Origin of the sequence: Bacteroides sp. AM32-11AC (genome assembly GCF_003603515.1) — a bacterium.
Taxonomy (GTDB): Bacteria; Bacteroidota; Bacteroidia; order Bacteroidales; family Bacteroidaceae; genus Bacteroides; species Bacteroides uniformis.
In genome coordinates, this window is record NZ_QTNH01000003.1 from 116,772 (window position 1) to 232,114 (window position 115,343).

Sequence of the window (115,343 nt, forward strand, 5' to 3'; positions counted from 1 at the left end):
CAGCAATACCGGTTCCTTTTCGTCAGAACCCTGATATTCCCAGCAAGCCACGTAGAAGTAGTTTTCATCGTCACGCTTGGCTTCGCCTTCTTCAGTCTGATATTCTTCACGGAAGTGACCGCCGCAGCTTTCGTTACGGTTCAGTGCATCGTAAGCAACCAGCTCGCCCATAGTGATGAAGTCGTACAGACGGATAGCCTTGTCGAGTTCTACATTCATACCTTCCTTGTCGCCCGGGATGAACAGTTCTTTCTCGAACTCCTTGCGGACTTCTTTCAGCTTCTTCAGACCTTCCTTCAAGCCTTCGGCCGTACGTCCCATACCTACATATTCCCACATAATGTGGCCCAGTTCCTTGTGGATAGAGTCTACAGACTTCTTACCCTTGATGTTCATCATCCAGTCAATCTTCTCCTGAACGGCCTTTTCTGCAGCTGCAAATTCGGGCAGGTCGGTAGAGAAACGGGGAACTGTAATCTGGTCGGCCAGATAGTTCTGGATAGTGTAAGGCAATACGAAGTAACCATCGGCCAGACCTTGCATCAGGGCGGAAGCACCGAGGCGGTTTGCACCGTGGTCGGAGAAGTTACATTCACCGATGGCGAACAGTCCCTTGATGGAGGTCATCAGTTCGTAGTCAACCCAGATACCACCCATGGTATAGTGGATAGCCGGATAAATCATCATCGGGTTTTCGTATGGGCTGACATCAGTGATTTCTTCATACATATCGAAGAGGTTGCCGTAACGTTGTGCAACGACATCTTTACCCAGACGGTTGATAGCTTCGGAGAAGTCAAGGAATACGGCAAGACCGGTGTTGTTCACGCCGAAGCCCTTGTCGCAGCGTTCTTTGGCAGCGCGGCTGGCAACGTCACGCGGAACGAGGTTACCGAATGCCGGATAACGGCGTTCCAGGTAGTAGTCGCGGTCTTCCTCGGGAATATCTTTTCCTTGCAGTGTACCTTCCTGCAGTTTCTTGGCATCTTCCAGCTTCTTCGGAACCCAGATACGACCATCGTTACGCAGAGATTCGGACATCAAAGTCAGCTTAGACTGCTTGTCACCGTGAACCGGGATACAAGTGGGGTGAATCTGTACGTAAGCAGGGTTGGCAAACCAGGCACCTTTACGGTAGCAAGCCATTGCTGCAGAGCAGTTACATGCCATTGCATTGGTAGAAAGGAAGTAGGCATTGCCGTAACCACCGGTAGCGATTACCACAGCGTGGGCGGCAAAACGTTCCAATTTACCGGTAACGAGGTTCTTTGCAATGATACCGCGGGCACGTCCGTCAATGAGGACAACGTCTTCCATTTCGTAGCGGGTATACAGTTTCACAGTGCCTACGTTCACCTGGCGGCTCAATGCAGAGTATGCACCCAGCAACAGCTGCTGTCCGGTCTGACCCTTGGCATAGAAAGTACGGGATACCTGAGCACCACCGAAAGAACGGTTGTCCAGTGTACCGCCGTATTCGCGGGCGAAAGGAACACCTTGTGCAACGCATTGGTCGATAATATTGTTGGATACTTCAGCCAGACGGTAAACGTTGGCTTCGCGGGCACGGTAGTCGCCACCCTTTACTGTATCGTAGAACAGACGGTATACAGAGTCACCGTCGTTTTGGTAATTCTTAGCAGCATTGATACCACCTTGTGCAGCGATGGAGTGTGCACGGCGCGGAGAGTCCTGGATGCAGAAGTTGAATACTCTGAAACCCATTTCGCCCAGAGAGGCGGCAGCACTGGCACCGGCAAGTCCGGTTCCTACTACGATGATGTCCAGACGACGTTTGTTGGCAGGGTTTACTAATTTTTGGTGAGCCTTATAATTGGTCCATTTCTCAGCCACCGGTCCTTCCGGTATTTTAGAATCTATCTTAGTCATAATGCAATTTACAATTTAGTCATTTACAATTTGAATTTAGCAAGCGCCGCACAATGATTTTGCAAAGAATACGACAACTACCAGAGCGAAGCAGAGGACAACGATAGTAGAATAGATGTTGGAGATACATTTCCAACGGTTAATCCATACTTTGTTGTTCCAGCCCAAAGACTGCATGGAGCTCCAGAAACCGTGAGTGAGGTGGAACCACAATGCGCCCAGCCAAACAAGGTAAAGCACTACGAATACCGGATTGCTGAAGGTGTTCTGAATGTGATAGACACCGTTGGCTGCATATGCCAGCGTGAGGGTGTCGGCATGCATGCCCATGTTGTGCATCAACTCGGGAAGCTGCATTTTAGCCCAGAAGTTTACCAGGTGCAGGCCCAGACCTACGATTACGATGATACCCAGTACGAGCATGTTTTGAGAAGCCCATTCCACAGTCTTGGGCTTTTCCGTAACGGCATAGCGTTCGCTACCACGTGCCTTACGGTTCTGCATAGTCAGCCAGAAAGCGTAGATGATGTGGATGATGAATAAGGCAGCCAAACCTACCGTAGCCACCAATGCGTACCAGTTTGCTCCCAGGAACTCACAAACCATGTTGTAGCCATTAGCCGAGACTAATGCAACCAGGTTCATCGCCATGTGAAATGTCAGAAACAGGACAAGGGCGATACCGGTAACGCTCATCACCACTTTCCTTCCTACAGATGAATTACTTAACCACATAAATGATTGAATTTAAGTTATTTAATAGTTTGAAAATTTGTTCTATCAGGATACTTCTGTAAATGTTTCGCAAAAATAGGAGAAATCCAGCGATAAAGCAAGCGATTAAAGAAATAATTCCGTAATCCGGCAGAATGCGAAGTTTACGGACAAGTAAAAGGTTTACTCGTCCTCCTGGTCTTTGCCTTGCTCTTTGCAGATAATGGAAATCTTTTCTCCGTTTGCCGAACGTTTTCTTAGGGCGCGGGGCGTGTCTCCGAAAGAGTCTTTGCAGAAGTGGGCAAAGTGGGATAGGGAATCAAAGCCATAGCGGGCGCTGATGACTGAAATGCGTTGTTTGGTGTATTGCAGGTCGTTCAGAATTCCTTCACGTTTCTTGTCCAGAATCCATTCATAGACCGGGACCCCATACATATTTTTAAACAGACGGCGGAATGTGGTGGTAGTATATCCACCGAGGTGGGCAAACTCTTCCACATTCTTCACCTTGTCGTAGTTCTGCATGACGAAATATTGGAAGCTTTCCGTATAAGTGCTGATGGGGTAGAAGAATGTACTGATTTGGTGTAGCGGATAGTAGCATGTCAATATGTATACCAATTCCTGGCATTTCATTTCAATGTATTTGCTGCACGCATAGGGTTGCTCGTTGAGGTAGCAGGCAAGGCTTTTCAGGAGCCCTTCGAGCATGGAAATCGCGGTAAGCGGGGTATAAGTCAAGGGGGCTTCCGAGCGTTTCAGTATCTCCTTGTAGCGCTCTTCGCAAATCAGAGGAAGCTCGGTGAACCAATAGACAATATATTCCACTTCGGTCAAAGCCAGGAGTTCTACTTTGGAGCCGATGGCTTGCAAGATGAGCTGGCGGCTTTGGAGAGTGGTGCCCGGATATTCGTCACTGTTTACAAGTAATTCACCTTTCAGCATAAATATCATGCAGTTCTGTGTGCACTTTTCAGCAGAGAAATGTTGTCCCTTGGGGTAGTGGCGGTAAACCAATACTCCTTCTGATTTTTGGGGACATACCATACAATCAATCTGTCGGTTGCAGCAAGTTTCCAGTCTCATGAAATGATTAGCGAATTATTATAAATGTGGCAACAAAGATAGAATTTTTTTGTGAAAACTCTATCTATTTGTCCTATCTTTGCGTCAAACTAATATAAAGGACTTATGAAAAAGGCTATTTTTTTTGTATATTTTATCTGCCTTGTTGTATCCGGTCTTTCGGCACAGAATTGGGATATTAACACTTTGCATCGGGTTAACAGTTGGGATGGCAAGTTTGTCCGTAACTATAATAAGATAATTTCACGTTCGGAGCCCTATGTTGCTGTCGGTGTTCCGGTGGCGATGGCGGTTGCCGCTTGGATAAAACATGATAAGGGTTTGCTGAAAGATGCGGTCTACGTAGGTACAAGTGTAGCGGGGGCTTTTGTTGTGACTTATGGAATGAAATATCTGGTGGACCGTGAGCGTCCTTATGATAAATATCCCGACAGAGTGCATGCATATAGCCATGAAGGCAGCCCGTCTTTTCCTTCTGGACATACGGCGACGGCTTTTGCCCTTGCCACCTCGCTCAGTGTAAAGTATCCTAAATGGTATGTGATAGCTCCGTCTGCCCTGTGGGCTTGTTCCGTGGGAGTTTCCCGTATGAACGAGGGAGTGCATTATCCGTCAGATGTGTTGGCGGGGGCTGCAATCGGTGCTGGATGTGCTGTGGTCAACATCTACGTCAACAAGTGGCTGAATAAGTGGCTGTTCGGAGAATGATTTTAGGCGCGAATTACGCGGAATACGCGGAGTTAGATAAACTAAATCCGCATAATCCGCGCCTAAGTTTGTTTCAAGTCGGCTATTGGATAATAGTGCTGTAGATGCCTTCGTTCAGCACTTTTAGAGCTTGCTGCACGCTCAGGTTCGTGCTGTTCATCACCTGGAAGTATTCGTTCATGTCCCATAGGTCACGGGCTATCAAGGCTTTAAGTTGTGTCTTGATGAGCGGTAGGGATTGGTTGTACTGTTTCTCGTCAAACTTGATTTTCTCTTTGTCGGCAAGCGTACGTATTTCGGCAAGGAAGTTATCGTCTATTTCGAACTTCTCGTTGAAGGCTTCGAATTTCTTGTATTTGTTCTGCAACTCCTTCCGGTGCTTCTCGATGTAGCCGGTAGTGGCTTTGATAACCACGCCTTTGGCTACGAGGTTGCGGTGATAGTCTGTGTACTGGGTAGTGTCGATGGGGACGAAGAAGTCGGGCATGATACCTCCACCTCCGTAAACGGTACGTCCCATACGCTTGGTCTGTGCTTTCAGGGAGTCGGCAAAATGGATACTGTCCGCATGAATCATTTCTCCATGATTGAAGCGGTCTATCAGTTCCTGGTTATACTTATCCTGACTGTTCTCGCCGGTTAGGCGGCCGTCGAGGTTGGCGGTGCTGTCGTAAGGCTTCTGGATACAACGGCCCGAAGGAGTATAGTAGCGGGCGATAGTGAGGCGAATCATGGAACCGTCCGGCAGGTCGATAGGACGCTGTACTAATCCCTTGCCGAAGGTGCGGCGTCCTACTACCACGCCTCTGTCCCAGTCCTGGATGGCTCCGGTCACGATTTCACTGGCAGAAGCGGAGTACTCGTCCACCAATATGATGAGACGGCCGTTCTTGAAGTTGCCCGTACCTTTGGCAAAGAAATCACTGCGGCGTGCGGCCCTTCCTTCGGTGTAGACGATGAGTTCTTTTTGCTTCAGAAATTCGTTGGCAAGGTCGATGGCGGCATTCAGATACCCTCCTCCATTTCCTTGCAGGTCGAGGATGAGGTCTTTCATTCCTTTCTTTTGCAGGCTTTTCAGGGCTTCTGCAAACTCTTCGGCGGTGGTTGCCCCGAAGCGGTTGATACGGATATAGCCGGTTTTGGGTTGTATCATGTAAGATGCGTCCAGGCTGAGGATGGGAATTTTGTCACGCTTCACGGTGAAGTACAGCTGGTCGTCCACGCCACGGCGCACGATGGTGAGTTTCACTTCCGAGTCTTTCGGTCCGCGCAGGCGGCTCATAATATCTTCCGTGCTCATTTTTACTCCGGCAATGGCGCTGTCATTGACGGCTACGATACGGTCGCCGGCAAGGATACCCACCTTCTCGGAAGGTCCGTTGCTCACGGGTTGTATCACAAGCAGGGTATCTTCTATCATCTGAAACTGTACGCCGATGCCCTCGAAATTGCCTTGCAACGGCTCGTTCATCTTCTTCACTTCTTCGGCGTTGTTGTAGGTGGAGTGCGGGTCGAGTTGTGCCAGCATCTTGATGATGGCTTCTTCCACCAGCTTGTCTTCATCCACCTTGTCCACATAAAGGTTGGTGATGGCAAACTCTGCCATTTGCAGTTTGCGCAGGGCTTCATTGTTCGGCTTTTGCGCTTGTGCCGTCACCGCGCATATACATATTATAATAGTAAATAGTTTTTTCATCATTTCCATTTTAATCCCTAATCCTTTATCCTTAATCCCTAATCTCCATTCCCTCCGGTATGAACATGCTTATGTCCTTGCCGTATTGCAGCAGTTCGCGCACGGTGGTGGAACTGACGCAGGTAAGTTCCGGCTCGGTGAAGAGCAGGATGGTTTCTATGCCGGTCAGTTTGCGGTTGATGTCGGCAATGGTTTCCTCGTATTCGAAATCCTTCACGGTGCGTATGCCGCGTATTATCAGACTGGCATCTACCTGCCGGGCAAAGTCGATAGTCAGGCAGTCATAGGACTGCACAATGATGCGCGGCTCGTTCCGGTAGTAGTCTCGTATCATTTGTTCGCGCTTTTCCAAGGGGAAATACGTATTCTTATTTTCATTGATGCCGATGCCTATGACGATTTCGTCTATAAAAGTCAGTGCACGGCTCACTACCGAAGAGTGTCCGATAGTAAACGGGTCGAATGTTCCCGGAAAGATAGCTCTTCTCATGATGCCAAATCTTCTTCTATAACCAAGTTGTTGATAATAAAGTTTTGTCGTTCCATGGTATTCTTACCCATGTAGAATTCCAGCAGCTCTTTTACGAGGTCTGTCTTGCGCAGGGACACTTGTTCCAGACGCATATCCTTGCCGATAAAATGCTTGAACTCGTCGGGCGAGATTTCTCCCAGACCTTTGAATCGGGTGATTTCGGGGTTGGGACCCAGTTCTTCAATGGCTTTCACACGTTCCTCCTCTGTATAGCAATAACTTGTCTTCTTTTTGTTGCGCACGCGGAAGAGAGGGGTTTGCAGGATATATACATGCCCTTTCTTTATCAGGTCGGGGAAGAACTGCAGGAAGAAGGTGATGATGAGCAGGCGGATGTGCATGCCGTCCACATCGGCATCGGTAGCTACGATGACTTTGTTGTAGCGCAGTGTCTCTATGCCGTCTTCTATATTCAAGGCTGCTTGAAGCAAGTTGAATTCTTCGTTTTCATAAACTACTTTCTTGGTGAGTCCGTAGGAATTTAGCGGTTTACCACGCAGGCTGAATACTGCTTGGGTATTCACGTCGCGGCTCTTGGTGATGGAACCGCTGGCGGAGTCTCCCTCGGTAATGAAGATGCAGGATTCGGTTTCCTGGTCTTTGCCTTTACCGTCACTCAAGTGGTAGCGGCAGTCGCGCAGCTTGCGGTTGTGCAGGTTGGCTTTCTTGGCGCGTTCGCGTGCCAGCTTGGTGACGCCGGCAATGGCTTTGCGCTCTTTCTCGGAGTCTTGTATCTTTTGCAGCATCACTTCGGCCACAAGCGGGTTCTTGTGGAGGTAGTTGTCCACTTCCGTCTTGATGAAGTCTCCTACGTATTTGTTCACCGTGGGGCCGGCGGGCTTGTGTTCCTGCGGCGCGGCAGGCCACATGTTGTTGCTGCCCAGTTTCGTTTTGGTCTGGCTCTCGAACATGGGTTCCTCCACGTCGATGGCAATGGCGGCTACCAGTCCGTTGCGGATGTCGGCATATTCCTGGTTCTTGTTGTAGAACTCCTTGATGGTACGGGCAATGTGTTCCTTCAAGGCAGTCTGGTGTGTGCCGCCTTGGGTGGTGTGTTGCCCGTTGACAAAGGAGTAGTACTCTTCGCCGTATTGGTTGGTGTGTGTGAAGGCAATCTCGATGTCCTCTCCTTTCAGGTGGATGATGTCGTAAAGGCCTTCGCTGGTCATGTTGTCTTTCAGCAAGTCCTCCAGCCCGTGGCGGGAAACGATGCGCTGGCCGTTGTAAATGAAGGTGAGGCCCGTATTCAGGTAGGTGTAGTTGCGCAGCAGGGTTTCTACGAACTGGTTCTGGAAGGAATAGTTCAAGAAGAGTGTGGCGTCCGGTTCGAAGAAGATATAGGTTCCGCTTTCTTCTGTCGAGTCTTCGGTCACATCACTCAACAGCGTTCCTTTTTCAAAGATGGCGATACGTACCTTGCCGTCGCGGTAGCTGCGTACTTCGAAGCGGCTGCTCAGCGCATTGACTGCCTTGATACCTACGCCGTTCAGTCCGACACTTTTCTTGAAAGCCTTCGAGTCATATTTACCCCCGGTATTCAGTTTGCTGACCGCCTCTACCAGTTTGCCTTGCGGAATGCCTCGTCCATAGTCGCGTACGCTGACACGCAGACTGTCTTCTATAGTCACTTCTATACGCTTTCCGGCACCCATCTTGAACTCGTCGATGCTGTTGTCCATCACTTCTTTCAGCAACACATAGATGCCGTCATCGTTCTGTGAGCCGTCGCCCAGACGGCCTATGTACATACCGGAACGGACACGGATATGCTCCATGTCGTCCAGGTGGCGGATGTTGTCGTCGGTATATTCCACGCTGGAAACGGGGCTCTCTGTGATATTGTTGTCTGCTTCTTCCAGCGGCAGGGTCATATTGTTGTTATCTTCCATAAGTACGTTATTCCTTCATATTGCGCATTGCGACAAAGGTAATGAGAAATTCGGGGGTTCGCAAAAAAATAATGTCTTTTATGGACTTCTGACAAGCTTATATTCTGGATTTAGAACTTATTTTATTCCTTTCACAAAGCATCTTCTCCGTTTATGCTGTTCCGTCTTGAAGTACTCCCACTGCGCTTGCACCTTGCCGTTCAGCTCCAGCTCCGGATTACTCTCGGCATACTCGAAACCAAGTTGCTGATAGACGGGGATAAGGTCGGAGAACAACAATGCATTTACCCCCTTGTTCTGATACTCCGGTTTCACGGCAACCAGCAGCAAATCGAGCATCTTGGGATATTTCTTCAAGAAGATGGTCTTGGCCAGGTGATACCAACCCATAGGAAGCAGGCGCCCGTGGGCTTTTTGCAACGCTTCGGCGAGTGACGGCATGGAAATGCCTACGGCAAGCAGCTGGTCATCGGCATCGGTAATCAATGTCACCATGCGTAGGTCGAGGATGGGCAGGTACATCTTGACGTATTGGTCAATCTGCCGTTGGCTCAGTGCAGAATAGCCATAGAGTGGCTGATAGGCTTCGTTCATCAGTTCGAAGATGGCCTGACCGTAGTCTTGGGCAATCTTCTTGGCAGATGTGTATTTCTTTACCTTGAGGTTATACTTGCGCTGGATGAGGTCGGAGATGCGCTTGTGCTTGTCGGGTATGGCGTCGGGAATGTAGATTTTGTACTCCACCCAATCGGCATCCTTCTCAAAGCCCATGCGTTCCAGATGTTGCGGATAGTAGGGATAGTTATAAATGGTGGCCATGGTGCTGAGCTGGTCGAATCCTTCGATGAGCATACCTTCGGCATCGAAATCTGTGAATCCCAGCGGGCCTTGTATATGTGTCATTCCCCGTTCTTTTCCCCATTCTTCCACGGTGCGAATCAGGGCATCGGAGACTTCCGCATCATCGATGAAGTCTATCCAGCCGAAGCGGACTTCCTTTTTGTTCCAGGTTTGGTTTGCCTTGTGGTTGATGATGGCAGCTACACGTCCTACGATTTTACCTTCCCGATAAGCCAGGAAATAGTCGGCTTCACAAAATTCGAATGCAGCGTTTTTCTTCTTGTTGAAGGTGTTGAGCATGTCATCGAAAAGGTCGGGGACGGAATAAGGGTTGTTTTTGTATAGCAGGTAGTTGAAACGGATAAAGCGCTCCAGTTCCCGTCTTGTGGTTACTTTCTTGATTGTAATTGCCATAGTTGTTCAATATTGAGACCACAAAGGTAATGCAAACTGAGAGCAGAACAAAATAAGCTTGCTTATTTTTTATGCCGAGGTACAGCTTGCCTTATTTAAAAATACGTGATAATCTTTAAAATACCGCGTAGGGTGTTTGTAAATTTGCTGTTAGAGGTTGTATATCAGTACCGCTGTGTAGGCAATGTAGCAGAGAATCAGAATGCTTCCTTCCACCCGGGTGATGATGCGTTTCCCGAAAAAGATACCGAACAGCCAAAGCAGGATGCTGGACCCTACGAGTACCCACAAATCGAAATTGGTGATGCCCGTCAGACGCAGTGGAGTGATGGAGGCCGAACAACCCAGTACGAAGAATATATTGAAGAGATTACTTCCGATGACGTTTCCGATGGCTATTTCGGGGCTTTTCTTCAAGGCGGCTACGATGGAGGTGGCGAGTTCGGGTAATGAAGTGCCGCCTGCTACGAGCGTGAGACCGATGATGGATTCGCTGACACCCAATCCGCGGGCTATGCCGCTGGCACCGTCTACAAAGAAATTACCTCCGATGATGAGGCCGGCAAGTCCGCCGAGAATGTATAGGGCGGACTTCCACGCGGGTAACAGCCTGATTTCGTCTTCTTCCTGTAAGTGCTCCTTTTCCGGTTCCTTCATACTTCCATCCCTTTTTGCAATGGCAAAAGTATAACTCAGGAAAATGGTAAAGAAGCATAGCAGCAATAGGCCGTCGGTGATGCTGAGTATGTTCTCCCCACTGCTGTCCAGTAAGACGTCGTTGGCACAAATCAGCAGGGCGAAGGATGAAAGGATGCAAAGGGGGATTTCGCGTTTCAGTGTGTTACGGGTAATGGCTATCGGGGCAAAAAGGGCCGTACAACCCACAATCATCAGGGTATTGAACGTATTGCTTCCCACCACATTGCCAATGGCAATGTCTGCACTGCCTTTGAGAGCAGAGGATATGCTGACGGTGAGTTCCGGTGCGGAAGTGCCGAAGGCAACAATGGTAAGCCCGATGACGATGGACGGTATATGGAAACGTTTGGCAACGGATGCGGCACCGTCTGTCAAGCCATTGGCACCCAGAAGAATGAGGAGCAGTCCTCCGACAAGAAACAATATATCCATAGGTATGTCAATTTTGAGTACAAAGATAGTGCAAACCGGATACAGAACTTTCATGTTTGCATGAAAAAGTTATGTCGATTAGAGTAGGAAGTTAAAAACATTCCGTATGTTTGAAGCATTTATTGGGTATATTTGCAAAGAATCAAATCAAGAAGTTTATATATGAAGGTTATCCGTGCTTTCTGTCTTTGTTGGCTGTTGATGCTGGCGGACGGAGTGTCAGCTCAGTTGGTAGATAAAGTGCTCAGTGTTTTAGGTGAGGATAGTGTGGGGAGTGTCACAGTGGCAAGGACTGACTCCGATTCGATTCAGTTGTCGCTTGTCCGGCAGGAGTTGGAAACAGCCCGGCTGAATGAGGCGAACCTGCGGATGGAAATGGAGCAGATGAAGTTGGCGGGCTATGCGGCCGATTCGGTGAAGCTGGCATTGCAGAAACAACGCATTGATTCGTTGCGGACGGTGACACCGGGTATTCCGGTGGTGGTGGAGAAGGACACTTTGTTCTATCTGTATGCCAAGCGTGGAGGGCATACGCCCCAACAGCGAGCCAAAGATGTAAGCAACGTCATCGAAGCATTGGGCACGCGTTTCAATCTGCGTCCGGACTCTGTTTATTTAGAGAGTACGGATATTGTTACAGACTTGATGTATGGCGAAAAGGTCATCATTTCCTTTACCGATCAGGATGCTTTGTGGGAAAACTGTACCCGCGACCAGCTGGCCGCCAGCAAGAGGCATGTCGTGGTGGACAAACTGAAAGCCATGCAGAAGGAGCATAGCTTGTGGCAGTTGGGTAAGCGTATCTTGTACTTTATCCTGGTGCTTGTGGGACAGTTCTTCTTGTTCAAGTTTACCAACTGGCTGTTCAGAAAACTCAAACTACGCATTCAGAAGCTGAAGGATACCAAGCTGAAACCGATCTCTATTCAGGATTATGAATTGCTGGATACGCAGAAGCAGGTCAACCTGCTGGTGTTTGTTGCCAACCTGGTGCGTTATGTAGTCATGCTGTTGCAGTTGCTGCTGACGGTTCCGTTATTATTCTCCATTTTCCCTCAGACCAAGAGCTTGGCTTATACATTATTCTCCTACATCTGGAATCCTATAAAGGTCATCTTGAATGGAATAGCCGACTATATACCCAATCTGTTCACTATCTTTGTGATATGCTATGCGGTGAAGTATCTGGTCAGACTGGTGCGTTATCTTGCCAATGAGGTGCAGGCTGAACGGCTGAAGATAAACGGCTTCTATCCGGATTGGGCCATTCCTACCTATCATATTGTGCGCTTCTTGCTTTATGCGTTTATGATTGCCATGATTTACCCTTATCTGCCGGGTTCCAAGTCGGGAGTCTTCCAGGGAATCTCCGTGTTTGTCGGCTTGATTGTTTCGCTCGGTTCCAGTACGGTTATCGGCAATATCATTGCAGGACTGGTCATAACCTACATGCGGCCTTTCAAGCTGGGTGACCGCATCAAGCTGAACGATACTACGGGCAACATCATTGAGAAAACACCGCTCGTCACCCGCATCCGTACTCCGAAGAATGAGGTGGTGACCATTCCGAACTCTTTCATCATGTCTTCCCATACGGTCAATTACAGCCAGTCTGCCCGTGAGTATGGATTGATTATCCATTCGGAGGTCAGTATTGGCTACGATGTTCCGTGGCGGAAGACACATCAGCTGTTGATAGAGGCTGCATTGAATACTCCTGGAGTGATAGATGATCCCCGTCCGTTTGTATTGGAGACTTCCCTTCAGGATTATTATCCGGTTTATCAAGTGAATGCCTATATCAGGGATGCCAACAGCCTTAGCCAGATTTACTCTGATTTGCATCAGAATATCCAGGATGCCTTCAACGAAGCAGGCATCGAAATCATGTCTCCTCACTACATAGCTACGCGTGACGGCAGTGAGACGACCATACCCAAGGATGACTTACGGGAGAAAAAGCAGTAAGGGAGCCGGTTATCGTGCCAGTAAAATCTCTGCAAACGGTACGTAGAACATAAACATCCTCCATTCCTTTGTCTGGAAATCATAAGTTTCGATGAAGTCGCCTTCACGATAGCCTGCAAACTGCACGTAGAGTTTCCTTGTCTGCCCGTCCTTGGAGTAGTACATGGCAGCGGAGCGTACGGCGTTGGGGTAGGTGGCGAAAGGCTCTTTCAAGTTTCCGGCAGTAGTATCCCATAAGCAGAATTGCGTATCTCCACCATTGGCACGGGAAACGATATAGCCTCCTTTGCATTGCAGGCTGTTTGGGTTTTCGGGGGATGGTTCCATAATCCGGAAAGGTATCAAGGCTTCGGCTTTGATGGGGTCGTAGCAGTGCATCTTTTCTTTGGCGATGTCTATCACGACGGGCGAGAAGGTGCCGTCGCCGTTGTTGGCCGAGAGCAGCATGTGGGCGTCGGCTATCACGCCCGGATAGCGTGAGAGGGATTCGGGCTTCAGTCCATCCGGTAATGGTATTTCGGGAGTATGTATCGGTGGCATATTCAACCGGGTATATACCGGATAAGAGATGCTACAGTAGGTGAGGAGCTTATCTCCGGCCATTTCCAGGGAAACAGTGTTGTTGAAGTCCGAGCAGATGGTAATTGCGTTACGTTCTACCGGGTTACACCAATAGTGCATGCAGAGGTCGTATCCGTCGATGAAACTACTGCCGTCTTTCTCCCGTATCCCGCAGAGGATGTTGGTGCCGGGGATGTTGGCGGCAAGGTGGAAATCTTCGTCGTCATGGAACTGGATTACTTCCGATATTTCTTGTGTTACCAGGTCGATACGGGTGATGCCGCGGGGAACGGTCGGTGTGTAAATGGCGTGGGAGTTGGTGATACCGTAGAGATATGGTTCTTCGGGGGATTGTCCGTCGGCTACCGAAATCTGGCCGAGAGGCTGAAGCTGTCCTGCCCGTTCCAGGAACATTTCTACCCGTGAGGCGGGCCAGTGTCCGGGGGCAAGGAAAGTAATGCTGTTGGTGGTTTGCTCCGTGGTAACGGCGCGTGTGTAGCGTGAATACCCTTCGGGAAAGAGAGGATTGTCGGCTATCGGCCAGTAGATGTCCAATATGATTTGGTCGCCGCTCTGCAAGCCGTCGGCTTTGACGGTCACGGCATCACCGGGATTGAAGGTCTTTCCGGCATCGGATATGGTGATATTGGTCACAAAAGCGGGTTGTTTCTCTTTGTCGTCATCACTGCAAGCGGCAAGTAGCAGGCTGATTAGTAGCAGGAAGTGTATCTTCTTCATCATAGTTATGTATTGACAAATGCAAATATAGGGCTTTTTCTTGTATTCCTGCGGATAGGCTTTGTTTTTGTCGTATGAGATGGAAAAATCCTCCTACGAAACATGGTCTTTTGCTTCGTGGGAGGAAAGTGGTTGTTCGGCAGGGCTTCGGGGGAATGCGCCTGCTTGCGTGCCGGCTTGGATTATTTGCTGCGCGTCACCGTGTGCAATACATTCCCTTTCTTGTCAATCATGCGCAGTTCCAGTGTCTTTTTGCTGGCCGATACAATGGAGAAACCCGGTTCGGGGCTGCAGAATACGGTCCCTTCGATGGGCTTCACCTTGCGGGCGAGCGAACCGGCAGAATTGGTGATATAGTCGATGTCGCTGCCTGCCACGCGTACGTGCTGGAAGTTGTGGATGTGCCCGCAGATGTACATATCCACCTTGTGCTTGCGCAGGATGGGATCGAGACGTGCCTGCATATCCGCGCGTTCGCTCTCGTCCTTCGGGGTTTCGGCATAGATGGGATGGTGTCCGGCAACGATAACCCAGTCCTCTTTGGCGGTAGTCAGTACGGAATCTATCCAGGAAAGTTGTTGCTGGTAATCCTGCTTGCAGGCATCGGGATAGGTCTCGCTTTCGTTGCGGTATTTGTCAATCATCGGGGCGGTGTCTACCCAGAGGATGCGGATGGTAGCGCCGTTGTCCTCGAACGTCTTGGTATAATAACGGGCGGGCATGGTCCAGCGGCGGCTGATATTACTGTAGTCGAGCACAGCCTGCGTATTGCCGCGGTATTCGTGGTTGCCCAGCAGGGGGAACCAGTCTATCATCAGCTCCGGGTGGCTGTAAATAAGTTCGTAGTTGGTCATCCAAAGCGGGTCGTTCACGCTACGTACGCCTTCAAAGTGGTGTACATCGCCGGTGGCAAGAACGAATTCGGGGCCTACTTCTTCTGCCATTTGTCCCATCAGTTCGGCGATGGGCTTTTGGTCGTAGTAGCCGTTACGGCCGAGGTCGTTGGCTACGTAGAAGTTGAACTTCTTGTCGAAGATGGAGTAATCGGTGATTTGGGCAATGGCTGCGTTGCCGAGTAGGGCAATAAACAGTAAAAGGAATATTTTCTTCATTGTCATTATTAAATTGTTGAGTAGTTAATGTTGATAACTTGTTGAGATAGAATTCGCTGTTTAAAAATTAATCTTCACTCCCGCATTCACTTTCACGCCGTAGTATTCTGCCTGCATGGTACGGTCTTTTGTGCCCTGGTAGTAGCGTAGCGGCTGGTTCAGCAGGTTGTTGGCTTCGGCGTAGAAGGTAGTCTTGAACTTCTTTCCGAAGGTATAGCTGGCGTTTACGTCCATATAGTTCACCTTGTCATAGTAGCGGTCGTAGAAGGTGCTTTCTCCCATTTCGTCGATGAAGTCGGAAGCGAAGTTATAGCTCAGGCGCAGATTCAGACCGCCTTTCTCAAAGTATAGGGAAGCATTTGCGGTATGCTCCGGAGAGCCTGGCATGCTCAAGTCTTTCTCATTCTCGCGGCCTTCGAAGTTGAAGTCTTCCACACGGGAGTGGGTGTAGGTGTACGTTCCGTAGAAACCTACACATTTCAGAGCGGGAGCAATGAAGCTGAAGTCGCGCTGGTAGGATAACTCTACCCCTACCAGGTTGGCGTTGCCCGCATTCTTGGGTTGGGTGAAGCGGGTGTAGGTGTTACCCTGGTATTCGTAGTTGGTGCTCACCTGGTCTACGATGAAGTCGTCTATCTTCTTGTAGAAGATGCCGGCGCTTATCAGACCGATGCTGCGGAAGTAGTAGTCGGCACTCAAGTCGAAGTTGTAGGAGACGGTAGGTTTCAGCTCCGGGTTTCCGATGGTGATTTCGTTGTCGGAACGTTTGATGTTCACACTGGGCACGAGGGCCGAGTATTTGGGGCGTGACAAGGTTTGGGTAAACGAACCGCGCACTTTGAAGTCATCGTTTACATTCCACTTTACGAGCAGCGACGGCAGGAAGTTGATGTAGCTGTTGCGCTGACGGTCGGTCTTGCTGGTGAGGTCTTCGTCGGCATCGTAGGTGCGTCCCGTATAGGCAAGGTTGGTGTTCTCTATGCGAAGTCCGGTCATCAGTTCCACGTCTTTTGTCAGTTTTTGGTCGAAGCGGAGGTAGCCGGAAGTCACGGTTTCGCGGGCGTTGAAGTTTCCGGCAAGTTCTTCCTGCACCTGCTCTTTCTCAAAGAGGGAAGCGTTGTTCAAGTCTAAAGAGCCGGTGTATTCCTTGCTGGCGTAGATACCTGCCTGATATTTGTTGTTGGGCATGAAGTTCTTGTTGGTCTGGTCCACTGTATTTGCCAGGCTGTTCGTCATGAAGGCATCCTCGTCCAGAGGAGAGTATTCGTAGAAGTCCACTTCTTTATCCTTGGTCTTGCGCACTACCTTTGCGCCGAACTTCAGCTTGTTGCCGTTCTTGAAGGGAAGTTTGAAGTTGGCGGAGAACTTCAGGTCCTGCTCCTTGATGTCTTCCTGCTGTTCCGTCAGCTCTTTCAGGCTGAATTCATCGTTCAATGTCATGGTAGAGCCTGTTTTGGGGCTGGCAAAGGGTTGGCGTTCGTCGCTCAGGTCCATGTCGAACTTCTGTTTCTTCAGTTGGAAGTCGATGTAGCGTTCGTTGGGACGTTCTTCGCTGGCTTTGGCATAGCTGGCGTGCCAGTCCATGGAGAGGGCGCCGAAGAGGTGTTCGCCGCCGAGGGCAAAGTCCATGGTGCGCTGGCGTTCCAGGCGGGCGTTACGGTTGTCCGGCGTACCGGCTTTGGTCTGTATGCGTACGGTGGCGTTGCCGTCGGGGTCAAGGTCTTTCAGCGTGGTACGGTAGCGGTTCTCCCAGTCGTTGCGGTTGTTGAAGATGCCTTTGAAGGTGAGTTTGTGGTTGGCATTGATGTCCCAGTCCAGTGCGGCGGAGTAGCTTTGGCGTTCGCGGGTGACGTAGTATTGGCGGATTTGGTAGTCGTTGACGTACGTCTTACCGTTGTCATCCTGCTCCCATACAAATTCGGTGTCGTAGGAACCGGAAGGTGAGTTCTGATAGGAGGCCGATACAATCAAGCCGAGTTTGTCGTTGAAGAAGCGGTCGCCGTAGGTGAAGCCAAGGTTCAGTTGCGCCTTTTCGCTCACCCAGTTGTAGCCGGTTCCGGCGGTGGCGGCAATGGTACGCTTGTAGGGGGAGTTCTTGGTGACGAGGTTGATGCTGCCGCCGATGGCGTCGCCGTCCATATCGGCGGTTACTACCTTGTTCACTTCGATGGTCTGAATCATGTCTGCCGGAATGAGGTCGAGCTGTACGTTGCGCGTATCGCCTTCGGCAGAGGGAACGCGGTTGCCGTTGATGGTGACGGAGCTGAGGTCGGCACTCGTGCCCCGCACTTGCCCGAAGCGTGCCTCGCCTTGGTCGTACTGCACGTTGATGCCGGAGATGCGTTTAAGGGCGTCACCGATGTTGGAGTCGGGGAACTTGCCTACCTGGTCGGCAGAGACTACATTCGTAATCCCCATGTTGTTTTTCTGTGAGTTGATGGCACGGCGCTGTCCCTGGAAGGCGCCGCCTACCACCACTTCCTGCAACTCCACGCCTTCGTTCAGTACGACGTCTTTTTCCAGTGTACGGCCTGCGGGGATGGTGATTTTCAGTTCTACGGGAGAGTAGCCCACGTAGCTCACCTTTACTGTATAGGTTCCCGGGTCAAGGTTAGAGAAAGTGTAGAAGCCGTTGACGTCGCTCGTCACGCCAGTGTGTAGTTTCTCGATGTAGATGGATGCGCCCGGGAGAGTTTGTTTAGTGGCGTCGATGATGCGTCCACGTACAGTTCCTTGTTTCGTGACATTTGCTTTTTCGTCGGCAATGGCCGTATTGACGGTGGCGGTGAATAGGAGTAAGAATAAGAATGCTCTCAAAATCTGTTTCATACTTGTTATTATCTGTTAATAATCTGCCGCAAAAGTAGAGGGTTGCCGTTACGTGGAGATTGCGGAGCGTTGAAGAACAGATAACGATTCAGTTACAATGAGGTTACATAAATTCTTGGAGGTAGTACCCTTTCGGCGGTATCTCCCTTTGCCGTCATCTGGCAGACTGATGCTAAAGATGCACGAGATGTGCATCTCGGACTGTATGAGATGTACATATCGAGCAACATGAGATGTACATCTCGTGCAGGGGAAGGTATAGGGGTTGGTGTCTTATCCCGTAGCCTGGCAGCGGATAAGTACCTTCTTCTCGTCTGCCAGAGTAGTGGCAAAGAGATAAGTGCCTCCCCCTTCGGCCAATTTCAGTCGTTTGCGCAGTTCGGCCACGGTGGCGGGGAAGTTGCGCACGGTGAGGTTCGCCTTTTTCTCGGCAGCCAGCATCTCTTTCACTTCTTTCTTGCCGAAGCCGCAGGAGGAGGTAATCCGGAACTTGCGGCCGGGGAAGTCCGGCAGGAAGTGGTCCGAGGTGTAGAGGTGGCTGTTGGGATGCAGTTTTTCCACCTTATACAATGAGGAGAGGCTGCGGAATGCACCGGCTTTCAGCACGGAGGCATTCGGTTCGTAGAGGTATGATTTCAGTTGAGGGGTGTAGGGGCATGCACGCTCCTTCTCCTGCCGGCGGGTGAAGACGAGGGCTTGGGGAGCCGGTACACCGGTGAAGTTGACGCAATGGATGGGGATGTCGTCTGCCGGCACTCCTTCGCCTTGTCCCAGCAAGAGCAGCAGTTCCTTGCATTCGTTGCCCACGGAGACGATGTGTGCCTGGTGGACATGCTTCAAATCGTTCAGGGCAAGGGTGAGGTCGAGCATGGGGGAGAGTTTTACCAGTACGTGTCTTGCCTTGCGCAGCAGCAGTTCTTCGAGGGCGGCTATATCGGGTTCGCAGTCGCCGATGGCTACGGTCTTTCCACCGTGTCCGTCGCGGCGGGCAGGGTCTATGAATATACAGTCCACGGGCTCCATCTCTTGCAGATGGCAGACGCTGTCTGCGTGGCAGACGGAGATGTGGTTCAGGCCGAGGACAGGGAAGTTGTGTGCGGCTATCTGGCAGAGGGTTTCCTGGCGCTCGACGTAAGTGGCATGCCCGAAGCGGGAGGAGAGATAGGCGCAGTCGATGCCGAAACCTCCGGTGAGGTCGGTAAAGGTGCCGGCTGATGCGGGGGTACTGTCCTGCGCGGGATGTTCTTGTTCTGTATGTAGCAGGTTAGTTATAATCTCCGCTTTATACTGTGCCGTTGCTTGGGAGGAGCATTGTTCCAGAGAAAGGTGGGCGGGGTAGAGTATATGCTCGTTCTCGGCCCATGCGGGTATCTTCTCTTTGGCAATCTGCCAGCCGGAAATCTGTGTGATGGCGGCGGGCATGTCTACCGAAGGGTAGCGGCGTGCCTGCAAGGCAAGGCTGCGCACGTCGTCGCGGCGATGCTCGCGGATGAAGCGGAGGGTGTCTTGGGATAAAGGCATGGCTTGGCTTATTTATTCTGATGCAAAGTTATCTCAAAAAGGACAAAGTGGGGCATAAATTCGCAGCTTTCTGTCTGATTATTTTTCAGACACAGATGACGCTGATAATACAGATTAAGAATATAAAAATCCGCGTCATCTGCGTCATCCGCGTCAAAGCGATAGCAAATTTAAGTTTCCGGACAAGCTGGGGGTGAGAGTTAAGGGATGACCCGGTATCGCTCCTTTGCCGTCTGCCTGCTGACGCGGTTGAAGTGCCACCATTCGCTGGGTAGCGGGTGGAATCCGGCTTCTTTCATTACCTGCCGGAGCAGCAGCCGGTTTTCACGTTCTTGTTCCGTAAGCTTGCCTTGTGCCACGAGCACGGCTTCTTCTGTGATGTGGGCTTCCCTGCCCAGATGGTCTACCGGGGTGCCCATGGGCAGAGGAGTTCCTTTATCGTCGAGTATGCTGATGTCCACCGCCAATCCGTAGTTGTGCAGGCCGCCGCCGCGTGAGGGGTTGGAGACATAGATGTATTTGGAGGTTCCTTTCACTACGTCCCACATCTTCTGCTGTACGGACAAGGGGCGCGCTGCGTCGTAGACGATGAGGCTGTAGCCGGGGTACTGTTCTTTCAGTAGGCGTTGTGCCCGCTTCAGGCTTTTCATGGCATCGGGGTGCAGGTAGGCTTCTTTCAGGTCTTCGTATAATAGGGTTCCGGTGAAGTTGTCGGCACGGGTGTACATCAAGTCGATGGCGATGCTGCTGTCCGCTTCGGCGATGTTGACGAAACCGAGGGAGTCCAGGTAGCGGGCTGTCCGGCTTTTAACCGGAGCCGGAGGGACGGGTGCCGCTATGGTGTCGGCGTACGGGATGGTGGTCTCCGTATCTGGGTCTTGTGCCTGCTTTGGCGCTTGTTTTCTGCTACAACCGCATAGTGAGCAGCCAAGCAGCAGATATAACAAGTAAAAGAAATATCGTTCCATCTTACAAGGCATTCTTGGCGGTAAGGATTGATTTCATCAAGGCTATGTCCGAACTGACTTCTCCCTGCATCAAGTATTTGTTTTTCCGTTGGCAGGTGGCTTCGTAAATCTCCTTTGCTTTTGCTGTGTCCTTGTCCCGGTAGAGTGCCAGGGCGCAGAGCAGCCGCTGTTTGGAAGACGTCACATCCTTATATTGCCGGATGTAGGTATCCAGCTCATCGGTATATAATTCTTCTGCCCGTGCGGTCCTCTTTGTCACCAATGCGGTGAAGAGCAGCTCGCAAGCGTTTTCCTTTATCAAAAGTCCGATGACTTCGTGCCGGTGGCTCATTATTTTCTCAAATGCATTGTAGGCGGCTTCCCATTCTTCACAGTCGAGCAGGCGCGAGGCGCTCATCAAGGCTATGGTGACCTGCAGGGCATCTTTGTAGTTGATGTCTCCCGTTTGGCTGAACCATTCGGCAGGCATGTCCTTAGGACGCATGCCCTCTTGCACCAGTGCGTTGATGCGCAGCTGGGTGACCAGTGCCTGCTTGCTCTTGCTGTCCTTGAGAAGCAGGCGCATGTTGTCGGCATCATTGCCGATGCCGCCCATCTTCATGGGGATGCCGTTCATCCCTGCAAGGAGAATGCCAATCAAAGAGAGCATCAGAAGGAAGAATTTCAGCAGGTAAGGCAGCCCGTCTACGGTCAGCAGGGGGAGGAAGGCAAGGATGGCGGTCAGCAGGTTGGCAAGCACTCCACCCAGATTGTACAAGGTGGTTGGGATATCTTCAAGAGGCCTTTCGGGTGGGGTAAGCAGGCATTGGCCTCCCGTTCCGGCAAGGCTGAAACGCTTGATGCATAATTTCCCGTCTTTCCGTATGAAGGTAAGGTTGAAGATGCGGAAGGAGACGAAGCGGTAGCCGGTTGCCAGTCCGCAGACAAGATGCCCGCCTTCGTGCAGAAGCACTTGCAGGAAGATGGAGAACAGCAGAATCAGTATGGCTAACAAGGAAACTCCTACTGTCTCCAGCATGCCGGTTTCGGCAAACTTGCTGTGTAAACCGTCGAACGAGTCTCCCAAAACCAGGACTCTTACACCTATTATTCCTACAAAGCCGATGCATGCCCCGACCATGAATCCTCCGGCCAATTTAAATACTTTCTTCATCCTGATATCTTGATAAATGTGTTTGCCGGCAAAGGTAAAGGATTTTATCTGAAATGCAACAGCTTGCCCCATGTATCATAAAAAGAAAGAGATTGTGATTGCCACAACCTCTTTCCGTCACCTAAACCCACTACGCAGGCTACAGATAGGGAATTATAGTAATATAGATACCCGTAATGATGGCTTCTTGCTTTTCTGTCCTTATCTTAGGGTATACTTTCCCAAATCTTTGTTATGTTCGTAATATTTCCGAGTATATCCTATAGATTCCATCTTCTCTTTATTGACAGTTTAATAATCTGCATTTTCGAATTCCACAATATGAGGCAGTATTGGAAATCGGTTATCATGATGCTGGTTTATTCTGTGCTTTTATCAGTAACCAACTACTGACTCGCTTTTTCAATATTTTTGCATATGATAGTTGCGTTCTTGGTATACTCTTTGTCAATCCCATTATGCTGGCAATGGTCGTTTTAAATTTCGAACATTCTGCTCCGTGCCAGCATGCAGGCCCCAACTACTCCAGCCTTGTCTTTTAGCTTGGAAACAGTCACCGTGGCGTCTTTGTTGACCAGATTCAATGAGTATTTCCTTATTGCCGTTTTGATTGGCTGCACTATATAGTCTCCTGTTGATGATAGTGTACCCCCGATTATTACTAGTTCCGGATTGAATATGCTTATTAATCCAGCTATTTGCCTTCCCAGTTTTTGGCCTATTTCTTCCACTATCTCAATGCATAGCAAGTCCTCTTTATTGACTGCGGTGATGATTTCATCCAAGGTGGGCGGATTTTCTGCAGTCCGTTTTGATAGTATGGAACTTTCTCCGCTACCGATTCTTTCCAACAGGATGCGGTGTAGTGCCGATCCTGAGGCTTCCGTTTCCAGGCATCCTTTTTTGCCGCAGTGGCACAGTATTTCATTATCGAAAACATTGACATGCCCGAATTCTCCGGAAAATCCAGATTTTCCCGTGTATACCTTCCCGTCTATGATGATGCCGATTCCGAGTCCCCAGCTTATGTTGACAAAGATGATGTCCTTTTCCCCTTTGACGCATCCTTGCATATGCTCTCCATAGGTCATGGCCCTTGTGTCGTTGTCTATGCAGACCGGGTATCCTATCTTTTCATTCAGTACATCCGCCAAAGGACGCTCTGAAAAGTTGAACATGCTGAAACTATATCCTGATTCCGGATTTACTCTTCCGGAGATGTTGATGCAGATGTTCATTATCTTCTTGTCGTTGATTTCCGTTCCCTTTATGAAGTTTCGGATGAGTGCACACAGTTCTTCCAAAGCTTCCTGTGTATTTTCGAACTTGTATGGTATGTTCATCTTGATTTCCACCATATCCCCCTTGAAATTGATCAGTCCGATGTTTATGGCAAATTTCTTAATGTCCACTCCAATGAAGTATCCTGATTCCGGGTTGAGTCCGTATAGGCTTGGATGGCGGCCGCTACTGGTCTCCAGTTTCCCATAGTCGTTTATATAGTTGTCCTCACACATTTCATTGATGAATTTGGTGGTTGTGGGCACACTCAGATCGAGTTCCTTGGCCAAATCGGTAATAGTGGAGCTCCCATTATATATATAATGTGTGATGATCCTTTTTTTTAAGAGTGCATTCTTGCTCCCGGTTTCCATTTCTTTTAATAAGTTCTGTTTCATATGTATGTATTTTTATGTTATTTACTCTATTTTGTTTATTATATTAATAAATACGGATTTATTATTCTGAAATATTATGTATTTGATTTGTTATTATGTAAATTGTTTTGTAATTACGCGTTAATATATATTAATTGTAGGTTATATATTAATTAAATACTTTATTAAGTCTTGCAAATATAATAAATATATCTATATTTGCAGCGTGATAATTGAATAATAACAATTAATATCTAAAACAATGAAAAACATAATTGATTTTTTATCTTAAAAAAGTGTATTCGATAGGTTTAATATATAATGGTTGATCTTAATTTTATTAATAATGAAAACACGCAGGGATTTTTTAAAGAGGACCGCTTTGTTCGGTGCGTCTGCATTCATGGCCCCTTCATTGTTGGGGCGAGAGGGTGATGGGGATTGCTTCTTTTCTCAAGAGTCTGCCTCTTCCATGCTAGTTCCCATGGGCGATGCACTTAAAATTACCGGCACGTTCTTGGATGAGATATCCCATGATATTCCCCATCAGAATTGGGGGGAAAGGGAATGGGATCAGGATTTCCGGTATATGCAGAGTATTGGAATTGACACGGTCATAATGATCCGGTCGGGTTATCGCAAATTCATTACTTATCCTTCGGCGCATTTGCTGGGCAAAGGGTGTTATATGCCTTCCGTCGATTTGTTGGACATGTTCCTTCGGCTGGCGGGGAAATATCACATGAAGTTCTATTTTGGTTTATATGATTCGGGCAAGTACTGGGATACCGGTGACCTTTCGTGGGAGGTTGAGGATAACAAGTATGTGATTGATGAGGTGTGGAGCAGGTACGGTGAGAAGTACAAGAGTTTCGGCGGATGGTATATCAGTTGTGAGATAAGCCGTAAGACGAAGGGTGCCATTGATGCCTTTCATGCGATGGGCAAACAATGCAAGGATGTCTCCGGCGGTTTGCCGACTTTTATTTCTCCGTGGATTGACGGGAAAAAGGCCGTGATGGGTACAGATAAGTTGACAAAGGAGAATGCGGTTTCTGTTCAGGAGCATGAAAGGGAGTGGAATGAAATTTTCGATGGCATTCATGATGTGGTTGACGCCTGTGCTTTTCAGGACGGACATATCGATTACGATGAACTGGATGCTTTCTTTACGGTGAACAAAAAGCTGGCTGATAAGTATGGCATGAAATGTTGGACAAACGCTGAAACCTTTGATCGTGACATGCCCATCGACTTTTTGCCTATTAAGTTTGACAAGTTACGGATGAAGCTGGAGGCTGCCAAGCGAGCCGGTTATGACAAGGCCATCACTTTTGAGTTTTCTCATTTTATGAGTCCCCAATCAGCATATTTGCAGGCAGGACACTTGTATAATAGGTATAAGGAATATTTCAATATTAAGTGATTATGAATTTTATGCTCAGATTGTTTTGCAGTTGTTGTCTGTTCTTGGTTGTCTCAATCATGCAGGCTGCAATTTATCCAGATCCCGTTGAAGGCGTGGTGACCTGTAAAGGCAAAGGGCTTGCTGGTGTTGTGGTGACAGATGGTTTTGACGTGGTGCTGACTGATGCTCAGGGCCGTTATGAGTTGCCGCGCAACCGGGATGCTCGGTTTGTATATCTTTCCACGCCTGCAGGTTATCTGCCGCAAGAGGGTGGTGGGCATATCGCTTTCTTTTTCCCGCTTAAGAAAGGCCGTTTAAAGTATGATTTTGAATTGAAGAGGAATCTGAAAGATGATATGAAGCATGTGTTTATGGTACAGACTGATGTGCAAGTCAGCTGTCAGGAGCATTTAGACAGTTATCGTTCTTATGTAGGTAAGGCACGAGCCTTTATGGAAAAGTATGCCAAGGAGCGTGATGCCTTCGTGTTGGATTGTGGTGACATTGTGGGTAATACTCCTGGTTTATACCCAGATTACATTCAAGTGTCTGGCGGTCTGGGATTGCCTGTTTACCGTATCATAGGAAATCATGATATGGAAATGGGTGTACGTTCTTTTGAACATTCATACAAGACCTATGAGGACTATTTTGGTCCCATTTATTATTCTTTCAATCGTGGAAAGGCACATTATATTATACTAGACAATTGTTTTTATATCAATAGGGATTATCGTTATATAGGTTACATTGATGAACGTACACTGCAATGGATAGAGAAAGATTTGGCTTTGGTGCCGAAAGATCATCTGGTATTTGTAATGATGCATATTCCTTCCAGCACTACCAAGGACATCAAGTTCAATGCCTTGCTACCCGACGAGACAAGCAATGCCAATAGTCTGTATGATTTGCTGAAAGACCATGAGGCACACCTCATTACCGGACATACCCATGTGAACGGTAACGTGGTGTTCAACGACCGGTTAATGGAACACAATACAGCTGCTGTATGTGCAGGTTTTTGGAAATCCATGCTTTGTTCTGACGGTACCCCCCAAGGCTTTGGACTTTATGAGGTAGATGGTAATCAGGTGAAGTGGCACTACAAAGCGGTAGATTATCCGCTGGAATACCAGTTTCAGGCTTATGCTCCGGGTAGTTCGAAAGAGTTTCCCGAAGAAGTGCTGGCCAATGTCTGGAATTGGGATGAGCAGTGGAAGGTAGAGTGGTTCGAGAATGGTACTTGTATGGGTGAGATGACCCGTTGTAAAGGTTTGGATCCGGCTGCTGTAGAAGCTTTTTCCGATCGTGAAAAGATGGGTGCACTCTGGGTGAATGCTTTTCCTACCAATCATTTGTTTAAGGCTGTTCCTAAAGATAAAAAGGCTCGCATAGAAGTACTGGTGACCGATCGCTTCGGTACTGTTTATAAGCAACTTGTAAAAGAATAATTTGAATTTAATCGATAAATTTTATACTATGAAATCTTCGGTCAATATTGGTTATGTAGTTTTCTTGTCTGTTGTGGCTGCTTTGGGAGGATTTCTTTTCGGATATGATACAGCAGTCATTTCCGGTACCATTGCCAAGGTAACCGCTCAGTTTAATTTAGATACCATGTCGCAAGGGTGGTATGTGGGCTGTGCGTTGATAGGTTCCATTGTAGGAGTGCTCTTTGCTGGTATTTTAAGTGACAAGCTTGGTCGTAAACGTACCATGATTCTGTCGGCCATACTCTTTTCCATGTCTGCTATCGGTTGTGCGGTATGTGCAGATTTCAATCAGTTGGTGGTTTACCGTATTGTCGGAGGTGTAGGTATCGGTGTGGTTTCCATTGTATCCCCTCTTTATATATCCGAGGTGTCGGTAGCTCAGTATCGTGGACGCTTGGTATCACTTTATCAATTAGCGGTTACCATTGGCTTTTTAGGAGCTTATCTAATGAATTATCAGTTGCTTATGTATGCTGAGACCCATGCAGGAGCTGCCGATAGCTGGTTTAACTGGATTTTTGTGAATGAAGTATGGAGAGGAATGTTGGGAATGGAGACTTTGCCTGCTTTGCTGTTCTTTGCCATTGTCTTTTTTATTCCGGAAAGTCCGCGTTGGCTGATTGTCCGCAATCGTGAAGAACGTGCGGTCAATATTTTGGAGCACATTTACAGCTCTTCCAAAGAAGCGTTGGTGCAATTGAACGAAACGAAGTCTGTTCTTACTTCCGAAACCCAATCAGAGTGGTCCTTGCTTTTGTCGCCGGGTATTATGAAAGCCGTTATTATTGGTGTATGTATAGCCATCCTCGGACAGTTTATGGGAGTGAATGCAGTCTTGTATTATGGTCCTTCCATCTTTGAAGGGGCTGGCCTTTCCGGTGGCGATTCCTTGTTCTATCAGGTGTTGGTGGGGCTAGTCAATACCCTGACTACTGTACTGGCTCTTGCCATTATTGATAAAGTGGGTCGTAAGAAATTGGTGTATTACGGTGTTTCAGGCATGATTCTTTCATTGGTATTGATAGGCTTTTATTTTATTGCCGGAGAATCATGGGGCATTTCAAGCCTATTCCTGCTAGTTTTCTTTTTGTTCTATGTGTTTTGCTGTGCGGTTTCCATTTGCGCAGTCGTGTTTGTATTGCTTTCCGAAATGTATCCAATCCGGGTGCGTGGACTGGCCATGTCCATTGCCGGTTTTGCATTGTGGATAGGTACATACTTGATTGGGCAGCTTACCCCCTGGATGCTCCAAAATCTTACCCCCGCCGGAACATTCTTCCTGTTTGCTGCCATGTGTATTCCCTACATGCTGATAGTTTGGAAACTGGTGCCGGAGACCACCGGAAAATCATTGGAAGAGATTGAACGTTATTGGATGAAAACAAAAAATTGACCTTAATAATAGATATGATGAAAATTAGAAAAATTTTATTGAGTGGTTGTTTGGTGGCAACTTTATGCTCATGTGGTGGTTCTCAAAACGAGAATTTGAATCTTACTCTATCAAAAGATGCTCTGTTTGATAAAGTAAAAGGTGCTTGGGCCGGTCAGGTTATCGGCTGTACGTATGGAGGTCCTACAGAGTTCCGCTATCTGTCTACTATGATTCCGGATTCGATAGTGATGCCTTGGGGACCGGGTGAAATTAAAAAATGGTACGATGGTGGTGGCGGCCTTTATGACGATGTATATGTCGACCTGACTTTTGTGGAGACTTTTGAAAGATGCGGTTTGGATGCTCCGGCCGATTCTTTTGCCACAGCCTTTTTGGCTAAAGAATACCCTTTGTGTCATGCCAATCAGATGGCCCGTTACAATCTTCTTCATGGCTTGACTCCTCCTGCCAGCGGGCATTGGAAAAATAATCCCCATGCCAATTGTCTGGATTTTCAGATTGAAGCGGATTTTGCAGGTATCATGGCTCCAGGTATGGTAAATAGTGCTACTGAAATTTGCGATCGTGTAGGACACATCATGGCGTATGGCGATGGCTGGTATGGTGGTGTATATGTAGCAGCCATGTACTCTTTGGCTTATGTGAGCGATGATGTTGAGTATGTTGTGACAGAAGCGTTGAAGTCTATCCCTCAAGAGACTACTTTCTATGAGTGTATGACTGATGTTATCAACTGGTATAAGCAATATCCAAAGGATTGGAAGAAATGTTGGGAAGAAATAGAGAAGAAATGGGGAAGTAGCGATATTGATTGTCCCAGTTGTGTAGAAGTTCCTGCTAATATTGGAACTTGTGTAAATGGTGCGTATATCATTTTAGGATTGCTTTATGGACAAGGTGATTTTGAGAAGACGATTGATATTTCTACACGTGCCGGCCAAGATTCTGATTGTAATCCGGCTTCTTCCGGGGGAATTTTGGGAACAATGATTGGGTATAATCGCATTCCCGAGAAATTCAGAAAAGAGTTGACTGTGGTCGCGGATACTCCTTTTAATAATGCGGTGAGCTTTAATAAAGGTTGTGAATTGAGTTTTGAGCACGCTTTACAAATGATAGAAAAAAACGGTGGAAAAGTTGGAGGTGATGAAGTGATTATCCACTTCCAAGAGCCGGAATCAGTGCAACTGGAAATTAGTTTCGAAGGTTTGAAGCTTGATAAGAAAGTGGCAGTGGAGAATTGGATTGCTGATTTCCCAACTTTCGAATTTGAAGGTGTAGGAGCTGTAATTGAAGGTGAATTGAAAGGTGAGAATGTGCCCGAAGATTATGTTGCTGAGTTGGAGGTTTATTTCAATGATAGATTGATTGAAGTATGCAAGCTTCCGTTGAAGTATAATCACCGTAAGCATGAGCTGTTCTTTAATTATGTACAGCCTTATAGTAAATATGCAGTGACTTGTAAATGGGTAAACCCCGTTGAAGGAGCTGATATTTGGGTGAGAAATATAATTTCTTATACAACAGATAAATAATGTGAATGTAAAGGGCTGGTTTAGATGCATGCTGGATAAATAACGTTTCCAGCCCTGCTTTTTAAAAAAGAAAGAAGATGATGGATCTTAAGAAATTGGCGAATCAGTATAAGGACGAACTTATGAATAATGTTCTTCCTTTTTGGTTGGATCATTCCCAAGACACCGAATACGGTGGCTATTTTACTTGTCTGGATCGGGAGGGGAATATTTTCGACACGGATAAATTTATCTGGCTGCAAGGTCGGGAAGTATGGATGTTCTCCATGCTTTACAATAGGGTGGAGAAGCGTCAGGAGTGGCTTGATTGTGCCATTCAGGGTGGTGAGTTCTTGAAGAAATACGGGCACGATGGAAATTACAACTGGTATTTTTCATTGGATCGTGCAGGACATCCGTTGGTAGAGCCTTATAATATCTTTTCATACACTTTTGCAACGATGGCATTCGGGCAACTGAGTTTGGCCACCGAAAACCAAGAGTATGCGGATATAGCTAAAAAGACTTTTGACATTGTTTTGTCGAAAGTCGATAATCCGAAAGGAAAATGGAATAAGCTTCATCTGGGAACAAGAAACCTTAAAGGTTTTGCTTTGCCTATGATTCTATGTAACCTGGCATTAGAAATAGAGCATTTGCTTGACGAGGATTTTTTGGTAGAAACAATGGATACGTGCATTCACGAGGTGATGGAGGTGTTCTTGCGTCCGGAACTTGGAGGAATTATTGTTGAGAGCCTGAATGGCGACAATAGTTTGGTAGACTGTTTTGAAGGACGTCAGGTTACTCCGGGGCATGCCATTGAAGCCATGTGGTTTATCATGGATTTGGGTAAGCGGTTGAAACGCCCGGAATTGATAATGAAGGCTAAGAACACGGCTTTGAAGATGTTGGAATATGGTTGGGATAATGAATTTGGCGGTATCTATTATTTTATGGATCGCAAGGGATTCCCTCCCCAGCAATTGGAGTGGGATCAGAAACTCTGGTGGGTGCATATAGAGACGCTGATTTCATTGCTTAAAGGCTATCGGTTGACCGGAGACGAAAAATGTTTGGAGTGGTTTGAAAAAGTACATGGTTATGTATGGACGCATTTCAAGGATCAAGAATATCCGGAATGGTTTGGCTATTTGAATCGTAGAGGTGAAGTTCTGTTGCCTTTGAAGGGTGGCAAGTGGAAAGGTTGTTTCCATGTTCCCAGAGGGCTCTATCAATGCTGGAAGACCTTGGAAGAGATTGTTCTGGATAAACAATATTAAAAACTAATTCAATTGTTCGATTTTAAATTCTAGTTAAAATGAAAAACAAGTATTTTTGTTGGCTGTTCTTGTTGTTCACTTTGGTAAGTTTAGGTGCAAGTGCCCAAGTGAAGGTAGAGGGTAGTGTGTTCGACGAGATGGATAATCCGTTGATAGGTGTATCTGTTTTTACAGAGAATCGCAAGACTGGTGCAGTGACAGATGTGGATGGTCATTTTACGATTACTGTGCCCAATACTAAAGTGTCATTAACCTTTTCTTATGTAGGATATACTACTCAAAAGATTGCTCTGAAAGATAGAAAGCTTTTGAAAGTGGTTTTGAAAGAGGATTCCGAATTGTTGGATGAAGTGGTGGTAGTAGGCTATGGCACACAGAAAAAAATCAGTGTAACAGGTTCTATTGCTCAAGTGGGTAACAAAGAGTTGAAGAAGGCTCCAAGCGGGACACTTTCTAATATGTTAGCTGGACGTATTCCGGGGTTGATTGCTAAACAAAGCAGTGGACAGCCTGGGCAGGATGGTTCAAATCTTTATATTCGTGGTACAGGTGCTGGTGACGGTAACGCTTTGGTAGTAGTGGATGGTGTGATACAAGATTATTTTCCCTCTTTTTCTCCAGATGAAGTAGAATCAGTTACTATTTTGAAGGATGCCACAGCTGCTGCCGTGTATGGCGTACGTGCTGCTGCCGGTGTAATTTTGGTAACGACAAAACGTGGTACTGTACAAAAACCGACTGTAACGTTGAATTCTTCCGTTACGTTGAGCCAGAATACTAATTTTCCGAAATTTTTGAATGGTCCGGATTATGCCTATTGGTATAATAAAGCTCAGTTGATGGATGGTGTAGCTGAGGAGAATTTACGTTTTTCTCCCGAAGATATTGAACGTATAAATAATCCTGGAGAGGATGAAGAGATCTATGGTAATACAGACTGGTTTGATTTGCTTTTTAAAAATGTAGCTCCTACATATACGAATACGGTTTCTGTTTCTGGTGGTAATGAGCGTATCAAGTTCTTTGCTTCTTTGGGAGCTTATAATCAGGAAGGTATTGTCGAAAACACATCTTATGATAAGTATAATTTCCGTTCAAACTTGGATGCTAAGGTAACTAATAATATTGATTTTTCTTTGAATTTATCTGGGTTTGTAGATGACCAGCGTTCACCGGGTGCTTCTGTTGGTCCGAATGCTTATGCGGGAGTATTCCAACAAGCGATGTTGTCTTATCCTTATTTGAGGCCTTATACCAAAGACGGTATGCCTATAGCAAGTCAAAATACAGCAGGTAATGGTAATAATAACCCTTTAGGTGCCAGAGACTTGTCTGGATATCAATCAAGTAAGACTACTAAGTTTCAAGGTGATATTTCTTTATGTTATAAGTTGCCTATCAAGGGGCTTTCAGCAAAATTGGATGCTGCTTTTTTGAAGAGTCATTCAATGAGGAAAGCTGCAATGACACCGTATAATGTTTATTCTTGGAATCAAACGACACATCAGGGTAATGTTGAAAAAGGGCGTATCTGTTCAATGGCATCTGTCTCACACTGGTACGGTTCCCAGCAGCGTTATACGATAAGACCTACCATTGAATATGCTAATAAATTTGGTAAGCACGATGTCTCAGGTTTGTTCTTGTATGAATATGCCAGAGAAGATTATGAAGGAATATCTGCTGGACGGGAGGATTTTCCGATTACAGATATAATGGATATGAGTTACGGTTTGAAAGTCAGCGAAAATTTAGTCAAGGGCAGTCATAGTAATGACAAACGTGCAGGCTATGTTATGCGTTTTAATTATGCTTATGATGAAAAGTATCTGCTTGAGTTTACAGGACGTGTGGATGCTTCTACTGCACTTCCGGCTCATAACCGTTGGGGCTTTTTCCCTGCCGTTTCTGTCGGTTGGCGAATTTCTCAAGAAGATTTCTTTAAAGAAGCCGTTCCTTTTATGGATAATTTAAAGATTCGTGCTTCTATAGGACGTTTAGGTAGTGATCGTGCTATTGAGAGCACTATGACTTATTTTTCTACAGCAACCTTATCTGCTGACCCCGTAGTCGTATTTGGTACTAATGCTTTGAAAGATATAGGTATGAGTGGGCCTATTTGTCCGGATTTGAAATGGCAATTGACTGATACCTATAATATTGGTGTTGAGTCTAATATGTGGAATGGCCTATTGGGGCTTGAATTGGATGTATTCTACATGAAGACCACTCGTTCTCTGGAAGGTCAGTCTGGGAAATTTCCACCTTCTTTAGGCAGTTACTTCCCGGGATATATTAACTATGGTTCACATGACAATCGTGGTTTTGAATTGGTATTGACGCACCATAATAAAATTCGAGATTTTAATTATCATGTACGAGGCAACTTGTCATGGGCTCGTAACAAAATCTTGAAAGTTACAGAAGATGCTAATGTGCCGATTTATAAACGTGCTACAGGGCAAAGTATGGGACGCTATTTGGGATTCGTTGCAGAAGGATTATTTCAATCGGAAGAAGAAATAGCTCACAGCGCTTTGTTTGAAGGGTCTACAAATACAAAACCAGGTGATATTAAATTGAAAGACATTAACGGTGATGGAAAGATTACTTGGGATCAAGATATGGTACCCATTGGTCGTAGTAGTATTCCGGAAATGGTATTTGGATTAAATTTAGGAGCTGAATGGAAGGGATTTGATTTCAGTATGTTCTGGCAGGGAGCTGCTATGTTCGATGTGAATTTATGCGGTATTTATGATAGTGGAATTCGTGACGATACGTTCTATACCCGTCCGTTTTATGCTGATGGAAATACCCCTTATTATTTGGTGGAAGGCTCTTGGCGTCCTGATAATCCCAATGCAAAATTTCCTCGTTTAGGGATTGAGGCTCGCGATAATGGTGGAAAATTCTCTTCTTGGTGGGTAAAAGATGGTACATATTTACGTTTGAAATCAGTTCAGTTAGGTTATACACTTCCTAAGAAATTGACGGAAAAGGCTGGATTTAGAACTATTCGTGCTTATGTGAGTGGTGGTAATTTGCTGACTATTTGTGGACTGGATTATATGGATCCGGAAATGCCTGGAGTAAATCAAGGATATTATCCTCAGCAGCGTACTTATGAATTTGGTTTAAACATTACTTTCTAAAAATTTAATCAGATGAAATCTATAAAGAAAATATTAACGGTATTCACTTCTACTTGTTTCATATTGGGTAGTTGTGATATTGATCCAACATTAACATCTTCATATCCTTCTGATATTATTTGGTCGAATGAATCTAACTTGATTACTTATATCAATGGTTATTATTCATTGGTGGGTGGTTATTATGGACTTGGAGGTGAAGCTTGTACTGATATGTTGAAGCAGAATAATCCTGTATCTGATTATAATCAATTCGTTTTTGGTTCGATGCCTATAACAACTACTAGTAATATGTTTGATACTTGGGGGGGGAGCCACTCCTCACAATTGTCTTTGACTCGTTTTTTGGAAAATCTAGAAAAGAATCGAACTAATTTTTCAGACTCGATTGCTACACTTGCTGAAGCACAAGTCCGCTTTTTCCGTGGTGTAACTTGTTTTAATTTAGCTAAATGCTATGGTGGGCAATATATAATCTATAGACAACTTCCTGTGTTAGGTGAGAAAAATCATCCGCTTTGTTCTTCTCAAGAAGGTTGGGATTTTATTTATGAGGATTTGAAGTTTGCCGCCGAACATTTGCCTACAAAAGATAAAGTGGAATTGGGATGCTTGAGCAGTGGTGCTGCTTATGGTATGTTGGCTCGTGCTATGTTATATGCTGAACGTTGGAAAGAAGCTTCTGATGCAGCAGCTCAGGTAATGAACCAAGATTATGAGCTATATGAAGATTACGGTAAACTGTTTACCAATTCGCGTTTGGTGCCGGTTGAAAATAAAGAAAGTGTCATAGAATTCGGATATCTGAAGGATAAGTTCACTTATTCTTTTGATTATTTCTATTGTCCGCCAAGTGATGGTGGTTATGCTGAGATTTCTCCTACAGAAGATTTGGTTTCTTCTTATCAAATGGCTGATGGTAGTGAATTTGATTGGGATAATCCTGAGATGGCTGCTAATCCTTATGAAGGGCGTGAGCCGCGTTTTTATGCAACAATCTTGTATAACGGTTGTCAATGGAAAGGGGAAACTTTATATACTTATGAGGGTAGTAAGGATGGTTTTGGCTTGGGAGGAGGTACTACCAGTACAGGCTACTACATGCGTAAGTTGATGAAAGAAGCCATTCAACCCAAAGGCACGAGTTTTACTGGTCAGGGAGATTTGACTTATTATTATATGCGTTATGCTGAAGTGCTGTTAATTTATGCAGAGGCCATGGCGATGCAGGATAAGTTGCCGGAGGCTTTAGATGCTTTAAATCAGGTCAGGAGAAGAGCTGGTTTTACTAAGGATTTAACGGCTGCTACCCAAACAGAATTCATGAAATTACTTCGCCATGAGAGAAAGATTGAACTGGCTTTTGAAGGCCATCGTTTTTGGGATCTTCGCCGTTGGGGGTTGGCATCTACTGTACTGAACGGTACAAGTATGCATGGAGTGAAGCCGATTAAGGTCGGTGATAATGAATTTACATACGAAGTTGTAGATATTGATGGCGGCAAGACCCGTGTTTGGGAAGAACGTTATGCCAGATTCCCTATACCCCTTGGTGAAATAGAACAGAATGAAGCAGTTCAACAGTTTGATGAATGGAAGTAAAAAATCAATTTATTTGCTGAATGTATTAACTTGAAAATAAAAATTAACCATGAAAATATTAAGTAAATTATCAGTAATCGCTTGTTTGTGTTGGGCTACATTGGCATCGTGTGAGTCTCCTGATTATGAAACAGGCCGTACTGCTCAAGTGAACGGACTGATGAGTGTTACCATACAGATTCCGGGAAATCCATCGAAATTTGCAGCCACCAAGACTGGACCTTATGAAGAAAATGAAGAGATTATTGTTAAGGTACCTACGACAGATGAAACCCCGTTGGATCTAACACGTCTTATCTGCATGGTGAATGTAGAACACAATTGTTATGTTACTCCTGCGGTTGGTGGTGAGATGGATTTTACAAATCCTTATCCTATAACGGTAGTGGATGCATTGGGAAATAAGCATCATAACACGATTCGTGTAGTGCCTACTCCTCCGAAGACTAAATATGCTAAATTATGGGAGAAAAATGCCGCTTTACTGAATATGTCATCTAATACTACCGGTTTGGCTTTCTATCAGAACTACTTGGCTATTCAAGAGTACAATGCTCCTATTAAATTGTATGATAGAAATAGCGGTGAGTTTGTGAAGGAAATCCCTGCAGCAAGTACCTTTATGATGAGAGCTCGTACAGATGATGCCGGTCATTTGATTACAAACCGTGAAAATGTTTATGGTGCAGGATTTATGGTCTATTACTATTCAGAGGAGACTCAAGAACATATTAATCTATTGAATTGGACAGCTGATGCAGGATGTCCCGATGATTTGGGTTATAACATGAGTGTGAAGGGGGATGTAACTAAAGGAGTAGCTTATATTTATGGTATGTGTCCTCATAATATGGAAATTTATTATTGGAAATTGGAGGATGGTCAATTGGTAACTCCTGATGCAAAACCGAATGTACTTCGTTATGGCCCTGCTGGTGGCGATTGGACCAGCGCTCCAATGATACAACGTGCAACTCTTGAAGATGATTCTAAGCATTATATTGCTTATAATCGCTATTCTGGCGCTACCGGCGATGACGCTGCTTATAAAGCTAAATTTAGTATGTTTACTCCGGCTTATGAAATTACGTCTTTGAATCAAGACAATCACGAGTATCGCATCTTAGGATTTAATGTGTTCAATATTGAAAACGAGACTTATTTAGCGTTGAACGACCAGCAAGCGGACACTTGGTCTGGTGGCGTTTCTACATTGAGTGTTTATGATATTACCGACCCGTCTAAGATGGAATTGGGACCTGATGATGCAGGTTATGATAAGTTCTGTTTATTCAGGGGTGAATGGTCTCCTTATGCTACAAGTTATAACTCTTGGGGTGATTTGACTACTGCCATTGTGCCTACAGATACTGGATATGATATTTATATTGCAACTTGTGTGATTGGTGGTGATACATCCCAAACAACAATACGCATGTATAAGATGACTTGGTATCGCCAATAAGAAGTAACATGTAGCTGGTGATTGATAGGCGGGAATTCGTCTTAAGAGTGATAATCCCGCCTATTTTTGTTTTTTGGGTTTTTATTAATTAGTTTATCGGACTTAGATTATGACATGTAAGAAAGTACTTTTTTCCCTTATGGCTTTATTGAATATTTTTACAGTATGGGGACAAAAAGAGACATTGAAATTCAATCAGAATAGAACATTTAAAATAGTACAGTTTACGGATGTCCATTATAAATATGATGATCAGGTCAATTCTCAGGTAGCACTGGATCGTATGAATGAGGTCTTGGATATAGAGAAGCCCGAATTTGTAATATTCACGGGAGATGTTGTGGTTTCTAACGAATCTTTTAAAGGGTTGGATATAGTGTTGGACGTTTGTATCAAACGTAATATTCCTTTTGCTGTCGTATTTGGTAATCATGACGACGAATACGATCATACCCGTCCGGAACTCTATGACTATATTGCGAAGAAGAAAGGCAGTCTAATGCCTACCCGTATAAGTGAGGTGGTTCCGGATTATGTGCTGACTGTGAAATCTTCAAAAGATAAGAATAAAGATGCGGCATTACTGTATTGCATTGATTCTCATTCTTATACTCAAATTAAGTCAGTTCCGGGTTATGATTGGATTAAATTTAATCAGATAGCTTGGTATCGTGAGCACAGTAAGAAGTTTGCAGAAAACAACGGAGGTATACCTCTGCCTGCATTGGCTTTTTTCCATATTGCTCTCCCAGAATATAAAGATGCATTACTGGAAGATAAAAACCGTTTGTTTGGTTGTAAGGGAGAAATGGTATGTTGTCCAACTACCAATTCTGGCTTTTTCACTTCAGTTAAGGAGTGTGGTGATGTGATGGGTATCTTCGTTGGACATGATCATGATAATGATTATGCAGTAGCATATAAAGAAGTGTTGTTGGCTTATGGTCGTTATACAGGTGGAAAAACTGTTTATAATGATTTGTCTTCTAATGGAGCTCGTGTCATTGTTTTGCATGAAGGTGAACGTAGGTTTGATACTTATATTCGCGTAGCTAATAATGAGATGGAATCTTTTGTCACTTTTCCCAACAGCTTCTATTAATAGAAATTATACTTTCAAAAAAGGTAATTATGAAATATTTATTATTGTTTCTTTTTTCTCTGTTTTGTACTGTGAATATGTACTCTAATGAGAAAGTGGGTTTAACATTGATACCTCCCGGCAAAATTTCAAATAAGATAAATTTGGATATACGTGGAGGAATTGTGAATAGGGGTAATTCTCTGCAAACTTATCAAGTTTCCCTTTTTTGGGATAAAGAGAAAAAATCTGCTTTATTGTGTGATACAACTTTGAAAATATCATCAAGTAAATCGGATGTTGTGAAGATTATGATTCCCATGAAAGATAAAGTGGGCAAGCATAAGGTGATTTTGAAGGTGTCTGATGGCAAAAGAGTATATCGTAAGACAAAAGAAATAGAAGTAATTCAATCGGACATTCGTTCCATTCAGCAGATTTCAGGTGCTTGGACCGGAATCTATCATTGGAGTGAAGAGGAAGGTAAGCACTGGAATCAAGATATCAAAAAGATGACCGATGACCATTGGAGAGAGATGATTCGTTCCATGCACAAGATTGAGATGGATATGGTGGTAATTCAGGAAGTATTTCGCCATCAAGCTTATATCGGAAGTTCTACTACCGTTGAGGATTATCCGGGGAAGGCTTTCTATCCTTCTAAATTATATCCCGGCCGTATGGACATTGCAGCTGAAGATCCTATCGAAGCCATTCTCTCGGAAGCGGATAAGCAAGGAATGCAAGTATTGATGGGGGTTGGTATGTTCGCTTGGTTCGACTTTACCCCCGAGTCCTTGGAATGGCACAAACGGGTTGCCAAAGAACTGTGGGATATGTATGGGCATCATGAGTCTTTTTATGCTTTCTATGTATCCGAAGAAAGTGGTGGGGGCCTAAATAACTGGGAACCAGATCCACAACGCAGTAAGGAAAGAAAAGTTGAAATAGTACATTTCTTCAAGGAATTTAAGGAGTTTTGTAGTGCTTTAGCTCCTGAGAAACCCATAATGCTTGCCACTAATAGTTTTGATGTCCCTGTTGGGATGGATACTTATCCGGAATTATTGAAATATCTGGATATTCTTTGTCCATTCGGCTTTGCACGTATGCCGGCAACCGATATAAGCGGCAAAGAGGCTGCCGATTTGTTGCAGAAGGTTTGCGATGAGGCGAATGCGCACTTGTGGTTCGATCTTGAGGCTTTTCTATTCAATCCGGACAATTCTTTGTATCCCCGTCCTATAGAGCAGATTATTCATGATTTGAATCTGTTTGACAATTTCGAGAAGATCCTTTGCTATCAGTTCCCCGGTGTTTTCAACGATCCGGAGATGTCTATCCGTGTGGGCGAAGCGCGTACAATCAACTTGTTCAATGGGTATATGAGATATTTGAAAGAACTGAAATATAGGAATAAAACACGTAAATAAAAAGAAAGTGATGAAGCGCTGTTATCTATACCTGTTTATCCTAATAGAGATGTGTTGCCTGTCGGAGCTTTCTGCTAAGAGTTGTGGCAAGGTTTTCAAAGGGAATGATCCGGCCGTGAGATATGTTGGCAGAACGCTGGTTTCCTCGGACGGGTCGGTATCTTTCGATTGGGTGGGCACCTATTGGGAGACTCGTTTTACGGGCGGAAGACTCTCTTTGATAGTCTCTGAAACCGGAACAAGCTACTACAATGTGTTTGTGGATGATGAACTGCACCGGGTTGTAAAGGTGTGCGGGACAGATACTCTAATTAATGTGGTGTCGGGGATAGATAAGCGTCTTCATAGCTTGAGGATGCAAAAACGTTCTGAGGGAGAGTTTGGAAAGACAACCATCCACCGATTTGTGCTCTCTGCTTCGGGACAGTTGCAGGCAAGTCCTACTGTGCGTACCCGTCATATTGAGTTTATCGGCAACTCGCTTACTTGTGGGTATGGGGTGGATGGTAGGCACCGTGATGAGCCTTTTGGGGTGGAAACGGAAAACTGTAATCATGCCTTTGCAGCCATGGTAGCCCGCTATTATGATGCCGATTATACGTTGGTTGCCCATTCGGGCAGAGGAGTAGCCCGTAACTACGGTGATTCGGTGAGGGTGTCGAAAGTAACGATGAAAGACCGAATGCTAAATACTCTTGATGAAGACCTTACTGTTAAATGGAATTTCACGGGCTATCGACCGGATTTGGTGGTTATAAATTTAGGCTCGAACGATTTTTCTACAGAACCGCATCCTTACAAGAGAGAGTTTGTAAAAGCTTATATGCAGATAATAGCACAGTTGCGCGAGCATTATGGGAATATTCCTATTCTCTGCCTTTATCCGGTTGCTATGCAGGCTCCGGTGTTCAGTTATTATGAAACAATAGTGTCTGAATTGAATGATCCGAAACTCTTTCTGCTGAGGCTGGATGAAGGACTTTATAACAGGACAACAGATTTGGGTGCAGCCTGGCATCCCGGATACAGTGGACATAGGAAAATGGCTATGTGGATAATTCCTTATATCTCGACCCTCATGGGGTGGGAATTGGCTGATAAAATTATTGAGTAAAACAGAAAAAAAGAACAAGAGATGAGAAGACGTGATTTTATAAGATATTTAGGCTTGGGAAGTGTGGCTGTGACCATACCCGAAGCTATGCATGCAGTTCCTGCTGCCGCCACCACATTGTGTTCGGACAAGAAGACCAAGCCTATTTCGGGCTCTTGGTTTGAATTTCAACATTCGGCAGCCGAAGGCGGGTATTGGAATGAAGCATTGGCCCATTTTACTGCCGACCAATGGCGCAGGAAGGTGTTTGAAATCCGTGAGGTCGGTATGGAGTATTTGGTTTTGATGGGAGTGGCTCGTGCCGGCAAACCCTTCTATCCTTCTAAAATTGCTCCTCGGATTCCAATGGGGTGTGATGACCCGCTGGAAGCTGTCCTTTCTGCGGCAGATGAATGTGGTATCAAATTTTTTGTCAGCAATGATTTTTGGGGCGATTTAGATGCTTACAACATGATGTTGGACAAGGGAGTACAGACAGTTCGTTTCCAGGCGATGGAAGAGATAGCTGAGAGGTACAGTCATCATGCGTGTTTTTATGGGTGGTATTTCCCGAATGAAGCCATGCTGCAACCTTATTTTGTGGATGCTTGTGTGAACTATGTCAATGAGACTGCGGCATTTGCCCAACGCCTGACGCCCAATTGTGTGAACCTGATAGCCCCTTATTTTATCAAGGAAGCCCGTTTTGATGATCATTTTGTTCGTCAGTTGGAGAAGATGAATATTGATATCATAGCCTATCAGGACGGGGTGGGAGTGAACCATACTTCATTGGAAGACTCGGCCAAGTTCTATGAAATATTGTATAAGGCGCATGAAAAAGCTTGCAGGGCTCGTTTGTGGGCAGATGTCGAATTGTTTTATTTTGAGGATGGAACCGGTGGTAATTTGCTTCCTGCTGATTTTGGCAAACGCATTATCAGGCAGCTGGAAGCTGTGTCCCCTTATGTGGATAAGGTGCTCTGCTATCAATATTTGGGCATTATGAACAAACCTGATACAGATATTGTGGCAGGGCATCCGGATTCTATAAAATTATATGAGCAATATACAGAATGGTATAATCATTATCAAAAGAAGTGTGAATGAAAAAAGTATTTCTCTTGACTTTATTGGTTCTGTTTGGTACCTTTGAAGTAAAAGCTGCTTTTAAAAAGAACGAAAAGAGAATTTTGTCAGAGCAAGTGCTGAAGGATAAGGTGAAAGGTGCTTGGGCCGGGCAAACGTTAGGGTGCAGTTATGGTGGTCCCACCGAATTCAAATTCCTGGGAACTATTATTCAGGATTATATTCCCATTCCTTGGAATGAACACATGGTGAAAAAATGGTACGATAGCTTTCCGGGACTTTATGATGATGTCTATGTAGATTTGACATTTGTCGAAGTCTTTGAAAGATGCGGTTTGGATGCTCCGGTGGATTCGTTTGCCGTTGCCTTTAAGCGAACGGAATATCCCTTGTGGCATGCCAATCAGGTAGCGCGCTATAACCTGCTGCAAGGAATGAAAGCTCCTCAGAGCGGGCATTGGAAGAACAACCCTCATGCCCATTGTATCGATTTTCAGATTGAGGCTGATTTTGCCGGAATTATGTCGCCTGGGATGCCCAATCAAGCGGCTGAAATTTGCGATAAGGTAGGTCACATCATGTCTTATGGCGAAGGTTGGTACGGGGGGGTGTATGTTGCAGCCATGTATTCTTTGGCCTATGTCAGTGATGATATGGAGTATATTGTGGAAGAAGCCCTTAAAATCATACCGGAGGAAAGCGATTTTCACAAGTGCATGTCCGATGTCATTCGTTGGCACAAGAAATATCCCAATGACTGGAAGCGTACTTGGTTTGAACTGCAGAACAAGTGGAGCGAAGAAATCAGTTGTCCCGAAGGCATCCACAATTCTTTTAATATCGGTACGAAAATCAACGGGGCCTACATCCTTTTAGGATTGCTCTATGGAGAGGGTGATTTTACAAAAACCATTGATATCTCTACCCGTGCTGGGCAGGATTCTGACTGCAACCCGGCATCGGCAGCAGGTATATTGGGAACCATGATAGGTTACAGCAACATTCCCGAATACTGGAAAGGGACTTTGTATGAGGTGGAAGACCGGCCTTTTTCTCATACAGACATAAGTCTGAACAAGGCTTACGAAATGACTTATAAACATGCTTGTGATATGCTCCGGAAGCATGGAAATGCGAAAATAGGGAATGCTTTTGAAATCAAGCGGGAGGATATTCGTCCTGTTGCGTTGGAAGTGGCCTTTGAGGACCTGAAAGTTAGTGGCAAACTTACTGTTGAAAAATCGATAGATGAGGTGAATCCATTCACTTTCGTAGGCACAGGTCTGGTGGTGAAGGGGTACGTCGCAGGTGCTCTTCCGACAGACTATACGGCCGAAATGGAGGTGTATATAGATGGGAAATTGCATGAGACCACTGCTTTGCCTCAGGAACTCAATCACCGGAAGTGCGAGTTGTTCTTCTGCTACGACTGTCCGGTGGGTAAGCACGCAGTGACTTTTAAATGGAAAAATCCCGTGTCCGGCGGAAAGATATGGATTACCGAAATTATAACCTATACAACGAAATGACAGCCATGAAAAAAAGAATGATTCTGGCAACCTTGTCTTCTTTGTTGCTATGTATGGCAGCTTGCAGCAATAAGCAGCTCCCCACAAGCGAGGATATCTTGACAGAAGCTCGTGCTGTGAAGACATTGAACGCTTATGATGAGATGAATTGTGTGGTGTATGATATGAAGGTAACTCCTGCCTCGCCTAAAAGTTCGATAGACCGTTTTGTCAGTGATGACTGTGTAGAAGGTGCAGGAAGTTTTGAAATCAGATACTCTTTTTCCGGCAATTCTTCCGAAGCGGAATCGGTGTATATCCAGCAAAGTGGTGGAGACTACCGCAGTGATTTATCTTTTCATCCTCTGGGACTTTCCATTTGGGTGAAGGGTAATAAGAACAACAAGGGTACATTCCGTTTTATGATAATTCAAGATGCAGGCATGTTCACCCAGGGGACACTGCACGACAAAGGGCGCTGGCAATTCTTTGAATATGTGGACAAAGAGGTGTTGACTCAAGAAGAGTGGACTCGGGTGGTGATGCCATACGAAGCCTTTACTTTTGTCAAGGGACATGATATGGGGGATAATAAACTGATGCTGAACCGCTTTGAGGGGTATCGGATAGAAGTAACCAATGATGAGGGTGTAATGTGTACCGGTTCGTTCTGCATTGACAATCTGGAGCAGTTGACTTCTTATGCTCCCGAGTTCAAAGGGGCTCCAAAGTTTTCCAGTGTGTTTATTCAATTGGACGGGGTATATGAAAACACCGATTGGGATAAGGAGTTTAAAGCAAGCCAAGAGGTGGGCATTGATACCTGGATTATACAGTATGCCGAGGGGTTCAATGACCGTGCAGAAGAAAAAACTTCTTTTTATGTTCCAACAAAACTTCCTTGGGTCACGAAACAATATGATATCATGAACCGGATGTTCGAGGCTGCCAAGCAGAATGGAATGAAGCTTATCGTAGGGCTTTATCCCGGTGATTATAGCAAAAAAGACACTGCAAGCCCCGAGCAATACGATTTCCTCGTAGAGCGGAACAAGCAGGTCTTTGATGAACTGTTTGCCCTTTGGGGAAATCATCCCTGCCTGGATGGTTGGTATATAACGGAAGAGTTTCACGATGGCTCCTATCCCGTGGGGTGGCAGCAAGAACCTTCACTCTCCATGCTGGCCAACTATTTGCAGACGGTGGCGGCTTATATAAAGTCGAAATCTCCCAAGGAAGTCTGCATCGCTCCTGCCTTGTGGCGTGGCATGCCGGCCGATCTTTGTGGGGAGTGGTTCGGTAAGATATTTGCCCAAACACCCGATATTGATGTTCTTTATCTTCAGGACATAGGCGGACGTTGTCTGGTGGACTTTGATGTGGATCTGCCCAATTGGTTTGCCGAAATAAAGAAAGCCTGCGATGCCAACGGAGTGATTTTCGGGGTAGACATCGAGTCGTTTAAGGAATGCTGGTGTCCGAAGATTACAATGCGTACCAAGCCTTGGTCAGAGTTGGAAGAACAATTAAGGGTTGCCGGAATGTTTACCGATCATATTACGAATTTCAGTTGGGCTACCTTTAAGCCGGGAACGGACACTTATGAAGGTTATAAGAGGTATATTGAAGGAAAATGACCTATTGCTGATGCAATAAAATAGCTCATTAGCGGAATTGGTAGTGTTTAATCAATAAAAAACAAATATTTTTTATGAATCAGTTCATCAAAGAAATACAAGAACAACCGGAAATGTTGGAACGTACTCTTGGCTATTATCATTCAAGAGAAGGAAAGGAGCGTTTGGATGCTGTCTGTACTCTGTGGACAACCGGTGACTATGACAAAATAGTACTTACCGGTATGGGAAGTTCTTATTTTGTATCGCAAGCTGCCGCGACCATGATGACCGCTTATAATATACCCGCTTTTGCTATCAATGCCGGGGAGCTATTGCATTTTCAGTCTTCAGTTCTGACAGAGCGCACTTTATTGGTTGCCATCTCACAGTCAGGCGAGAGCTATGAGGTGATTGAACTGCTTAAACAACTTGGTGAACGGCATCATTCACGGTTGACAGTGGTTGGGGTCACAAATGAGTCTGGAAGTTCTTTAGCGGCGATGGCTACTCTCAGTCTGCTATGTAAGGCTGGGAGGGAGGAAATGACATCTACGAAGACATTTATCACCACCTATCTGGTAGTGTATCTGCTTGCAGGAGCATTGGATGGTCGCAGGGTGGATAATGCTCTTTTAGATAGTGTCGTTCGGGAAGTCGGTCTTCAGCTTGAGAAAGGGGGGATTTATTTATCCCGTTCGGTCGCTTTTTTAAGTGGGCATCCGTTTGTTCAAGTGATAGGCAGGGGTACGGTTTTTGCAAGCGCTGCCCAAACCGCCCTGATGTTTATGGAGGCTACCAAGACTCCGGCTTCAGCTTTGTTGGGCGGTGAGTTTCGCCACGGCCCACTAGAGATGGTAGGCCCTGGCTTTATCTGTATCATTTATGCGCATTCACGGTCCGGTGTTTATCGGCAGAGCATCAGGCTTATGGCTGATGTTCTGTCTTTTAATGGTAAAGTGATCCTGGTGTCGGATATCTCCTCCGGCATTGAAAGTGTGAATTTGCTGGAAATCAATGTTCATTGCGGAGACCCTGATTTGTTTGCAATTCCGTCCATTGTTCCTGTTCAGCTGATAGTGAATGCTTGGGCGGAAGAAATGGAACTAGTGCCCGGCAGTTTTACACATGGTGCTAAAGTGACTTCAATAGAATAATGATGGGACGAAGAAAGGTAGCCATAGGAGTCGATATCGGAGGCACAAAGATCAGTGCGGGTATTGTTGGCGGAGAGGGATTGGTTTATGCTTCTCCCCGTACTATTGCAACTAATCCGAAAGAACCCGGCGAAGTAATTATTGCCAATTTGTTTTCTCTGTTGAAAAATATTCTGGCTGATGCTGCGGATTACGATATTCAGGGCATTGGTATCGGGTGTACCGGACCTCTCGATATAGGTAAAGGTATACTGCTGGATGTTGAGAATCTTCCCACTTTGAACTATTTTCCGTTGAAAGACACCGTTGAACAAGCATTTCCGTTGCGGGTGATCCTTGATAATGATGCCAATGCGCTGATTTATGCAGAGGCATTATGGGGAGCGGGTCGGAATGCCGGTTCAGTCCTGGGTTTCACTTTAGGAACGGGGATAGGATGTGCTTGGATTAATGGAGGAAAAGTATGGCGTGGGCATTCCGGTTGTGCTGGAGAAGTATGGACTTCACCTTATAAAGAAGGGATATTGGAAGATTATGTATCCGGCAATGCCGTCACCCGTCTTTATAAAGAATATACAAAGGAGGAGTTGCCGGCTTATCGTATAGCCGAACTGGCACGGTCCGGTGATAAAATGGCTTTGCAGGTATGGGATGCTTTTGCCCAGGCATTAGCTCATGCTTTGTCATGGACAGTGAATATTACCGATCCCGAAATTGTCATCATAGGCGGATCTGTTCTGAAATCTTCCGATTTATACTGGGACAAGGCAGAGTGGCTATTTCGTAAATTCATTTGTCGTTCAGCAGCCCGGCATACTACTTTGCTGCCTGCAGCCTTGGGAGACAATGCCGGATTTATTGGTGCGGCTGCATTAATATTAAAATAACAAGAAACTATGAGAAAACTCTTTTTTATACTGTTGATATGTAACATGTTGTTTGTCAATGCCCAATCTCTTGAACTGGAGAACTGGAAGATTATCAATTCTTCCGAGCTAAACGCCGGAGCTGCTGAGGTTTCGCAATTGTCTTATCCCACTGCCGGATGGTATCAGGCCACTGTGCCCACTACCGTGTTGAACGCTTTGGTGAAGGAAAACGTATATCCTGATCCGAGAATCGGCCTGAATAATTACCTGATTCCGGATGTGTCGGATGAATTTAATGCCCGGATGGATCTATCTAAATACAACTACCTGAAAAGTGGCCGTAATCCTTGGCAAGATCCATACTGGTATCGTACGGAAGTCGTTCTTCCCAAATCATATAAAGGCAAGAAGGTATGGCTGACCTTGAACGGCATCAACTACCGGGCAGATGTCTGGGTAAATGGTCGTCAGGTTGCTGATAAAAAAGATATTGTGGGTATGTTTCGTCGCTTTAAACTTGATATAACCGGATATGCCCGTGCCGGAGCCAACAATTGCATTGCGATAAAAATTTATCAGGTGGATCATCCGGGCGTCCCGACTCCCGGCACCCAGTTGAAAGTATTCGGTCCTGTACGCGGACATTCCTACGATATCTTTAAGGATGAGACATTGAAGATATCCGGTGGCTGGGATTGTGCTCCCGTGGTTCGCGACCGGAATATGGGTATCTACCAGAAAGTGATAGTGGAAGCCACGGACGAGGTGTTGATTGAAAATCCTTTTGTTATCACTACTTTACCAAAGTCCACTACCATGCCTATGAAGGTTGACACTGGGCTTGCAAAGGTCAATATTAAACTTGAAGTGAGGAATACTTCTGCAAAGCTTGTCGAGGGAAAGGTGAATGCTTGGATTACATTACTCAACGAAGTCAAATTTCCCACTTATACCAAGCATATGGAGGGATACCTCAAGCCAATCAAGCTGACGAAGAAAGTAGCCCTGCGTGCCGGTGAGAGAAAAGTAGTGGAACTGACCCCTGAGGACTTTCCTTCCTTGCTGATAGAAAACCCGTATTTGTGGTATCCGAATGGGTATGGCGAGCAATACTTGCATCACATGAAACTGTCTTTTAGCATCGGTGGAAAAGTGTCCGATACCAAAGAGTTTGATTTCGGAATCCGTGAGGTGGCAAGTGGACTGAACCGGGTGGGAGATGAATGTGGTCGTGTATATTATGTGAATGGCAAGCGGATATTCTGTAAGGGCGGTTGGATACAGCCGGACATCTTGTTGGAGGAATCTGAAAAACGTATCTATGATGAAGCCCGCTTGATGGCAGAGGCGAACATCAACCTGATTGGCAGTGAAGATATGCCGTCTCCTTCTGAAACCTGGTTTGAAAGTTTTGACAAATATGGCCTGATGTGGTGGCATGTTTTCTATCAATGTTTCCGTATGACTCCCGGAACTGAAACTGCTGACAATCCTCTGGATCATGGTCTGGCGGTGGCAGGAGTGGAAGATATGATGCTCCGCTATCGCAATCACCCTTCTATTATTTCATGGATAGGAGCCAATGAGGTCTTGATGAATGAAAGCTTGTACAAGCTGACCAAGGAGAAAGTGAGGAGTATCGATACTACGCGTGTTTATCTTCCGACTACCAGTTTTCATTGGGATGTAGACGCCTTGACTCCTTATCTGAAAGAAGATCTGCCAACAGGTACGACGGATGACGGTGCGCCCGACTATAATTGGGCGCCTTCTTCCTACTTCTTTGATAAAGTGCGTGAGGTCCATTTGCAGATGTTCCGCAATGAACTGGGGATGCCTTCCATGCCGACGTACAACAGCCTCCGGAAATTTATTCCTACCGCGGAGAGTACGGCTAATGTAAACAGCCCTATTTTCCCATTGGATAGCATTTGGGCTGAACATGGTGCTTGGGATGTAAGTAATTATTGCTATCGCTCTTATGACAATGCCATTCGCACAATGTTCGGTGATCCGAAGACGGCAAAAGAATATGCCGACAATGCCCAGTTTCTGAGTGCCGATGGTTATCGCGCTATGTTTGAAGCGGCTAATCACCGGATGTGGGATATTACTTCCGGTGTGATGATTTGGAAGATTAATTCTTGCTGGCCCGATGTGTGCTGGCAGATATACGACTGGTATCTGGCTCCCAATGCTTCTTATTATTTTGCAAAAAAAGCTATGGAACCGGTGCACGTACAGTTGAATGCGAATGATTTCAGGGTTTCTGTGATTAATGCCTCCCATCAGACACTGCAAGACGTGAAAGTGACGGCTAAAGTTATCAACAATGACATGGAAGTGGCTTGGGAGGACTCCCAGCGGATAACTGTTTCTCCCGATTGCTATCAGGAGATTGTTACGGTGCCCCGGTGTGGAAAATACTCTTATAATTACTTTGTGAAGCTGGAGCTGCATGATAAATACGGTAAACTTCTGTCCGAGAACCTATATTGGTTCTATTCCCAGCATATGGATTTCTTTTGGTTCACTTCTATGGAGAAACCGGAATTGAAGGAGGAGGTTGAAGTTACCAAAGAGGAAGGGGAATATGTCTTTTCTATTTGTTTGAAGAACGAATCGGATCGTTTGTCCCATTTCAATCATCTGACTTTGCTGGACGTCCGGGGTAAGGAGATTAATCCGGTATTCTGGAGTGACAATTTTATTACGCTCTTTCCGGGAGATGAAAAGGTAATAACGGCTCGTGTGGCAGTATCCGATGCCGGAGATACACCTCCTGTGTTCTTCCGGGCACGATGATGAATAGATTGAATTTATTTATAATATAGTGTTATGAAAAAAATTATAGTGATTGGCAGCTCCAATGTGGACATGGTGGTGAGAACTTCTCATCTGCCTGCTCCCGGTGAGACGATTCTGGGAGGGGAATTCTTTATGAACCAGGGTGGAAAAGGAGCAAATCAGGCTGTTGCAATAAAGAGATTGGGCGGCAATCTGATATTTATGGCAAAATTGGGGAATGATGTATTAGGTCGGCAATCTGTCGGTTATTTTAAAAAGGAAGGAATTGATACAAGATATATTGCTCTCGATGAAGATTCTGCTTCCGGAGTAGCTCTGATCAGCGTGGACGATCATGCGGAGAATAGTATTGTAGTGGCATCCGGTGCCAACATGTTGTTGAACGAACAAGATGTGGATAAAATGTTGGAGGAAATGTGTGAGGGAGATATCCTCTTGATGCAATTGGAAATTCCGCTTCAAACAGTGGAGTATGCTGCCAGAAAGGCTTTCGGGAAAGGAGTGAAGGTGGTGCTGAATCCGGCTCCTGCCCGCAGTCTTCCCAAAGAATTGTTCCGGCATCTGTACATGGTCACTCCGAACCGCATCGAGGCGGAGATGCTTACGGGCATAAAGATTGCCAATGATGCCGATGTTGAGAAAGTGGCGGAAGAGATTTGCGCGATGGGGGTAAAGAATGTAATTATCACTTTGGGTTCGAAAGGATGTCTTATAAGGGAAGAGGGCGTTTCTTATCGTATAGATGCTTTCAAAGTGGAGCCTGTTGACACTACAGCTGCCGGAGATACGTTTAATGGGGCTTTGTGCGTAGGATTGTCAGAGGGCATGGACTTGAAACAAGCTGCTGTGATGGCTTCAAAAGCTTCATCCATAGCTGTAACCAGAATGGGAGCCCAGTCTTCTATTCCTTACCGTGAAGAGTTGTAATCATTAAAAACAATATTAAATATCACGATTATGTTTATAGTTGAAAGTTACGGATTGGCGGTAGCGTTGTGCTGGGTCACGATGTTATGCTGGGGATCATGGGGAAATACTCAAAAATTGTCAGCCCAAACATGGCGCTATGAATTGTTCTATTGGGATTATGTGATTGGTATACTTCTTTTTTCTTTGGTTTGGGGCTTGACACTGGGCAGCATTGGAGAAGGGGGACGCGGATTTATGCAGGACTTGCAGCAAGTTGGTATGGAGAATTTTTGGAGCGCTTTTCTGGGTGGCGTCATATTCAATGCCTCGAATATATTGTTGTCGGCTTCCATGTCGTTGGCTGGTATGTCGGTTGCTTTCCCGATAGGGGTGGGGTTGGCGTTGGTATTAGGCGTATTTGTCAATTACTTTAGTGTACCGAAGGGGGATCCTGTCACTCTTTTTGGGGGTGTCTTCTTGATTGTGTTGGCCATTGTTTTTAATGGGATTGCTTCCAGTAAAGTTTCTGAAGTATCAGGTCAGACTGTCCGAAAAAGAGGAGTTCTGATCGCTGTCTGCGCTGGTATTCTGATGGCGTTTTTCTATCGTTTTGTCGCCGCTGCTATGGATTTGGAAAATCTGGAATCGCCTGCTGTTGGTATGATGACTCCGTATTCTGCCTTGTTTGTGTTTGCAATAGGTATCTTTATCAGTAACTTTCTATTCAACTCTTTGTTAATGAGGAAACCTTTTACGGGGGTGCCTGTGGCTTACAGTCAATACTTCAAAGGAAATATGAATACTCATTTGGTTGGTATTTTGGGGGGTGCCATTTGGGCGTTGGGAACAGCGTGCAGTTATATTGCTGCCGGAACAGCCGGTGCTGCCATTTCCTATGGGTTGGGACAAGGGGCTACGATGGTTGCCGCATTATGGGGGGTGTTTATTTGGAAGGAATTCAAAGGGGCTTCTAAATCTACTAATCTATTGATTGCCTTGATGTTTATTCTCTTTATTTTAGGTTTGGCGTTAATTATTACGTCCGGTGGCAATTGATCTTTTATTAATTAAAAAAATGTGTATATTATGAAGAGGATTTTTCTGCCAATCCTATTGGGGGTACTGATGATATCAGCCGTACTGCCGTCGGCAGTAGTTTTTGCTGGCAATGATGTTCCTGGCCGACAGAGAAAACAGAAGGTGAAGGAATCTGTTTTGAGGGTGAAGCCCATTACTGGTACTTGGATAAATCTGGCATATAAGGATGTACGTAATAGATATACCAATCCGCAGAGTTTTGATAATACGGATCCGGAATTATGGAAAGCTAAAGTGCGGGAACTGTCAGCTATGGGCATTGAATATCTGGTATTCATGGAAGTTGCCAATGAGGGTAAGGCTTATTATCCCTCTCAATTAATGCCCTGGTGGTATGATAAAGATAAACAGAGTCCTGTGGAAGCCATTCTTGATGAGGCTGCCCGATATGACATGAAGGTTTTTATGAGTACTGGATGGGCAAAAGACCAGGATGATAATTTGCAGGATCCTGCTATCAAACAACGCCAATTGCAAATTATGGAGGAACTGGCCGTCTTTTATAAAAATCATAAAGCCTTTTATGGCTGGTATTTGCCGGTAGAGGATTGTCTTTGCCCCATTTTTGCAGAACATGCTGTACAATCGGTTAATGCATTGACCAAAAAGGCAAGAGCATTGACTCCGGATAAGAAGACACTGATTTCTCCTTATGGTATCGGACTGTCTGATTTTGATAATCCGGAGTATGAGAAACAATTGGCAAAGCTGAAAGTCGACATCATAGCCTATCAGGACGAAGTGGGCTGTGTACGCGATAAATTCATGTTGCCTCGCTTAAAGAAGACTTGGAAACGGTTGAGAGACATCCACAACCGTCTGAATATTGAGATGTGGGCCAATTGTGAGACTTTCACTTGGGAACAGGGAACCAACGACCGTTCTTCGGCCTTGATTCCTGCCGCTTATCCGCGTCTTTTATCTCAACAAGTGGCTGCTTCTGTGGCAGGGGTTGACAGGATTATCTCATTTATGGTTTGTGGAATCATAGAAAGCCCCACGTCAACTTATCAGTTGGGGCAACCGGTGTGGTCACATAAAGTATACAATGACTATATGGCCTGGAAAAGGCGGATTGGCTGCTGGCAATTGGCCGAAGCTGCCTTTATGGAGAGATTGGCTAACGGGGCTACCATTGACATGGTGTTGGGAAAAGCGGATTTGAAGGCATTGCTTGATGGCAGGGTTGCCGAGGAAGACAGTAAAGATGCCCGTTGGGTGAAATTCGAGAAAGGTTATCATGAGCTTGTGGTAGATTTGCAGAAAAAGACCAGACTACGGAAAGTCATGCTTCGTATGCTGGACTATAATTTAGATGGAATAGGTATGCCGCTGAAAGTTTATCTGTTCACTTCGTTGGATGGAAAAGAATATAGATTAGCTTCTATCAAGGATACTCCCCATTTCCCGAACAATCGGCATGATGCATGGATTGAAAACTTGTTATTTGATCAATTGGATGAAAGCATCCGTTATATGAAGGTGGCTTTCGAAGCTTCGCAACAAGTGTATATGGATGAGTTGTTTGTTAATCCGGTGATAAAATAAAGACCAGTTGAGATGAGAGTGAGTTTGTGTTTATTAACGGTGTGGCTGTTTCTTGCTTGTGTAGGCCGCGGGGAAATTGTACCAATTCCTTCTTGGTCAAAATCGATGGCAAAGGAGAAATATATCCTAACCCCCAAAGCACCTGAGGTTCCACAGATTAATAGTCTATGGTGCAGCCTTGGAAATACAGAAAAAGTCTCTGTTCGTGATTTGTGGCATCAAAAGGATTTAGGGGAGTATAAAGGGGGATTTTGGACACAAGTCCCTTATCATGGAGTTACTTTTGTAAAAAAAATCACTCTTGTAGAGTGAACTGAAACTTTAAAATAAATAGTATGGAATTTGCTTTGGATAGATGGATTACCAAGCATAATGCTTGGATTGATGTTTTTGGACCAAACTACATGAGGTGGATATTTCGTGATGTGAAAATGACTATTTTGTTTTTGGGGCAGTTTCTCTTTGGTAAAGTGTTGCAGGTGTTTAAGGCAGGTGTGTTATTGGGAGCAGTGTCTTGCATACTATTTGTGCCAGGGCTAAAGGCAGAAAATTCTAGGCCATTTGTGATACCGGCATTACAGGAGTGGAAAGGCGGGGATGGCTATTGGCGCTCATCGTGTCGGTTGGTGTTGGACCCCCGCTATGCAGCAGAACTCAATCCGGTGGCAAACACATTTGCCGAAGATTTAGCAGTGATGTTTGGCAGGAAATATAAGGTGGCGGAAGGCGTTTCTGCCTGCTCGGGAGATATTTTTTTGACTTTGGCTGGAAAAGAAACAGAAGAGAATCGGGAGAAGTATTATTTGGATGTGTCTGATCGGATGGTGTTGACGGGTGCAACGACGCAGGCAGTGTTTTGGGGAACTCGGACCATTCTTCAAATGATGGAACAGTATGATGGGGCGGTGCCGCAGGGAGTGGCTGTAGATTGGCCCAATTATCCTAAGCGTGGATTTATGTTGGATGTAGGACGTAAATTTGTCCCCATTGGCTTTTTGAGGGATTATGTGAAGATAATGTCCTATTATAAAATGAATTGTTTCCAGATTCATTTGAATGACAACGGCTTTAAAAAGTTCTATGGCAATGACTGGTCGCAAACACCCGCAGCTTTCCGATTAGAAAGTACCGTGTTTCCGGGATTGGCCACGGAGGGGGCTCATTATTCAAAAAAAGAATTTGTTGAACTTCAGATGTTAGCCGAGCAGTATGGAGTGACTGTCTTGCCGGAAATAGATGTGCCTGCGCATTCATTGGCCTTTACGCGCTATAAGCCGGAAATTGCTAGTAAGGAGTACGGAGAGGATCACCTGGATTTGTTTAATCCGGAGACTTATTTGTTCTTGGACAGCTTGTTTGCAGAGTATTTAGGTGGAGAAAATCCGGTGTTTAGGGGTAAAGAAGTGCATATTGGTACAGATGAATACGATAATTCGGATCCTAATGTTGTTGAAAAGTTTCGCTTTTTTACTGATTATTACATTAAATATGTGGAGGGTTTTGGGAAGAAAGCGGTGGCATGGGGTGCATTGACGCATGCCAGAGGAGATCTTCCTGTGAAGTCTGACGAGGTACTATTGGACATTTGGTACAATGGTTATGCCGATCCCTTTGAAATGGCCGAATTGGGATTTGGATTGGTGAATGTGGCATGTAGCCAATTGTACATAATACCATTGACGGCACTCTATTACCACGATTACCTGAATATAGAGTGGATTTTTAATAACTGGGAACCCTATATGTTTGATGATAGAATATTTAGTCGGAATGATAGGCGTGTGAAAGGGGGAATGTTTGCCGTATGGAATGATTACATTGGAAATGGGATTACTTTCAAGGACATTCATCATCGTGCGTATCCTGCTATGCAGACATTAAGCTTGAAAATGTGGACCGGTGCTGTGGATGATTTGTCTTTCGCACGGTTTGATTCTTGCCGTCGTGCTTTGTCGGAAGCTCCGGGAGTGAATATTGGAGCAAAGGTAAAAACGATGGATGGGAAAGTGCTTCAAGTCTCGAAGTTGAAAAGGAATCAAAAGCTTTTGATAGAAGAAGTAGGGTATGATTATGAAGTGGCTTTTGATTTCACTGCAAAATCCGCAGATAAGGGCAGTGTGCTTTTTAAATCTTCCAATGCCATTTTGTATCAGAGTAGCCCAAAGTCTGGAAAATTGGCATTCTGGTCAGATGGTTATTTAAATGAGTTTGATTATATGTTTCCTATCGGTCAACGGGTACAAATTGTGATTAAAGGTGACCATACCTCTACAAGTTTATACATTGATGGAAAACTACATCAGACTTTGGATAAAAAGATACTTTATAAAATTGGCGAGGAGGTGGTGTACTACCAGTCCACTCTTGTTTTTCCATTAGCTTTTACTGGAAATTTTAGTGGGCAATTGTTAAATTTGAAAGTACTGCAAAAGTAATTCGAGTTCATGTTACAAGGATCCATTTTAGGTTATTCTTTGCCTTTAATTTGTTGTAAGAATTCATTGGTGGACACTAATGCTTTTTCATCTTTGAAGCATGTGGAAGTTGAAAAAGGATAGTGATAATTCCCTGATTTATATTCAATGGTTGTAATATATCCTGACGGAGATTATGGTGAAAATATTTTGCTGGGTCATACCAAAAGGCCTGGTTGGATATAATGATTAGTGCTAAAGTGCAATTATTAAGCCTGCTTTAAATTTCACTTTTAGCCATTAGCTTGTTACAACAGATATGTAATAAGATGTAAAGTGAAACTTAAAGTAGGGCTCATTGATTATTCTACATGTTGCTTTGAAGTACTTATGCAGAAAACAACTTCTATTATATTCATTCTTCTATGCTTCTTGTCAAGTTGTAGCTTCGAATCTAAAACAGAATTTCCAGCCTTTGATAAGGAGATTAGAGTAGATGGTGAGCAATCTGATACAGAATTGCTGATTAATATGGGATGGATTGACTGTGTTGATACATTCTTGGTAATGACGCATGTCGCCCAAAATGATTTTTGCCATGTATATTCCATTCCTTCGGGTATGAAAAAAATCCATACTTGGGGTTCATTGGGAAATGGTCCTGGCGAGTTCCTACAGCCAATAATTACATACGCTCACGAAAACACCTTCGGTTTGAATGATGTCAATATACAAATGTTGGCAGTGATGTCTCTAAAAGGCAACGGAAATGCTATTGAAATTGAAGAGCTGTCCAGAAAAAAAAACTCCTTATAAGCGTGTGCAAGGTGAGCTCAATCCTGCAGATTATAATTTCGTACGACTGGATGAACAGCATTTTGTCTCCCTATTGTGCGGAAAGGACGGTAGTTTCTTTTCCTTACTGGATGCCAATCTGCAGCCTTTACAGAGGTTCGGCGAATCTCCGGTGGGGAACAAAATTTCTGTCTAGTCTTCACGGATGAATTTGAAAGGTTATCTGTCGGCGCATGACGGGCATATGGTGTTTGCGCCTAGCAAACTGCCGTATCTTGCTAAATACCACCTGGAAAATGGAACCATGGTAAAAGACTGGAACTTTTATTTTGATCGGTCTTTTTATGAATGTAAAGACTATAACCTCTTGTTTAGTAAGGCAAGAAGCTTTGGGCAGGTGTTGGATTTGGCAATGGATGACCAATATATCTATATTTTGTACTTAGATCAACTTTTAAGCGAGTATGACTATAATGACCCGCAAAAATCCATGGCGAACAAGGTGCTGGTTTTCAATTACTCGGGAGTACCCATAGCCAAGTTGATATTGGATAAACGAATCTATCAGATGGCTTTGTGTACAAAATTGCATAAGATTATCGGGCTGGGGAATCTGCCAGAACCTGCATTTGTTTCGTTTGATGTCGTTTTTTAGATATATAGTCTAGTATTTCCCTTATACACTAGAAATAGGATAGCGTATAATTATATGTTTTAATTTGTATATAACTGATATCCATTAAATTACTGAAGTGTTGATTTGATATCCTTTTTAGGCATTCTACCTTTGAAGCATGTGGAAGCCGAAAAAGGATAGCGACTAATTATAGCTCAGTAGATTTTTAGTGGGGAATTATTAGCTTACTTGCCAAACACGTACTTCGCAACCTTAGTATTAGCCTTGTTCTCATTTACGAAATCACGTTCAATATAGATGTCCGTTACTTTCATTGCATCGTCAATATGGTTAAGTGCTGCATGGACTATATATTTATCAATGCCAGCTTTATTAAGTGCAATGGTAGCCCAACTATGCCTTGCTGCGTAGTATTCCAAATCGTCAATTTCTAATATTGTACAAATTTCTTTTAAGCCGTAGTTGATAGCCTTATTGAAATCCTTCTCGTCAGCATAGTATTGATAGAAATTGAAGAGACGTTTACCAGTCTTATCCTTGTACTTCTCAACAAGAGGCAGGATTAATCTGGGTATGTCAACCTTCATTTGAGCCTTATCCAATCTACGGTCTTTCGTCTTGGTACGATTATAGACGATTGTATAACCTTCCATTTCAGTGGCATTGTAAAGGTCTGCTGAATTGATTCCCATAAGACAGAATGATAGAATGAAACAATCCTTTGCCAAATTATAATGGCAGGTAGATTTGTAGCCTTTCTTCATATCTTTATAGGGTAGCTTCCATAGCTTCTTTATAATATCTGCGGATATGGCTCTCTTTCTTGTTGCTTCCTGCTTGGGTATTTCAAGTTCCATGAAGGGTGAGTTGGGGATTAGGATTAAATTCTTCTCCTTCTTATTGTATTTCTTCTTGGCTTCATTGAATAACTTCTTAATGCTTATCAAATATAGAGAGAGTGAACGATTGGAAGGTACCCGTTTACCCTGCTGCATTAATCTTTTAGTCCGTATCTCACGTTCTTTATTCAAGAATGCTTTAAAGCTTTCTAAGAAGTCAAGGGTAATCAAATTAATATCCAATTCCTCTTTACCTATGAAACGGACTAAGGCATTAATGGCAGTGGTGTAGTTAGGTGCACCTTTGATAGTGGTTGAGGCTATCCACTCACGACTGAACTTTATAAAGTCAATGGTTTGTTGCTTCTCTTGTTCTCCGTTTAAGAACTCAATTATCTCATCTAACGAATAATGATTTTGGTCTAATTGCAGTTTGAAACACTGTTCTCTGTAATAAAGTACCAGTCTATCTATCGCTCTCTTAATGGAAGTGTCCTCTTTAAATTTGAGGGATTTAGTTAGGTCTTTTGAAGTTATAAATAGATTAGTTGATAGTCTTTTAACCTTACGGTCTAAAGTAAATCTAATCTTAACATTGTACGTTCCGTCAACTTTTAGTTCACTCTTCTTGATTTCAGCTTTGATAGTCAGCATGTTAGTAATGTTTAAATCAGTCAACAATTAGTCAACAAATACCTAATACAATACTAAATATAACCAAGCAACAGACCCTTAATCGGAGGTCTCCATGAACTAAAAAAGGCTCTATCTCGTTAGAGATGAGCCTTTTAGTTTGTGGACCAGCCTGGGCTTGAACCAGGGACCTCCAGATTATGAGTCTGTTGCTCTAACCAACTGAGCTACAAGTCCGATGCATCCTTGCTTGGATAGCGGGGACAAAAGTAGCATTTTCTATTGAAATATGCAAGACTTTTGGATAAAATTCCTTATAACCTTTGTCCTTAGAACTTATAAATTCGTTTTGGATTCTTGGGAAACCAGCCTTTTTTCACTCGTTCTTCCTGCTCGAATATCTCCTTGATGGTCCAGAACGAGGAAAATGCAAAGACGCCCAAAAGGGAGGCTATCATGATGTTCTCCGTATAAAGGGAGGCAATGATGCCGCCGATGCCGAGTAAAAGGAAAATCCACCAGCACTTGGTGCCCCAATAATATTCGGCTTTCACAACTATGGGGTGAAACAAGCCGATGATGAGGAATGTGCAGATACCTATGACAAGGCCCGACAGATGATATTCGTTCAAGAAATCCATTGTTGTTCGTTATTTCTCGGGGCAAATAGGAATCTCCTTCTTGATGCTCTGTTCCAGGGAAATCAAGGTCTCGGTAGCGGTTACGCCAGGAATCTCCTGCATCTTGTTGTTCAGCAAATCCATCAGATGCTCGTTGTCGCGGGCATATACCTTGGTCAGCATGGTGTACGGACCAGTGGTGAAGTGGCATTCTACGATTTCGGGAATCTTGCCCAGCTCAGCAACTACCGTCTTATACATGGAGCCCTTTTCCAGCTTGATTCCTACGTAAGTGCAGGTTCTGTATCCAAGGGACTTGGGATTTACATGATAGCCTGAGCCAACAATAACGCCAAGGTCAATCAGGCGCTGTACACGTTGATGGATGGCAGCACGTGACACGCCACATTCAGCAGCTACGTCCTTGAAAGGGATACGGGCATTTTGGGAAATGATTTCCAGAATCTGCCGGTCAAGATTGTCTATTTTTTCCATAATAGTAAATAAGTAAAGTTCTTGTAGTTATCAAATAGTAAGCAAATATAGGACTTTATTTTAATTTATCTATAAAAAGGGACGGAAAAATGAATAAAAGTGAGGGGTAACGATAAGGCGCGGATTACGCGGATTTCACGGATTTAGTTTACCAAATCCGCGTTATTCCTCGTAATCCGCGCCTAAAAGAAGTATCAAGAGGGTTTTGCCCCTCCCTTCGGATTGTTACATTACTTCTCGATACCCAGCAGTTCCACTTCGAATATCAAAGTAGAGAACGGCTTGATTTGGCTACCGGTTTCTCTTGAACCGTATGCCAGGTCGTAGGGGATATAGAGTTCCCACTTAGAGCCGACGGGCATCATGGTGAGGGCCTCTGTCCAGCCTTTGATTACCTGGTTGGCACGGAAAGTAGCAGGTTCGTTGCGCTTGTAAGAGCTATCGAATTCTGTTCCGTCAATCAGCGTACCTTTGTAGTTTACTTTCACCTTGCTGCTGTCGGCAGGAACGGCACCGTTACCCTTGGTGATGATTTTGTATTGCAGACCGCTCGGGGTAGTTACTACACCTTCTTTAGCCTTGTTCTCAGCCAGGAACTTTTCACCGGCAGCTTTGTTGTCAGCATACTTTTCTGCAGTTGCTTTTTCTTTGATGGCATCCATCTGAGTACGCATGTACTCTTGAGCTTTCATCATATCCATAGCACCACCCTTGCCGATGACACCTGCTACGAAACCTGCCAGCAGATTTTCGCGGCTGATGCTCTGTGTGGAGTCGTTGCCGAAGATTTGTTGGTTGAAGCCTTCCACCCATTGCTTGCTGACCATCTGGCCTACTTGCAGACCAGCCATGTAAGCCACGTCTTTCTTATCGATTTTGGCTGCGCCTTCGTTGAAACCTTTCAGGAATTCTGACATCTGGGTTGAGTCAATGCCTTGTTGTGCAAGATACTGGTCCAAACCTTCTGTACGTGCCATACCGATGGCGTAAGATAATGAGTCGATGTCCGTCTTCAAATCAGCTTTCGGACTTTGAGCAGTACAAGATGCCATGCCGGCAGCTACTGCAAGAGCCATGAGAAATGTTACTTTTTTCATTTTGCTTTTACTTGTTTGTTTATTTAGATAAAATTTTCTGTAATTCGACTTCGAATACGAGCGTGCTGTGGGGAGGAATCATCTCGCCGGCACCCTGCGCTCCGTATGCCAGGTCGCTGGGGATGTAGAGTTTCCACTTGGCACCTTCGGGCATAAGCTGCAGGGCTTCCACCCAACCGGGTATCACTTGGTTTACACCGAACGTGGCAGGCTGGCCGCGTTTGATGGAGCTGTCGAACAGCGTTCCGTCAATCAGTGTGCCTTCGTAGTGGCATTGCACCTGGTCGGTGGCTTTGGCATAGCGGCCCACGTTTCCTTCCGTGATAACTTCGTATTGAAGTCCGCTGGGCAGCGTAACAACTCCCTCGCGTTTTTTGTTCTCTTCCAGGAACTTTTTGCCGGCTTCTATGTTTGCTGCGTTCATCTTCTCCTCCAGTTCGGCGAAGTACTTGTTGACGATGTCACGGGCTTCTGTGTGGCTGATTGCCGTCTGGTTGCCCTCCAAAACGTCTTTGATTGCTTGTGCAAAGTCATCTACTGCAATGCCTTTGGCACCCATGCTTAAAAGATTCTGACCTATTCCAAGGCCGATAGCATAACTGAATTTGTCCATAAGATTCTTTTGTTGACGACCGGATTGGTTTCTTTTCCAGTCTATTGCAAATTTATGAGTGGCAAAAGTACGTCTTTTATTTGAATGATAAGGCTTTTAAGTATTTAATTTTTCTTATTTATATCACAACTTGAACATTCTTCTTATATTTGTCTTACTTTAATAAAGGAAAGGAGCAGAAAATGAAGAACTTGGTCATATTGTCGGGTGCCGGTATGAGCGCCGAGAGCGGCATCAGCACATTCCGTGATGCGGGCGGACTGTGGGACAAATATCCGGTGGAGCAGGTGGCGACTCCCGAGGGGTATGCACGTAATCCGGAACTGGTCATTAATTTCTATAACGAACGTCGCAAGCAGTTGCTCGATGTGGTGCCGAATGCCGGGCATCTGGGCGTTGCCGACCTGGAGAGGGATTTCAATGTAACGGTCGTCACCCAGAACGTAGATAATCTGCACGAGCGTGCCGGCAGTACGCACGTGATACACTTGCATGGGGAACTGACGAAGGTTTGTTCCAGCCGCGACCCTTATAATCCGCATTTCGTCAAGGAACTGGCGCCGGAGGAATATGAAGTAAAGTTGGGCGACAAGGCGGGCGACGGTACGCAGCTCCGCCCGTTCATCGTGTGGTTTGGCGAGTCGGTGCCGGAGATTGAGACTGCCATCCGGTATGTGGAGCAGGCGGACATCTTCGTCATCATCGGCACCAGCCTGAACGTTTATCCCGCTGCGGGACTGCTGAACTACGTGCCCCGTGCCGCCGAAGTGTATCTGATAGACCCCAAGCCGGTGGACACGCACGTCATGCGTCCGATACATGTCATTCAAAAGGGAGCTTCGGAAGGGGTAAAAGAGTTGAAGGCGCTGCTTACAGTTACCCAGCCTCCTTTGCCTTAGGACTTAATCTCCTACGTCTTAGGACTTAGCCCCTCACGGTATAGGACTTAATATGCAGAACATCCGGATGCCTTTCTCCAAAACACCCGGATGTTTTACCCAAAAACATGGGGATGTTTTGCCCCATTACATCCGGATGTTTTAGGTGAAAACATGGGGATGTTTTGGGTACTCACTCCTATACTGTAGGGAGCTGGGTATAGGGGGGATTCCCACAAGGTATAGGTCTTGCGGGAATAAAGTATATTTGCTCTCGAAACTTGTGCTATTTCTTTATCACGGCCCGTAATACGAACCAGGCATGATGGGCTATGGTACTCATCAGTCCGTAATGCCGCGCCATGATGCGGAAGCGTTCGCGCAGGGATGCTTGCCGGTTCTGGGTGGTCATTCCCTCTTCCAGATAGTCGATGAGGGTGAGATGGGTATTGTGCAAGGTCCGTGCCTTCTTCATCACCCGGATGCACCAGTCGAAGTCGGCGGAGAAGCGGTATTGCAGGTCGTAGGGTTCTACAAGGGAAGCTTTGGCAAAGAAGGCCTGATGGCAGACCAGCATGCCCTGCTTGAAGCTTCGCCAGGTAAGCACTTCCGGGGCGGCGAGGCGGCGCATGCGGATGAAGTGGCCTTCCTTGTCCACCAGTTCCGTTTCGCCGTACAGCACGTCGGGTAGTTCGTTGCCGGAGATGGAACGCACCATCTGCTGCAAGGTGTCGTCCTCGTGGAAGCTGTCGCCGGCATTGAGGAAGCAGAGGTAATCGCCAGTGGCAAGGCGGATACCTTTGTTCATGGCGTCGTACAGTCCCTTGTCCGGTTCGCTCACGATGCGGGTGATGCGGTCGCGGTAACGGTCGATAATGGAGAGCGTGCCGTCTTTGGACGCACCGTCCACAAGGATGTATTCTACGTGGTGGTAGGTTTGCGAGATAACGCTTTGAATCGTGTCCTCCAGTACCGCTTCGGCATTGTAGGTCACGGTGATGATGCTGAATTTCGGGGTGGGGTGGTTATGCATTTCTTCCGGTCACTTTGTTGTAAAGGTCAATGTATTTCTTGGCGACGACGTTCTCCGAATAGTGGGAGATGGCTTTCCGGCAGGCTTGTTCCGAGAGGCTGGGGTAGTCGGGTTCGGTCAGCGTCCAGTAGATGCCGTTGGCAAAGTCTTCCGAGGATTTGTATTGTGCCACGTAGCCGTTGTGCAGATGGTCTATCATCTCAGGGATGCCGCCCACGTTGAATCCGACGCAGGGAATGCCGCATGCCATGGCTTCCATGATGGTGTTCGGCAGGTTCTCTTCCAGCGAGGGGGTCACGAAGATGTCCACGGCATTGTAGATGTTCACCAGTTGGTGTTCGTTGCTGACGAAGTTCAGCGGGTAGACTTTGAATGGAAGCAGGTTTTCCAGTTGTTGCGATTGGTTGCCGAAGACGACGACACCCAACTGTTCCCGGAGTTCGGGATGCTTGTCAGCCAGCAGTCGGCACGATTCTATCAGGTAGTCGATGCCTTTCCGTTTGTCCGTAATCTTCACCGAGCCGAACAACATGAGCTTTTTGTCTTGCGGCAGTAGGCAACGGCTGCGGGCTTCCTGTCGGTTGCGGGGCTTGAAGAGGTTGGTGTTGATGGGGTTGGGGATGCACGTCACGGCATGTCCGCAGAAGAGGGCGCTTGTCCGGGCACGTTCTTCCAGCCAGCGGCTGCAGGTGACGAAGTTGATGTGACGGTTGCGATATAGATTCTGCTTTTTCCGGAAGATGCGGTAGGAAAGGTCACGCTTGCCTCCGCCTCCGTGGATGAAGGGGCAGTTGTGGCATTCCTGCCGGTAACGGGTGCACTCGCGGGCATGGTGACAGATGCCGGTGCAGGGCCACATGTCGTGCATGGTCCAGACGACGGGCTTGCCCGAGGCGAGAATCTTCTCGATATTCCTCAGCGAGAGCATCCCTTGGTTTATCCAGTGCAGATGGATGACGTCTGCCTGCTGGAATTCGGGCAGTGAGGTGATGTCTGTCCCCGTGTTGGCTATGTCCACGGCAAAGATGTTCTTTTTGTTGAAGCGGTTGGCGCTCCAGATGACGATGCGCTCCCAGACGAACTTCCACACCATGCGCCAGTTATGGTCCAGTGACACAACGGAGATTTGGTCGGTCTGCTTGTCGCGTACCAGCAGCTTGGCTTTGATGCCGTGGTTCTTGAGTGATTCCATCAGACGGCTGGCGGCGATGGCTGCGCCGCCGATGCGTTCGGAGGTATTGATAAGTAGTACTCTCATGACTGTTGTTCGTTTCTTCTTTTTTGAATGTTTTTTCTTGTTACAGATGCCGGTCTTGTTTCGTCCATTTCCGGATACGCTTTTGCAGCGTTTGCCATATGATGGTGAAGTTGCCGTACCGTAGGTTCAACGCCAGTTCCTCGAACGACCGTGCAATCTTTATCCAGGGATGCCGCCATGCCATGATGCGGTAAACGCTATCCTTGTAGGCTGTGTTCTCGATGACGTGGCGAGGGTGCTTCAGTGGAAACTCCACTTCGTGGCGTTTCATGGTGAAGATGCGGCGGTAACCGCGCGGCATGGTGTGCACGGAGCCGGCAAAGTGGGTGGAGTCGGCAGTGGCTCCCAGATTGTTTATCATGTTGCGGGTGGGCACGATGCTCAGACCCGAATTGAACAACATGGAAGCGTGGAAGATGGTTTCGTAATAGGCTTTCCCGTGTTCGCGGTGGCGTTGGCACATGTAGATGAAGTCTTTGCGGTAGCGCCGTGTGTGGATGAGGTTCTTCAGTTGCCGCATGTTCTCCTTGTCGTCCAGGAAGGTGTAGAATTCATCCCATTGGTCCGTCACCCGCCGCCAGCTCGCCCATCCCCAGATGGAGAAGGTGGTGGCGAAGAAGTAGTCGGAAGTGATGTCCGGTGTAATCTCCTCGTTGTTGAATCCGGCAATCATGCTGATGCGTGTGTCGTGCTCATACTTGTCGAGCAGTTCCTTGCAGAAGCCGAAGAAAGAGACGGCAGGCACGTCGTCATCCTCAAGCACGATACATTTGTCCGACAAGGAGAATGCCCACTTCTGTGCCATGTATTCCGATGGGTCGCAGCCGTAGTTCTTCTCTTGGTAGTTGTGGTGTACTTCGCATTCCCAGTCGATGTCTGCCACTACTTTGCGACAAGCTTCTATGCCCGGCATGTCACGCTCGCCGCGCGGGCCGTCCTGATAGAGAAACAGTCGTGCGGGGCGTGCTTTCTTCACTTGTTCGAATACTTGCGCCAGCAGTTTGGGGCGGTTGAAGAAAAGAATCAGTACAGATACATCTACAAGGGCTGGTTTCATGGCAATGGTTTTAGTTCCGGGTGAATATAGCAGGCATGGACTATCTGCTTCTCTTTGGGAGGAATGTCCATGTAGTTTTTATATAAATCTTTCAGATAGGCGTCCACATTGCCCGGTGCCGGGAAATCTTTTCCTTCGAAAGTGATGGTGGAGAGCGGAAAGACGGAATCTTTACGGTGCATGATGCCGTATCCGTTATTGATGAGTATATTCGAAAGATAGGTCCCTTTGGGGCGTACCAGGCAGAGCATTGCCCATATCCCTTTGAAAAGCGCATACTTCATGCCGAAGTAGAAGAATTCTGCAAAGGAGCGCAGCGAGTAGTAGTGTTGCGCGTGTAGGATGGAGTAACTGACGGAGATGCCTTTGCACAGCTTCTTTGCCCATGGGCGGGGCACGGTGGGGTAGTCGATGAAAGGGAATATATCTACGTATAGTCCTTTCTGATACTCTACGCTGAAGGTATCTCCTGCTTCAATATAGATTGAGTTTAAATCCCTTATCTTGACGATGGGCTCTTTGCTGGTAGGGTCACTTTCCGGGGTTTGCAGGAACAGTGTGTCGGGTAGTTCGGAGGGGGCTACCTTCATGAATGCTTGCATGTCTTCCAGTGTCATGCCGATGTCTATGTCATCATCCCAGGGGATGAATCCTCCATGACGCATGGCTCCCAACAGTGTGCCTCCGTCAAGCCAGTAGCTTAACTTGTGTTTCCGGCAGATGCGGTCCACCTCTTTCAGTATGGAAAGTTGCTTCAGTTGGCAGGCGCGTAGGTTGTCGGCAATGTAGTCCGATAGGTATTGGTTCTTCATACTTCTTCTCTTTTTACGTCGATGACTTGTCCGGTGAATTCGGAAAGCAGTGACTGTATGGTGGTAATGGCTACTTGCTCGGAGGTCAGCAAGGTGTTATCCGGTTCGATGCCGAAGTTATGGACACGCATCGGTGTCTTGGTACGTTCCGGATTGATGCAGTTCACGCTGATGCCGAACGGTTCCCATTCTTGTGCTATGGCTTGCACAAAGTTCACGATGGCGGCTTTGGTCGATGAATAGATGCTGTAAAAGGCACGCCCCCGAGTGTAGGAACTGGAAGTGAAGAATACGAGTTTACCTTTGCTCTCCTTCAGATAGGGGAAGGCTTCAAGTGCCACGTTGACAGTACCCATATAGTTGGTGTTCACAGCGTTGCAGATGGTCTGATAGTCGCAACTCATCAGAGGTTCTTTATTCAGCAGTCCGGCAGTATTGATAATGTAGTCTATCCGTCCACATTGGCGGTACACTTCCTGCAAGGCTTTGCTCACCTGCTCTTTGTTGCCTACATCCGTTCCGTTCATGCTGCGCGAATAGCAGAATACGTTGGCTCCTTTCTCTTTGAGTAGCTGAGCCACGTCTGCGCCGATGCCGTAACTACCGCCGAATACGACTGCAACCCGGTTCTTCAGGTTGTTTTCCTGGTCGATGGGCAAGGTGTTCAGTTCACTTTTGCGCAGCTGGAAGAATTTGTCCAGCAGATAGGTGTCTTCCTTATAGGTCAGCTTCATGTTGCTTTCTTCGCCGTTCACTACATAAACCGGTACTTCCGGAAGGTATTTCACTACTACGCCGCAGTCGTCGGTCACTTTAAAGGCCGGGTCTTGCAAGGCAATGTCATAGGCATGCTTGATGGTTTCCAGATGGAATGCTTGCGGAGTCTGTCCTCGCATCAGTTTGCTGCGGTCTGGGATTTCCTGAATGAATCTGTCATTGACTTGTATAATGGTATCCGTGGCGGGCATTGCCACATCAATAGCTTTGTAGGTTTCCAATGCGGCAATAACGTCATTCAGAATCCGCTGGCTCACTAACGGACGTACGGCATCGTGGAATATCAGATTGACGTCAGTGTCTTCGTAGGCTTTGATGGCGGATAGGCTGGAATGATACCGTTCTTGTCCGCCTTTCAATATCTTCTTGACCTTCTTCCATCCGTTCTTGATGATGATAGATTCGAAATCGGAGATATAGAAAGGATTGGATACGATAGCTATCTCGTGAATATGTGGATTGCTTTCGAAAGTATCGATGGTGTGCTCCACGACCATTTTTCCCGCTACCTTGAAGAATTGCTTGGGAGTGGACAATCCCAGACGGCTACCGACTCCTCCTGCCAATATGACTGCTACATTCTTTTTCATTGTATCAATAGAAATGTGATGCTGCAAAAATACGAATTAATTGCTTCTTTGCAGCATTCCGGTTGGGATAAAGTGGCATATCTGTTGGGATAACTCTCTTTTTATTCTCTTCTTGTCTGCTCTATGGCTTCCACTAATCTGTCTGATGTGCCGCTTACTATTTTTCGGCAGAACATCTTTCCAGACTGCCGCAATACCGGCAGGTCCTCGAGTGTCATCACGCGGATGGATGCGCCGTAGTCTATGTAGTGCAAGGGGGTGAGACGGGTAAGTCCGGGGTATTCTCCCTCTAAAAGAAGCCCTTTTGAGGCAAAAGGGGAGTTGAATACGATGGTCTGTATGCACAGTTCGCTGGGTACAAAGCTGGTTCTGAAATACTTCACCAGCTTCTCCTCCGTGCACAACTTTTCATATACATATCGTGCGCAGGGCAACGTGATGGCCCAATAGTCGGAACCGAAATAGACATCTGCCTGCTTGCCCTCCAAGGGTGCAAAAGGGGCTTTCCGGATGGGGAGTATCTGTGCCAGCTTGCGCGATGCTACGATGAGTTTGTTCTTCCACCATATACTCTTCCAAGGCAGGTCACGGAAAGGGTGGTAATGGGTTATCTTGTGCAACTGCTGTTTCACGGTGCAGTGTGTCAGGTTGAAACCGCCGATGAATTCAGTGTCTTGATGCTCCTCAAAATAGCGGTGGATGGCGTTGTTGCTCCATAATGGGTAGTCCTGCCCGCTCAGGCATACTACGCGGGTATAGGGGATACCGCTGTGCAATACGGCAGCAAGCAATTCTTTCTGGTATTCCACTTGTTCCCATCCTCCCCAGCTTATCCGGTGGCGGGGCACGAAAGTGACCTTGTCTCCCAAGGCTTCTTCAAAAGGGTGTATATCGGCATTGAGGTCGATGTGCACGTAGAAGTCTGCCCGGTCATCCAGTGCGGCAACCAGGCGTGCCAAGTGTGGGGCATCCTTGTAGGCGGATATGATGTAGGCTATGCGGCTCATGCTCTTTTTTTCTTTAAGAGGAATTCAATGCTTTCCCGGAAGATGGTAGATTGTAGTTTCCACAAAACCAGTGCATAAAGCCCAGCTACCATAATGATTTTGGCTGCCATATTTAAGTATAGGTTTTCTATGGGCTGAGTAGCATAGTGAGTTGACACTACGAGTACAATGGATAGGGAGAGATAAGGAGAGATGTCTTTCAGCATATCGCGCAGTCTTAATCCTATCTCCCTCTTGACAAAACGGAACCATACAAACAGCCAGCCGATATTGATAATGACGAAAATACGCAGCATCCACTCCAACCCGTATGGGTATATGGCACATACAGCTGCTATTTGCAGCAGGCTCAAGCTGATGGTGCTCCACATATAGATAGAAGAATGTCCCCGGCTGATGAGCAGGTTGGAGAACAGATTGATGACGGGAATAAATGCTCCCCAAATACATAACAGTTGCAAGATATCGGCACTGGGCAGCCACTTCTCCGTGATAGTGATTATAATCAGTTCTTTCGATACCAAGCTCAATCCCAGCATGGCGGGGAAAGAGATAAAGGCGGTGAAGCGCAGCAGCTTTCTGAATACGGCAAGTTGTCGTGCCTTGTCGTCGGCAACCCGGGTAAAGACGGGTTGTGCAATGCCGTTTATCATGCCCGTAATCGTGGTATGTCCCATGCCGTTCCACTTGTTTGCCTGCGTAAAGTTACCCACTTCCCGTTCCGAATAGAACTTACCCAACAAGACGGAAAACAAATTGTTATTGATTATGGTGAAGATATTCGTAATGATTATCTTACTGCTGAACCCTATCATCTCCTTGATGGGGGTAAAGTCAAACCGGAAACAAGGCCTCCAACGCGAGAAGTAGAAATTGAGAACCGTCATCACGGTGACGAATGAGATACTTTGCAATGCAATACCCCAATAGGCGAATCCGTTTGCCGCCAATGTGATGCCCACAATACCGGAGACTATCAGACTTGAAATAGAAATGACGGTAGTGTCCTTGATTCTGAGGTTCTTGAATAGATATGCCCTCGGTGCAATGCTCATGCTGGAAATGACGAATCCCAAGAAGGAGAGACGGGACAGCGGTATCAGCTCGGGCGTATCGTAGAAGTCGGCAATCAGCGGTGCGGCAAAGAAGAGTAATATATATATAGTAGTGCTGCACATCAGGCTGAACCAGAACACGGCGTTGTAATCCTTGTGCAAAGTCTCCTTCCGGTTGGTCAGTGCCGAAATGAACCCACCCTCCTGCAAGGCGGCGGCAATGGCGGAGAAGATGGTAAGCATCCCTACCATACCATAATCCGAAGCATCCAGCAGACGGGCAAGGACTATTCCGAATCCCAGATTTAACAACTGCTGTATGCCGTTGCTGAATCCTCCCCAGAAGAGGCCTTTGGCTGTTTTTTCTTTGAGTGATGTATCGGACATAGTTTATTGGTTGATAAGGCAACGAGTTAACAAGGCCACGAGGCTTTTCCTTCCTCCTTGTAGCCTTGTTAACTCGTTACCTTGTTACTGTTTTATTTCACCTCGCTGCCCGGCTTCACCTCTTTCAGCAGTGAAGTCACCGCCAGCGAGCCGTCATAATTCTCGGCAGAGAGAATCATTCCCTCACTTACCAGCCCGTTCTTGAATTGGCGTGGAGCGAGGTTGGCGATGAACAGCACTTGCTTGCCTACCAGTTCTTCCGATTTGTAGTGCTGGGCAATGCCGCTGACGATGGTGCGGTTTTCCAGCCCGTCGGCAATCTTGAACTTCAGCAGCTTCTTCATCTTGGGCACTGCCTCGCATTCAAGCACTGTACCTACGCGGATATCCAGCTTTTCAAAGTCTTCGAAGGCGATGGTCGGCTTGATGGGGTTTGCCTTGTAGGTGGCGGCTTCGTTTGCCTTCTTGGTGGCAAGCAGCTTGTCTACTTGTGCCTGGATGACGTCGTCTTCTATCTTTTCGAACAGCAGTTCGGGGGTGCCCAGCTGATGTCCGGCAGGCAACAGGTCGGTGTGTCCCAGCTCTGCCCAGTCAAAGCTGTCCATGTTCAGCATCTTGCGAAGCTTCTCGCTGCTGAAGGGCAGGAACGGTTCGAAAGCAATGGCAAGGTTGGCGACCAACTGCAACGAGATGTGGAGAATGGTGGCTACGCGCTCCATGTCTGTCTTGGCAAGCTTCCACGGCTCGGTGTCTGCCAGGTATTTGTTTCCGATGCGGGCAAGGTTCATCGCTTCCTTCTGTGCGTCGCGGAATTTGAATACGTCCAGCAACTTCTCCACTTCTGCCTTGACGTCGGCAAATTCTTTCAGCGTCTCGCGGTCGTAGTCGTTCAGTTCGCCTGCGGCGGGCACTACGCTGTCGAAGTACTTCTTGGTGAGTTGCAGGGCGCGGTTCACGAAGTTGCCATAAACGGCAACCAGCTCGTTGTTATTACGTGCCTGGAAGTCCTTCCAGGTGAAGTCGTTGTCTTTTGTCTCCGGTGCGTTGGCGGTCAGCACGTAGCGCAGCACATCCTGCTTGCCGGGAAAGTCAACGAGATACTCGTGCAGCCATACCGCCCAGTTGCGTGAAGTGGAAATCTTGTCGCCCTCCAGGTTCAGGAACTCGTTGCTCGGCACGTTGTCCGGCAGGATGTAGCTACCCTCTGCCTTCAGCATGGCGGGGAACACGATGCAGTGGAACACGATATTGTCTTTTCCGATGAAGTGTACCAGACGCGTTTCGGGGTCTTTCCACCATTTCTCCCATGTGTCGGGCAGCAACTCTTTGGTGTTGCTGATGTAGCCGATAGGGGCGTCGAACCATACATAGAGCACTTTGCCCTCGGCACCCTCTACGGGAACGGGAATACCCCAATCCAGGTCGCGGCTCACGGCACGCGGCTGCAAGCCCATGTCGAGCCAGCTCTTGCATTGGCCATAAACATTGGGACGCCACTCCTTATGGTCTTCCAGAATCCATTGGCGAAGCCATTCCTCGTGCTTGTCCAGCGGCAGATACCAGTGCTTCGTCTCGCGCATCACGGGCTGGCTGCCGCTGATGGCACTCTTCGGATTAATCAGGTCCGTGGGGCTGAGGCTGGTGCCGCACTTCTCGCATTGGTCGCCGTAAGCGCCTTCGGCATGGCAGTGGGGGCACTCGCCGGTGATGTAGCGGTCGGCAAGGAAGGTCTTGGCTTCTTCGTCGTAATACTGCATGCTGGTCTTTTCGATGAATTCTCCCTTATCGTACAGCTTGCGGAAGAAGTCGGAAGCCGTGTCGTGATGTGTCTTTGAAGTAGTACGGCTGTACACGTCGAAGGAGACGCCGAACTCTTCGAAAGACTTCTTTATAAGCGTATGATAGCGGTCCACCACGTCTTGAGGGGTGATGCCTTCCTTCTTGGCGCGGATGGTGATGGGCACTCCGTGTTCGTCGGAGCCGCCGATGAAGATTACATCTTCCTTTTTCAGTCGCAGGTAGCGGACATAAATGTCGGCAGGAACATAAACGCCTGCCAGGTGTCCGATATGAACCGGGCCGTTGGCATACGGCAATGCCGAGGTCACGGTGGTACGTTTGAATTTCTTTTCCATTGTGTTATTATGTATCTCTTTTGTTATGAACGCTTTTAGTGGCACAAAGATAGCTGTTTTCTGCAAAATATGAGTATTCTTCCAGATTCTTTCCAGATTTAGGCTTCATCTTTGCCATACAAAATGAACAAACTTGGTATTGATAATGTAAAAAAACGAAATGACTATGAAACTGGAAAAGTACTTCTTATTATTGGCGTTAGGCGTGTTTGCCTTTGCCTTGCAAAGCTGTGATGATGACGACAACGACGGAATCTCCGTGCCCGCGGAACTGAGTAATGCGTTGGCCAAGGAGCATCCCAATGCCCAGCGTATAGAATGGGAAACAAAAGGTGCATATTATGTGGCTGATTTCCATGAGGACAATTTCGAAAAGGAGGCCTGGTTCACCAAAGACGGTGTATGGCAGATGACCGAAACCGACCTCCGTTATGCAGACCTTCCCGCTCCGGTGAAAAGCTCTTACGAGAGTAGTACCTATTATAATGTATGGAAGGTGGAAGATGTAGACAAGCTGGAACGTAAGGAAATGGCTGTTGTCTACATCATCGAAGTGGAGAAAGGTAATCAGGAAATGGACCTCTATTATTCGGAGGACGGCATTCTGGTGAAGGAAGTGGCCGATGCGCACAACGGCGGTTCTCCCGAAGATTATCTCCCTTCTGATATTTCCGCTGCCATCAAAGATTTTATAGCAGAGAAATATCCCAATGCCCGCATTGTGGATATTGAAAAAGAAAAGAACGGTATGACGGAAGTCGAAATCGTGCACGGAAGTATCAGCAAGGATGTGATGTTCACCGCTGAGGGTGCATGGGCCTATACTATCTGGGATATCAGTAAGAGACATCTGGAGGATGTAGTGAAGAACGCCGTTACGGCTGCCCATCCCGGTTATGTCATTGATGATGCCGACTTTATTGAGACTCCCGATGGCAGTTACTTTTTGGTAGAGATGGAGCAAGGGGAAAGGGAAATCTACGTAAAGGTGACAGCGGAAGGTGAAATACTGCCATAATCTTATACTGAATACTTCCCTTTAAATCAGCGTATTGTATTTACCGCTTGTTTACCTTCTAATGTAAAGCCGTTTACCATAGGGTGTAACGGCCGTTACTCCATATTGTAACGGTCGTTACACCATAGTGTAAAGCCTTTTACCTCGTAGTGTAAATGAAGTTACCGTTTGGGGTAACCGGAGTTATCATGTGAGGTGACCGGAGCTGTCATGTGAAGTCGTACTCTTCTACATAAGCGTCGAAGTACTCCGTCCGTTGGAGTCCTAAGTTACGGGCAATTGCAATGACTTGTTGCTGCTCGGTTGGTGAGAGCAAAGTTTCCCCTTTCCGCTTCTGATAATATCTTCGGATACCCCATAAGCCGATGAGCCGGTAGCGGAACGTGCCGGACTGGCCGACAGAGATGGCTTCTGCCGTATGGATAAAGCCTTTGGCATAGCGCACTTTCTTATTCGAGCAATAATATTTGCATTTTCCCGCTGTGGACTCTATTGCTTTCGGATTCAGTACATATAGGAAGATGTTGTTTGAGGGTGCATACGTATATGCAATCCGGCGCAGGCAGGTGTCAGTATAAGGGCATGTGTCAGTAGCGCATAAGCCGAAGTTATGGGGAACTTTGGAATAATCGAAAGTTTCTTCTTTCATCATTTTTTTGTTTAAAGTTCCGCAAAGGTACAATTAGTTTGGAGATTGATGGGTGCTTCACCTGATATTTGTTTTATCCCGAAAATATTATGTATTTTACGTAACGTGAAATGCGTAACGTAAAACATGGAATCATTCCGCCTTCCGGTTTCCGCATTTCGTCCTCCCCATTCCGCACCCCGTCCGTAAATGCTTCCCGCTTACTTGCCGCAGGACTATATTTGCAGAAAACATTTGCATATTCCCATGAGGACAAACTCTGTGATTCTATTGGTGTTGTGGCTTGCGGCGTGGCCGTTCTGCTGCCGGGGGCAAGGCTATATCAGTTACGACTATCTGCCCGAAAGTTCGTTGAAGGATGACCTCGGCAACGAGTATGGTTCGGGCAGCCTGATGATGGTATCGGGAAGGTATAACCTGCCGCTTTCCGTCAGGCATGACGACAAGGGCAGGCTGGTGGCGTGGTCGGCAACCGTCAATGCTGCCTATGGCGTATTCCATAATAAGGGGCAGGCGCGGGAGTTGAATCCGGACAATCTGCTGAATGCCAGTCTGAATATCTCCCACATCCGTCCCCTGTCCGACAAGTGGAGTATCATAGCCTCTGTGGGCGGCGGTGTCTATGCCTCGTTGGACGGGGTTTCCATGAAGACCCTACTGGCTAATGGAGCAATCATCTTTGTCTATAAACTGCGGAAGAACCTCGACTTGGGCATCGGTGCGGGGTTGACGAACTCTTACGGTATCCCGATGATACTGCCCATGATGTACTTCAGTTGGAGGAATGCCGGCAGGTATGAGCTGAAAGTGGATATGTCCAGCGGCATGAAAGTGTCCGTCGCCACCTGGCTGAACAAGAAGCTGAAGCTGGAACTGACCGCCCTCGATATGGACGGCATGTCTGCCGTGATGGAAGTCGACGGGAAATCGAAAATCTATTCTACCGTCATGCTGAGGTCATACATCAGTCCTTCGTACCAGTTGAGTAGGAAGACGGCTGTTTATCTGGGAGTGGGCGGTAACTGGATACGCGGAATAAGTATGTCGGACCGTAGTTTGAAAGGTTTTCTCAATAACTTCAAGAACGATGAGGACGAGCCTTGCTTCAGACCGACTCTGCGCCTGACGGTGGGATTCAGGTATACGCTGAAATGACAAATGCCATTTTAGTAAAGACAAGAGGTAAAATAGTATCTTTGTCGCAATAACAGACACGTTTTATGGTAAAGTATTTATTAGTAGAAGATGAGCGCTTCGCCTACGAAGAGCTGAAGCGTATGATGCAACGGCTGCGCCCTTCCTGGCAGTTGGCGGGCTGGGCAGAGAGCGTGGAGCAGGCTGTACTGCTCTTGCGTCAGGGCAGCCTGGACTTGATGATTGTAGATATCCGCTTGTCCGACGGGTTGAGCTTTGAGATATTCGAGCAGTGTCCCGTCGATTTGCCCGTTATCTTCACCACCGCCTACGACGAATATGCCATCAAGGCTTTCAAGGTAAACAGCATCGACTATCTGCTGAAACCCATTGAAGAAAGCGACCTAGAAGCAGCCTTGTGCAAGTTCGAGCGCAACAGTGCCCTCCGTACTGCGGCTCCCGAATATCGGCAACTGGAACTCGGCTACTTGGCAGCCAACAAGAAGAACCGTTTTCTGGTGCAGGTGGGCGATACCTTCCGCTACGTAGAAACTCCGGATGTCGCTTTCTTTTATAGTGAGGACAAGCTGACTTATCTGCACCTCTTCTTCGGGAAACGGTATATCATCAGCTACTCGCTGGACCAGTTGGAGGGAATGCTGGATAGGGATGTTTTCTTTAGGGTTTCAAGGAGCTGCATATCCAACATTAGGTCCATCCGGAAGAGTTCCAGGTACTTCGGCAGTCGCTTGAAGCTTTACTTCGAGCCGGAGTGCCCGCACGAGGTATTGGTGAGCCGCAGTCGCGTGGCCGATTTCTTGAAATGGGTGGACGGAGTGGTATGAGTTATAAGTTATGAGGCATAAGAGATACATATTCCTTTTTATACTGACGGTTTCCGTCTCGTTGCTTGTCATAGGGTGCGTTTATAACGTCATCAGCGGTAAGCCGTGGTATGCGAATATCATGGTGCAGTTCTTTCTGAATCTTCCTTTGTGCATAGGGCTGGGGTTCATCGACTTTGGGGTTATCAACTTGATATATAAAAGACTGAAACAGCGCAACAATGCGGTGAGGATTCTGGTGGATATTGTGTTGACCACTGCACTGGTTGTTCTGTTGACGTACATCTTGAACTTCCTGCTGATGGGCGGGCATGGAAATTTCTGGCATATCTTGAGAAGCTCCCTGCCGGTAGTGCCGTGGAACTGGATTATCGTTCTGCAGATAGAGATATTCTTCTATAGCCTGCAACGTTCGGAGATGGAGAAGCAGATGGCTGTCATCGAGAAGGAGAAGGCGCTGTATCAGTTCGAGGTGCTGAAAAACCAGATTAATCCCCATTTCTTATTCAATAGTCTGAATGTCCTTGCCTCCCTTGCTTATCAGGATACCGAAAAGACGAACCGGTTTGCCAAGAAGCTGTCTACGGTGTACCGTTATCTGCTCACTACGCATGGCAGAGCTACGGTGACCGTGCAGGAAGAACTGTCGTTCGTAGAGTCGTATTTATACCTGGAGCATATCCGCTTTGGCGATGCGCTGCATGTGGAGATAGAAGATGATTTGCGGAATCATCATTGTCTCGTCATTCCTGCCAGCATACAGATGCTTGTGGAGAATGCCTTGAAGCATAATATCAGTACAAAGAAGTCGCCGCTGATAGTCCATATATCCATAGGAAACGAAGGGATTACGGTACGCAACAATCTTCAGTTGCGCAACTATGTGGCCAGTAATAGAGCGGGATTGAAGAACCTGCAACGGCAGTATGCCCTATACGGCACGCTGGTGGAGATTCTTAAGGACGAAAAGGAGTTTGTGGTGAAACTTCCCTTTGTGGGCGAAGACGTGAACCGTCTCAGCACAATATAGTCCTCTTCCCGAAGAAGAATCTGGAAACGTGCATCTTGTCCATAGCCCACGCCATACCCATGCAGCCGCTAAGAGTGAAGGCGGTGGCAGTGACAAGGAACAGCATCCCCGTAGGGTCGAAGGCGAACACGGACAGGAACGCCTTGGACAGAATGGTGAAAATGGGTGAGAAAAGGAGTATGACCAGCGTATTGCGCCCTATAAAGAAGGAAAGCCGTTTGGCTTGTACCGGCAGATAGCCGTAGGCTGCCAACAGCAGGCTGATGGAAAGCCAGGTGATGGCGACTCCTGCCAGAGTACCCCTATCCAGATTGGCGGGAAAACAGCATAGTATTACGAATGGAACAATGGCGAAGGTTGTGGCGCGAAAGACTTGTGTAAAACGAAGCCCGCTTTGGCTCACTGTCATGCCGATAAGGAAATAGAGGGCATTGGAGAAGTTCATCAATCCTCCCCAATAGGAAAGGGCAAACAGGCAGACACCGGCCACAACCAGCCGGGAGACAACCGACAGCCGTACATAGCGGAATGTGATATAATAGATGAGGCTGCACAGAATCAGTGTATGCAGATACCAGTAAGGCCCCATCGGATGGAGGAATATCTTGTCGAGCAATATAGCAGGAGTAATGGCATCTACACTTTCGCGTACGGGCAGGAAATGCGACATCACCGTATAGGCCGCCTCCATGCAGGCATACGGAATGAAAATCCATAGAAACTTGCGGAGAAAGCTCCGGGCATCCTTCCGATTATTGGCCAGATAGCCCGAAATAATCAGGAAAGCGGACATGTGGAACGTATAGACGATTTGTTTCGCATACGGATACTTGTCGCCTATGTATACAAGGTGGAAGATAATCATCAGGGTGATGAAGATGCATTTCAGATAATCTATCTCTTTGACACGGCTTTCCATATAGGGTAGTTTTCTGCGTATTGTTATTGATGGCACAAATATATATACTTCCGTAAACTTATTTATATTTTGCAAAGGGATTAAGCTTATTTTCTCTTTTACCGATTGCTTTTATGCATGGAAAATGTATATTTGTGCATGAATCATTAACTTAATGTAAAACAGACTATGATAACAAGCCAATTACTTCACCCGGCCAGTATTGTGGTAGTGGGGGCATCCAACAATGTACACAAACCCGGAGGGGCTATCCTGAAAAATCTGCTTAGCGGCGGATATACCGGTGAGCTTCGTGCCGTGAATCCGAAAGAGACTGAAGTGCAGGGTGTTGCTGCCTTTACGGATGTGAAGGACATTCCCGATACGGACCTTGCCATCCTTGCCATACCTGCCGCGCTTTGTCCCGATGCGGTGGAGATGCTTGCTGCGGAGAAGCAGGTGAAGGCGTTCATTATCCTTTCTGCCGGTTTTGGTGAGGAGACCCATGAGGGTGCTGTGCTGGAAGATCGCATACTGGAAACGGTGAACCGGTATGGAGCCTCTCTGATAGGCCCCAACTGTATCGGTTTTATGAACTCGTGGCATCACAGTGTATTCAGCCAGCCCATCCCGCAACTGCATCCGCAAGGGGTAGACCTGATTTCCAGCTCCGGTGCCACAGCGGTGTTCATATTGGAGAGCGCCGTGACCAAGGGATTGCAATTCAACTCTGTATGGTCTGTGGGCAATGCCAAGCAAATCGGCGTGGAGGATGTGTTGCAATACATGGACGAACACTTCAATCCGGAAGCGGATTCCAGAATAAAACTTCTTTATATAGAGAGTATCGGTGACCCCGACCGTCTGCTGTTTCATGCATCCTCGCTCATCAAGAAGGGCTGCAAGATTGCGGCCATCAAGGCGGGCAGTAGCGAAAGCGGTAGCCGGGCGGCGAGTTCGCATACGGGGGCCATTGCCAGTAGCGATTCGGCGGTAGAGGCCTTGTTCCGTAAGGCGGGTATTGTGCGTTGCTATTCGCGCGAGGAGCTGACGACCGTAGGTTGTATCTTCACACTGCCGGAACTGAAAGGGAAAAACTTCGCCATCATTACCCATGCCGGCGGTCCGGGAGTGATGCTGACCGATGCATTGAGTAAGGGTGGACTGAATGTTCCGAAACTGGAAGGACCGGTGGCGGAGGAACTTAAGGGTAAGCTTTTCCCCGGTGCGGCTGTGGGGAATCCCATTGATATTCTGGCTACGGGTACGCCGGAACATCTGCGCCTCTGTCTGGAGTATTGTGAGGAGAAGTTTGACAATATTGATGCTGTAATGGCTATTTTCGGCACTCCGGGGCTGGTGACCATGTTTGAAATGTATGATGTGCTGCACGAGAAGATGCTGCATTGCAAGAAGCCGATTTTTCCGATTCTTCCTTCCATCAATACGGCGGGAGCCGAGGTTGCCGCTTTCCTGGCAAAGGGCCATGTGAACTTTGCCGATGAGGTGACTCTCGGCACGGCACTTTCGCGGATAATGAATGCCCCGCGGCCTGCCAATAATGAAATCGAGCTCTTTGGAGTGGATGTTCCCCGTATCCGCCGGATTATAGATTCCATTCCTGCGGACGGTTATATCGCCCCGCACTATGTGCAGGCATTGCTCCGCTCTGCAGGTATTCCTATTGTGGAGGAGTTTGTTTCGGACAACAAGGAAGAAGTGCTTGCCTTTGCGCGTCGCACGGGGTTCCCGGTGGTGGCAAAGGTGGTGGGGCCGGTGCATAAGTCGGATGTGGGCGGTGTTGTGCTCAATATCAAGAGTGAACAGCATTTGGCATTGGAATTCGACCGTATGATGCAGATTCCCGAAGCTAGTGCTATCATGGTGCAGCCGATGTTGAAAGGGACGGAATTGTTTATCGGTGCCAAATATGAAGAGAAGTTCGGACATGTGGTACTCTGCGGCCTGGGCGGTATTTTTGTGGAGGTGCTGAAGGATATATCTTCCGGTCTTGCACCGTTGTCCTACGAGGAGGCTTACTCCATGATTCACTCGTTGCGTGCCTATAAGATTATCAAAGGTACGCGTGGGCAGAAGGGAGTGAATGAAGATAAATTTGCCGAAATTATTGTACGGCTTTCCACCTTGCTGCGCTTTGCAACGGAAATCAAGGAGATGGATATCAATCCATTGTTGGCGACTGAAAAGCAGGTGATAGCGGTGGATGCGCGCATTCGGATAGAAAAATAAGGGTTAGAGATTAGGGATTAGGGATTAAAGGGGCTGACTGTTAATCGCTCACCGCTAATCCCTTTTTCATCCTGCCCAGTCCTCCCTATCCAGATTTCTATATCCGATAGCTTCCGCCAAGTGTGCCGGCTGTATCAATTCGCAGCCTTCCAGGTCGGCGATGGTGCGTGATACTTTCAATATACGGTCGTAGGCGCGGGCCGAAAGGTTTAGGCGGTTCATGGCAGTTTTGAGCATGGCAAGTCCTTTGTCATTCGGACGGGCGTGGCGAGCAAGCAGTTTACTGTTCATCTGGGCATTACAATATATGCCGGGAATGTCTGCATACCTTGCTTCTTGAATTTGTCGGGCACGTATCACACGCTCGCGTATGGTGGCGCTCGATTCGCCGGGGCGAGAATCTGCCATCTCTTCAAAGGGGAGTGGGGTGACTTCAATTTGCAGGTCGATACGGTCGAGCAAAGGTCCGGATATGCGGTTCAGGTACTTTTGTACTTGTCCGGGACTGCACACACAAGCCTTGGTGGGATGCGTGTAATACCCGCATGGGCACGGATTCATAGAGGCTACCAGCATAAAACTTGCCGGATACTCTACATTGCATCGGATGCGTGACACGGTAATCTTCCTATCTTCCAGCGGTTGGCGAAGAACCTCCAATACGTTGCGGCTGTACTCTGGCAGTTCATCAAGATATAAAATGCCGTTATGTGCCAGACTGATTTCACCGGGTTGGGGGAAACTTCCTCCACCGGTCATTGCTACCGTAGAAATGGTGTGGTGAGGGTCGCGGAACGGGCGTTTCGAGATGAGCCCACCGTCTTTGCCCAACTTTCCGGCAACAGAATGAATCTTGGTCGTTTCCAGACTCTCTCCCAAAGAGAGGGGAGGAAGTATAGATGGCAGACGCTTGGCAAGCATGGACTTACCGCTGCCCGGCGAACCGATGAGAAGTATATTGTGGCTGCCCGAAGCAGCTACCTCCAAGGCTCGTTTCACATTTTCCTGTCCTTTTACTTCTGCAAAGTCGAAATCGAAGTTGCTCTGCTGGGAATAGAATTCCTCGCGGGTGTTGACTAACGTAGGGGTTAATTCCTGCGTGCCATTAAAGAATTCTATAACTTCCTTGATGTTTCCCGCTCCGTACACTTTCAGATTGTTTACTACTGCCGCTTCGTGGGCATTCTGTTGCGGTACAATCATACCCTCAAACCCCAGTTCTCTGGCCTTGATGGCAATGGGGAGTGCTCCTTTGATAGGTTGCAGGCTGCCGTCAAGGCTTAGTTCACCCATCAGCAGATAGCGTTCCAGCTTATCGGACTGGATAACTTCGCTGGCGGCAAGTATGCCGATGGCTAAAGGTAAATCGTAAGCTGCACCTTCCTTGCGGATGTCAGCCGGAGCCATGTTGATGACAATATTGCTGGTCGGCATCCGGTAGCCGTTGACCTGCAAAGCAGATATGATACGTTGATGGCTTTCTTTGACCGCAGAGTCCGGCAAACCGACTAAATAGAACATACAGCCTCTGGAACTGTTGACTTCAATGGTGATGAGGGTTGCGTCAATACCTTGAACAGCCGCTCCAAAAACTTTTATGAGCACGTTTTTAGTGATTAGGGGTTAGTGATGGCAGGATAGGCTACCGTCGGTTTTGTTTTTTGAGTTTCTTTTCACTCTCTTTCTTCTCTTTTTCCTTTTGCTCTATCTCCTCCAGTTTCTTTTTGATGTCTTCCTCACTCATATTCTTCCCTTCAATTTTTCCGGAAGGGCTAAGGAACAGATTGGCAGGCAATGCTTGTATGGCGAGCTGTTTGATGGGCGCTGTGTTCCATCCGGAGAAATCACAACTCTGTTCCCACTTCAGGGTATCTCTTTTGATTGCTTCTTCCCATTCCTTTCTGTCGATATCCAAGGAAATGCCCCAGAGTGCGAATAGCTTGTTCTTTTCTTCTTTCTTGTAAATCCGGCGCAGGGCAGCGTTGGCTTCCATGCTTTGCGGGTCCCAAGATGCCCAAAAATGTATCAACAGATATTTGTCCTTAAAGCTAGTACGGCTGATTTGTGTGCCTTTGGCATTGGGCAGGTTGACGTAAGGGATGGTTTTCCCGACGGATACCTTCTCTTCTTCTTGGATAAGGTCAAGCAGTTCGTCCACATATGGGCGGTCTTTCAGGCCTCCGGTCATGTGTTCTGTCATTTCTTTGATTAAGGAGAAGTCCGGTTGCGGTTTTTGCACGAAATATTTCTCCAGCAGATAGATACTTACCAGTGAAGAAGGATGGCTGTTGATGAAGGCTTCTGCTTTTTCTTCCAATGCTTTCTCCGAGGGAGTACTCAAACCTTTCAACTCTTTCTGAAAGGCGGTCAGTTCTTCATTGGGAACATTCCCCGTGATTTCCAGTGAAGTAAGTTCGGCGGCAGAACCTTTTATCTTTATGTTGTCTCCTTTGTCCAGGTAAAGCGGATATTCCGTACCGTCACTGAATTGCAACCATGTAGAGGCAAGTGTGTCGGTGGTGAGGGTTGCAGAGAACTTGTCATCCTTGACAAGCAGAGTGTCCATACGGTTATAGAACTTGTCCGTACCATATATATAAAGGGTATCATTCCCCAGCCCTTTGATTTCACCATTTAGGTAGACTGAATTTGTATTTTTGCTGCCGCAGGCAGACAATATAATAAGCAGAAGGTATGCAAGATAGATTTTCTTCATTCCGGTTCTTTTTCTGATACTTCGTCGCGAAAATACTTCTTTTTGGTGTGAATAAAAAGAAATGCCCGACATATTTCTATGCCGGGCACGTTCTTTTCAATCTAACCTTTATTATTTGATGATATTCATAAAGTCAGTGTTAGTGAAGTATTTGGCGAATTCCAGGTCAGAAGCAGCCTTCTTTGCCAAAGCCGGTTCTTTTGCAATGGCATTCTTCAGACTGCTGGTTACCATAGATGTATTGTTGGTTCTTGCGCCAAGTACAGCCATCAGGTAGTCAGTATAAGCGTCTGGTCTTTCGATAGCAGCCAGTGTGTTCTTAGCCTTGTTGTAGTCCTTAGCCAGGATTTGTGCCAAAGCAGCGCTGTTAGTCTTAGTGTCGCCAAATGAGCTGACAGCCTTGTCGTACTGTCCTTGAGCAACATACAGATTACCCAATGCCTCGTTCAGTTCCTTAGAACCGGAAGCCTTGCTCAGATAGCTTTCTGCTGCTGTTCTGTCGCCCTTGGTCAAGGCAATCAGACCGAGATTCATGTTTGCTTCAGGAGCATCCTTGATGGAGAGAGCTTTCTTGAAGTAGCTTTCAGCCTTGTCAAGATCACCAGCCTGATAAGCCAGTTTACCTAAGTTGTTGTAAGCACGGAAATCGTTCGGGTAGATTTGAGTAGCTTTTGTGAAGATGGCTTCTTGCTTGGCAGCATCTTTAGTCAAGGTGGTGGCATACAGTAATTCTTCGATGTTCAGCTGCTTGGCATCGCTGTCGGCGAGGTTTGCGATTTCTTCGTCAGACTTACCGATGATTTCGTAGTTCAAAGTCAGGCGTGAACGACGCAGTTGCGGCAGGATTTCGTCAGCCAAAGTCTTATAAACAGAAGAGATGTTCTTGATTTCTTGTTCTCTTTGTTCAGGATCCTGATACATGGAAAGAACGCGAAGAATCAATTCTTTATCTTGGATGTTTGATTTGGATACCAGTTCCTGGAAGCCTTCCCAGTCCTGAGCCGTATACTTGGTGTCTACTGCTGCATTGATTTTTGCTTTCTTCAAATCTCTGTTGATGATTTTAGCCGTGTTGTCCTGGCGGTTCTCAGCCAGTGTAGTATTCAAGCCTACACCACCATCGGGAGAAGCGTATGCGGAGATTTCGATGTTGCTGATTTTCTTGTTTTCAGCTTCGTCTATGTTTTTCACTTCTTTGCCGAATTCTTTGGCAGTCTTCAATTCGCTGGCGCGTACGTTGGCTTGTTGAATCAAGAACATGATGTTGGCGTCATGCTTTTCTTTGATGATACGTTGGAAAGCGTCGTCACCATTGGCGGGGTTAGCGCTGCCCAATGTTTGTTCCAGCATCTCAGAAGTGGAGATTACACCATCAGCTACTTTTACAGCAGGGATAGTGACAGTCTTTTTGCCTACTGTAGCCTTGAATTCCAGATACAGTTCGGATTTGGCCATTTCCGGTACATAGTCGAAAGATGTCTTCATAGTGTAGCTGCCGCCCATCTTGTAAGAGATAGTCTGGTCGTTACCTTCTACTTTTTCGCCCTGGAACACAGCCGACTGGCCTTTAGCTTCGCCGCCATTCCATTTCAGCACAGGGGTCACTTCTACCACAGCCTTCTTGTTGAAGTACTTTTCGGGGAATTTTCCGTTGATTGTAGCGGGAACTTTACCACCCACAGCTTCCAGAACTTGAGGAGTTACGGTGAAATAATCTGATGACAATTCACCCATCTTTTTGCTGCACGATGTCATTAATGCAACAACCATTGCCATTAAAAACGGCAGATACAATTTCTTAGTCATTTTAGGTATAAATTAATTGTTTGTAATTGAAATTTGTCTATTCCATTTTAGTGTGCTGTTTGGGCATGGACACAACAACGCAAAGATATTAAATCCTATTACAGTTTGTTAACTCGCGCAGCAATTTTATCATAATTTAATGAATTTCCCGCTCTTTGCGGTACTTTATATTGCGGGGATGATGTTCTATGATTTCACTGCGCAATCTGTGCCGGTCAATATGTGTGTAAATTTCTGTTGTAGCGATAGATTCGTGACCCAGCATACTTTGTATGGCGCGCAGGTTGGCGCCTCCTTCAAGCAGGTGGGTGGCAAAGGAATGGCGGAAGGTGTGCGGACTGATGTTTTTGGTGATGCCGGCCTTCTTCGCCAGTTCCTTGATGAGATGGAATACCATGATGCGCGAGATATTTTTGCCCCAGCGTGCCAGGAATACATAGTCCTCGAAGTCCTTCTTGATTTTCCAGCCTCCATTGCGGTCCACGAACCAGTTCCTTATCTCCTTGATGGCACGGGACGATATGGGTACAAGGCGCTGTTTGCTGCCCTTACCTTCTACCTTGATGAAGCCTTCGTCGAAATACAAGTCGGAGATTTTCAGGTTGCACAGTTCCGATACCCGTAGGCCGCAACTGTATAGAGTCTCGAGGATGGCCCGGTTGCGTTGCCCCTCGTTTGTGCCTAGGTCAATGGCGGAGATGATGCGGTCTATCTCTTCCACTGTCAGTACTTCTGGAAGCTTGAATCCGATTTTGGGTCCCTCCAACAGTTCGCTGGGGTCTCCCTCCAGGTAGTCGGCCATGACGAGGAAATGGAAGAATGACTTGATGCCCGACAAGATGCGTGCCTGCGAGCGGGGATGGATGCCGATGTCGTGCAGTCCGGAGGCAAAATGCTGCAAGTCATCCAGGGTAGTGTCAAGGATAGCGATACCCTCTCCTTCCAGAAAGTGCAGCAGCTTCTGTAAGTCTGTTTGGTAAGCATCCACTGTATTGGGTGAGAGTGCTTTTTCCAGTTTCAGATACTGGTGGTACTTTCTGATTATCAGCGTTTGTTTCTCCTTATTCGTGGATTTTTCTTCTGATTTCATTTCTTTTTTCTACCTTTGCTTCGCGAAAATAGGCTGCATTTCAGCAAATTGCAAATAAATTTGCATCTGCTTTCGGTTTGCACTATCTTTGCACCGCAAAGGTATAAAAAATTGTGTTATGAGGATACAGATTATTAACGGCCCCAATATAAATCTCTTGGGCAAACGTGAACCTTCCATTTACGGTAGCGTTACTTTTGAAGACTACCTTGCCGAACTCCGCAAGAAATATGCGGATGTACAGATTGACTATTTCCAGTCCAACATTGAGGGAGAGCTGATAGACAAGATTCAGCAGGTAGGTTTTGATGTGGACGGCATCATTTTGAATGCGGGTGCTTACACCCATACGTCCATCGCTCTGCAAGATGCTATCCGTTCGGTCACTTCTCCGGTGATTGAGGTGCATATCTCTAATGTACATGCCCGCGAGGCTTTTCGTCATGTGTCCATGATTTCCTGCGCTTGCAAGGGTGTCATTCTCGGTTTCGGGCTGAACTCCTACCGTCTGGCCATGGAGGCATTAAAAGATTATTAAATAAAATAGGTATATAGATTATGTTATTGAAGCAAACGAAGATTGTCGCAACGATTTCTGACCAGCGCTGTGATGTTGATTTTATAAAGCAGTTGTTCGATGCAGGTATGAATGTTGTACGTATGAATACTGCACATCTTGGCCGTGAAGGTGCCGAGAAGTTGATTAACAATGTGCGTTCGGTTTCCAACCGCATCGCTATCCTGATGGATACGAAAGGACCGGAGGTCCGCACGACGGTTCTGGCTGAGCCCATTCCTTTCAAGGCGGGCGACCGCGTGAAGGTGGTAGGCAACCCGGAGCAGGAGACTACCCGTGAATGTATCTCGGTATCCTATCCCCATTTCGTCAAAGACTTGAATGTGGACGGCCATATCCTTATTGATGACGGTGACTTGGAGTTGGTTGTTGTAGAGAAGACCCCCGACTACCTGCTCTGCGAAGTACAGAATGAGGCTACTCTGGGCAGCCGCAAGAGCGTCAACGTTCCCGGCGTCCGCATCAATCTGCCTTCTCTGACGGAGAAGGACCGCACCAATATCCTTTATGCCATTGAGAAGAACATAGACTTCATTGCCCACTCCTTTGTGCGCAATAAGCAGGATATACTCGACATCAAGGCGATTCTTGACGCTCATAACAGCGATATCCGTATTGTTGCTAAGATTGAGAACCAGGAAGGCGTTGATAATATCGATGAAATCCTGGAAGTAGCCGACGGTGTGATGATAGCTCGCGGTGACCTCGGTATTGAAGTTCCGCAGGAACGTATTCCGGGCATCCAGCGTGTGCTCATCCGCAAGTGTATTCTTGCCAAGAAGCCGGTGATTGTTGCCACACAGATGCTTCATACCATGATTTCCAATCCGCGTCCCACCCGTGCGGAGGTAACGGACATTGCCAATGCCATCTATTATCGTACGGATGCCTTGATGTTGAGCGGTGAAACCGCCTATGGAAAGTATCCGGTAGAAGCGGTGAAGACGATGACCAAGATTGCCGCCCAAGCGGAGAAAGACAAGCTGTCTGACAACGATATCCGTATTCCGTTGGACGAGAACAGCAACGACGTGACTGCGTTCCTGGCCAAACAAGCGGTAAAGGCTACCACCAAACTGAAAATCCGTGCAATCATCACCGACAGTTACAGCGGCCGTACTGCCCGTAACCTTGCCGCTTTCCGTGGCAAATATCCGGTGTTGGCCATCTGCTACAAGGAAAAGACCATGCGGCACCTTGCCCTTTCCTACGGTGTGGAAGCTATCTATATGCCCGAACTTGCCAACGGGCAGGAGTATTACTTTGCAGCCTTGCGCCGCTTGTTGAAGGAAGGCCGTTTATGTCCTACGGACATGGTGGGCTACCTGAGTAGCGGTAAAGCCGGTACGCGCACTTCTTTCCTCGAAATCAACGTGGTGGAAGATGCCCTGAAACATGCTGAAGATAGTGTGTTGCCCAACAGTAACAGATATTTGTAGGATAAGGGATTAAGGATAAGGGGTTAGGGATTAGCGGTTAATGATTAATTAATAATTGTGCGCAGAACTAACCCCTAACCCCTAATCCCTTATCCCTAACCTATAATCCATTAACAAAGTGACGATTGACGAATACATTTTGCAGCACATTGATGATGAGGGCGATTATCTGAAAGCGCTCTATCGCGACACGCATGTCAAGTTGCTATATCCCCGCATGGCTTCCGGACATTTGCAGGGGCGTATGCTCAAGATGTTTGTACGGATGATTCGTCCCCGGCAGGTGCTGGAGATAGGGACTTATAGCGGATATTCCGCACTTTGCATAGCAGAAGGACTGCCGGAGGGCGGGATGCTGCATACGTTTGAAATCAACGACGAGCAGGAGGACTTCACCCGTCCGTGGCTGGAGAATTCCGATTACGCGGATAAAATCAGGTTCTACATTGGCGATGCCTTGGAGCTGGTACCGCAACTGGACCTCACTTTCGACCTTGCCTTTATTGACGGAGATAAGCGTAAATACATAGAGTATTATGAAATGGTGCTCGCCCGCCTTTCCGGCGGTGGATATATCATTGCCGACAATACCTTGTGGGATGGCCATGTGCTGGAAGAACAACCCCATCGCACAGACCTGCAAACAATCAGTATCAAAGCCTTCAATGATTTGGTGGCGCGGGATGCGCGCGTGGAGAAAGTCATTCTTCCCCTGCGTGACGGATTGACGATTATCCGTAAGAAGTAACTGTTTTTTTATCTTTTTCTCAGCAGCCGCTTGCTGAGGTATCTCACCGGATACCATACGGACAAGAAGCCTACAGTGATGACCGTTAAGAATACCAGAATAATATCCGTGGCATGTACACTTACCGGATAAGCGTCCACTACAAAACTTCCATTGCCTCCCCCCAATGAAATCAACCCGAAACGTTGCTGCAGAAAGCACAGCAACAATCCTAAAACAATGCCGGAGAGGGCGCCGAATACAGAAATCATCCTGCCTTCGAACAAGAAGATGCGCGCTATGAGCCGGTCATCGGCACCCAGGTTGCGCAGTGTCTCCACGTCCTCCCGTTTGTCCAGTATCAGCATGGACAGCGAACCGATGACATTGAAGCATGCGATACCCAGAATGAAGGTGAGGAAGAGATAAGAGATAAGTTTCTCTATTTCCATGATGCGGAAAACATCGGCCTGCTGCTCGTAGCGGTTCTGTACAATGAACCGGTCGCCGAGAATGCCTGCTATTTTCTTTTGTACGGAGCCGATGTTGGAACCGGGTTTCAGTTTCATCTCGATGGCAGAGACTTCCGTGTCATAATTGAACAGACGGCGGGCAAAGTCGAGTGACGTCAGTATGTAGCGTGAATCGTATTTTTGCTGGTTGACGGCAAAGATGGCGCCGGGCGAGAAGAGATACTCCCGGTTGAAAGCCGCAGTGGGGTTGGCTATGTTTACCCGTACGTTCCGTTTGGGGGCATAGACCTGCAACGGGTCCACGAACTGAATGCCGGTGCCCAACTCGGATATAAGTTCCACACCCAGAAAACCATAGTCCACCACCGAGTCGCTCAGTAGGAACTTTCCCGTCCCATAGAGCAAGCTGTCGATGGATGTAAGCTGTTCGAAATTGTCCTCCACTCCCTTGATGACGGCCATTGCCTGGCGGTCCTTGTACTGCACCATGGCATTCTCTTCCAGTGTTTCCGTCCACACGTCAATCTCGGACAGGGCGTGTACTTGCCGGATGCACGCTTCGTGCGGGTCGAAAACCTTACCTTCGCGGACGGTGATTTTCAGTTCCGGGTCGAAGGCTGTGAAAAAGCCTGCCACCATGTCCTGAAAACCGTTGAACACGGACAAGGTGCATACCAACGCCAACGTAGCCAATGCCACTCCACACACCGAAATGCCGGAGATGATATTAATGGCATTGTGTTTCTTCTTGGAGAAGAGGTAGCGGCGGGCTATAAAGAAGGGAAGGGACATTATTTCAACAGTTCATCAATTCGTTCCAGATAGTCCAGTGAGTCGTCTACGAAGAACTTCAGTTCGGGGATAATGCGTAGTTGGTGGCGTACGCGGGTACCCAGTTCAAAGCGTATGGATTTCATGTTTCCGTTGATGTTCTTGACTATTTCTTCGCTTTTCTCCGAGGGGAATATACTGAGATAAGCGCGTGCCACGCTCATGTCGGGGCTGATGCGTACGGCACTGACGGAAATCAGTATGCCGGGCATGGACTTGGTTTGCAACAAGAAGATATCACTCAGTTCCTTCTGCAGGAGACGGGCTATTTTATTTTGTCTGGTAGTTTCCATACTGTTCATTTTTTTATGCTGGGGTGCAGCCTGTTTTCACGTTAGCAAAGTTACTGAAATATATCGTTCTGCCGACTGTTTATAGCTTTTTTTTCATTCTTTTCCCTATTGTAGGGTTCATTCTTTTCCGTTCTGTCGATGAGATATGCCTTTTCGTAGATTCTATTTGTTGTTCTTGTTATGCTTCCCTAACTTTGATGTCGGTTCGGAGAACTGCTGATGATGAGTGAAGAAGGAAGAGAACCATTCCGTTATAGAAGAGACTCTCTCTAAATAGCGTTTTTTCATGTATTATTGACTTGAACCGTTTTTACCCGGGAGGGTAGAAACGGTTTTTTTGCGCATCTGACCGGGCTTTCTTGTCTCTTGCATAGGCTTCCGTTGTGTGTTACATAGGCTTCTGTTGTGTTTTGCACGGTGGTTTGTCTTGAGAAGCCTTTGGGTTTATCATGTGCGCACGGCTGTGATACGCCTTTTCCACAGCGGTGAAGAAGACGTGCCACAGCTGTGAAGAATATGCTTCACAGCCGTGGTTTTTCATCAATATATAGGGGTTGACAGAACAGACATAAGGGAATGACAGAACAAACATGAGGGGATAACGGAACGGACATAAGCACTCGACGCATTCCGTATCAGGGTATGAATAGCGGAATGCGTCGAGTCCTTGTGGGGGAATGATATGATATTTTTTTTATGCCTTTACATACTTCCTTTTGGCTATCAGCACTGCCACGATGATACCTATCACCAGCAGTGCCAGTGCTCCGTAGGCGATGCCTTCCGTCACGTGTAGGCTGGTGGGGTCAAAGCGCATTTCGATGGTGTGCTGTCCGGCAGGAACATACATTGTGCGCAGGATATAGTCGGCGCGTGCCAGTTCGGCAGGCTGTCCGTCGATGGTTACGTGCCAGCCGTCCGGATAATAGATTTCGGAGAATACGGCAATACCGTCTTGGGCATTGTTCGTTTCGTACGTCAGGCGGTTAGGTGCGTAACTTGTCAGGCGGATGCTGGAGAGGCTGTCTTTATAACTTTCCGTGGTACCTTTCAGTACATCCTTGAAGCGGGCATCCACTACAGCTGTCTCCGTAGGTATGATGCTGTCCAGGGCGTCAATCTCTTCGTTGGCGTTGTTCACATACTGCACCTTGTTTACAAACCATGCATTGCCGTAGGCGTGCGGGTTGAGGATGGGAACGGTTTGTCTTTGCTGTCCTGCAGGGAAGATGAAGTATTTGGTGTTCAGCATGTTCAGTACGCGGAACTTATTGGCATCCACGCTGTCCATCTCACCTCCGGCGGTGGCAATGGCCTTGTAGGCCGCCTGCATTTCGGGAGAGATGTGATGCTCTATCATTTCCTGGTAGCGGCGCAGCTTGGCCGGGTGATAACCGCCGACGCTTTTGTGCCAGTAGGAGGTATTGTTGTCATCGAAGGTGCTGGTGGCAAAGTTCAATACACGATAGTCCAAGCTGGTATCTTGCAGTATCAGCTCGTCTGTATTCGTCTTGGTGAAGGTTTCCGTACGGATGGAGTGGGGCACGAACTGGGCATCATTCAGATAGCGCTTGTTGACCCCCCACATATCTGCCAGGCAGAGTATGGTGATACCTGCAATGGTCAGCGAGCTACGCAGCTTGCCGCTTGCATAGAGCCAGAGCAGGCTGCAGCCGATGCCTATGATGATGAAGCTACGCAGGGCGTCGCTGCTGACGAGTTCGGCACGCATCTCTCCCAAGTTGGCAAGGATGCCGGAGAGCTCGTTGGCGGGTATCATCTGCTGGTTGACGGCATTCTGCAGCATCTGTGCCTCTTGGGCGGGCACGTAGCCGGAGCCGATGCTGCCCGGGGCAACGGCAAGCAGCAGGGCGATGCCTGCAGTGAGCAGCAGGCTGATACCGAGGGGCTTCTTTTCCTGTTTTAAGATTTCCGGCTCTTCGAGCAGGCGTTTCAGGGCAAAGATAGCCAGCAAAGGTATCGTGAACTCTGCTATGACAAGGATGGAGGACACGGCGCGGAACTTGTTGTACAACGGGACGTTATCGATGAAGAAATCCGTCAGCGGCATGAAGTTCTTGCCCCAGGACAAGACGATGGAGAAGAAGGTGGCTCCTATCAATGCCCACTTCAACGGTCCTTTCACGATGAAGCATCCCAGTACGAACAGAAACAAGACGAATGCTCCGACGTAGACGGGACCCGACGTCATGGGCTGGGTACCGAAATATTGTGTCAGTGAGCCGTACAGACTGCTGTACATCGGGTTTGCCTTGCTCATGGCAGTTTCACTCTGGCTGAGGGCGGCAGATGCTCCGCCTTTGAAGTTGGGCACCAGCAGAGTCAGTGTTTCGTCGATGCCATAGCTCCACTGGGTGATGTAGTCGCGGTCCAGCCCGCTACTGGTCTGCTTGGCAGCGTCGCCGGTCTGCACCAGTTCGCTCTTGCCGCGCATGGTTTCTTTGCTGTAAGCATAGGTGTGATAGAGGTTGGATACGTTGGCGGCTATGCCGACGAGGGCTGCTACAATCAGTACGGCACTTGCCTTGAAGAACTGGGGCAATGTCTTGGTACGCCATGCTTTCTCGAAGTAGGCTCCCACAAAGAAAAGGATGACGAAGAAGAAGTAATAGGACATTTGCACGTGGTTCGAGGTGATTTGCAGGGCCACGAACAAGGCGGTGAGGATGCCTCCCCACAGCAGTTTCCCACGATAGGCGAGCACAATGCCTGCTATGGTGGGCGGCACGTAGGCAAGGGTGATGAACTTCCAGATGTGTCCGGCGGATATCAGGATGAAGAAATAGGACGAGAATGCCCACATGATACCGCCCAGTCCAGCCAGCCAGACCGGTATGCCGAAGACGCGCAGCAGGATGTAGAAGCCGAGCATCAGCATGAATGTGAGGCACACATAGTCGGGCAGGAAGAGTTGGTAGGCTTTCTGTACCCACTGCAGTGACTTGGTGGAGTCATACGAAGGGGCTATCTGATACATGGGCATACCGCCGAACAGCGAGTTTGTCCAACGGCTGCGTTCGCCCGTCTGTTCGTAATACTCCTTGACTTCTTGTCCTGCCCCTGCTCCTGCAGCCGTGTCGTGCTGAAAGAGAATACGGTTTTCTATATCCGCCGGGAAGAAGTAGGCGAAGGAAAGGAGGACGAATGCCAAGATGGCAATAAGGTCGGGAAGAAGCTTCTTCATGAGTTATAAGTTATGAGTTATCAATTAATCAATTGTGGGGCAAAGATAGTGCAAACCGAATACAGAACTTTCATGCTTGCATGAAAAAGTTTTGTTGAGGTGCAGCCTATCTTCGCTTTTGTGGCAAAGATACATAAATGCAGATTGTTATTGTCACGTTATCGGCAGAATGTTGTACCTTTGCCTTTCCAAAAAAAGATTAAAGTGCTTTAATGGTAATATGCAAGCTTAAATTATTATAGATATGACAATAGGGATAATCAGTGCAATGGACAGCGAACACCGCCGGTTGGTGGAGCGCTTGCAGGATAAGAATACGTCGGGCGATGGTAGTTTCCGCTATGTGGAAGGTACATTGGGCGGTAACCATGTAATCTTGACGCAATGTGGCATCGGTAAGGTGAGTGCAGCGGTAGGAGCTTCGGAACTGATACGGCGCTTTTCTCCGGACTGCATCGTCAGCACCGGTGTGGCGGGCGGCATTGATGCTTGCCTGAAGGTGACGGATGTAGTGGCAAGCCAACGTCTGGTGTATCACGACGTCTGGTGCGGCGACGGTAACGAGTACGGACAAGTGCAAGGTTTTCCCGCCTCTTACGAGGGATGTTCCTCTCTGTTGAAACATGCCTTGTCGCTGAACGAAGCCGGAATGGAAAGCCGCATCCACAGCGGACTTGTTTGTACCGGCGACCAGTTCATCACCAACCGTACGGAGCTGGATACCATCAAGCAACGTTTCCCCGACGGTCTTGCCGTTGATATGGAGTCTGCTGCCATTGCGCAGACTTGCTATCTGTACAATGTTCCTTTTCTCAGCTTCCGCATCATCAGCGACACACCCGGAGTAGAGGACCATGCTTCGCAGTATGCCGATTTCTGGGGAACCATGGCAGAGCGTTCGTTCCTCACGATATGGACCTTCCTCTCCACCCTTCCCAGCAATTTATAACTCATAACTTATAACTCATAACTCATGAAGAAGATTCCTAGTTTTACAATCGACCACATCCGCTTGTTGCGCGGCATTTACATATCCCGCCAGGATGAAGTGAACGGAGAAACAGTCACTACTTTCGACATCCGTATGAAAGAGCCCAATCGCGAGCCTGCTTTGGGACAAGGTGCTCTGCATACTATCGAACATCTTGCCGCCACCTACCTGCGCAATGACCCGCAGTGGCAGGACAAAATTATCTATTGGGGTCCCATGGGCTGCCTCACCGGCAATTATCTGCTGATGAAAGGCGACTTGAAACCACAGGACATACTGGCACTGATGCAGGATACCTTCCGTTTTGTTGCCGAGTATGAAGGTGAAGTTCCCGGTGCCGCTCCGCAAGATTGCGGCAACTACCTGCTCCACGACCTGCCAATGGCTAAGTGGGAGTCTGCCAAATACCTGCATGAGGTATTGGAACAGATGAAAGAGGAGAATATGAAGTATCCGGAAAAAGAAGAAAAATAAGGGGGTTAGCGATTAGGGATTAAGGATGGGTTTATGCCTATATTAAAGTCTATGCGGCCCCAAATAATCCCTAATCGCTAACCCCTTATCTCTTATCCTTTATTATTACACAATCTCAATCCCCTGCTCCTTGCAAAGTTGCAATCCCAGATCTTTCAGCTTGAATTTCTGTATCTTGCCACTTCCCGTCATGGGGAATTCTTTGATGAAGAAGATATACTTGGGTATCTTGTAGCGGGATATTTTGCCGATGCAGAAGTCTCGTACATCCGATTCGTGCATATCCACTCCTTCGTGCAGGATGATGAAAGCGCCTACGGCTTCACCGTACTTCTTAGAGGGAATACCGGCTACCTGCACGTCTTTTACGCCTTCCAGTTGATAGAGGAACTCTTCTATCTCGCGGGGATAGATATTCTCACCACCGCGGATAATCATGTCCTTGATGCGTCCTGTGATGCGGTAATTGCCGTCCTCGTCCTTCACTCCAAGGTCTCCCGAGTGCAGGAAACCGTTCTCGTCAATGACTTCGGCCGTGGCTTCCGGGTTTTTGTAGTAACCCTTCATGGTGTTGTATCCGCGGTTGCACATTTCACCTTGTACGCCTACGGGACACTCTTCTCCGGTTTCGGGGTCGATAACCTTTACTTCCGTATGTTCAAAGTCGTGTCCTACGGTATTGCAACGTACATCGAACGGGTCGTCTATCCGGGTGGCGGTCATTCCGGGAGCAGCTTCGGTCAGCCCGTAAACGCTGGTTACCTTCATGTACATTTTCTCTTCCACCTGCTTCATCAGCTCTACCGGGCAGAGGGAACCTGCCATGATACCCGTACGGAGGCTGGACATGTCGAACATGTCGAACATCGGATGGTTCAGTTCGGCAATGAACATGGTGGGTACGCCGTAAAGTGCCGTGCAGCGCTCCTTGTGGATAGAGGCGAGCACTACCAGTGGGTTGAAGCGTTCCACCATTACTTCTGTACAGCCGTGTGTCAGGCAGTTCATGGTGGCAAGTACCACGCCAAAGCAGTGGAACAATGGTACGCAGACGCAGAGCTTGTCATCGGCGGTAAACTTCATGTGCTCACCGGTAAGGAAACCGTTGTTGGCAATGTTGTAGTGGGTAAGCATGACGCCTTTCGGGAATCCCGTAGTGCCGGAGGTGTATTGCATGTTCACTACATCGTGGCAAGTGACCTGACTTTTGAGTTCATTCAGGCGGCTGTCTTCTATATTGTCGCCCAAGAGAAGTATTTCGGCCGTGTTGTACATGCCCCGGTGCTTCTCCTGCCCCACGTAGATGACGTTTTTCATATAAGGGAAACGTTCGCTTTTCAAGTGTCCGCGTTGGCAAGTCTTCAGTTCCGGAAGCATGGTATAGGTCATCTGCACAAAGTCACTGTCCTTTTCGCCATTGACGATGCAGAGGGTATGCATGTCGGAGTTCTGGCAGAGATATTCCAGCTCGGACTGTTTGTAGTTGGTGTTTACCGTTACGTAGACGGCACCTATCTTGGCGCAAGCGTATAATAGAGTCAGCCAGTCGGGTACATTGGCTGCCCAGATACCTACGTGTGTTCCCCGTTCCACGCCGATGGCGATAAGTCCTTTGGCCATGTCGTCCACCCGGCGGTTGAACTGGCTCCAGGTGAAGCGCAGGTTGCGGTCAGAGTAAACGATATATTCTTTGTCTGGTGTTGTTTCGGCCCAATGTTCCAACCATTGGCCGAGGGTACGTTCGTATAACATGATGTGGAAGTTGAAAGTGGAAAGTTGAAAGGTGAAAATAGAAAGTATTTATCATTTTCCATTTTCACCTTTTAATTTTCCATTAATTTAAATTGGTGTATAAACTACTGCAAGTATCTTGGCTGCCTGCCCTTCATAGGCGTGTACGTGGTGCGGAACGATGGAATCGTAATAGATGCTGTCACCTTCTTCGAGCAGGTAGGTATTTTTGCCGTAACTGATTTCCATGGTCCCTTCCATCACCATGATGAATTCTTCGCCTTCGTGTGAGGAGAGTACAAAGTCACTGTCGTCCGTAGCGGCCACATCAATGATAAACGGCTCCATATGGCGGTCGGCTTTGGATTTGGAGAGTGAATGATACTCCATATGCTTGCGGCTGTGGATGGCATTGTTGGAGAAACTGATGCTGTTCTGCGATTCGTCCTTACGGCAGACTACGGGACCGTTCTCATCTTGGTCGTCAAGAAAAGTCCCCAAACGTACACCCAGTACACGCGCTATTTTGATGAGGGGAGCCAGTGACGGAAGGTCAATATTGTTTTCTATACGTTCAATCTGTTCGATAGCAAGTCCCGAACGCTGTGCCAGTTCTTCCATACTGATGGATTGGCTTTCACGGAGTGATTTTATTTTTTCTCCTACAATTTTGCTGGTATCCATAATGATAGTATTTTCTGTCTAAAGGTTATAATTTATAGCTGTTAAACCGCAAAAATAAGAGAAACTTTTACTTGATGCAACATTCTGAGGGAAAATATTGCTGAAATATCTCCGGTGGTCGGCTTATTTGTATAATATTCTTCTGTTCTGTTTCTCTTTCTTCCCCAAAGTTCTGTTTATAGCCGCTTCAAGTCTTGTTCCGATACGTGCTTTCCTTTGTACGCTTTGCCTGCTGCATTGAAACGATAGCTTAGGTTCAGGGAGAAGCTGCGCGAGTCCGGGTTTGCCTTTTTCGTATAGGTCAGCCGGGGACCGAACAGCATGAAGGAGCCATACCGGGAATTCCACAGGTCATTGGCTTGCAGTCCGAGCGTCAGCCTTTTGTTGAAGAATGTTTTGCGGATGCCGGCGTTTATGCCCCAATAGGAACGTTGCAGCATGGCGCCGAAGTTGCCTTCGCTCTGGTAGTCGGCATCAAGGGAGAGAATCCACTCGTCCGGAAGCTGGAGACTGTTTTGCAGAAAGAGGTAAATGCTGCCGCGGTTCATATTCTTGCTACTGCCTTGATTGGTGACTTTGAAGAACGGTTGGGCGAAGTAGATGCCGAGCTCCGGTTTCCAGATGCCGACGGTGGGTGACAGATGGGCAGAGGCGGTGAGATACTGCATCCGTTTGAAATTTCCGGTAGTGAAGATGACAACATCCGGATTGTCCTCGTATTCTTTGGTCATGAAGGCAATGGCATTGCGGCGGTATTGGTAGTTAAGTCCGAATTGTACCCACTTGTAAAGGGCCGTGAACTGCAGGTCGTGGTTGGTTTCGGGGGTGAGCAGTGGGTTTCCGCCTTCGTAGATGAAACGGTTGTTATAACTCAGTGTGCTACGTAGCTGGAAGAAGCTGGGGCGGTTGCTTTTGGCTGTATAGCTGAGATTGGCTTGGGCTTTGCCGAGAGGAAAGTCTACCGATAGGTTGGGGCACCAGTCATTGTAAGTACGACTTTGACCGGACACGTACTTTTCCTGCTCCCAATAGTCGGAGACGGCATGCTCGAAGCGCAGTCCTGCAAGAAGGCTGATTTTTCCTAATGTCAGTGAGTATTCGGCAAAGACGGCGGACTTGCTTTCGTCGATTCGACTGTCTGTATCGGGAAGTATGTGCTGCCGGTTCAGGAAATTGTCATTTCGCCGGATGAAGGTGTAATCGGCACCGGTCTTCAGTTCACCTTTCCAAAGGGGATGGGTCAGAATCAACTTGGCGGCATAAAGGCGGTTGTCGGCGTGGTTGAAAGAGCTGATGTCGCGATTGCCTTCGGTCTGGCTTTCTTCTTTAGCCTCCTGGTGATTATAACTTTTTCCGTATACCAGGTCGGTGTTGAAGTTTATGTGGAGTTGCTTTATGCTGCCCTGATAGTAGGCATTCAGCTGGTGCCGGTTGGTTTGCTGCAAGTTTTGGGAGGAATGTATGGTGTGATCGGCCAATTCTTCATTTGCCCGGACGGTATATGCCGAATGGTCACTGCTGTGATAATCGGGGGTACGATGAAACTCATAGGAGGCACCGAGGCTGTGTTGGGGGGTGAAGTCGTAACTGGCGCTTGCTTTTCCTCCGGCAAGTAGTCCCTTATTATATAAGTGAACCCGGTTATTTACATCCCATTGTATTTCGGACGGTATCTGGTAGCGAACCTCCTGGTGGCGTTTTCTGTTTTCATAATTGGTGTACAGCATGCCCAGCAGGGACAGTCCTTTCTTCTGATAATTCAGATTGACTTGTCCGTAATGGCTGCTGCGTCTCCGTTGGGTGATTCCTGCACGGAAATTACCGCCAAAACTGTCTCTTTTGTTACGTACGGTGCGTATGCGTACAACGGCTTTAACGGTAGCATCGTACTCTGCACCCGGGTTGGTGATGAGCTCCACTTTTTCAATATCGGCGGCAGAGAGGCGTTGCAGCTCGGAGTTGTCTTGCAGAAGGCGGTTATCTATATAGATGACCGGTGTCCCTTTGCCAAAAACGGTATACCCCTCATCAGAGGAGCGCAGTCCGGGGATATGTTTCAATACGTCGTTGGCATCATTCAAGGATGCGAGCAGGGTTTGCCGTACGCTTGTCTCCAACTTTCCGCCCTTTAGTCGGAAAACGGGGCGGGCGGCGGTGATGACGGTTTCCGCAAGTAGCACGGCATCGGTTTGCAATATCCAGTTGTGGGTACTCCCGGTGGGGCAAGGCTGGCAAAGGGGTTTGTAACCGATGGAAGAAACTTGTAGTAGATAGTTTCCGGGAGCGGGAGGGAGAAGTTCAAAACTACCGTCGCTTCGGCTACACGTTCCTTGTATGAAGGTGGAATCTTCGGAAAGGAGGGCGATGTTGGCAAACTCTATCGGTTGCTTTTCCTCTGTGAGAATTTTACCTCGGATGGAGGGTGTTGCCGGGCTGGTTTGTGCTTTTGTTGTCGTGACGCTCATTAGGAGCAGGGCAAGAATACATATTATCTGTTTCATGTTCCGGTTGTTGTTTGATTTCGGGACACGAAGGTATCCGCTTTCTGCCGGGATGGAAGAAATAAAAAGCGGATAGTTGTCTGACATTTGCCTGACAATAGACTGACAATACTTTCTTTTGTCCTTTTAAAGGGGGAAGATGATTACTTTTCTGTATCCATCTCTTCGGTGAACGAGATGGACTGTTTGTTCATGGGTTGCACATGGATACTGGTAGAACCATCGGGAAAGATGGTGAGGCGATACTCATAATTGTCTTCATCACTACGGGTCTTGAAGTCTATTTGGATTTTGCCTTTTTTGAGTGCTCTGGTTGTGTATCCGGTGATGGATGCATTGAAATTCAGGCTCTTGCCTCCTCCATACGGAGCATTGTAGGCCACTCCAAAGTAAGGCAGGTAAGAGAAAACGGAGTCGTTTCTAATTTCCAGTGTATAGTTGGTGGTCAGGTTACGGCTACCGCCTCTCATCGGTTGCATCCGATCTACGTTGATTTTGTATTGTTTAGCAGCAATAGCTTCTTTTACAGCACGTTCAGTGCGCGCTTTCTTTTCGTTACGGTTTTGGGCGGTTGTCGGCATTGCGACAGTTAGGCAGATTAGCCCTAATAGGATAAGTTTGTTAGTCTTCATGATTCTATAATGTTTAGGTTTTTATTTCCAGTCCGTAGGCGCGGCCACGATCTGTTGTTATTCTGAGGTTGCTGTTGTCCTCGACAATGGGCTTCAGACGCCGTATCAATGTGTAAAGCGTTTCGTCTGCATTGTCTTTTCCCGGCCATAGCGATTGGCAGATGTCGGATTTGAAAAGTAGGTGTGAGGAAGAAAGGTAGAACATCTCCATCAGTGTGTACTGCATGGGGGTGAGTTTTAGCTTTTCCTGCTGTTCGTTATAGAAGCAGGCTTCCTGGAGGGAAAGCGAAAGGTTGCCGAAGGTAATGAAGTTTTCTTGTTGCTGCCCGTTACTGGCATTAGTCTTTGTGTGCCGGTGGAAATAGAAGAAAGTGAATCCTCCCCAGAGCAGGGCGGCCAATAGCAATGTTGCCGGAATTGTCTGCTTGGATAAGCTGAACAGCATGGCAGCTGAGCAGCGGGCATATCCCCGGAAAGAAAGTGTCAGCCCAGATGCATCGGCTGTGGTGGAGAGCCATACTAATGTGTCGCTGGCAAGACATCCGGCAGGAATCTCATTGAATACGGTGGCGGGAGCATTCTTTTTCAGTATATGTAGCGAAAGGGTAGAAACATCTTTCAATCCGGTGATGGACAATGCTTCGGTAAAGGCTCTGTGGAAACCGCTTACGGAAACGGGAGTGCCCATCACTTCTTGCAACTTGGCATAGGTTTGGATGGTATCTGCATTCAACCATAATCCCTTGTGCTGCAATACTGTGCGTTGCAGCGCTTGATTCAGGTCAGAGACCACACGTTGTTCTGCCTGCGAATAGCTGCGATAACCGAAGCCGAATGATAGCAGTACCAATAGAAAAGTGATTGCTATCGAAAGATTTGCTGCTGATACTTTCCTTTTCATGGATACAAAATTACGTATAAATCGGATTATAAACAAAAAAGGAAGTTTCCTTTTGGAAAACTTCCTTTTTTAATGGTTTTGCCGCAAGTAGATTACTTACGCAAGCCGAGTTCTTTGACAATAGCACGATATCTGGTGATGTCGCGATCCTTCAGGTAAGTCAGCAATGCACGGCGTTTACCTACCAACATAGTCAAAGCTCTTTCTGTACTATAATCCTTTCTGTTGAGCTTAAGGTGCTCAGTCAGATGAGCAATACGGTAGGAAAACAAAGCTATCTGAGCCTCAGCTGAGCCAGTATCAGTGTTAGACTTTCCGTATTTGCCGAAGATTTCTTGCTTTTTAGCAGCGTCTAAATACATAATGTTTAATTAAAAGTTATTATAAATATTCCCTTTCGGGGCTGCAAAGATAGGGATAAACTTTTATATCACAATGATATTCAGCAAAAAAATCATATCTATACTGCATATCTAATCCAAAATCACTAACTTTGTCGCCTGAAAATAATAGGTATTATATGCAAAAGATTAGAAACATTGCAATTATTGCCCATGTGGACCATGGGAAAACGACGCTCGTTGACAAGATGCTTTTGGCCGGAAACCTTTTCCGCAGCAACCAGAGCACAGGTGAATTAATGTTGGATAACAATGACCTGGAGCGTGAACGAGGTATAACGATTCTCTCAAAGAACGTTTCTATCAACTACAAAGACACCAAGATTAACATTATTGATACTCCGGGACACAGTGACTTCGGAGGTGAAGTGGAACGTGTATTGAATATGGCGGATGGATGCATTCTGCTTGTGGATGCTTTCGAAGGTCCTATGCCGCAGACACGGTTTGTATTGCAGAAAGCTCTGCAGATTGGTCTGAAACCTATCGTTGTTGTGAATAAGGTGGATAAGCCAAATTGCCGTCCCGAAGAAGTGTACGAGATGGTGTTCGACTTGATGTTCAGCCTGAATGCAACCGAGGACCAGCTGGATTTCCCCGTTATCTACGGTTCTGCCAAGAATAATTGGATGAGTACCGACTGGCAGCAGCCGACTGATAACATTTATCCGCTTCTGGACTGTATCTTGGAGAATATTCCTGCCCCCGAACAGTTGGAGGGTACACCGCAAATGCTGGTTACTTCGCTGGATTATTCTTCGTATACCGGGCGTATTGCTGTGGGCCGCGTACACCGTGGCATATTGAAAGAAGGCATGAATGTGTCTTTGGCAAAGCGTGACGGGAGTATCGTGAAATCAAAAATCAAGGAATTGCATACATTCGAAGGTATGGGCCGTGTAAAGGTGCAGGAAGTGTCTTCCGGTGACATCTGTGCGTTGGTAGGTATCGAAGGATTCGAAATCGGAGATACGGTCTGCGATTACGAAAATCCGGAAGCGTTGCCGCCTATTGCCATTGATGAACCTACGATGAGTATGCTCTTCACCATTAATGACTCTCCGTTCTTCGGTAAGGAAGGTAAGTTTGTTACTTCCCGCCACATCCACGACCGTTTGATGAAGGAGTTGGATAAGAATCTTGCACTTCGCGTGCGCAAGAGCGAGGAAGACGGCAAGTGGATTGTTTCCGGCCGTGGCGTGCTTCATCTTTCCGTACTGATTGAGACCATGCGTCGTGAAGGGTATGAGTTGCAGGTAGGGCAACCGCAGGTAATCTTCAAGGAGATTGACGGCGTGAAATGCGAACCTATTGAAGAGCTTACCATCAATGTTCCCGAAGAATATGCCAGCAAGATGATTGATATGGTGACCCGTCGTAAAGGTGAAATGGTGAAGATGGAAAGTGCCGGCGAACGTGTAAATCTTGAGTTCGACATGCCGTCGCGCGGTATCATCGGTCTGCGTACCAATGTGTTGACCGCTTCTGCCGGCGAGGCTATCATGGCACACCGTTTTAAGGAATATCAACCGTATAAGGGTGAGATTGAACGGCGTACCAACGGTTCTATGATTGCCATGGAGTCCGGTACGGCTTTTGCCTATGCCATTGACAAGTTGCAGGACCGCGGCAAATTCTTCATTTTCCCGCAGGAAGAGGTTTATGCAGGCCAGGTAGTGGGCGAGCATTCCCATGACAACGACTTGGTGATTAATGTAACGAAGTCCAAGAAGCTTACCAATATGCGTGCCAGTGGTTCGGATGACAAGGCACGTCTGATTCCTCCCGTACAGTTCTCTCTTGAGGAGGCACTGGAGTACATCAAGGAGGATGAATATGTGGAAGTTACTCCTAAATCAATGCGTATGCGTAAGGTTATCCTCGATGAGCTTGAGCGTAAACGCGCAAACAAGAACTGATAAACAGAAGAGTTTTAGTTGTTATATATGAAAGGAGTGCCCCGCCGAAAGGTGAGGCACTCCTTTTTATTGTCGTCATTCAAACGAAAGTCAATCGATGAATTTTACCTTTGCCGCATTACGGGGTTTGGCAGTGGGCGTTTCGTCCGGATAGCCGAAAGCGATACAGTAAAGTAGCTGATAGCCTTCCGGAATATCCAGTTTCTTCAGGTATTCGGCAGCAGCCGGAGTAGAGGTCATGAAGCGCGTGGGACCGCCCAAGCAGCAAGAACCGATTCCCATGGACCAGGCTGATAGAATCATATTCTCACCCAGCAGTCCGCAGTCAATCTGCGAAAGGTCATAAGACGGGTCATTGGCAATAAATACTACTGTAGAAGCGTTGCGAAACATGTTCTTGAATTTCGGGTCTTCGGCGGCTTTGGGATTTTCCTTCTTGTAGATTTCCGTGATGCCGTTGATGAAATCCGGGTTATCCACTACACGCACTTCCCACGATTGCTTGTTCTGTCCGTTGGGTGCATTGATACCGCAATCCAGGATAATCTGCATGGTGTCGCGATTCACGGCTTGCGGTTTGTACTGGCGGATGCTGCGGCGTGACATGATGGTTTCAATCACCGCATTCTCTTTGCTTTCATTTGCATTGGCAACTTGGGTCTCTTTCTGGACCTGGGCACCGCAACTGCAGAGCAGTAACAAACTTGCGCCTGCCAACATCAATCTGATACTTTTCATATTGCTTTATTTGAATAATGGTTTCTGCAAAACTACTAAAACTTTCGGATTATCAATGAGATAGAGATATTAAAAAAGAAAAAAGGCATCTCCCGGAGGAGATACCTTTTCCATATGTTTCTAACTTTATTGTCAGATTAGAGCTTCGGACCAGCAGCAACCAAAGCCTTACCAGCTTCGTTGCCAGTGAACTTAGCGAAGTTCTTGATGAAGCGACCAGCCAGGTCTTTTGCTTTTTCTTCCCATTGGCAAGCGCATTCGTAAGTATCGCGAGGATCAAGAATCTTCGGATCTACATTAGGCAATTCAGTAGGAACCACGAAGTCGAAGAAAGGAATAACCTTCGTCGGAGCCTTGTCGATAGAACCGTCGAGGATAGCGTCGATGATACCACGAGTATCTTTGATAGAGATACGTTTGCCGCTACCGTTCCAACCAGTGTTAACCAAGTATGCCTTAGCACCAACCTTGTTCATCTTCTTAACCAATTCTTCTGCATATTTAGTAGGATGCAAGCTCAAGAAAGCAGCACCGAAGCAAGCAGAGAATGTCGGAGTCGGTTCAGTGATGCCACGTTCTGTACCAGCCAACTTAGCAGTAAAGCCAGACAAGAAGTAGTACTGAGCTTGTTCAGGGTTCAGGATAGATACCGGAGGTAATACACCGAATGCGTCGGCAGACAAGAAAATTACCTGGTGAGCGTGAGGACCCTTGGAAACCGGCTTAACGATGTTATTGATGTGGTAGATAGGATAAGAAACACGAGTGTTTTCAGTTACGCTCTTGTCAGCGAAGTCAATCTTACCGTCAGCAGCTACTGTAACATTCTCCAACAGAGCGTCACGCTTGATGGCAGCGTAGATATCGGGTTCGCTTTCTTTATCCAGGTTGATAACCTTAGCATAGCAACCACCTTCGTAGTTGAATACACCTTCGTCATCCCATCCGTGTTCGTCGTCACCGATCAACAGACGTTTCGGGTCAGTTGACAAGGTAGTCTTACCAGTACCGGACAGACCGAAGAAGATAGCAGAGTCAGTACCTTCCATGTTAGTGTTGGCAGAGCAGTGCATAGAAGCGATACCACGCAACGGGTTCTTGTAGTTCATGATAGAGAACATACCCTTCTTCATTTCACCGCCGTACCAAGTGTTCAAGATAACCTGTTCGTTGGTCTTCAAGTTGAATACAGTAGCTGTTTCAGAGTTCAGACCCAGTTCCTTGTAGTTGTCAACTTTTGCCTTAGAAGCGTTGAATGATACGAAATCGGGTTCTCCGTAGTTAGCCAGTTCTTCAGCAGTCGGGCGGATGAACATGTTAGTTACGAAGTGAGCCTGCCATGCCACTTCCATGATGAAACGTACTTTCATACGAGTAGCGGGGTTGGCGCCACAGAAAGTATCAACAACGAACAGACGCTTGCCGCTCAATTCCTTTACAGCCTTAGCCTTCAGGTCAGCCCAAGCTTCTTCAGAGCAAGGTTTGTTGTCGTTTTTGTATTCTTCAGAAGTCCACCATACAGAATCCTTGCTGGCTTCATTCATTACGAAGAATTTATCTTTAGGAGAACGACCGGTATAGATACCTGTCATTACATTTACAGCACCCAGTTCAGTTACCTGACCTTTTTCAAAACCTTCCAAACCTGGTTTGGTTTCTTCTGCGAACAGTACATCGTAAGACGGGTTGTGGATAATTTCCTTCACGTCTTGGATACCGTACTTGCTTAAATCTAAATTTGCCATTTCTTTTAATGATTTAAAATGTTGGTATTTGGTTTATAATCTCTTTCCTTAATCTCTTTTACCTTTGATTTACAAGGGAAAACGGGTGTAGAAAAGCTCTTTTTTTCCTGCTTTTCAGCAGGTCCCTTGTTTTTCGCCTACAAAAGTAATACTTTCTTTTTAAAGAAAAGCTCTATTAGAGAAATTTTTCTCTAATAGGAAATCTTTTATAAAACCATAACAATATCTGCTAACTGAATGTTGCAAATTGAGTGAAATTCGTTTACTTTGCAGCAAATTTTAATGTGCTAATGTGCTGATATGCCAATGTGCTAATTGCCATGCGGCATTACGTACACCACATTTGCACATTAGCATATTTGCACATTAGCACATTTATAGTTATGAAGGTTATCAACTTTGCCGAGACAAATTCTGTCTTGAACCAATACGTGGCGGAAATTCGTGATGTAGCAGTCCAGGGCGACCGTATGCGTTTCCGCCGTAATATTGAACGCATTGGAGAGATAATGGCGTATGAAATGAGTAAGGAACTGACGTATTCTGTCAAGCAGGTACAGACTCCCTTGGGGGTGGCGTCGGTCAGCACACCCGATGACGAGGTGGTGATTGCCACTGTTTTCCGTGCCGGATTGCCTTTGCATACTGGATTCTTGAATATGTTCGACCATGCCGGGAACGCTTTTGTTTCCGCTTACCGTTATTATAAGGATAAGGAATGCCGTACGGTGGATGTACACATCGAATACATCGCTACTCCGGATTTGTCCAAGAAGACATTATTGATTGTAGACCCGATGCTTGCCACGGGAGAAAGTATGGAATTGGCCTGGAAGGCCTTCGTCACCAAGGGGATGCCGGCCAAGTTGCAGATAGCTTGTGTCATAGCCAGCCGGCAGGGCGTAGAGCATCTGGAAAAGCTGTTCCCTGGAGATGAAGTGACCTTGTGGTGTGCAGCAATCGACCCGGAGATGAACGAGCATTCCTATATCGTTCCCGGGCTGGGAGATGCCGGAGATTTGGCGTTCGGTGACAAGATATAAGGTTCATATATCTTTTCCATCAGCCTTTTCCCAAGTGCGGGCCTATAATGACCCGGTTCATAATAATTGTGGATGTCTTCCGTGTATTCGTTGATACCGGTGAAATCAAATACATTCCGTTTTCCGAAGAAGCGCTTCAGTGTCTTTACGTCGGCAGGGTTTATGTTGACTTGCAGGTAGTCGGGACTGATAATGATTTTTACATCGGTATCATGTTTCCGGCAAATCCACTTTATTTCCTGCAACAGATTGATTTGCTTTTCCCTGAGCACTTGGGGGGCTTCCCGGTATTTCCCGTCTCTATAATTCTTCATTTTCTCTTTGGTGAATTCTCCTTTCCGGTTTTCCCAGTACTTATCTCCCTCTTCCTTTATCATTTTCTCTCTGGGATTTAACACGTCATTGGTTACCGGGTTTCGGGTGGAGCCATAGGGGTTTATAACCCCTTTCATGTAAGGGCGATAGGTATGGAACAGCTTGTAGTCCAGATAGGGGAAGAGAAAGTTCGGGTAGAAGAAGGCTTGGCAGAATTCCTTCTGAAACTTGAAGCTGCTTATTCCCGATATGGCGGGTGGCAGAATGTTGGAATGTCCGGTCAGGCAACGGTCGTTGTGCAATGATTCCTTGTCGATAATCAGCAGCAGGTTCTTGATTGTTGCACCTGCCTTGTCCAGTGCCTTCAGCTTCAGGCAGACGGCGGCAAGGCTTTCGGCATTTCCGAATAGCCGTACGGCTCTTCCGCCGTGGAGGTATTTCTCCCATTCATGGCATTGATAAGCCATAGTGCAGGAGTTTCCCATGATATAGGAGTCGATGGGGATGGTATCCCGGTTGTTCAGATACATCTGCCACCCCACGTGCCCTTCGTTTAGTACAACCGGGGTTTGGTCGTATCGTTCATAGTTCTTCAGGACCATGAAAGGGTCGTCCAGGAAATAGACTGCCAGTAGGGCTATAAAAGGGATAAAAAGGATAAAGAGCTTTTTCATGAAACGTATGGCTGCGTTCCGTTCGCTGTTTTTCTTCATCATGTGTCTTTATTGTCAAAATTGTAAATATATGAAGCTGTCCGAGTTGAACTGTCCCAGTGTGAAAAGTATTATGGCGAGCAGATAATAGATACTCCATCTTACGGCTGCCGGCTGTCGTCCGAGGGCTTCTAGCAAATCATGCTTGGACATGAAATATTCGTAAACCAATATCAGTACGAGTGCGCTTCCTGCCACAATGCTGTTGTGGTCCGGCATTCCGATGTTCATTTCCTTCCAACTGTAATGTACGCCGAAGGAGAGGTGGCTGATGTAGTGGAACGCTTCGGCCATGGAGCCCGCCCGGAAGAATATCAGAGATACGGCAAAAAGTAGGTAGGTCCTTACGACGGATAATGTGGCATATAAGCGGCTTCCCAATTGGGCTTTCAGTCTGCGGTGAAATGCTGTGGTCTTCATCTCGTAGAAGATGATGACACCTTGAATTAGTCCGTAGACAGCGAAGTTCCATCCGGCACCATGCCAGATACCCAGTCCCGTGAAGGTCAGCGCCAGACTTAGAAATACGCCCCATTGTCCCCATCCACGCAGGTTCGAGGACAACGGAAGGTACAGATAGTCGCGTACCCAGAATGAAAGCGACATGTGCCATCGGCGCCAGAAGTCGGCAGTGGTCTGTGCAATGAACGGCCGGTTGAAGTTTGGGCTGAGCTTGAATCCCAGCATGCGCGCTCCTCCCAATGCGATGTCGGTATATCCGGAGAAGTCGGCATACAGCTCTATCGGATATAGGAGGCATGCCATCAGCAATTGCACGCCCGAGGCTGTGTATACCGACCCGAAGACACCGTCTATGTATGGGGCGATGGAGTCGGCCAGTATCAGTTTCTTTATTAGTCCCACGACAATCAGTCTCATTCCGTAGACCATGGATGTATAGTCCGTAGCTTTGCAGGACTTCAGTTGGGGGAGCATGTCACTTGCTCTTTCTATGGGACCGGAAAGGAACTTCATGAAGAAGAGCATGTATATCATGAAGTCGGGCAGGCTCTTTTCCGGTTCTTCTTCTTGCCAATAGATTTCTGTCAGGTACGAAATGGCCTGGAAAGTATAGAAAGAGATTCCCAGCGGAAAAAGGATGTGGCAGTCTGTAAGCCGGTCGGCATACCGGAATGCCAACCAGCTCACGACCAGAAAACACACACCTGAAAAATAAATTCCCTTCATGCTGCTTTCCCGCTTGGTCTGTCCTATCCATTTGCCAAGGTAGAAGGTGGTAAGCGTGAGGATGAGGGCCGTTATCAGAAAAGTGAGGTGGTAGAAGCCTATGAAGAGGCAGCTGGCTGTCAGTAAGGTCGCTTTTCTGAATCGTGAAGGAAGCGTATGGTATAGAATGAAAGTACACGCAAACAGTACGACGAAGTTCAGGGATATGAATGACATTTCCTAGTTGGTTTTGGTTAAAATGGCATGGCAGATGTCTCCCACGTTTTTGAGTTTTACAATATCTCTGAAGGTGAAGCGTACATTGAATTTCTTCTCTATCTTGTTTATCAGTTGCATGTTGGTCAGTGAATCCCATCCTTCCACATTCTGGGCGGTGGTCTCATTGTCAAGTACAATGTTCTCTCTTTTCAGTACCTCCCGAAAGATGAGGCTCATTTCATTCAAAATAGTCTGTGTATCCATTGTCAAGTTTAAATTAGTTCTTGTATTTTCTTTCTGTCTGTTTTGCTACTGGTGTTCAGCGGAAACTGTTCCAGGCAATGCATATGCTTGGGAATCATGTAGTAGGGAAGCCTGCTATACAGATATTCCTCTATCTGCTGTTTGTCGAGCTGTTTCTTCTCTACGACGAGATGTAGTTCGCACTGATTGCCGTTGTCGTATTTGGGAATGACGACTACACGGCATTCACCGTTGAAAAAGTTTTTTGCCACATGTTCAATCTCGCTCAGCTCGATGCGAAATCCTTGTATCTTTATCTGTGAGTCTTTTCGTCCGCAATAGATGATGTCACCGTCGGCATCCATCCGGCAGAGGTCTCCCGTCTTGTAGTATACTTTTCCATTGGCGGTCTCTACGAGGCATTCCCCGTTTTTTTCGGGAGCATTCCAGTATCCACCCATCACTTGATTGCCGCTAATCCATAGTTCGCCGGTTTCTCCGGTAGGCAGCGGGCGACCGTCGTTATCCATAATTAGGGCATCGATGCCTTCGAAAGGCCTTCCGATAGCGGTCATGCCGTTGTGATGCTTGCAGGAGGTGACGGGTATCCGGTAGGCAGTGCAGTAGATGGTTCCCTCTGTCGGTCCGTATAGGTTTATGAAAGAGGCATTGGGGACACATTTTCTGAAAGCATCCAACAGCTCCGCGTCAGAAGCCTCGGCAGTAACCACTAGATATCTAAGTGCGGGGAGGTGTATCTCCGGAAAATAGGGACGTAGCAGCTGGAGCAGTGAAGGGGCCACGGCAGCGAAGGTCAGGTCGTATTTTTCCAGAGTTTCAATTACGTTGATGTATTTCACGCCTTCCGGAGAAACGGTGTATATGCAAGCACCCAGCGTCAGCGGATATAGAAAGGATACGATGGAAACGTCGAAAGTGAGTTCGAACATCTGCAGCATCCGGTCGTTCTCGTCCAGTTGCCAGTCGAGGCGGTGGTAGGCGGTATAGAAAGCATTCAGGTTACGGCGGGAGATGGGTACTCCTTTGGGTTCGCCTGTGCTTCCGGAGGTAAAGATGATGTAGGCATTTTCCTCTTCTGCCGTATGGAGGATGTCTTCTGCGGCATGGAACGTGGCGGAGTTCTCTGCCTGCTCTATTTCGGAGGTACATATCAGTTCCAGATTCCGGGTGTCGAGGTTCAAGACATGGATATTCTCGGTATGCAGCACGAGGCGGATGCCTGCCGAGTCGGCAATTCTGTCGTTCCTATGTTTGGGGTAGGAAGGATGGAGGATGACGTATGTCTTTCCGCAAATCAGTGCAGATAGTATGGATGCGTATGTTTCCAGTCTGTTTTCTGCGACGATACCGATAATTTTGTCTTCTCTGTCCTTGAATAGGGAGGATATTTTCTGTACGCAAGTTGCCAGCTCTCCATAAGTGCAGGCAGTGTCTTCGATGACGAATGCCGGTCGGTCGGCATATTTGCCGAAGGCTTTCATGATGTCGCCAATCAAGTCATTTGGATACTTTTTCATTTAGTCCGTTATGTTATAGTTCAGTTTTTGCGGAAGCGATGTTTGTCCGTCGTTCATTAAAGACAGTGGTTTCCCGCAATCTCCCTACCGGGAAATCCTTAAGATTTCTAAAAAAGGAGGGATACTGTTCGGAATAAAAGAAACAGAGGGGGCAAATACATACTCACCACAGGATAACACGGATTAACACTGCTAAAAGCTCTTTATTATCAGAACCCCTAAGGCAATCTGTGTTAATCCGTGTTATTCTGTGGTGAGTATGATATACTCTTCGGGCAAAATGGGTTTGCGAACAAAGTCCTTATTTTGCCCAGAACAGTTTGTGGTAGTAAGTGTCTTCGGCTGACACCTCTTTATAGTAGGGATTGTAGTTGACTTCCGTATTCGGGTATCTCCAGCGGTTCGGCACATTTGTGATGGTACCGGCCACTTCGGGGAAGGCCAGGCCGGACGGATAGCCGGTACGTCGGATATCACTCCATGCCTCACGACTGGCTAGGAAACCGAAATGCAGCCACTTTTGGGTAATGATGGCATCCATCTTGTCTGTATATTTCGTGCTGTTCCATTTGGCAGCGGCGAAAGAGGCGGTTTCTTCGGCGGTAGGGGCATCATACCGGCGTGCGTTTTCACCCGTACTTACCGAATCGTAATAGTAGTAAAGCGTGATGGACTGGCTGACAGCCTTTTTGAACTCTTCTTCCGCTTTCGCTTCATTCTTTGCCACTCCATACCCCATTTCATAGGCTTCCGCTTTCAGGAAATGGATTTCGGGTGAGGCCATTATCAGCATGTCGAATTTGTCGTTTTCCCAAAAGAAACCTTTCTGCGTGATTTGTGAGAAACCGGTGTTGCTGGTATTGACTTCGTCTTGTGCCTGCGAGTTGTAATATTCCGTCAGCTCATCTGCCACGGTAAGGTCTGTACCCAGATAACGGTGCTCGTCCAATTGACCGGTGTTTTGGTTGGTAATCTTCACGGGATTGAAGTTGAGCAGGATGCGCGGGTCGTCTTCTCCTTTCACATAAACGCCGCTCAGTGGGTCATTGCTGGTCATATCATAGTTGCCATGGCCCAGCATGCGGTCGATGATGGCGCCCGAAGCAAGTCGGTTGGTTACCCAGTCACCCAGTCCGTGGCCTGCGGTGAAGTTCAGTTGCCCAGACTTCTGGTTGACAATGAGAATGTTGTTTTCTTGTTCCTCTATCAACGGATAGGCTGACGGATTTTCCAGGATTTCCTTGATGGCGGTACGGCCTTCCGCCTGCAAGTCTCCTTGCGCGGCTACGCGCATGGCAAGGCGCAGTCGCAAAGAGTTTGCATAACGTTCCCATTTGTCCATGTCCCCGTTGTTGATAAAGTCTTGTGTATTGAAGTTCCTCGGTGTGGGGATGGAACGGAACCGTGGAGCAATTTCTTTGAGCTCATCAAGAATGGTTTTATAAATATCCTCGGCCTTGTCATAATGAGCATACGATTTACCTACATCGTTGGTAAGCGGCAGCGTACAAGCTTCCGAGAAAGGCATATCCCCGAAAACGTCCACTGTGGCGGCAAAGAAATCGTACAACTGTACTTTGGCGGCAAGATAGAATGCCTCGTCCTGGGCTTGTTCTGCCGAGCTTTCTTCCTCGTAGAGAGATTCCAGCTTACGGAACTGGGCCAGTGCCGAATACACATTGTCCCACTGTCCGTCAATAGCGGGTATATAGCCGGGGGTATACATATCCGTAGTGTTGGAGTAGCCGAAGGTTTGTGCATACTTGCCCGTAAACTGTGAATCGAATCCGAAGAACCGGTTGTATTCGTAAACATCATAGTCCTTTACTTTTTGGAAGACTCCTACCATCAGATTACTGATGGTGACTTGGGTTACTTTGGAGGGGTCTTCGTATTTGCTGTCGAAGTCATAATCCGTACAGCTTGATGTTGTCAAGAGGAATGCTCCCAATGAAACAAGAGATAATATCTTTGTCTTTTTCATACTCTTTGTTGTTTTTTGGATGGTTGTTTTGTCAGAAACTTGCACGAAGTGAAACACCGAAACTGCGGGTAGCTGTGGTAGAACTTCCCACGGTAGCCTGGTTGGCCCAGGATGTTCCGACGGACGACTCCGCATCGTAGTTTTTCAGTGCTTTGTAGAAGTAGAAGAGGTTACGTCCGAAGACCGACACACTCAGCCGGCCCAGTCCCAGTTTGGAAATCATCTTTTCGGGAAACTGGTAGCCGATGGTCAATTCACGCAGTTTGACATAAGAATTGTCGAATACCGAATGGCGGTATGTCAGCTGTTCGGCCTCCGTTCCCCAATTATAGGTGGTGTTGTAGTAATAGCCTGCCGGAATGATACGTGTGTTTCTTTCGCCAGTGGAGGCCACTACACCCGGAAGGATGATGCCGTCGTGGTAGATTATCTCTCCGTTGGGGCCGGCACCCGTGGAAGGGTCTACTTGTACCGGAATTCCGCTGGAATTGTTGTCGCCCGGATAGTAATAGGATAGTCCGCCGTGTTCCGTATCACGGTACTTCAGGGATTCGGGTGTCAGACCCACTGCGGTGGCATATTGGTTCATTTCGTTGATGACATCCCCTCCGATGCGGAAGTCGATACTGAAATCGAGGAATACATTCTTGTAGGAGAAAGAGTTGAATAGACCTCCTACGCCTGCCGGATTGATGTTGCCGACTTTCTGCAATTCGGTTTGGTTGAGGTAAAGACCTTTATCGGAAACGAGGTACTCACCGTTTTCGTTCACTTGGGGAACCTGTGCATAGATGTCACCCATTGGCTGGCCTTCCACAGCTTGTATTTTTATTCCGCTGCCTCCGGAGTTGAGTATTTCCAGATAGGGCACTCCATCGGCCAGTTTCACTACTTTGTTCTTATATACACCATAGTTGGCTGTCAGGTCCCAGCGGAAATCTCTGGTCAGTATGGGAGTGGCACTGATTGATATATCCCAGCCGTGGTTGGCTACCTCGCCCACATTCATCAACACATTCTTTACGCCTGATGTGGAAGGTTGCGGCGTGGAGAGTATCTGGTCCTTTACACGGTTGTTGTAGTAAGATACATCTATACCCAACCGGTTGTTTAAGAACTTGCTTTCCAGACCTATCTCGTATTCGTACTTCTTTTCCGGATGGATATCTGCATTCCCCCATGAAGAGGGAATGGTGTTCCAGGTGAATCCGTTGTCCGAACCTTGCTCGTAGACGATATTGGCGGTATAGGTTTCAGGAGCATTTCCTACGATACCGTATGAGAGGCGCAGTTTTCCATAGTTCCACCATGACGGCATGTGGAAGGCTTGGGTGAAGAGGAAACTCAGATTGGCGGAAGGATAGAAAAAACTCTGGTCTTTTAGGGTAGACGAGCGTTCCTGGCGTCCGGTCAGTTCAAGGAATAGATAGTTGTCCCATCCCAGGCTCAGTGTACCCATATAGCCGGTTTTCAGTAGTTCCATACGTTGCAGAGTACTGCTTGGCGTGTAGCGGCTGGCATTGAGGTCGAACCAGTTTTCCGTGACAAGCCCGCCATTGGTGGAGACCCTGATATTGTTCATATTTTCGTAGCGTCCGGTCCAGCCTACGGTGGCGGCAATGTCGAAGCGGTTGATATTATAGTTGAAGTTCAACATAACATCTCCATAAACAATGTCGTAACGGCGGTTGATGGACTGGAAGCTGCCGTTGGGGTCGTATAGGGAATTGGGTTGTTCGCTTTCATATTTCAGTGTTTGCTTCACATCTGTGATATCAGTTGAAACCTGGGCACGCAGACTCAGCCAGTTGGTTATCTGCCAGGTGGGGCGAATCATACCGATGAGCCGGTTCTCTGTCTCGTCGCTATGGTGATGGTACATATTCCACAGCATGTTGTTCACTCCGGTGGCGTAACTGGGGTCGTAGGCCCATGATTCCTCGGGAGTCAGCGTGGCGTTTCCTCCGACAAAGGTATTACGGTATCCCAGACTGGTGACGTAACTTTGTTTCAGATAGGGAATGTCCAGGAAGGTGGAGAACATGTTGCCGAAACCGCTGTATAGGTTGAGCGAGGTTTGCGGGCGGTCTTCTACATTCTGTACGATGTAGTTAAGGGAGTATTCCAGTTTCAGCGGTTTCGCCAGTTGATACGAACCGGTCAGCTTGAAGTTGTGTTTGGTGAAGCTTCCGGTCAGGGCATTGGGAATCTCGTCCATGAATGTGTAGGAGAAGCGGTTGCTGGTGGTTTCCGTCCCTTGTGAGATGGCGAGATTGTAGGTCTGGGTCCAGCCGGTGCGAAACAACTCTTTCCACGGGTTGTCGGTCAGTGCCTGGTAGGGGCGCATCTTCCCGT

90 protein-coding genes and 1 tRNA gene (2 of these 91 cut by a window edge) are annotated in these 115,343 nt (G+C 46.9%); 39 read left to right on the forward strand and 52 right to left on the reverse strand.

The window, feature by feature from the left end; genetic code table 11:
• The 3 genes from DW800_RS04385 to DW800_RS04395 all read right to left on the reverse strand — a co-directional run.
• Nucleotides 1–1,890, reverse strand: the 5' portion of a protein-coding gene (locus DW800_RS04385; protein WP_005830924.1) for a fumarate reductase/succinate dehydrogenase flavoprotein subunit. Its footprint begins 57 nt before the window's first position; the window shows 1,890 of its 1,947 coding nt (coding positions 1–1,890); its start codon is at nt 1,888–1,890; its stop codon lies off the left edge, out of view.
• A gap of 36 nt (nt 1,891–1,926) precedes the next feature.
• Complete coding sequence (locus DW800_RS04390; protein ID WP_005830923.1) at nt 1,927–2,625, reverse strand: succinate dehydrogenase/fumarate reductase cytochrome b subunit; 699 nt, start codon at nt 2,623–2,625, stop codon at nt 1,927–1,929.
• 162 nt (nt 2,626–2,787) lie between these two features.
• Complete coding sequence (locus DW800_RS04395; RefSeq protein ID WP_005834304.1) at nt 2,788–3,690, reverse strand: helix-turn-helix domain-containing protein; 903 nt, start codon at nt 3,688–3,690, stop codon at nt 2,788–2,790.
• A 105-nt stretch (nt 3,691–3,795) separates the two neighbouring features.
• Between DW800_RS04395 and DW800_RS04400 the strand changes: the two genes are divergently transcribed.
• Nucleotides 3,796–4,398 carry a phosphatase PAP2 family protein gene (locus DW800_RS04400; RefSeq protein ID WP_005830921.1) on the forward strand — a complete coding sequence of 201 codons (603 nt, stop codon included), beginning with the start codon at nt 3,796–3,798 and terminating at the stop codon, nt 4,396–4,398.
• Between the two features lie 82 nt (nt 4,399–4,480).
• On the opposite strand, the gene DW800_RS04405 is transcribed toward DW800_RS04400, so the two are convergent.
• The 5 genes from DW800_RS04405 to DW800_RS04425 all read right to left on the reverse strand — a co-directional run bounded on the left by DW800_RS04405 (nt 4,481) and on the right by DW800_RS04425 (nt 10,900).
• Complete coding sequence (locus DW800_RS04405) at nt 4,481–6,094, reverse strand: S41 family peptidase (RefSeq protein ID WP_119957852.1); 1,614 nt, start codon at nt 6,092–6,094, stop codon at nt 4,481–4,483.
• Between the two features lie 31 nt (nt 6,095–6,125).
• Nucleotides 6,126–6,584 carry a pantetheine-phosphate adenylyltransferase gene (gene coaD / locus DW800_RS04410; protein WP_005830918.1) on the reverse strand — a complete coding sequence of 153 codons (459 nt, stop codon included), beginning with the start codon at nt 6,582–6,584 and terminating at the stop codon, nt 6,126–6,128.
• Nucleotides 6,581–8,515: a DNA topoisomerase IV subunit B gene (locus tag DW800_RS04415; protein WP_005834312.1), complete on the reverse strand. Its 1,935-nt coding sequence runs from the start codon at nt 8,513–8,515 to the stop codon at nt 6,581–6,583. Before DW800_RS04415 ends, coaD begins: the two co-directional genes overlap by 4 nt.
• A gap of 117 nt (nt 8,516–8,632) precedes the next feature.
• Nucleotides 8,633–9,769, reverse strand: coding sequence for a hypothetical protein (locus tag DW800_RS04420; RefSeq protein WP_005830912.1), 1,137 nt, complete (start codon nt 9,767–9,769; stop codon nt 8,633–8,635).
• Nucleotides 9,770–9,919: 150 nt separating this feature from the next.
• Complete coding sequence (locus DW800_RS04425) at nt 9,920–10,900, reverse strand: calcium/sodium antiporter (protein WP_061411987.1); 981 nt, start codon at nt 10,898–10,900, stop codon at nt 9,920–9,922.
• Nucleotides 10,901–11,062: 162 nt separating this feature from the next.
• On the opposite strand from DW800_RS04425, the gene DW800_RS04430 reads away from it, so the two are divergent.
• The gene (locus DW800_RS04430; protein WP_005830910.1) at nt 11,063–12,868 is read left to right on the forward strand and encodes a mechanosensitive ion channel family protein; all 1,806 of its coding nucleotides are present in this window, start codon (nt 11,063–11,065) and stop codon (nt 12,866–12,868) included.
• Nucleotides 12,869–12,877: 9 nt separating this feature from the next.
• Here the strand turns inward: DW800_RS04430 and DW800_RS04435 are convergent, their stop codons facing one another.
• From DW800_RS04435 to DW800_RS04470, 7 genes are all read right to left on the reverse strand, one after another.
• Entirely contained in the window at nt 12,878–14,170 is a 1,293-nt protein-coding gene (locus DW800_RS04435; RefSeq protein ID WP_034522959.1) for a WD40-like domain containing protein, read from the reverse strand.
• A gap of 179 nt (nt 14,171–14,349) precedes the next feature.
• Nucleotides 14,350–15,279, reverse strand: coding sequence for a metallophosphoesterase (locus tag DW800_RS04440; protein WP_034532659.1), 930 nt, complete (start codon nt 15,277–15,279; stop codon nt 14,350–14,352).
• A gap of 60 nt (nt 15,280–15,339) precedes the next feature.
• Nucleotides 15,340–18,108, reverse strand: coding sequence for a TonB-dependent receptor (locus DW800_RS04445; protein WP_005834321.1), 2,769 nt, complete (start codon nt 18,106–18,108; stop codon nt 15,340–15,342).
• 273 nt (nt 18,109–18,381) lie between these two features.
• Nucleotides 18,382–19,629, reverse strand: coding sequence for a THUMP-like domain-containing protein (locus DW800_RS04450; RefSeq protein ID WP_117689116.1), 1,248 nt, complete (start codon nt 19,627–19,629; stop codon nt 18,382–18,384).
• A 200-nt stretch (nt 19,630–19,829) separates the two neighbouring features.
• On the reverse strand, nt 19,830–20,597 hold the full coding sequence (locus DW800_RS04460) for a M15 family metallopeptidase (protein WP_034529238.1): 768 nt from the start codon (nt 20,595–20,597) through the stop codon (nt 19,830–19,832).
• Between the two features lies 1 nt (nt 20,598).
• On the reverse strand, nt 20,599–21,750 hold the full coding sequence (locus tag DW800_RS04465; protein WP_227224277.1) for a hypothetical protein: 1,152 nt from the start codon (nt 21,748–21,750) through the stop codon (nt 20,599–20,601).
• A 476-nt stretch (nt 21,751–22,226) separates the two neighbouring features.
• Complete coding sequence (locus DW800_RS04470) at nt 22,227–23,429, reverse strand: ROK family transcriptional regulator (protein ID WP_035447319.1); 1,203 nt, start codon at nt 23,427–23,429, stop codon at nt 22,227–22,229.
• A 325-nt stretch (nt 23,430–23,754) separates the two neighbouring features.
• Between DW800_RS04470 and DW800_RS04475 the strand changes: the two genes are divergently transcribed.
• From DW800_RS04475 to DW800_RS19890, 24 genes are all read left to right on the forward strand, one after another.
• On the forward strand, nt 23,755–24,834 hold the full coding sequence (locus DW800_RS04475) for a DUF4434 domain-containing protein (RefSeq protein WP_035447803.1): 1,080 nt from the start codon (nt 23,755–23,757) through the stop codon (nt 24,832–24,834).
• 11 nt (nt 24,835–24,845) lie between these two features.
• Complete coding sequence (locus tag DW800_RS04480) at nt 24,846–26,270, forward strand: calcineurin-like phosphoesterase C-terminal domain-containing protein (RefSeq protein ID WP_172793031.1); 1,425 nt, start codon at nt 24,846–24,848, stop codon at nt 26,268–26,270.
• 28 nt (nt 26,271–26,298) lie between these two features.
• Nucleotides 26,299–27,705, forward strand: coding sequence for a sugar porter family MFS transporter (locus DW800_RS04485; RefSeq protein ID WP_057281458.1), 1,407 nt, complete (start codon nt 26,299–26,301; stop codon nt 27,703–27,705).
• Nucleotides 27,706–27,722: 17 nt separating this feature from the next.
• Entirely contained in the window at nt 27,723–29,243 is a 1,521-nt protein-coding gene (locus DW800_RS04490; RefSeq protein WP_098032036.1) for an ADP-ribosylglycohydrolase family protein, read from the forward strand.
• An 80-nt stretch (nt 29,244–29,323) separates the two neighbouring features.
• Nucleotides 29,324–30,505, forward strand: coding sequence for an AGE family epimerase/isomerase (locus DW800_RS04495; protein WP_098032035.1), 1,182 nt, complete (start codon nt 29,324–29,326; stop codon nt 30,503–30,505).
• Between the two features lie 38 nt (nt 30,506–30,543).
• Nucleotides 30,544–33,660, forward strand: coding sequence for a SusC/RagA family TonB-linked outer membrane protein (locus tag DW800_RS04500; RefSeq protein WP_098032009.1), 3,117 nt, complete (start codon nt 30,544–30,546; stop codon nt 33,658–33,660).
• Between the two features lie 12 nt (nt 33,661–33,672).
• The gene (locus DW800_RS04505) at nt 33,673–35,262 is read left to right on the forward strand and encodes a RagB/SusD family nutrient uptake outer membrane protein (RefSeq protein ID WP_057281456.1); all 1,590 of its coding nucleotides are present in this window, start codon (nt 33,673–33,675) and stop codon (nt 35,260–35,262) included.
• A 49-nt stretch (nt 35,263–35,311) separates the two neighbouring features.
• On the forward strand, nt 35,312–36,727 hold the full coding sequence (locus DW800_RS04510) for a hypothetical protein (protein WP_035447310.1): 1,416 nt from the start codon (nt 35,312–35,314) through the stop codon (nt 36,725–36,727).
• A gap of 139 nt (nt 36,728–36,866) precedes the next feature.
• A complete protein-coding gene (locus tag DW800_RS04515) occupies nt 36,867–37,829 on the forward strand; it encodes a metallophosphoesterase family protein (RefSeq protein WP_035447308.1) in 963 nt (320 codons plus the stop codon).
• Nucleotides 37,830–38,119: 290 nt separating this feature from the next.
• The gene (locus DW800_RS04520) at nt 38,120–39,241 is read left to right on the forward strand and encodes a DUF4434 domain-containing protein (RefSeq protein WP_310591724.1); all 1,122 of its coding nucleotides are present in this window, start codon (nt 38,120–38,122) and stop codon (nt 39,239–39,241) included.
• 10 nt (nt 39,242–39,251) lie between these two features.
• Nucleotides 39,252–40,355 carry an SGNH/GDSL hydrolase family protein gene (locus tag DW800_RS04525; RefSeq protein WP_064774936.1) on the forward strand — a complete coding sequence of 368 codons (1,104 nt, stop codon included), beginning with the start codon at nt 39,252–39,254 and terminating at the stop codon, nt 40,353–40,355.
• A 21-nt stretch (nt 40,356–40,376) separates the two neighbouring features.
• A complete protein-coding gene (locus DW800_RS04530) occupies nt 40,377–41,444 on the forward strand; it encodes a DUF4434 domain-containing protein (protein ID WP_035447304.1) in 1,068 nt (355 codons plus the stop codon).
• Nucleotides 41,441–42,952 (forward strand): ADP-ribosylglycohydrolase family protein, encoded by a 1,512-nt coding sequence (locus DW800_RS04535; protein ID WP_057281453.1) that lies wholly within the window; start codon nt 41,441–41,443, stop codon nt 42,950–42,952. Before DW800_RS04530 ends, DW800_RS04535 begins: the two co-directional genes overlap by 4 nt.
• Before the next feature lie 5 nt (nt 42,953–42,957).
• The gene (locus tag DW800_RS04540) at nt 42,958–44,568 is read left to right on the forward strand and encodes a DUF4434 domain-containing protein (RefSeq protein WP_057281530.1); all 1,611 of its coding nucleotides are present in this window, start codon (nt 42,958–42,960) and stop codon (nt 44,566–44,568) included.
• Nucleotides 44,569–44,642: 74 nt separating this feature from the next.
• Nucleotides 44,643–45,704, forward strand: a complete 1,062-nt coding sequence (locus DW800_RS04545) for an SIS domain-containing protein (RefSeq protein ID WP_035447300.1) — start codon at nt 44,643–44,645, stop codon at nt 45,702–45,704.
• Nucleotides 45,704–46,591, forward strand: a complete 888-nt coding sequence (locus DW800_RS04550; RefSeq protein WP_227186983.1) for an ROK family protein — start codon at nt 45,704–45,706, stop codon at nt 46,589–46,591. Before DW800_RS04545 ends, DW800_RS04550 begins: the two co-directional genes overlap by 1 nt.
• A gap of 9 nt (nt 46,592–46,600) precedes the next feature.
• On the forward strand, nt 46,601–49,378 hold the full coding sequence (locus DW800_RS04555; RefSeq protein WP_035447296.1) for a glycoside hydrolase family 2 protein: 2,778 nt from the start codon (nt 46,601–46,603) through the stop codon (nt 49,376–49,378).
• A gap of 33 nt (nt 49,379–49,411) precedes the next feature.
• The gene (gene rbsK, locus DW800_RS04560) at nt 49,412–50,308 is read left to right on the forward strand and encodes a ribokinase (RefSeq protein ID WP_035447294.1); all 897 of its coding nucleotides are present in this window, start codon (nt 49,412–49,414) and stop codon (nt 50,306–50,308) included.
• Between the two features lie 30 nt (nt 50,309–50,338).
• Complete coding sequence (locus DW800_RS04565) at nt 50,339–51,346, forward strand: GRP family sugar transporter (protein ID WP_057281451.1); 1,008 nt, start codon at nt 50,339–50,341, stop codon at nt 51,344–51,346.
• A 30-nt stretch (nt 51,347–51,376) separates the two neighbouring features.
• Nucleotides 51,377–52,936: a DUF4434 domain-containing protein gene (locus DW800_RS04570; RefSeq protein WP_098032008.1), complete on the forward strand. Its 1,560-nt coding sequence runs from the start codon at nt 51,377–51,379 to the stop codon at nt 52,934–52,936.
• A gap of 12 nt (nt 52,937–52,948) precedes the next feature.
• On the forward strand, nt 52,949–53,248 hold the full coding sequence (locus DW800_RS19880; RefSeq protein ID WP_133303133.1) for a hypothetical protein: 300 nt from the start codon (nt 52,949–52,951) through the stop codon (nt 53,246–53,248).
• A gap of 23 nt (nt 53,249–53,271) precedes the next feature.
• A complete protein-coding gene (locus DW800_RS04580) occupies nt 53,272–55,371 on the forward strand; it encodes a family 20 glycosylhydrolase (protein ID WP_227186982.1) in 2,100 nt (699 codons plus the stop codon).
• 315 nt (nt 55,372–55,686) lie between these two features.
• A complete protein-coding gene (locus DW800_RS19885; protein WP_227224279.1) occupies nt 55,687–56,166 on the forward strand; it encodes a hypothetical protein in 480 nt (159 codons plus the stop codon).
• A 184-nt stretch (nt 56,167–56,350) separates the two neighbouring features.
• Entirely contained in the window at nt 56,351–56,800 is a 450-nt protein-coding gene (locus tag DW800_RS19890) for a hypothetical protein (RefSeq protein WP_227186979.1), read from the forward strand.
• A gap of 206 nt (nt 56,801–57,006) precedes the next feature.
• Here DW800_RS19890 and DW800_RS04595 read toward each other — a convergent pair whose 3' ends face one another.
• The 6 genes from DW800_RS04595 to DW800_RS04620 form a co-directional block, all read right to left on the reverse strand.
• Entirely contained in the window at nt 57,007–58,275 is a 1,269-nt protein-coding gene (locus tag DW800_RS04595) for a phage integrase SAM-like domain-containing protein (RefSeq protein WP_098032007.1), read from the reverse strand.
• Between the two features lie 142 nt (nt 58,276–58,417).
• Nucleotides 58,418–58,491: transfer RNA gene (locus tag DW800_RS04600), tRNA-Ile, on the reverse strand.
• Between the two features lie 92 nt (nt 58,492–58,583).
• Nucleotides 58,584–58,895 (reverse strand): DUF4491 family protein, encoded by a 312-nt coding sequence (locus tag DW800_RS04605; protein ID WP_005834338.1) that lies wholly within the window; start codon nt 58,893–58,895, stop codon nt 58,584–58,586.
• Between the two features lie 9 nt (nt 58,896–58,904).
• Nucleotides 58,905–59,369, reverse strand: coding sequence for an Lrp/AsnC family transcriptional regulator (locus DW800_RS04610; RefSeq protein WP_005830846.1), 465 nt, complete (start codon nt 59,367–59,369; stop codon nt 58,905–58,907).
• Between the two features lie 230 nt (nt 59,370–59,599).
• Nucleotides 59,600–60,466 carry an FKBP-type peptidyl-prolyl cis-trans isomerase gene (locus DW800_RS04615; protein ID WP_005830844.1) on the reverse strand — a complete coding sequence of 289 codons (867 nt, stop codon included), beginning with the start codon at nt 60,464–60,466 and terminating at the stop codon, nt 59,600–59,602.
• A gap of 19 nt (nt 60,467–60,485) precedes the next feature.
• A complete protein-coding gene (locus tag DW800_RS04620) occupies nt 60,486–61,079 on the reverse strand; it encodes an FKBP-type peptidyl-prolyl cis-trans isomerase (protein WP_044468323.1) in 594 nt (197 codons plus the stop codon).
• Between the two features lie 182 nt (nt 61,080–61,261).
• Here DW800_RS04620 and DW800_RS04625 point away from each other — a divergent pair, with 182 nt between their 5' ends.
• Nucleotides 61,262–61,978 carry an SIR2 family NAD-dependent protein deacylase gene (locus DW800_RS04625; protein WP_008662496.1) on the forward strand — a complete coding sequence of 239 codons (717 nt, stop codon included), beginning with the start codon at nt 61,262–61,264 and terminating at the stop codon, nt 61,976–61,978.
• 265 nt (nt 61,979–62,243) lie between these two features.
• Here the strand turns inward: DW800_RS04625 and DW800_RS04630 are convergent, their stop codons facing one another.
• The 8 genes from DW800_RS04630 to metG form a co-directional block, all read right to left on the reverse strand.
• The gene (locus DW800_RS04630) at nt 62,244–62,990 is read right to left on the reverse strand and encodes a glycosyltransferase family 2 protein (protein ID WP_117703808.1); all 747 of its coding nucleotides are present in this window, start codon (nt 62,988–62,990) and stop codon (nt 62,244–62,246) included.
• On the reverse strand, nt 62,983–64,248 hold the full coding sequence (locus DW800_RS04635; protein WP_022400783.1) for a glycosyltransferase family 4 protein: 1,266 nt from the start codon (nt 64,246–64,248) through the stop codon (nt 62,983–62,985). The genes DW800_RS04630 and DW800_RS04635 overlap by 8 nt, the downstream gene beginning before the upstream one ends.
• A gap of 40 nt (nt 64,249–64,288) precedes the next feature.
• Nucleotides 64,289–65,305 carry a hypothetical protein gene (locus DW800_RS04640; RefSeq protein WP_005830833.1) on the reverse strand — a complete coding sequence of 339 codons (1,017 nt, stop codon included), beginning with the start codon at nt 65,303–65,305 and terminating at the stop codon, nt 64,289–64,291.
• Nucleotides 65,302–66,117 carry a phosphorylcholine transferase LicD gene (locus tag DW800_RS04645; protein ID WP_117589562.1) on the reverse strand — a complete coding sequence of 272 codons (816 nt, stop codon included), beginning with the start codon at nt 66,115–66,117 and terminating at the stop codon, nt 65,302–65,304. The genes DW800_RS04640 and DW800_RS04645 overlap by 4 nt, the downstream gene beginning before the upstream one ends.
• On the reverse strand, nt 66,114–67,484 hold the full coding sequence (locus tag DW800_RS04650) for a bifunctional cytidylyltransferase/SDR family oxidoreductase (protein WP_005830829.1): 1,371 nt from the start codon (nt 67,482–67,484) through the stop codon (nt 66,114–66,116). Before DW800_RS04650 ends, DW800_RS04645 begins: the two co-directional genes overlap by 4 nt.
• Before the next feature lie 101 nt (nt 67,485–67,585).
• Nucleotides 67,586–68,491 (reverse strand): beta-1,6-N-acetylglucosaminyltransferase, encoded by a 906-nt coding sequence (locus DW800_RS04655; protein ID WP_117589563.1) that lies wholly within the window; start codon nt 68,489–68,491, stop codon nt 67,586–67,588.
• On the reverse strand, nt 68,488–69,933 hold the full coding sequence (locus DW800_RS04660; protein ID WP_016272355.1) for a lipopolysaccharide biosynthesis protein: 1,446 nt from the start codon (nt 69,931–69,933) through the stop codon (nt 68,488–68,490). Before DW800_RS04660 ends, DW800_RS04655 begins: the two co-directional genes overlap by 4 nt.
• A gap of 92 nt (nt 69,934–70,025) precedes the next feature.
• Nucleotides 70,026–72,068: a methionine--tRNA ligase gene (gene metG, locus DW800_RS04665; protein ID WP_034522970.1), complete on the reverse strand. Its 2,043-nt coding sequence runs from the start codon at nt 72,066–72,068 to the stop codon at nt 70,026–70,028.
• Nucleotides 72,069–72,234: 166 nt separating this feature from the next.
• On the opposite strand from metG, the gene DW800_RS04670 reads away from it, so the two are divergent.
• On the forward strand, nt 72,235–73,086 hold the full coding sequence (locus DW800_RS04670; RefSeq protein ID WP_165859887.1) for a PepSY-like domain-containing protein: 852 nt from the start codon (nt 72,235–72,237) through the stop codon (nt 73,084–73,086).
• Between the two features lie 208 nt (nt 73,087–73,294).
• Here the strand turns inward: DW800_RS04670 and DW800_RS04675 are convergent, their stop codons facing one another.
• A complete protein-coding gene (locus DW800_RS04675; protein WP_009037613.1) occupies nt 73,295–73,735 on the reverse strand; it encodes a DUF6078 family protein in 441 nt (146 codons plus the stop codon).
• 246 nt (nt 73,736–73,981) lie between these two features.
• On the opposite strand from DW800_RS04675, the gene DW800_RS04685 reads away from it, so the two are divergent.
• From DW800_RS04685 to DW800_RS04695, 3 genes are all read left to right on the forward strand, one after another.
• On the forward strand, nt 73,982–74,890 hold the full coding sequence (locus DW800_RS04685) for a DUF6268 family outer membrane beta-barrel protein (RefSeq protein ID WP_119957839.1): 909 nt from the start codon (nt 73,982–73,984) through the stop codon (nt 74,888–74,890).
• A gap of 65 nt (nt 74,891–74,955) precedes the next feature.
• Entirely contained in the window at nt 74,956–75,714 is a 759-nt protein-coding gene (locus DW800_RS04690; protein WP_117703809.1) for a LytR/AlgR family response regulator transcription factor, read from the forward strand.
• 10 nt (nt 75,715–75,724) lie between these two features.
• Nucleotides 75,725–76,744: a sensor histidine kinase gene (locus DW800_RS04695; protein ID WP_117703810.1), complete on the forward strand. Its 1,020-nt coding sequence runs from the start codon at nt 75,725–75,727 to the stop codon at nt 76,742–76,744.
• On the opposite strand, the gene DW800_RS04700 is transcribed toward DW800_RS04695, so the two are convergent.
• Entirely contained in the window at nt 76,731–77,663 is a 933-nt protein-coding gene (locus DW800_RS04700) for an acyltransferase family protein (protein WP_117703811.1), read from the reverse strand. The two genes, DW800_RS04695 and DW800_RS04700, sit on opposite strands and share 14 nt — an antisense overlap.
• Before the next feature lie 168 nt (nt 77,664–77,831).
• On the opposite strand from DW800_RS04700, the gene DW800_RS04705 reads away from it, so the two are divergent.
• Nucleotides 77,832–79,892 carry an acetate--CoA ligase family protein gene (locus tag DW800_RS04705; RefSeq protein ID WP_117703812.1) on the forward strand — a complete coding sequence of 687 codons (2,061 nt, stop codon included), beginning with the start codon at nt 77,832–77,834 and terminating at the stop codon, nt 79,890–79,892.
• A 66-nt stretch (nt 79,893–79,958) separates the two neighbouring features.
• Here the strand turns inward: DW800_RS04705 and DW800_RS04710 are convergent, their stop codons facing one another.
• The 4 genes from DW800_RS04710 to xerD form a co-directional block, all read right to left on the reverse strand.
• Nucleotides 79,959–81,497: a YifB family Mg chelatase-like AAA ATPase gene (locus DW800_RS04710; protein WP_117703813.1), complete on the reverse strand. Its 1,539-nt coding sequence runs from the start codon at nt 81,495–81,497 to the stop codon at nt 79,959–79,961.
• A gap of 37 nt (nt 81,498–81,534) precedes the next feature.
• Nucleotides 81,535–82,608, reverse strand: coding sequence for a TlpA disulfide reductase family protein (locus DW800_RS04715; protein ID WP_005834368.1), 1,074 nt, complete (start codon nt 82,606–82,608; stop codon nt 81,535–81,537).
• A gap of 111 nt (nt 82,609–82,719) precedes the next feature.
• Nucleotides 82,720–84,414 carry a tetratricopeptide repeat protein gene (locus DW800_RS04720; protein WP_057088716.1) on the reverse strand — a complete coding sequence of 565 codons (1,695 nt, stop codon included), beginning with the start codon at nt 84,412–84,414 and terminating at the stop codon, nt 82,720–82,722.
• A gap of 136 nt (nt 84,415–84,550) precedes the next feature.
• Nucleotides 84,551–85,504, reverse strand: coding sequence for a site-specific tyrosine recombinase XerD (gene xerD / locus DW800_RS04725; protein WP_005830767.1), 954 nt, complete (start codon nt 85,502–85,504; stop codon nt 84,551–84,553).
• Between the two features lie 118 nt (nt 85,505–85,622).
• Between xerD and aroQ the strand changes: the two genes are divergently transcribed.
• The 3 genes from aroQ to DW800_RS04740 all read left to right on the forward strand — a co-directional run bounded on the left by aroQ (nt 85,623) and on the right by DW800_RS04740 (nt 88,268).
• The gene (aroQ, locus tag DW800_RS04730) at nt 85,623–86,042 is read left to right on the forward strand and encodes a type II 3-dehydroquinate dehydratase (protein ID WP_005834372.1); all 420 of its coding nucleotides are present in this window, start codon (nt 85,623–85,625) and stop codon (nt 86,040–86,042) included.
• 20 nt (nt 86,043–86,062) lie between these two features.
• A complete protein-coding gene (gene pyk / locus DW800_RS04735) occupies nt 86,063–87,520 on the forward strand; it encodes a pyruvate kinase (protein WP_009037618.1) in 1,458 nt (485 codons plus the stop codon).
• Between the two features lie 118 nt (nt 87,521–87,638).
• On the forward strand, nt 87,639–88,268 hold the full coding sequence (locus DW800_RS04740) for an O-methyltransferase (protein WP_005834376.1): 630 nt from the start codon (nt 87,639–87,641) through the stop codon (nt 88,266–88,268).
• A gap of 8 nt (nt 88,269–88,276) precedes the next feature.
• On the opposite strand, the gene DW800_RS04745 is transcribed toward DW800_RS04740, so the two are convergent.
• The 3 genes from DW800_RS04745 to DW800_RS04755 all read right to left on the reverse strand — a co-directional run bounded on the left by DW800_RS04745 (nt 88,277) and on the right by DW800_RS04755 (nt 93,049).
• The gene (locus tag DW800_RS04745; protein ID WP_005830763.1) at nt 88,277–89,512 is read right to left on the reverse strand and encodes an FtsX-like permease family protein; all 1,236 of its coding nucleotides are present in this window, start codon (nt 89,510–89,512) and stop codon (nt 88,277–88,279) included.
• Nucleotides 89,512–89,844: a 30S ribosome-binding factor RbfA gene (rbfA, locus tag DW800_RS04750; RefSeq protein WP_005834378.1), complete on the reverse strand. Its 333-nt coding sequence runs from the start codon at nt 89,842–89,844 to the stop codon at nt 89,512–89,514. Before rbfA ends, DW800_RS04745 begins: the two co-directional genes overlap by 1 nt.
• Before the next feature lie 694 nt (nt 89,845–90,538).
• Nucleotides 90,539–93,049, reverse strand: coding sequence for a YfhO family protein (locus tag DW800_RS04755; RefSeq protein ID WP_117703814.1), 2,511 nt, complete (start codon nt 93,047–93,049; stop codon nt 90,539–90,541).
• 244 nt (nt 93,050–93,293) lie between these two features.
• Between DW800_RS04755 and DW800_RS04760 the strand changes: the two genes are divergently transcribed.
• Together DW800_RS04760 and DW800_RS04765 are read left to right on the forward strand one after the other, a co-directional pair.
• Nucleotides 93,294–93,998 carry a 5'-methylthioadenosine/adenosylhomocysteine nucleosidase gene (locus DW800_RS04760; RefSeq protein WP_005830756.1) on the forward strand — a complete coding sequence of 235 codons (705 nt, stop codon included), beginning with the start codon at nt 93,294–93,296 and terminating at the stop codon, nt 93,996–93,998.
• A gap of 24 nt (nt 93,999–94,022) precedes the next feature.
• Entirely contained in the window at nt 94,023–94,514 is a 492-nt protein-coding gene (locus DW800_RS04765) for an S-ribosylhomocysteine lyase (RefSeq protein WP_009037621.1), read from the forward strand.
• 105 nt (nt 94,515–94,619) lie between these two features.
• Here the strand turns inward: DW800_RS04765 and DW800_RS04770 are convergent, their stop codons facing one another.
• The 6 genes from DW800_RS04770 to rpsO all read right to left on the reverse strand — a co-directional run bounded on the left by DW800_RS04770 (nt 94,620) and on the right by rpsO (nt 101,325).
• Nucleotides 94,620–96,266, reverse strand: a complete 1,647-nt coding sequence (locus DW800_RS04770) for an AMP-binding protein (RefSeq protein ID WP_009037622.1) — start codon at nt 96,264–96,266, stop codon at nt 94,620–94,622.
• 87 nt (nt 96,267–96,353) lie between these two features.
• Nucleotides 96,354–96,929, reverse strand: coding sequence for a helix-turn-helix domain-containing protein (locus DW800_RS04775; protein WP_005830747.1), 576 nt, complete (start codon nt 96,927–96,929; stop codon nt 96,354–96,356).
• Nucleotides 96,930–97,105: 176 nt separating this feature from the next.
• The gene (locus tag DW800_RS04780; RefSeq protein ID WP_117703830.1) at nt 97,106–99,430 is read right to left on the reverse strand and encodes an outer membrane beta-barrel family protein; all 2,325 of its coding nucleotides are present in this window, start codon (nt 99,428–99,430) and stop codon (nt 97,106–97,108) included.
• 143 nt (nt 99,431–99,573) lie between these two features.
• A complete protein-coding gene (locus DW800_RS04785; RefSeq protein WP_117703815.1) occupies nt 99,574–100,062 on the reverse strand; it encodes a DUF4251 domain-containing protein in 489 nt (162 codons plus the stop codon).
• 13 nt (nt 100,063–100,075) lie between these two features.
• Entirely contained in the window at nt 100,076–100,963 is an 888-nt protein-coding gene (locus DW800_RS04790) for a helix-turn-helix domain-containing protein (protein WP_044468332.1), read from the reverse strand.
• 92 nt (nt 100,964–101,055) lie between these two features.
• On the reverse strand, nt 101,056–101,325 hold the full coding sequence (gene rpsO, locus DW800_RS04795; RefSeq protein ID WP_016272369.1) for a 30S ribosomal protein S15: 270 nt from the start codon (nt 101,323–101,325) through the stop codon (nt 101,056–101,058).
• Nucleotides 101,326–101,483: 158 nt separating this feature from the next.
• On the opposite strand from rpsO, the gene typA reads away from it, so the two are divergent.
• The gene (gene typA / locus DW800_RS04800; RefSeq protein WP_005830735.1) at nt 101,484–103,283 is read left to right on the forward strand and encodes a translational GTPase TypA; all 1,800 of its coding nucleotides are present in this window, start codon (nt 101,484–101,486) and stop codon (nt 103,281–103,283) included.
• A 90-nt stretch (nt 103,284–103,373) separates the two neighbouring features.
• Here the strand turns inward: typA and DW800_RS04805 are convergent, their stop codons facing one another.
• Together DW800_RS04805 and pckA are read right to left on the reverse strand one after the other, a co-directional pair.
• Entirely contained in the window at nt 103,374–104,021 is a 648-nt protein-coding gene (locus tag DW800_RS04805) for a nitroreductase family protein (protein ID WP_022400767.1), read from the reverse strand.
• Between the two features lie 137 nt (nt 104,022–104,158).
• On the reverse strand, nt 104,159–105,766 hold the full coding sequence (pckA, locus tag DW800_RS04810) for a phosphoenolpyruvate carboxykinase (ATP) (RefSeq protein WP_005830728.1): 1,608 nt from the start codon (nt 105,764–105,766) through the stop codon (nt 104,159–104,161).
• Nucleotides 105,767–106,149: 383 nt separating this feature from the next.
• Here pckA and upp point away from each other — a divergent pair, with 383 nt between their 5' ends.
• The gene (gene upp, locus DW800_RS04815) at nt 106,150–106,809 is read left to right on the forward strand and encodes a uracil phosphoribosyltransferase (protein WP_035457545.1); all 660 of its coding nucleotides are present in this window, start codon (nt 106,150–106,152) and stop codon (nt 106,807–106,809) included.
• Here the strand turns inward: upp and DW800_RS04820 are convergent.
• From DW800_RS04820 to DW800_RS04845, 6 genes are all read right to left on the reverse strand, one after another.
• Nucleotides 106,752–107,840 (reverse strand): hypothetical protein, encoded by a 1,089-nt coding sequence (locus tag DW800_RS04820; protein ID WP_005830721.1) that lies wholly within the window; start codon nt 107,838–107,840, stop codon nt 106,752–106,754. The two genes, upp and DW800_RS04820, sit on opposite strands and share 58 nt — an antisense overlap.
• A gap of 12 nt (nt 107,841–107,852) precedes the next feature.
• Entirely contained in the window at nt 107,853–109,241 is a 1,389-nt protein-coding gene (locus DW800_RS04825) for an MBOAT family O-acyltransferase (protein WP_117703816.1), read from the reverse strand.
• A 3-nt stretch (nt 109,242–109,244) separates the two neighbouring features.
• Entirely contained in the window at nt 109,245–109,487 is a 243-nt protein-coding gene (locus DW800_RS04830; RefSeq protein ID WP_117703817.1) for an acyl carrier protein, read from the reverse strand.
• An 8-nt stretch (nt 109,488–109,495) separates the two neighbouring features.
• Nucleotides 109,496–111,004, reverse strand: a complete 1,509-nt coding sequence (locus tag DW800_RS04835) for an amino acid adenylation domain-containing protein (protein ID WP_117703818.1) — start codon at nt 111,002–111,004, stop codon at nt 109,496–109,498.
• Between the two features lie 301 nt (nt 111,005–111,305).
• Nucleotides 111,306–112,988, reverse strand: coding sequence for a SusD/RagB family nutrient-binding outer membrane lipoprotein (locus tag DW800_RS04840; RefSeq protein WP_044467467.1), 1,683 nt, complete (start codon nt 112,986–112,988; stop codon nt 111,306–111,308).
• A gap of 31 nt (nt 112,989–113,019) precedes the next feature.
• On the reverse strand, nt 113,020–115,343 hold the 3' portion of the coding sequence (locus tag DW800_RS04845; RefSeq protein ID WP_373176811.1) for a SusC/RagA family TonB-linked outer membrane protein. Its footprint extends 1,057 nt past the window's final position; the window shows 2,324 of its 3,381 coding nt (coding positions 1,058–3,381); its start codon lies beyond the right edge, outside the window; the stop codon is at nt 113,020–113,022.

What these genes read in the sequence shown, in the direction of transcription:
- DW800_RS04450 (WP_117689116.1), bottom strand. Translation starts at nt 19,629, where the DNA reads ATGCCTTTATCCCAAGACACCCTCCGCTTCATCCGCGAGCATCGCCGC.
- DW800_RS04440 (WP_034532659.1), bottom strand. Translation starts at nt 15,279, where the DNA reads ATGAAGAAAATATTCCTTTTACTGTTTATTGCCCTACTCGGCAACGCA.
- DW800_RS04685 (WP_119957839.1), top strand. Translation starts at nt 73,982, where the DNA reads ATGAGGACAAACTCTGTGATTCTATTGGTGTTGTGGCTTGCGGCGTGG.
- DW800_RS04705 (WP_117703812.1), top strand. Translation starts at nt 77,832, where the DNA reads ATGATAACAAGCCAATTACTTCACCCGGCCAGTATTGTGGTAGTGGGG.
- DW800_RS04830 (WP_117703817.1), bottom strand. Translation starts at nt 109,487, where the DNA reads ATGGATACACAGACTATTTTGAATGAAATGAGCCTCATCTTTCGGGAG.
- DW800_RS04765 (WP_009037621.1), top strand. Translation starts at nt 94,023, where the DNA reads ATGAAGAAGATTCCTAGTTTTACAATCGACCACATCCGCTTGTTGCGC.
- DW800_RS04625 (WP_008662496.1), top strand. Translation starts at nt 61,262, where the DNA reads ATGAAGAACTTGGTCATATTGTCGGGTGCCGGTATGAGCGCCGAGAGC.
- coaD (WP_005830918.1), bottom strand. Translation starts at nt 6,584, where the DNA reads ATGAGAAGAGCTATCTTTCCGGGAACATTCGACCCGTTTACTATCGGA.
- DW800_RS04700 (WP_117703811.1), bottom strand. Translation starts at nt 77,663, where the DNA reads ATGGAAAGCCGTGTCAAAGAGATAGATTATCTGAAATGCATCTTCATC.
- DW800_RS04650 (WP_005830829.1), bottom strand. Translation starts at nt 67,484, where the DNA reads ATGAAAAAGAATGTAGCAGTCATATTGGCAGGAGGAGTCGGTAGCCGT.
- DW800_RS04535 (WP_057281453.1), top strand. Translation starts at nt 41,441, where the DNA reads ATGAAAAAAGTATTTCTCTTGACTTTATTGGTTCTGTTTGGTACCTTT.
- DW800_RS04545 (WP_035447300.1), top strand. Translation starts at nt 44,643, where the DNA reads ATGAATCAGTTCATCAAAGAAATACAAGAACAACCGGAAATGTTGGAA.
- DW800_RS04655 (WP_117589563.1), bottom strand. Translation starts at nt 68,491, where the DNA reads ATGAGCCGCATAGCCTACATCATATCCGCCTACAAGGATGCCCCACAC.
- typA (WP_005830735.1), top strand. Translation starts at nt 101,484, where the DNA reads ATGCAAAAGATTAGAAACATTGCAATTATTGCCCATGTGGACCATGGG.
- DW800_RS04785 (WP_117703815.1), bottom strand. Translation starts at nt 100,062, where the DNA reads ATGAAGACTAACAAACTTATCCTATTAGGGCTAATCTGCCTAACTGTC.
- DW800_RS04510 (WP_035447310.1), top strand. Translation starts at nt 35,312, where the DNA reads ATGAAAATATTAAGTAAATTATCAGTAATCGCTTGTTTGTGTTGGGCT.
- DW800_RS04395 (WP_005834304.1), bottom strand. Translation starts at nt 3,690, where the DNA reads ATGAGACTGGAAACTTGCTGCAACCGACAGATTGATTGTATGGTATGT.
- DW800_RS04570 (WP_098032008.1), top strand. Translation starts at nt 51,377, where the DNA reads ATGAAGAGGATTTTTCTGCCAATCCTATTGGGGGTACTGATGATATCA.
- metG (WP_034522970.1), bottom strand. Translation starts at nt 72,068, where the DNA reads ATGGAAAAGAAATTCAAACGTACCACCGTGACCTCGGCATTGCCGTAT.
- pckA (WP_005830728.1), bottom strand. Translation starts at nt 105,766, where the DNA reads ATGGCAAATTTAGATTTAAGCAAGTACGGTATCCAAGACGTGAAGGAA.
- DW800_RS04745 (WP_005830763.1), bottom strand. Translation starts at nt 89,512, where the DNA reads ATGTCCCTTCCCTTCTTTATAGCCCGCCGCTACCTCTTCTCCAAGAAG.
- DW800_RS04435 (WP_034522959.1), bottom strand. Translation starts at nt 14,170, where the DNA reads ATGATGAAGAAGATACACTTCCTGCTACTAATCAGCCTGCTACTTGCC.
- rpsO (WP_016272369.1), bottom strand. Translation starts at nt 101,325, where the DNA reads ATGTATTTAGACGCTGCTAAAAAGCAAGAAATCTTCGGCAAATACGGA.
- DW800_RS04460 (WP_034529238.1), bottom strand. Translation starts at nt 20,597, where the DNA reads ATGGAACGATATTTCTTTTACTTGTTATATCTGCTGCTTGGCTGCTCA.
- upp (WP_035457545.1), top strand. Translation starts at nt 106,150, where the DNA reads ATGAAGGTTATCAACTTTGCCGAGACAAATTCTGTCTTGAACCAATAC.
- DW800_RS04445 (WP_005834321.1), bottom strand. Translation starts at nt 18,108, where the DNA reads ATGAAACAGATTTTGAGAGCATTCTTATTCTTACTCCTATTCACCGCC.
- DW800_RS04490 (WP_098032036.1), top strand. Translation starts at nt 27,723, where the DNA reads ATGAAAATTAGAAAAATTTTATTGAGTGGTTGTTTGGTGGCAACTTTA.
- rbfA (WP_005834378.1), bottom strand. Translation starts at nt 89,844, where the DNA reads ATGGAAACTACCAGACAAAATAAAATAGCCCGTCTCCTGCAGAAGGAA.
- DW800_RS04530 (WP_035447304.1), top strand. Translation starts at nt 40,377, where the DNA reads ATGAGAAGACGTGATTTTATAAGATATTTAGGCTTGGGAAGTGTGGCT.
- xerD (WP_005830767.1), bottom strand. Translation starts at nt 85,504, where the DNA reads ATGAAATCAGAAGAAAAATCCACGAATAAGGAGAAACAAACGCTGATA.
- DW800_RS04565 (WP_057281451.1), top strand. Translation starts at nt 50,339, where the DNA reads ATGTTTATAGTTGAAAGTTACGGATTGGCGGTAGCGTTGTGCTGGGTC.
- DW800_RS04775 (WP_005830747.1), bottom strand. Translation starts at nt 96,929, where the DNA reads ATGGATACCAGCAAAATTGTAGGAGAAAAAATAAAATCACTCCGTGAA.
- DW800_RS04630 (WP_117703808.1), bottom strand. Translation starts at nt 62,990, where the DNA reads ATGCATAACCACCCCACCCCGAAATTCAGCATCATCACCGTGACCTAC.
- DW800_RS04670 (WP_165859887.1), top strand. Translation starts at nt 72,235, where the DNA reads ATGAAACTGGAAAAGTACTTCTTATTATTGGCGTTAGGCGTGTTTGCC.
- DW800_RS04605 (WP_005834338.1), bottom strand. Translation starts at nt 58,895, where the DNA reads ATGGATTTCTTGAACGAATATCATCTGTCGGGCCTTGTCATAGGTATC.
- DW800_RS04660 (WP_016272355.1), bottom strand. Translation starts at nt 69,933, where the DNA reads ATGTCCGATACATCACTCAAAGAAAAAACAGCCAAAGGCCTCTTCTGG.
- DW800_RS04615 (WP_005830844.1), bottom strand. Translation starts at nt 60,466, where the DNA reads ATGAAAAAAGTAACATTTCTCATGGCTCTTGCAGTAGCTGCCGGCATG.
- DW800_RS04540 (WP_057281530.1), top strand. Translation starts at nt 42,958, where the DNA reads ATGAAAAAAAGAATGATTCTGGCAACCTTGTCTTCTTTGTTGCTATGT.
- rbsK (WP_035447294.1), top strand. Translation starts at nt 49,412, where the DNA reads ATGAAAAAAATTATAGTGATTGGCAGCTCCAATGTGGACATGGTGGTG.
- DW800_RS04695 (WP_117703810.1), top strand. Translation starts at nt 75,725, where the DNA reads ATGAGGCATAAGAGATACATATTCCTTTTTATACTGACGGTTTCCGTC.
- DW800_RS04805 (WP_022400767.1), bottom strand. Translation starts at nt 104,021, where the DNA reads ATGAAAAGTATCAGATTGATGTTGGCAGGCGCAAGTTTGTTACTGCTC.
- DW800_RS04390 (WP_005830923.1), bottom strand. Translation starts at nt 2,625, where the DNA reads ATGTGGTTAAGTAATTCATCTGTAGGAAGGAAAGTGGTGATGAGCGTT.
- DW800_RS04420 (WP_005830912.1), bottom strand. Translation starts at nt 9,769, where the DNA reads ATGGCAATTACAATCAAGAAAGTAACCACAAGACGGGAACTGGAGCGC.
- DW800_RS04430 (WP_005830910.1), top strand. Translation starts at nt 11,063, where the DNA reads ATGAAGGTTATCCGTGCTTTCTGTCTTTGTTGGCTGTTGATGCTGGCG.
- aroQ (WP_005834372.1), top strand. Translation starts at nt 85,623, where the DNA reads ATGAGGATACAGATTATTAACGGCCCCAATATAAATCTCTTGGGCAAA.
- DW800_RS04520 (WP_310591724.1), top strand. Translation starts at nt 38,120, where the DNA reads ATGATTCCCATGAAAGATAAAGTGGGCAAGCATAAGGTGATTTTGAAG.
- DW800_RS04505 (WP_057281456.1), top strand. Translation starts at nt 33,673, where the DNA reads ATGAAATCTATAAAGAAAATATTAACGGTATTCACTTCTACTTGTTTC.
- DW800_RS04675 (WP_009037613.1), bottom strand. Translation starts at nt 73,735, where the DNA reads ATGAAAGAAGAAACTTTCGATTATTCCAAAGTTCCCCATAACTTCGGC.
- DW800_RS04720 (WP_057088716.1), bottom strand. Translation starts at nt 84,414, where the DNA reads ATGACTAAGAAATTGTATCTGCCGTTTTTAATGGCAATGGTTGTTGCA.
- DW800_RS04760 (WP_005830756.1), top strand. Translation starts at nt 93,294, where the DNA reads ATGACAATAGGGATAATCAGTGCAATGGACAGCGAACACCGCCGGTTG.
- DW800_RS04635 (WP_022400783.1), bottom strand. Translation starts at nt 64,248, where the DNA reads ATGAGAGTACTACTTATCAATACCTCCGAACGCATCGGCGGCGCAGCC.
- DW800_RS04690 (WP_117703809.1), top strand. Translation starts at nt 74,956, where the DNA reads ATGGTAAAGTATTTATTAGTAGAAGATGAGCGCTTCGCCTACGAAGAG.
- DW800_RS04480 (WP_172793031.1), top strand. Translation starts at nt 24,846, where the DNA reads ATGCTCAGATTGTTTTGCAGTTGTTGTCTGTTCTTGGTTGTCTCAATC.
- DW800_RS04610 (WP_005830846.1), bottom strand. Translation starts at nt 59,369, where the DNA reads ATGGAAAAAATAGACAATCTTGACCGGCAGATTCTGGAAATCATTTCC.
- DW800_RS04485 (WP_057281458.1), top strand. Translation starts at nt 26,299, where the DNA reads ATGAAATCTTCGGTCAATATTGGTTATGTAGTTTTCTTGTCTGTTGTG.
- DW800_RS04645 (WP_117589562.1), bottom strand. Translation starts at nt 66,117, where the DNA reads ATGAAGAACCAATACCTATCGGACTACATTGCCGACAACCTACGCGCC.
- DW800_RS04835 (WP_117703818.1), bottom strand. Translation starts at nt 111,004, where the DNA reads ATGAAAAAGTATCCAAATGACTTGATTGGCGACATCATGAAAGCCTTC.
- DW800_RS19880 (WP_133303133.1), top strand. Translation starts at nt 52,949, where the DNA reads ATGAGAGTGAGTTTGTGTTTATTAACGGTGTGGCTGTTTCTTGCTTGT.
- DW800_RS04525 (WP_064774936.1), top strand. Translation starts at nt 39,252, where the DNA reads ATGAAGCGCTGTTATCTATACCTGTTTATCCTAATAGAGATGTGTTGC.
- DW800_RS04770 (WP_009037622.1), bottom strand. Translation starts at nt 96,266, where the DNA reads ATGTTATACGAACGTACCCTCGGCCAATGGTTGGAACATTGGGCCGAA.
- DW800_RS04790 (WP_044468332.1), bottom strand. Translation starts at nt 100,963, where the DNA reads ATGAAAAGGAAAGTATCAGCAGCAAATCTTTCGATAGCAATCACTTTT.
- DW800_RS04500 (WP_098032009.1), top strand. Translation starts at nt 30,544, where the DNA reads ATGAAAAACAAGTATTTTTGTTGGCTGTTCTTGTTGTTCACTTTGGTA.
- DW800_RS04780 (WP_117703830.1), bottom strand. Translation starts at nt 99,430, where the DNA reads ATGAAACAGATAATATGTATTCTTGCCCTGCTCCTAATGAGCGTCACG.
- DW800_RS04820 (WP_005830721.1), bottom strand. Translation starts at nt 107,840, where the DNA reads ATGATGAAGAAAAACAGCGAACGGAACGCAGCCATACGTTTCATGAAA.
- DW800_RS04470 (WP_035447319.1), bottom strand. Translation starts at nt 23,429, where the DNA reads ATGAAACAGAACTTATTAAAAGAAATGGAAACCGGGAGCAAGAATGCA.
- DW800_RS04415 (WP_005834312.1), bottom strand. Translation starts at nt 8,515, where the DNA reads ATGGAAGATAACAACAATATGACCCTGCCGCTGGAAGAAGCAGACAAC.
- DW800_RS04475 (WP_035447803.1), top strand. Translation starts at nt 23,755, where the DNA reads ATGAAAACACGCAGGGATTTTTTAAAGAGGACCGCTTTGTTCGGTGCG.
- DW800_RS04425 (WP_061411987.1), bottom strand. Translation starts at nt 10,900, where the DNA reads ATGGATATATTGTTTCTTGTCGGAGGACTGCTCCTCATTCTTCTGGGT.
- DW800_RS04515 (WP_035447308.1), top strand. Translation starts at nt 36,867, where the DNA reads ATGGCTTTATTGAATATTTTTACAGTATGGGGACAAAAAGAGACATTG.
- DW800_RS19890 (WP_227186979.1), top strand. Translation starts at nt 56,351, where the DNA reads ATGAATTTGAAAGGTTATCTGTCGGCGCATGACGGGCATATGGTGTTT.
- DW800_RS04580 (WP_227186982.1), top strand. Translation starts at nt 53,272, where the DNA reads ATGGAATTTGCTTTGGATAGATGGATTACCAAGCATAATGCTTGGATT.
- DW800_RS04495 (WP_098032035.1), top strand. Translation starts at nt 29,324, where the DNA reads ATGGATCTTAAGAAATTGGCGAATCAGTATAAGGACGAACTTATGAAT.
- DW800_RS04640 (WP_005830833.1), bottom strand. Translation starts at nt 65,305, where the DNA reads ATGAAACCAGCCCTTGTAGATGTATCTGTACTGATTCTTTTCTTCAAC.
- DW800_RS04825 (WP_117703816.1), bottom strand. Translation starts at nt 109,241, where the DNA reads ATGTCATTCATATCCCTGAACTTCGTCGTACTGTTTGCGTGTACTTTC.
- DW800_RS04715 (WP_005834368.1), bottom strand. Translation starts at nt 82,608, where the DNA reads ATGAAGAAAATCTATCTTGCATACCTTCTGCTTATTATATTGTCTGCC.
- DW800_RS04755 (WP_117703814.1), bottom strand. Translation starts at nt 93,049, where the DNA reads ATGAAGAAGCTTCTTCCCGACCTTATTGCCATCTTGGCATTCGTCCTC.
- DW800_RS04555 (WP_035447296.1), top strand. Translation starts at nt 46,601, where the DNA reads ATGAGAAAACTCTTTTTTATACTGTTGATATGTAACATGTTGTTTGTC.
- DW800_RS04405 (WP_119957852.1), bottom strand. Translation starts at nt 6,094, where the DNA reads ATGAAAAAACTATTTACTATTATAATATGTATATGCGCGGTGACGGCA.
- DW800_RS04465 (WP_227224277.1), bottom strand. Translation starts at nt 21,750, where the DNA reads ATGAAGAAAGTATTTAAATTGGCCGGAGGATTCATGGTCGGGGCATGC.
- pyk (WP_009037618.1), top strand. Translation starts at nt 86,063, where the DNA reads ATGTTATTGAAGCAAACGAAGATTGTCGCAACGATTTCTGACCAGCGC.
- DW800_RS04550 (WP_227186983.1), top strand. Translation starts at nt 45,704, where the DNA reads ATGATGGGACGAAGAAAGGTAGCCATAGGAGTCGATATCGGAGGCACA.
- DW800_RS04400 (WP_005830921.1), top strand. Translation starts at nt 3,796, where the DNA reads ATGAAAAAGGCTATTTTTTTTGTATATTTTATCTGCCTTGTTGTATCC.
- DW800_RS04595 (WP_098032007.1), bottom strand. Translation starts at nt 58,275, where the DNA reads ATGCTGACTATCAAAGCTGAAATCAAGAAGAGTGAACTAAAAGTTGAC.
- DW800_RS04840 (WP_044467467.1), bottom strand. Translation starts at nt 112,988, where the DNA reads ATGAAAAAGACAAAGATATTATCTCTTGTTTCATTGGGAGCATTCCTC.
- DW800_RS04620 (WP_044468323.1), bottom strand. Translation starts at nt 61,079, where the DNA reads ATGGACAAATTCAGTTATGCTATCGGCCTTGGAATAGGTCAGAATCTT.